The organism is Algoriphagus aquimarinus (assembly GCF_900112005.1).
In the GTDB taxonomy this organism is placed as follows: Bacteria; Bacteroidota; Bacteroidia; order Cytophagales; family Cyclobacteriaceae; genus Algoriphagus; species Algoriphagus aquimarinus.
The window spans coordinates 100127-204193 of the sequence record NZ_FOKK01000009.1; the positions used below are offsets into that span (position 1 = coordinate 100127).

The window sequence follows — 104067 nt, forward strand, 5'->3', positions numbered from 1 at the left end:
CGGCCATGAAATATTCCAAATTGATTTTCCTTCTTTTATGCATTTCAATATTTCAGAATTGTAACCAAAAGAATGAGGTCGAAACAACAACTTCGCTACATACAATTGAAATCAATAAAGAGTTTTTGCTCAATCACGTAAATGATTTACAGTTTAAAGCAATAGATACCATAGATTTAGAAGGTCCAGAGAATCCCTATCTTACATCAATCCAGGATATAGCTTTCGCAAAGGATTATATTTTTCTTTTGGATATAAAGCAAGGCTTTTTAAAGTTTGATTACGAAGGGAATTTTGTTCAGATTCTTGGTAAGAAAGGGGAAGGTCCCGACGAATATCTGGTGCCCACCGCAATTTATCTAGGTGAAAACGAAAACGTAACTCTAGTGGCAGATTGGGATAAAATGGTGGTGCATTCCTATGATTTAAAAGGAAACTTTATTGCATCAAGTAAAAAATTACCAGGACGTCCAATTTCCTTCTATAAGGAAAATGATAAGGTACTGGTAATTCAAGAAGGTATTGAATCTTATGGAAAGGGTGCTCAAACGGTATTGGTAAGCTTCATAGAGCCTACCACACTGGAATTCAAATCACAAGAAACCCCACTATATAGCTTTTATTCACGATTCTACAGGGTCCATAATTTCCTCAGAGCTTTTGGCCAACTAAACGATACAAGTCTCTTTTACTTTCCTCGTGTGCGGTTCGAAGGGTTGACTGATCAGAAGGATACAATCTACCGAATGGAAGATGATCACTTGGTTCCTGAGTATCAACTTGACTTCAGAAATTTTGGAAAGTCGGATACATTACGAATTGAGTTTACAGAAATTAATGATGGCTATGCTAGCATACTCTTAGGTTACAAAAAAGATTCGTATCATCTAATGCTTGATTTACAAAACAGAACCCCAAAATTCAGCACGAAACTTCCTGCGGAAAGTTACACGTATGAAGTATTTCCAAAACATTTAAATACGGACAACTACTTCACAATCATTAGAGATATGGATGGCGATGATGAGAAAAACCCTAAAATAGTAGTGTATGCTCTAACAACAGGAACTAATGAATCTAGGTGAGGAACATGTACTCCAATGAGCTAATCACTTCTTTTCCCACAAGACATCTGCAAAATATCCTTCTGAATCCATGAAGTTTTCCTTCACTTCAAAACCACCCAAAGAGGCTAGGTAGCTAATTTCCGACAAGCTATACTTTTTAGATATTTCAGTGAAAATAGATTCAAATGCCTCAAACTTGAATGTTTGATTAAGGGCCCCGATCGTAACGTCCTGCGTTTTTTCAGAAACTAGATAACTACGACACTCTCCGCTTACAGGGTCATAAGTAGGCCAGTGCACAAATGAATCTCGGTCAAAATCAGCATCCAATTCTCTATTGATTCTATCAAGCAAATTCATATTGAACTCACGAGTGACTCCTTGCTCATCGTGATAGGCGTTGAGTATGGTTTGAGGGTTCTTTTTCAAGTCAAAACCTAGCAAAACAAGATCTCCCCTTTTAGTCCCAACTCGCAAGTGGTCAATGATATTTTTGGCTTCATCCACTCCGAAATTCCCCAAGTTAGCCCCCATAAACAAGATGAGATTAGGTCTACCATCTTCCCAAACCTGCTTCTTTAGCGAATCTCTATAGGTGTCTTGAAGTGGTTTGACTACTAATTGTGGAAGTTCCTTCGCTAAACTTCCCTCCAGTTCTTCCAAAACAGAGCCTGAAAAATCTACAGGATAGTAGGTGAACTCGACTTTTTGTTCAGTTAGGTATCTGAGCAGGATTTTGGTTTTCATGCCGTCCCCAGCTCCCAACTCTACCAAATTGAATGGTTGATTTGAAGCTAAAACTTGCTCTAAAATTTGCTCGTGTTGAAGCTCAAGAATCTCGTATTCCTTGCGTGTAAGATAGTATTCTGGCAATGCCATAATCTGCTGAAACAGCTTATCTCCCTTGGCATCGTAGAAATATTTGGAAGGTAAAGTTTTCGGGGTTGAATTAAGCCCTAGCATTACATCTTGGGCAAATGACCCGAAATCCGTATTTTTTGCGTTCATAAATTAAAGTGATTTGGCAAGGCGAATCCCCATGAATTGCCATCTAAATTTTGGATGAAAAAAGTTTCTATAAGTTGGCCTGGAATGTCCTTCAGAAGTAGCAACTGAAGCCCCACGCAGCACCATTTGATTGATCATAAATTTCCCATTGTATTCTCCTATCGCACCTGGAGCTACTTTAAATCCTGGGTAAGCCAAGTAAGCTGAGTTCGTCCACTCCCATCTTTTGCCCCATTCAAAATGATTTTGGGATACTTCCCACTCAAACTCTGTCGGTAGTCTCGCTCCTTTCCAAGATGCAAAGGCCGAAGCTTCATAGAAATTCACGTGAGCTACGGACGCCGCTTTATCTATTGGCTTCAAGCCATCCATTGTATAATAGAACCAATCTCTTTCTTTCTGTTCCCAATACAAAGGTGCTTTTACTTCCAGCTCCTTTGACCAAGCCCAACCCTCATCATGCCAGTAAGTAGGATCATCGTATCCCCCAGCTTCCATGAATTCTAGGTATTCCTGATTAGTAACTAACCCTGAGGAAATAGCAAAATCATTGATATATACCTTGTGCGGATTAAGCTCATTATCGTAGCAGAAATCATCTCCTTTAAAGCCAATTTCATAAATCCCTGAATCAACAGAAACCCAAGTTGACTCTTGTTCAGACACGTATTCATTGATATCCATCACGCTCGGATTCAAAGGATTAAACCATAAGCTGTACTTCAAATCCGTAATCAATAATTCCTGATGCTGCTGCTCATGATTCATCCCCAGAATAACCAACTCGTTAATCTCAGGAATGTTTTTGTCTATTAACATTTGCATCGCTTTATCTACATAGGCACGATAGATTTTCACCTCATCCACAGAAGGTCTAGACATTAAACCTCGTTGGTTTCTAGCTGTCCTTACTCCTAGCGTATTATAATAAGAGTTGAATAGAAAGTTAAATTGGGGATGTTTTACCTCATAACTGGGGTCATTTGGCACCAAAATGAACTGCTCAAAAAACCAGGTGGTATGCGCCAAATGCCATTTAGGAGGACTTACTTCTTCTGAGGCTTGTAAGCTAAAATCCTCCGTAATTAAGTGGCTGCACAGATTTATTGAGTGATTTCTTACGCTTTGAAAAGCTTCTGATAAATTCATATTCGTCTGATAAATAGCTTTAAAGATGAAAAGTTGTCTTTATTATTCCTTGCCAATATGTACCAACGCGTCACCTGCATTAATCACCGGATTATTATTCATTCCGATGATATGGCCGTTTGTTGGAGACTTTACTGGGATTTTAATCTGTCCATAAGGATCCGAAATTCGTGCCAAGACCTGCCCTTTTTTGACTGATTCTCCTACTTTCACACTAGAGTTGAAAATCCCAGAAGCCCTTGCACGCACCCAGTTACTTTCCTTTAGGAAAATACACTCTTGTGCCGGCGGTGCATCTGCCAGCATGCCAAGACTTGCCAGCATTCGCTTGGTTCCATTCACGCCTTCTTCTATCCCGTATTCATCAAGCCGCATAGATTCTCCACCTTCAAAAACCATAATATGTTTTCTGGCTTTGTAGGCTTCCTTTCTAAATGACTTCTCTATGTATTTTGAATTGACGACATAGTGAGTTCCAAATGCCCTCGCAAGCTCTACAGCAACCTTATCTTTGTAATCCACCCGAACTTGTGGGAAGTTACTAAGCATACGACCACCAGTATGGAAGTCAATTCCGTAGTCTATTTGCGGGATTATTTCATTGCTGAGGATAAAAGCAATACTAGCTGCCAAGGATCCTTTTTTACTCCCCGGGAAACTACGGTTCAGATCTCTTCCATCCGGAAAGGTCCTGCTGTTTGAGAGAAAACCGTAAATATTCACCAAAGGGATAAATATCAACGTGCCTTTGAGGAGTTCAAGCCCTTCGTCAACTTCCTCCAATAGTCTCTTGGCAGTCACTACACCATTTATCTCATCTCCATGCACACCGCCACTGATCAAAACTACCGGTCCATCCTCTTTGGAGGAGCGGATAAAAATAGGAAGATCAATTAAGGTATGGGTTGGAAGCTTGGCGATAGCAATTTCTATATTCATTGATTGGCCGGGTCTGATCCGTACACCATTTATGACCAATTCTTTCATCAGTTTATAATTTGTTTTTTAATCGGATAGCCTTCCCCGTCTAGATCCCCATAGGTTTCTAGAGAATGTCGCATGTATCAAAATCACTCTTATCTATTAGGTTATCGTCATGCCTCAGTTACTAAGGCTGGGTTGATTTCATGTTTTAACCTTCAATTGGGTGTTTTAATTTCTTATTCGAGCAAAAACTTACTTATTTCGCAAGGCACTCTTCACATATGAATATACTAGAAAACATCTCCCTCAAGACATTTAACACCTTTGGAATTGATAAAACTGCCCGATTTTTTGTCTCAGTAAAATCTATTGAGGAGCTTAAAGAAGCTTTGGAATGGGCTAAATCACAGAAAGTCAACCCATTGATTCTAGGTGGCGGAAGCAACATCTTGTTGACTCAAAATCAAGATACGCTGGTAATCAAAATTGAACTGGAGGGTATCAAAGTTGTACAGGAAGACGATGATTTTTACTTCGTTGAAACCGGATCAGGGGTCAATTGGCATCAATTCGTTCTGACTGCGATCGAAAACAATTGGGCAGGAATAGAGAATCTATCCCTTATCCCTGGAACTGTTGGCGCCTCACCGATGCAGAATATTGGTGCATATGGAGTAGAAATCAAGGATGTATTTTCGAGTCTAAAGGCTCTAAACAAGGAAACATTAGAGATCGAAGCGTTCAACGCTGAGCAATGTCAGTTTGGCTACAGAGAAAGCGTTTTCAAGCATGAGCTGAAAGGAAAATATGTGATCTGCTCTGTGATTTTCAGGTTGAGAAAAGAACCTGTATTTCACACAGAATACGGTGCTATTCTAGAGACTCTCGAAGCATCTGGAATCAGTGAATTGAGCCTAAAAGCAATTTCAGACGCTGTCATTCAAATTCGCCAGTCCAAGCTTCCAGATCCAAAAGAAATCGGCAACTCGGGTTCATTTTTCAAAAACCCAACGATACCCACTGAGCAATACGAACTATTGAAAAATCAATACACCTCCATTCCAGGCTATCCAAATATTGAAGGCACAAAAGTACCTGCAGCTTGGCTAATCGAGCAATGCGGATGGAAAGGAAAGCGATTTGGAGAAATTGGTGTTCATGCCAAGCAACCTCTAGTTCTCGTAAATTATGGTGATGGAGATGGAAACGAAATCAAAAACCTAGCAACGAAAATCCAGCAATCAGTTTTTGATAAGTTTGGAATAAGTATCCATCCAGAAGTCAATTTCCTTTAGACCAACTGGTCGTTCACCTCTAGCGTTTTCTCGTATTTATCCACTCGAACTCCGAATTTCCTCAAGAAGTCAACCCCTTCGTCAGATCCAATTCCTTTGTATTCTGCATAAGAAAACAAGTAAATCACTCTAGAAATACCCATAGAGAAAATAATTCTTGCACATGCTAGGCAAGGAGAAAGTGTAACGAAAAGTGTAGATCCTTCTACCGCAGTGTTATTTTTCACAGCATAAAGAATCGCATTTTGCTCAGCGTGAAGAGCTAGTGAGCAACTCCCCTTGCTGTCACGAGCACATCCATTCTCTTTAAACTCCACATCGCAGTTGTGCGTACCTGCAGGTGGTCCATTATAACCAATGGAAATAATACGGGTGTCTTTGGTGAGAACAGCTCCCACATGCTTCTTGATACAATGAGAGCGCTTGGCCAAATTAACCGCCAATTCCATAAAAATATCATCAAAATCAGGTCTATTCATATCTTAAAGTTTCGGCAAAATTAGCATTTGCTAACGAAGGGAAGCAGAAATCTTGAATATTAGCTGTAAGTTTTTCGTTAAATAGTAAATTCTAACTTTCTCTTACATTCCTCGTTTTGGAAGATAAACCTTGAAACTATGAATCGCCTACATATTAATCACCTCTTCATCTTTCTTGTTTTTGCACTAGCCCTTAGCTCTTGCAGTGCTATAGAAATTTTTGAGGAGAACAATGAGATCCCAATCAAAAGGCCCTATAAATCATTTGTGATCATCAACCAGGAAGTTGGAATGCGTGGTTTTTCCTCTGAACTCATCGATGAACAGGTTCAAATACACCTGCAGGAAGCGCTCGAAGCACAAGGGCTAGTTTATGATAAAACGGAGCCTGAATTGGTGATACGTTATACTTCAAATGAAGATCCCAGAAAAAGAGAAACCTATCAAAACAATAACCCTTACCCCTACTGGGGATATAGAGTTTGGGACCCATGGATGTATAACCCATACTTCAATAACCAGAACAACCCTAAAACCAGCACCTATGAATTAGTGCAGGTAATCGTGGATTTTATAGATCCAAAGGAAGACAAACTCCTAATGACTCTGACTGGAGTTACTGAAGTCAGCAATCAAAAAACCAAGAGTAAAAAAGTACTAAAGACAACAGATAAGATCATCGATTACTTTCTGTATGAAGTAAAAGACACCCAATAACCCATAAAGCTGCACTAAACACATATTTAGATGGGTTATTAGTTTCACTTATTTATTGCCCTATTCATTTTTTCTTACTCATCTTTCATATATCTTAATAAGGATTTTATTATTTCAATCCCCTAAAGATCCTTGTTTCTATGAGCTTCAATAAGAACCAAGCGGCATTTTTCCAAACTCTAAAGTTGTCCTTACCTAGTTATAATTCCTTGGTGGATGAGATTGCAGAGATATTAGAGATCAGCATTGATAGTGCGTATAGAAGAATTCGAGGAGAAAAATTACTTGACTTCGCTGAACTGGAAATTCTTTGCAATCGCTTCAATATCTCCGTTGACACTTTTTTTAACCTTCATTCCAATGGCATTCTTTTCCAGGGTAATCAAAATGATTATCAGGAAAATAGCTTTATGAATTGGATGGAAGACGTGTATGCACAACTTAATCTAGTCAACAGTTTCTCCAAAAAGCACATCTATTGGCTGGTGAAGGACATGCCTCCATTTCACCACTATTATCATGAAGAATTAGCTGCGTTTAAGTTCTTTTTCTGGAGGAAATCAATACTATTTACGGAAAGTTTAAAAGACACTAAATACTCGATTAAGGATAATTTATACGATCAATTTGCTGAAATAACACAAAAAATTCTCAAGGCATATCATAAGATCCCTACTACCGAAATCTGGAACATTGAAGGAATAAACATAACACTGCGGCAAATCGAATTGTATCATGAAATGGGAATCATGACATCCACTGAAGACACAATATTCTTATATAATTGTATGCTCGAGGTTATAGACAACTTAGAGAAGATGGCAGAAAAAGGCAAAAAAATTCTCCCATCTCATCCTGAGATTGAAGGAGCCGAATACAATTTCTTTGTGAATGAATTTATCATTGGAGACAATACATTTTTCGCAACGATGGATGAAAAAAAAGTTACTTATCTAAATCACAGCGTTATTTATTTCCATGGCACCTCAGACCCTTCATTCAACGATGCCATGTTTAGGAATTTGGATAATCTAATCAAGAAATCTACTCAAATCAGTATTGTAGGTGAAAAAGACCGAAAGCAATTCTTTAATAAATTGCGTAAAAAAGTAGTCGAAAGGATAAATGCTCTTCCTATAGAAGAAGAGTAAAATAGCCTTACATGTAGAAATCCTTCACATCCACAAAAGATTCTACTACTTTTAAAGCTGAAGTAAGCCAATATGAACAATTCAATAAAATACAGTATTGCTAGCCTTGCACTCGTTAGCACTTCATTTTTTGCCTGCCAAGAGAAAACCACTGACAGCGTAATCGATGAAGAAAAAATGGTAATATCCTCTATGCCTGAGCCTTCTGAAAAAGCGGAAGGCATGGTATGGATACCGGGGGGAGAATTCGTCATGGGAACCAACGAAGCAGATGCTTACGATGCCGAAAAACCTGCCGTAAATCTTCAAGTAAAGGGTTTTTGGATGGATACGCATGAAGTAACTAATGCTGAGTTTACCAAATTCGTGGAAGAAACTGGCTACGTGACAGTGGCAGAGAAAAAGCCTGAATGGGAAGATCTCAAAAAGCAATTGCCTCCAGGTACTCCAAAGCCAGATGAAGCTCTATTAGTAGCTGGATCGATGGTTTTCAGCCCTCCTCCGTATGCAGTTCCTACCCAAGATATTTCACTTTGGTGGGTTTGGGTAGAAGGCGCCAGCTGGAAAAATCCTGAAGGTCCAGAATCTAATCTGAAAGGAAGGGAAAATCACCCGGTAGTACATGTTGCTTATGAAGATGCTAAAGCATTTGCGAAGTGGGCTGGAAAAAGATTACCTACGGAAAATGAGTGGGAATTCGCTGCTCGCGGTGGAGCTGAAGGCAAACGATTCGCTTGGGGTGATGAATTGACACCAAATGGTCAGTACTTGGCCAATACATTTCAGGGAAATTTCCCTAATGACAATCAAAACCTAGATGGATACGAGGGAGCTTCACCGGTTAAATCCTTTGCTCCAAATACATTCGGATTATATGATATGATCGGGAATGTCTGGGAATTGACGGATGATTGGTATGATGCACTGAAATATGCAAGACTAGCCGGTCAGGCCCCTAAGTTGGATGCAGGTATGAACCAATGTTACAATCCTGACAATCCTTATGCGATGGAGCATGTGATCAAAGGCGGATCATTCCTTTGCGCAGACAACTATTGCGTAAACTACAGACCATCTGCTCGTCAGGGACAAGCATTTGATAGTGGTACTTCCAATGTGGGTTTCAGATTGGTAAAAGACGCCGAAGACAAGACGATCAGCTTGAAATAAAAACTCAATTGAACCTAAAAAAGGACGTTTCTAATCAGAAACGTCCTTTTTTTATGCTAATTATTCAATCTCTTTCTTCAAAAAATTAGAATAGTAAGTCTTAGAATTTCGCGAACACGACGTCCCCGATCAATCTCGAAATCTTCATTCTTTACTACAGAAAAGAATGGTTTTTTGTACCCAACTCTGCGTAGTCAACGGTTTAAAAATAATGTCACTTAAAAGTCCGGCTTCTAGAGAAGCAGGATAACTGCCAAAATAACACATACTAATACTGCACTCTTTGCCACCCGATAGCTGGACGTTTTTGATTTGTGGTAGAGTTATATTTTTTCTACCACAAAGAAAGAAAGGGCATAAAGCTTTAAAGTGAAAATTAATCTTTGTGATTATCCGCAATGATGCCAGTTGCCTTAGATTCTTTGCTTATCTGGTCGGAAGACCGATGACCGAAGACCGAAGTGACCTCAATTATAAATTTAAACAAATTCTAGATTGCTTTCCCCTCTTTACTGGTAGAAAAGCGGATATACATATTAATCTTTATTGAACTGAGGAGATTTCTATGTTTTCCTATGATTCTATGTGGTAGAAAAAGGTTAACCACATAGAATCATAGCTTTCATAGCTTTCATAGCTTAGAACGGGTATGAGATACGCTTCAAATCAAACTTCATTTCCTTTGTTTTCTTTATGCTCTTAGTTGTTAAAAAAACTATGGCAAATCGTAGCCCTTCGTAATTCGCTGAATGTATTTGCCCAAAATATCAAACTCTAGATTGACCAGATCACCAGGAACCAGCTGATGAAAATTGGTATGCTCAAAAGTGTAAGGGATAATAGCCACTGAGAATCTACCGGGACCAGAATTGAAGCAAGTGAGACTCGTTCCGTTGATCGTGATAGATCCTTTCTCCACGGTCACATTTCCCAGTCCATGCTCAAACTCCAGATCAAAAACCCATGACCCGTCTTGATCAGTAATATTTTTCACAGTGCCAACTTGATCCACATGACCTTGCACGATATGTCCATCAAAGCGCCCATTTGCAGGCATACAACGTTCCAAGTTGACTTTCTTGTCCACTTTCCATTGAGATAGATTCGTCTTCTGGATGGTCTCATCTATTGCCGTCACGCGGTATGAATCAGGGGTAGTTTGCACTACCGTGAGGCAAACGCCGTCATGTGCTAATGACTGATCAATCTTCAATTCTGAAGAAAGTGTAGACTCTATATCAAAATGAACATTGGTTCCATCATGAGTAATATTCCGAATGGTGCCAAAAGCTTCTATAATTCCTGTAAACATGGAGGTAAATTTAACTTTCAAAGGTTCAATGATTAAGCAACAAATGCCCAAATCTAGTTCAAATTAAGCCAAATATTCTTTTATCTTCGACCATAGAATCACAAATTACTCATGCCCCTACTCAAACTCGAAGACACATATTTACATAAAGGAAAACGTAGAGCTCTAGTCGCACTGCTTCGAGAAAAAGGGATCAAAAATGAACGTGTCCTTCAGGCAATCAACACCTTACCCCGTCATTTCTTCTTTGATTCCGCATTGATTTCCCATGCTTACGAAGACAAGGCCTTCCCTATTGGCGAAGGGCAGACCATTTCTCAGCCATACACAGTTGCCTTTCAAACGGAGCTTTTGGAGATCCAAGAAGGCGATCGAGTTTTGGAAATAGGAACCGGCTCAGGCTATCAAGGAAGCATCCTACATCTTCTTGGTGTTGAAGTATTTACGATAGAATATCAGAAGAAATTATTTGAAGGAACTAAGCGATTTTTGTCGAGACTTGGAATAGAAATGCATCTATTCTATGGTGATGGAACAGGTGGACTTCCTGCCTATGCTCCTTATGACAAAATTATTGTCACTGCCGGAGCTCCTGTAGTGCCAGAAGCTTTGATCCAGCAATTAAAAATTGGTGGAATTCTAGTGATTCCCGTTGGTGACAAGCGAAAACAAGCCATGCTGAAAATCACCAAAAAGTCAAATACAAAGACTGTGCAGGAAGAATACGAGGGATTTGCATTTGTACCACTTTTGGGGAAAGATGGATGGGGGTAAGCAAATTTGAAATCTAAAATTTAAGATTTTCATAAATCAGATTTTATCGAAATAAAATTCCGATTTCTAATCTGTAAAATTTTTCCGCCAAATTTTATTTCTATTTTTGTTAAAATTTAGATTTTATGAGCAGCAAGAAATTCGCAAAAGAATCCGCAGTGATTATGACTGAGATGGTTCTTCCTAATGATACCAACACACTTAACAACCTCATGGGAGGCAAACTGATGCATTGGATGGATATAGTAGCCGCCATAGCTGCTCAGAAGCATTCCAACAGCATTGTAGTGACTGCCTCTGCGGATAATATTTCCTTTCAGCAACCAATAGCTCTTGGTAATGTAGTGACCCTGAAAGCTCAGGTTACCCGAGCATTCAACTCTTCCATGGAAGTGTTTATAGAAGTAACTGCGGAGGATATTCCAGCCAATAAGAAAGTCATGACTCATAGAGCATTTTTTACCTTCGTAGCGGTAAATGAGAATAACAAACCATCAAGAATCCCTGAACTAATCCCAGAAACTCCTGAGGAAATTGAGAATTATGAAGGAGCTTTGAGAAGAAGACAATTGAGATTGGTTCTGGCAAAAAGAATGAAGCCAGAAGATGCTGTAGAATTAAAGTCCATTTTCAATCTGGATTAATTTACACCATGATTATCCGCGTTGATGCCAGTAGACTTACTTTCATTGGTTTCTAGCGGGAAGACCGAAGACGTCCCGATAGCCATCGGGAGAAGTGGCCTATAATTTAGAGTATAACTTATATTATGATGCTTTAATCGACTAACTGGTAGAAAAGCAGCTATACATAATTTACACAAAGACATTAAAAAAGCGCAGACCGTTAAGATCTGCGCTTTTTTACTTTTTAACTTAAAAATACCATGGCTAAAGCGAATTAGAATTTGCCTAAAACTAGCGACACACTTCCATCTTCTGTCTCCGGTCTTCCTTCCAAATTACTTCACCACTTTCAAGATTCCCTGCATCGTATAGAAATGCCCTGGTACGGTACACACGTAAGTATACTCTCCAGGCTCAGTCGGTGCTATGAAATAAATCGTGTTTGATTCGCTAGGCTGTAGCAATTTAGTGTGCACAAGCACTTTGCTTGTATTTGGAATGTAATCCTTTTGCTGTCCTTCCAAGCCTAAAGCCATCGCTGCCTCTCCTACTTCTATAGCAGTTCCCGGCATCACAATCACAAAATTATGTAGCATATCATCCACATTTTGGAAGACTAATTTCACCTTGCTTCCAGCCTTTACCTGTACTTGAGCAGGATCAAACTTAAGCCCTGGCTTTGTGCCCATATTGATGGTAACATCCGCTTTGCCATCCCAGTTAGCTGGCATAGATGTCACGTGCTTGGCCATCTTAGGAGTTGCTGGCTTACTTGCCGCAGCTTGTTTCTTTGCTGCAGCAGCTAGAGTTTTTGCCTCGGCATCTGCCTGAGCTTTCGCTACGCTATCAGCCTGTGCCTTCATCATCATCTCGTGATCATGTCTGGCTTTGAACTGAGCAACATCTACTTTATCGCCTGCACCGAAATTGTTCAAGGTGTAATAGCCCACATTATGCAACAGAGGTTTTCCTTCAGTGGATTTCACTCCTTCTGCTTTGATCTCGTGGATGTAACCAAGACGCAAATTATCAACTACTAATCGAGCTTTCATGCCATCTTCTGATACGACTACTCCTATGATTTTGCACGACTCATTATTGATCACAGGGCTCCCGTAAGCCGCTTGATACTTATAGGTGAAGCCTGTTACTTGGTAGTTAGCTGGATCTTCAGCCAATTCCTTATTTACAGGTTCTGTGAATTCTATTTCAAAACCATCAGGCTTAGATTTGATTGTCTGCATCTCAAAAGGCATTCTTCCTGTCCACACCAATCGCTGCAAACTGAATAATTCTTTGCCCGTAGAAGACCAGCCACGGCTAGTCATCCCTACAAACATGGATGCATCATTTCCCCAAACCATTCTCAGTATACCAGAAGAAAAGCCTTCTCTGAATGGAAAAACTACTCCTTGGTAAACCCCATCGATTTTCTCAAAATCAACTCGCGCAATATTACTTTGTCCCTGATCTCCTACGAAAACCTGATTGGCAAAAGGACCAAAACCTCCCGAGGTATTATCATTCAAAAATCCTGAAGTAGAAATTCCCATAATCCCATGAGGCAACCAAATCGCAGGTGCTTTCAGACCCGGAACTCGCTTAGCGACATCATAAAATGGTTCTCCTGTATTTGGAATATCCTCTTTTCTAAGCTTTACAGGTGATCCCGGTAAATCCGACCAAGCTAAGCTTTCTGCATTACCTACGAAATCACCTTTCTCTACATGCGAGATTCTTCCTGATCCAACCCAGTCACCTTGGTTCTCAGTATAAAAAAAATCTCCTTCGGCATTCATTCCATATCCAGCTGGAGAACGCATTCCTGCTGCAAAAGGAATCATTTCTCCATCAGGAGTGATTTCCAAAGTCCAACCTCTCCAAGGCACCAAACTCACACCATGACCTAGGCTATTGCTCCAGCCTACGTTTAGAGTCACGAGCATATTACCATTTGGAAGGAAAGTAGGCCCGTAAGAATACTCATGGTAATTGCCAGAAAGAGGCCAAGAGTAAATTTTCTTGTATATATCCGCCTGACCATCACCATCCGTATCACGTAAGCGTGTTAACTCACTTCTCTGAGTCACATAGATGTCTCCATCGTGGTATGCCAACCCCAGAGGCTCGTGCAATCCGGAGGCAAACTTCTTATAAACAGGTTTATCGCTACCAGAAATATTCGGGTTGGATACTATCCAAACCTCTCCTCTTCTAGTACAGATAGCCAAGCTTCCGTCAGGCAAAGTTGCCATTCCTCCTACTTCCAGAATCACATCTTCAGGCACTGGCAAGGAGATTATCTTATAGAAATCATCCTCAGTTTCTGGCACCATCATCGGCGCTTTATCTTGTGCTTTTAATTCAACTTGTCCGATAAATAGGCAAGCCAAGGCAAAAGCAAATCCTCTTTTTGTATTGAGTGTCATTAGATTTTTCATGCTGCTTCCTATTAATTACCAAACAATTGAATATGTAACCTTACCCATGTTGTCATTCAACTTCACAGTTAATATCAGCTCTTGAGAACCATCGCTTGTAGTTCTTACAATTGGCGATGTCCTTTTTTCAAACTCTATGTAATAGGATTTGTCATCTATCGCATAAAGTCCATTTGGCAATTTTTCGATTTTAGAAGCTTGAGCCACTAAGCAATAGAGTTGCTTACTCTCGTCCTCAGCTGTGACGCTAAGTGAATGAACCAACTTCTTTCCTAAGTCACTTGTTTCAAATGTCTCACGGATAGTTACTCCAGGCATCTTATACAAAATCACAGGATCTCCATTTTTTAAAACTTCATACTCAGTGTATTCAAAACCGGCTATTTCATCAGGCCAAGCAGAATCTTTGTTTGGAAGAATAGCTAGGGTTGGTTTACCTCCAAATTCAATTACATTTCCCAAAGGCAACATCAATTGTGTTTCTCCACGGCCATACCACATCGGGGTAGTTTCTACGAAATCCCCTCTCCACACATTCAGTAATACTCCTCTGCTCAAATCAATAGCATAATTTGCTCCTCCAGGCTCGCCTACAGCGATAGTATGCGTACGTTTCTCTCCATGATGCATGATAAACCCTCGCTGCATCACCGCCTTATCAGCGACTTTGACAGCAATCTGCCCTGCCTGATTACTTCCTCTCATCGGAACATTCAAAGCTGTACGAGCTACACCATTGCCTTCTACCACCAGCGTGATATCATTACTTGGTGCATACCAGTGACCAAAAGTCTTAAAGTAATTCAACTTGATTTTCTGTACTCCAGCAGTCAATTGAGTAGAACCATTGGCTTTGCCAGTGACGCCATCCACATATACGACTTCTTTATCATCGATAAAAAACTTCCCTGCTCCGTTGATTACACCTGGAGGTGTATCGTCTGGCACCCAAGCTAGGTTAAGGTTAAAGAAATATTCCCCATCACTTGGCACGGTTAACGTGCCTACGATCGTTCCTGAAAACTCATTTCTTGTAGCTGGAGCTAAATGAGCTAAGACATCAATATCCATTTTGCCCTTAGGATTTGCTTTCGCAAAATCATTAATGGTTTTAATGCTATCGTAATAGGTGAGCTTCATTTCTGTCAAAGTCACCGTTTCGGCACCATAAGTTTTGTACTTAATGTTGCGTATAGCTACTCCGCCATGATCTCCCTGGATAACCAAAGGTCCCATTGCTTGCTCATCCTCAAAAAATGAAGCTTGGGTAGGTCCAGTGACATCAATATTCTTTTGAACCAGCACACCATTTTGATGAACAGAAATAAATTTGGCATTTGAGACTTTTTTGCCCTGAGAATCAAAGCGCGGTGCTCGAAAAACGATTCGAAGAGATTGCCAAAGACCAGGTGCTCTACTCACGTTCACCAGGGGTGGATGTCCTTCATATCCTTCTCTGGCGACACCTCTACTTTCATCCCATCGCTGATAAATAGCCCCAGCATCAGAATACTTAGGGTTTTTCACTGCCCAAGAGTCAAAAAGTTGAACCTCATATCTACCCTGAAGGTAAATACCAGAATTACTTCCTTTTGGCATCATGAAGTCAAGCTCCAATTCTATATCTCCATGTTCAAAAGAAGACTTGATCGGTTGATTTTCACCTTTGTCTAAGGTGTTCAGTAAAATACCAGCTCCATTTGTGATTTTGGATGCTCCATCGTTAAGATCGTAAAACACATCTTTTACAATGGTCCAATTCCCACTAGTGGGTTGAAATTCGCTTAAGTTCTGAAGAGGTAGCACCTCAAATGGAATTGGGCTCTCCTGTGCTACAGATGCTATCGTCTTGATAAATAGACAACAGCAAATTAGAAATATCTGTTTATTCATTATAGGTTATATAGGTTATTGCTTTCAAAGGTAACTTTCTAGCTAATTTAAAAAAATAGGATTATTTCAAGCAAAAATTGACAACCCTGGTATATATACAATAAAAAAGCAGGAGAAAATCTCCTGCCCTTTATTTGAAAACTAAACCAACTATTATTTAACTACCACAATGAATTCAAAAATAATACTTTTATAATCAAATCAAAATTCCAAATATAAATTTGTTTTGATTATTTCTTCTCTGGGAAGTTACCACGTTTAAATGCAATTCCTAATGCTAAACCTTGACTAAATTGAATTTTATTGTCCTGATCCAAATCATAGATCATTAAACTGGTTAAACTAACATTAACAAGGTTAGATACTTTTGCCGTTAAACCGAAGTCTAGACGATGGTCAATAGCATTAAATGCAAAGGTTTCGTAGTTCGCATACATTTGATATCTAACCATTAAGGATAGATTCTCAGAAAGCTTTTTATTATAATCAGCCATCAGACTGAACGCTAACCATTCTGTTCGTACTGTTTCTCCTATTTCTACTCCATAATTATTAGGAACATTTAAATACAAATCTGTATCTGTCACAAATGTCCATCTAGGTGAAAATGGAGAGATACGAAGACTAAACTCATCATTTGGCTTATACTCTACACCTATGGATGTAGTAAGATAAGCTGGATTGGCAAATTTCGAGATAAGCTTTTTTTCCGCATCTTCAGGAAATTCATAGCCAGGCGCAAACTGAGAAAGGAAATTAACAGCAAAGAAGTAATTCCATTTATCGTTAATCTCATAACCAACTTTAGAATCCAAGAAAATACGGTCATTGGATTTGCGACCATCTTCATTCTTATTTTTCACTACGCCATAGATAAAGTCCATCGTATTATCCCAAGACCATTTGTCTTTTGCATAATTTGCTCTACCATTTAGATAAACTCCTAGTGCAATAGAATTGACACCACCACCTTGCCAATTACCACTAAAGGATGCTTGATTAAGATTTAAGCCTCCGCTTAATTCTTTCAGCCAATAGCTAGTATCTTGTGCGGTTAATACTACTTCTTGGGCAAGTAATTGCCCAGAAACTAAAATAAAGAGGAAAAGTGTAGAAATTCTTTTCATAATTAAGAGATGTTGAACTATTTCAATATAAATAAATAAAATACAAATATGGAAAATGACTTGGAAAGAGAGCTTATAATTCGTGATTATTTGGCGCGTCAGCGTACAACGCTCGCAAATGACAGGACTTTATTATCTTTTATTCGTACAGCTCTTTACTTTTTAGTATCAGGCACCGCACTTTTTGAAGTTAAAGAATTAGATCATGTGAGAGACTTGGGTTACTTGGCATTTGGATTGAGTTTGGTGTTTTTACTAATCGGAATAGCTAATTATTTCCGTGTCCGTAAAAAGCTTAAAAAAGGGAACTACCTAAACATGTAATAAATGACTTTTGAAATCGGTCTTGTTTTTTCAATTATTGGCTTAGCCATTATCCTTTTTTTTACTGAGAAATTCACCATCGATACCGTTTCCATCGGAGTAATGGTTGCATTTCTACTCACAGGCATCCTTAATGTAGAAGAAGGACTATCAGGTTTCTCCAATCCTGCCACTATCACCGTTGCCGCTATGTTTGTGGTTTCGGCTGCGATTTTCAATACGGGCCTACTTGATAGTTTCACTCATAAACTAAGCGCCCAAGCAGGAAAAGGTCAAACCCACCTCCTATTCACCTTAATGTTATCTGCAGGGTTTCTGTCAGCATTCATAAGTGATACTGCAGTAGTGGCTCTATTGATGCCAGCTGTAATAAGGTTAAACAAGACTGATAATATCCCTCCATCTAAGTTGCTTATGCCATTGTCATTTGGTGCATTAATGGGAGGTATTTGCACGTTGCTTGGAACTAGCACTAATATTTTGGTGAGCGGAATTGCTGAAAAAGCTGGACTTCCATCTTTCGGTATTTTTGAAATGAGCTTAATGGGCTTAGTCTTTTTCGCTACAGGGTTAATCTATATGTTGACGATTGGAAGATGGCTTACGCCAACTAGAAAACCGAAATCAGAATTGGGAGATAGTATTCAACTCGGGAATTACCTTTCAGAATTAGTTATTTTAAAAAACTATGAACAGCTCAATGAGCCACTTTTTAAGCATAAGCTTTTTGACAAACTCCCAATCAAGCCCTTACAAATCATCCGTGCAGATGGTCGGAAAGTTCGTGTATATCCTAATACAGCCATTCAAGAAGGTGATATAATCCGCATAAACTGCGATAAAGAAACCTTGGAGAAAATCAAAACTACAGAAGGCATAGAGCTAAAGGCAGACTTAAAATGGAATGAGGAAAATATCACCGGAGAGGATGAAAGATTATATGAGGCCTTAGTAACACCTAATTCATTTCTTGTTAATAAAAACATAAAAGAATTGAATTTCAAAAGGTTATATAATCAGGTGCTAGTAATAGGACTTAGACACAGGTCAGATATGCTCAATTCTCTTCTTTCCAAAACGGACTTAAGAGCCGGAGATATTTTACTCTTAAGAGCAACAGAGGAATCCATCCAAAGTGTAGAAAGCAGTGACGACCTTCTCCTACTATCAGAGACTAAAAGCAAAGTATTAAACAAAACAAAAAGTATCTTAACTCTGGCAGTGCTTGCACTAATTATAGGACTGGCATCTTTTGAAGTATTCCCTATAGTAGTGACGGCGGTAGCTGGCGGAATTGCTCTGATAATGCTCGGATCGCTCAGTACCGAACAAGCATATAAGGCAATTGACTGGAAGGTTATCCTTATGCTTGCTGGGGTATTGTCTATGGGTTTGGCTCTGGAGAAGACCGGCGGCTCTCAACTTATAGGCGATTCCATTGTGGAAAGTGTAGGCCAATATGGACCTAGAGCAGTTATGAGTGCCTTATTCGCCTTGACTTTTATCATGACCAATGTCATGTCAAATAATGCCACTGCGGCCTTACTAGCTCCTATTGCGATCAGCATATCTGCTGCGCTAGATGTTGACGCAAGGCCGATGCTTATGGCAGTTACATTTGCAGCAAGTTTGAGTTTTATGACCCCAATGGGATATCAGACGAATACGATGATCTATACACCTGGTAACTATAGGTTTAGCGACTACATAAAAGTGGGAACTCCTCTAAATCTGCTACTGTGGATAGTAGCGACCTTATGTATTCCATACTTTTTCCCTTTTTAATTCTCAGAAAATAAAGCACAACTACGTATTTTACACATATTAATCCACCAACACTACCACGACCCAAACAATTTAACCCAAACACAACTATGAAAGTATTTAGTATTGTATTAATCGTCGCTGGCATTTTAATGCTGTTCAGCAATAGTTTTTCTTTCACAACCAAAGAAAAAGTAGTAGACGCTGGCCCTATCCAAATAAGTGCAGATAAGCAGAGGGACGTTACCTGGCCAACCTACGCAGGAGGAATTGTAGTAGCAGCTGGTGTAATCATGCTTGTAGTCACACAGAAAAAAAAGTAAGCGTTTAGCTCAAAACAACAATACAACTAACCCCACCTGCATTTGAAATTAGCAGCAGTAGATATTGGCTCCAATGCCATAAGAATGCAAATCACAAGCGTAACTCAATACGAAGGAATCATCAAATTCAAGAAAGTCGAATACCTTCGATTTCCACTTCGCTTGGGTTTGGATGTGTTTCACAATCAAAAGATCTCTGAAATAAACAGAAGGAAATTTGTCAAATTGATGAAGGCATTTAAGATTCTCATTGACCTTTATGAAGTCGATGATTACATGGCATGTGCTACTTCTGCTATGCGTGAAAGTGTAAATGGTAAAGAAATAGCACTTGAAGTAAGGGAAGAAATTGGTCTGAAAATCAACATTATAGATGGTAACAGAGAAGCTGAACTGATCAATAAATCTCTTAATAAGTTTTTCGATGAAAAGACTTACTTACATATAGATGTTGGAGGAGGTAGTACAGAGCTCAACATATATAAGAGTCGCGAAAAAATAGCTTCGAAATCATTTCAGATTGGTTCAGTGCGTGCATTAGAGGACAAAGTAGCTACACCAGTCTGGAGCACTATGGAGGCCTTTGTGCATAAGTATCTGGAAAATTCCCCTTCAGTTATTTCCATAGGAACCGGCGGGAATATCAACAAGATATTTGAGCTTTCTTTACCTCATAAAAACAAGCGCTATTTGGATTATGAAAAAATCGAAGAAGTTTTAGGTCGATTACAGACTCTCACTTTTGAAGAGCGAGTGAACAAACTTAACTTGAATCATGATCGAGCTGATGTGATTATTCCTGCAGGAAAAATATATCAACGCGTGATGCAAGCTGCAAAATCTAAAAAAATGCTGGTGCCTGATCTAGGTCTAAAGGATGGGATTATACATGTGCTCTACGAGCGAAATAAAACTAAAAAGCCCCTTTAATCGGGGCTTTTTTTGTTAGTCTACAAGCTTAACTTGCATCACGTTTTCTGCATCTAGATTAAAGAACTCTCGATGAACATTGAATTCTGGTTCATCTCCTACCGGGTGTTTTGCCAAGTAAGTACCATCTTCCTGCATCACATAAGAGTTGACATTATCCTTTAAATTATAAGCAAGGATGTTCATCAATTGCTTTTCTAGCAAGGTAGACTCGACTTTAAATAAGGCTTCAAGTCTTTTGTCAAAGCTCCTTACCATCATATCAGCACTTCCAGCGTAAGTTCTAGTATCCCCATTATTATGGAAATAGTAAATTCTGGAATGCTCCAAGAAATCACCTACTATGGATAATACTTCAATATTTTCACTCAGACCAACTCTTCCTGGTCTGATACAGCAAATTCCCCGAACAATTAATTTGATGGTAACACCAGATTGAGAAGCACGATATAAAGCATATATCATCTCAGAATCTTCTAATGAGTTGACTTTGATGAAAATACCGCTTGGCAAACCATTTCTAGCATTTTCAGCTTCTTTTTCAATGTACTCGATTAGCTGATTTCGCATATCACGAGGAGCAGTAATCAGGTTTTTATATTGAGATGGCATCGAGTGCCCAGTGATTACATTGAAAAATTCTGACACATCATTAGCCAAGATCTCATTGGTAGTCATCAGACCGATATCCGTGTAAAGTCTAGCGGTGTCTTCATTATAATTACCAGATCCTAAGTGAACAAATCGAGTGATTTCCCCACCATCTCGCTTCACAATTAAGAGAAGCTTGGTGTGTGTTTTCAAGTGAGAAATACCATAAATGACGAAGCAACCAGCTTTCTGAAGCTTCTTCGCTTCACGAATATTGTTCTCTTCGTCGAATCTAGCCTTGACCTCAAACAGCACCGAAACATGTTTACCATTCTCCGCTGCTTTCAATAAGGCTTTTGTAATTCTACTATCCTTGGCCAGTCTATAGATGGTCATTTTGATGGCCATTACATCAGGGTCTTCCGATGCTTTTTCCACCAGATCTAAGATCGAATCAATATTGTTATAAGGATGATGAAGTAGAATATCTTTCTCCTTCAACACTTCAAAAATATCTGACAAGCCTTCATCTTGATATGAAAGGGGCTTAACTGGATCAGGAATTTGAGGCAATCGTTCACGGAATTTTTTATTACCCACGATCTGCCAAAGTCCTGTAAAATCTATCAGGCTTTCTCTTTTTACCAGAAATACAGAATCCATTTTCAGATTCCATCTCTCCAACAGTGAATTCATCATCCACTTACTATAACCTTCCTCTATTTCTATTCTTACTACTCTACCACTCTTTCTTTCCATCAATTTTCGCTTCACTTCTTCTAGGAAGTTAGCGTCCATATCTTCACTTTCTTCGAGTGTGAAATCACCATTTCTGGTAATCCTGAAAAGACTCATCCCTTCAATTTCTACATTTCTGAAAAGTGAAACGATGTTTTCCCGGATCACCTCTTCAATAGGGATCAGTAAAAGAGAATCTTCTCTCTCTATTTCGAAAAAGCGGGGAATATTAGCCGGGATCTGCACAAAACTCATCTTGCGCATATCTTGTCTATCTCCTGGACTGGTAGTCACCACTCCGAAAACCAGCAGCTTGTTCATCAGAATCGGAAAAGTACGATACCCATCATACACCATCGGGGTAAGCATAGGGTAAATGGCTTTCACGAAATAATCATGAACCTTCTCCTGCTCTCTATCTGTGAGCTTGGAAACATTGCAAAGCACTACTCCTTGGTCTTGCAATTCAGGCATAATCACCTGAGAGAAATGAGTATGTTGATCCGCATGAAACGTGTGACTCTCATTCATCAACTTAGCCTTGAAAGGGTCTTCTCTCAATCCTGAGTAATCGACTCGTTCCTTATCGTAATCCAGATAATTATATAGTGATCCTACGCGAATCATAAAAAATTCGTCCAGATTGGATGCCGTTATCGCAAGAAACTTAAGTTTTTCAAAAACACTACGATGTGCCTTTTTGGACTGATCCAACACTCGTTCGTTAAACTTCAACCAACTTAAATCCCTGCTTACCAGATCACTCTGTTGTATAATCGAATCGTATTTTTCTACAACTTCCAATTTCATCGCATTCAAAGTTAATATTCAGAAGGCAAGTTAAGTTATGCTTTCTTACTTTGGGTTTATCAATGTGTTAACAATTAAAAAAAGGGGCTAGAAAGCCCCTTTTGAATGATCAGGTATCGATTTTTGCGTATTTAGCATTTTTCTCGATAAACGCTCTTCTAGGAGGAACTTCATCTCCCATGAGCACGCTGAAGAGATGATCTGCTTCGGCGGCTGATTCAATATTCACCTGTTTTATAGTTCGGAAATTTGGATCCATAGTGGTAGTCCAAAGTTGCTCAGGGTTCATTTCACCGAGACCTTTGTATCGCTGAATGCCCACACTATCTTCTTTACCATCTTTTGCCATTTCAGCTGTAAGAACCTTACGCTCTTCTTCTGTCCAGCAATATCTCTCGTCCTTTCCTCTTTTCAATAAATATAATGGTGGCAAAGCAATATACAAGTAGCCATGTTCAATCAATGTTCTCATATACCTAAAGAACAAAGTAAGAATCAAGGTACGAATGTGAGATCCGTCAATGTCAGCATCCGTCATGATGATGATCTTGTGATAACGAAGGTTAGTAAGATCCAATTCCTTGTCGTCGTTCAACGTACCAATCTTAACTCCAAGTGCAGTAAGAATGTTTTTAATCTCTTCGTTGTCGTAGATTTTATGCTCGTGAGCTTTTTCTACGTTTAGAATTTTACCTTTCAATGGCAAAATCGCTTGAAAATCACGATCTCGTCCTTGCTTAGCAGATCCACCTGCAGAGTCCCCTTCCACTAGATAGAGTTCACAAACGGTAGGATCACTATTCGCGCAATCGGCCAATTTACCAGGTAAACCACCGCCACCAAGAATATTCTTACGCTGCACCATTTCACGCGCTTTTTTAGCTGCATGTCTAGCTTGGGCTGCCAAGATTACTTTTCCAACAATGATTTTAGCTTCCTTTGGATGTTCTTCTAGCCAAGACTGTAAAGCCTCGGATACAGCACTATCCACAGCCCCAACTACCTCAGAGTTACCTAATTTAGCTTTGGTTTGTCCTTCAAATTGTGGCTCTTGAACTTTCACTGAAATTACCGCAGTAAGACCTTCACGGAAATCATCACCAGAAACTTCCAGCTTCAACTTATCCAGCATTCCGGATTTGTCAGCATAAGACTTCAGTGTTCTAGTTAGAGCTCTTCTAAAACCCGATACGTGGCTACCACCTTCATAGGTGTTGATTGTATTCACGTAGGAAACCACGTTCTCAGAGTATGAAGTGTTATAATTCATAGCAACCTGAACAGGCACTCCATTCTTCTCGGTATCTATACTAATCGGAACGTCAATGATTTTCTCACGGCTTACATCAAGGTACTGAACGAACTCTACCAATCCACCTTCAGAGTAGAACTCGTCAGATTTCACAGTTCCGTCGTCTTCTGTTTCTCTTAGATCAGTTAAAACAATTCTAATACCAGCATTCAAAAATGACATTTCACGAAGCCTATTCGCTATTGTCTCGTATTTATATTCTGTAATCGCGAAAATACTAGAGTCAGGCTTAAAATGAATAGTCGTTCCTCTTCTTTCAGTCTCACCTATTTGTCTGGCAGGATATTGAGGCACACCAATTTTGAATTCCTGCTCTGTGATTACTCCATTACGATAAACGGTAGCTTTCAAATCTTCTGAAAGTGCATTCACACAGGAAACACCAACACCGTGCAATCCACCGGAAACTTTATAAGTATCCTTATCGAATTTACCACCAGCGTGCAATACTGTTAACACAACTTCCAAAGCAGACTTTTTCTCCTTTGCGTGCATATCTGTAGGAATCCCACGTCCATTATCCTCAACAGTGACTGAATTATCTTCATTCACCGTGACTTTGATGGTATCACAATGACCTGCAAGAGCCTCATCTATAGAGTTATCTACAACTTCCCATATCAGGTGATGGAGGCCTCTAACCCCAATATCACCGATATACATAGCAGGTCTCTTACGAACCGCTTCAAGACCTTCTAATACCTGAATGTTACCGGCACCGTATTCGCCTAGATTCTTCGCTTTTTCTTCACTCATATGTTTTGGAGAAAACCCTCAAATTGGGTCTAAAAGGGTGATTTTATGTTCTTTTTAAGATGTGGCAAGATAGGTAAAAAAAGTGACTTTTCACAGGCTTTCGCTATACACAGTTACACAAAAACCCATTTGAAATACAACCTTGCAAAACTTTGCCTCTAGGCTGTTAATATTGGTTTGAACCCAACATAACTAACGTACAACCATGCATTGCCTCAATACCTGCCGCCTTTGCTCTCTGAAAAAATATTGGATTTTCTGTCCCAGGATTGAAAATAATCCTTTTTGGGGTCAGGCTGATTAAATAATCAAGCCATTCTTCCTGATTTGCTGTGCCAATATAGAGCGTTATGGTATGGATGTTTTCTAATGCAGGCTTTGTGCGTAGATCAAGAATTTTCTCTCCAAAAACCTCACCTGATTTGATTCCAATTGGGATAAAAGGAACACCAGCGTTGGCCAATCTACTGGCTGCAAAATATGCATACCTAGACGGATTAGTTGTTGCGCCTACTACTAAAGTAAGCTTCTCAGACATCTTACTACCTACTTCCATAGATTTTATCTCGCTCAAATGTATCCATATGTCTATGCTTTTTGGTTTCGTAAATATCCGCAAGCGTGATCAATATCCCAGTTTCCTCAACCTCTCCAAATTCATCATTCAGCGCTGTGCCGAAAGTCATCATAGTAGGCGATAAATTCATGTAGGTATTGATCAGTGGTGGAATATTTTCACCATATGTCCTAATACGTCCATTCAGTAGCTTATACCCTTCTTTGTATTCTAATCCTTCAAAAGGATTTCCAGCTTTAGGCAAATCTGTTTCATAGCCTAACATTAGATCCTCCTTAGGCTTCACCAATCCATCCTTGTCCGGAAAATAGTAATTCATAAACATCAACAACAGGTCTCTCCCTTCACGACTGAAGTGCGGATACATGGTGACTTTACCAAATAAATACTTGACATCTGGGTTCATTAAAACAACTGCTCCCAATCCATCCCATAGGTTGTCAAGACTAAAAATACCTTTTCTATTATCAAATGCAGGCTGGTACTTAGGCTGAACAAATGATCTGCCTAGCTCAATAGTATAAGGGATATAATCCTTAACAAACCGCTCTGTAAAGTCAAACAAATGGGTGGTAGAAAGATTTAAGCTACCATCTGCCTTTACTGAATTCTTACAATTGATTAACCTGTAGCCTGCCACAATCTCCTCATCCTCAGGATTCCAAGTAACTAATTGCTCATAGCAATTTTCACAGATATCATTTTCATCCAAATCAAGTTCTAGACCTGTTCCACCTCCTGCAGCTCTGAAAGTTAACTCCCGGAGTCTACCTATCTCACGAACCACATTCGGAGCATTATGAAAGTTAACCAAGTAGACTAGGTTGTCTCCATTGTTTGTATATCGTAAAAAACGCTCCGGAATCAACTCAGCCTTTAGTAGCTCTTTGTCAATTGCCGGAATTATTGCTGCTTCTTTATTCATTCTTTTTTACCAAGTTCGTAAACTACATCCTTCAAATGATCTGCCCATTGTCCATCTGTTTTAGAGGAATTGAGGCTTTGATAGGAAATTTGTTCACCTACAGTGATCACCACTTTTTGCCCTTGCTGCTTGTATAATTCATCAGCGAGGTAAAACATTTCGATATTAGCCTTGATGCCAATCTTCTTTCTCCAATAAGCCAAATTGTAAAAAAATTTGGAATTTTTACCTCCTATAAAACAAGGTAAGATATCTTTCTTGTATTTCTTCGCTTTGCTTACAAAGCTCTTTTTCCATTGCAAATCACGAATTCCTGATTCATCTTTCCTTGAAACAAGACCTGCAGGGAATATTAAAACTGCATATGACTCAGAATAAGCTGATTCAATAGCAGCCAAGGTATCCCCTGAGTTCTTACCATGTTTATTGATAGGAACAAATAAGGTATTGAAATTCTTGAAAGCCATTAATAGGTCATTCACCAAAAACCTTACATCTGCCCTTACCTCTCCTATTGCCTGAATTAATGCAATTCCATCAATTCCTCCAAGTGGATGATTCGCTGCAATGATAATCCCACCTGTCTTAGGAATATTTTCTTTTCCTTTCAGCTCCACCTCTATATTCAATTCTCTCATCAAACCCTTTGCATAATCAATCCCATGCAAATGATCAACTCTGTCTAGGACATCATTCATCCAAGCTTCGTGAGTTACCCGCTTAATATAGTTGAGCATAAAGCCAGGCATCCATTTCAAAAGCGCAGGATTTTTGGAATCAATGGCTTTTTCTATATCGATAAATTTCTTGGACATTTATACTCTTTGGTGATTGTAAGTTGGTTGAAAACAGAAGAAATAGTTCTTTTTCAAATTCAAAATAAACCTAAAAGTACAAAAAAACAGATTTAACAGTAAGATTAAGCTATACGTATTGAAGTACTACCCTGAGTACCAATCAACTTAATTTGCATAACGGTAGTTTGACCTTAAGCTAAGTTGTTCATTTCTACTTTTCAACCCAAGTTTTGACTTCTAGATTAAATATGGTTCATCCTATGAAGTTGTAAAACCGATTCTAAGGGCTACACCCAACCTCCCTCCAATTAATTCCCTATTTTTGCTTTCTGAAAAACGACACCCTATGAGCGAATCCATCTTATCACTTTGTCCTGGCCCTTGGAATGACTACGAACTCATTGACACTGGAGGATTTGAGAAACTAGAGAGGTTTGGACAATTCATTTTAAGCCGACCAGAACCTCAGGCGATTTGGGATAAAACTCTTCCTGAAAGTGAGTGGAGAAATCTGGCTCATGCGCATTTTGCTAAAGAAAAAAGCAATCCTGAAAAGGGAAATTGGGAGCAATTGAAAAAAATGCCGCATAACTGGGCCATTGAATATTCTAATCCTGATGGATTGAATCTGAAACTCAACCTAGCCCAAACTTCCTTTAAGCATATCGGTCTTTTCCCTGAGCAAGCCGTGAACTGGGACTATTTATACAGAACCATCAAGCGCTCACCGGTAGCAAAACCTAAAGTTCTTAATCTTTTTGCCTATACAGGCGCTTCAAGTGTGGCTGCCAAAGCTGCAGGAGCTGATGTCACACACCTAGATTCGGTAAAGCAAGTAGTCACTTGGTCAAGACACAACATGGAGTCCTCTGGTCAAACGGACATCCGTTGGATGGTGGATGATGCGATGAAATTCATCAAAAGAGAAGCCCGTCGTGGAAATAAGTACAATGGAATCATTTTAGACCCTCCTGCCTATGGTCGCGGACCAGATGGGGAAAAGTGGGTGCTCGAAGAGCAAATCAATGAAATGCTGAAAGTCTGTGCTGAGATTCTTGACCCGAAAGATCATTTCCTCCTGCTCAACATGTATTCCCTGAGTTTCTCTTCTTTGATCGCAGCGAACTTGATCAATACTACGTTCAAAAATGTACAGAACGCAGAGCATGGCGAACTTTACCTACAAGACAATCAAAACAAAAAATTACCGCTGGGGATCTTCTTCAGATTTTCAAGCTTTTGATTTAAACACCAATCATGAATAACCGTCAGCTTTTCTTACAACACTTAGCTCAAACAACAGATTTCCCTTTGATGATCGAAGTGGAAAAAGCGGAAGGGGTATATCTGTACGGCTCCAAAGGAGAAAAGTACATCGACTTAATCTCAGGAATTGGCGTAAGCAATGTGGGTCATCGCCATCCAAAAGTTCTGGAAGCGATCCATGGGCAACTGGATAAATACCTGCACCTTATGGTGTATGGCGAATATGTGCAAAGTCCTCAGTCACATTTAGCTAAAGCACTTTGCGACACCTTACCAGAGAAATTAGACAATGTCTATTTAGTCAACAGCGGAAGTGAAGCTATTGAAGGCGCATTAAAACTCGCCAAGCGATACACTGGCAAACCTAATTTGATTTCCTGTGTAAATGCGTATCATGGCAGTTCGCACGGATCGCTAAGCGTGGGTGGAAATGAGATTTTCAAACAAGCCTACCGACCTTTGCTTCCTGGAGTTAGCCACATTAATTATGGGGAAATCTCAGATTTAGAAAGCATTGATTCCAATACTGCTGCAGTACTTGTGGAAACCGTCCAAGGCGAGGCAGGAATTCGAGTTGCCACAAAGGAATATTTTCAAGCCTTGCGTACCCGATGTGATGAAACAGGTACTTTATTGATTTTGGACGAAGTTCAATGTGGCTTTGGTCGAACTGGTAAATTCTGGGCTTTCGAACATTTCGGGATCATTCCTGATATTGTTGTTTGCGCCAAAGGAATGGGTGGCGGAATGCCAATCGGAGCTTTTGTAGCCAATAAGGAGGTAATGGGTGTTTTCAAAAACAATCCAATCCTAGGTCACATCACTACTTTTGGTGGGCACCCCGTTAGTTCGGCAGCGTCACTTGCTACGATACAAATTCTTCTAGAGGAAAAACTGATTGAGTCAGTTGAAGAGAAAGCTAATTTGATAAAGACACTTCTGGTGCATACAAAGATCAAAAGCATCAGAAATAAAGGATTGCTGATGGCTGTTGAGTTTGATTCTTTTGATACGCTTAAGCCTATCATTGATCGAGCAATAGAATTGGGAGTGATTACAGACTGGTTCCTTTTCTGTGATGATGCCATGCGAATCGCTCCTCCTTTGACCATCACTTCAGCTGAGATTCATGAAGCTTGTGCTATTATTTTGCAGGCGATAGAGGAGGTATTTCCTACTTAAGCCTCTCATTTTTCCCCAAGTAAAATATTCTGTATGCCGCTAAGGGCTGAGCAAATGCTAGAGAATAAGAGCAAAAACGCCCTTAATTATTCCTGCTCCAGTACGTAGAGTTAGCTATTAGGACCTTGTTAAATTCAAAGTCTTAATAGCTGAAATCCATCTACTTATTTGTCATCACTTTATAGGTTGGGTCTTCCATAATATTTACATCTATTACCGATTCGGCATTTTTTAGCAATAGCCTACAATCTTGGCTTAAATGTCTTAGATGTACCTTTTTCCCCTGTTTTAGATATTTTTCAGTGATTTTGTGAAGCGCGTCAATAGCAGACATATCTACTACTTTGCTTTCTCTGAGGTCAATAATTACTTCATCAGGATCTTGCTCCACATCAAATTTCTCTATAAATGCGGTAGTAGAACCAAAGAAAAGCGGGCCGTAAATCTCATAATGCTTAGCTCCATTTTCATCTACATATTTTCGAGCACGTATTCGTTTGGCACTTTCCCAAGCAAATACTAATGCTGAAATAACCACTCCTATCAATACTGCTAAGGCTAAATTGTGTAAAACCACCGTGATCACCGCTACGAGGATTCCTACAAAAATATCGTGTCGAGGCATTTTATTAATGATCCTAAAACTTACCCACTCAAAAGTCCCTATAGCCACCATCATCATCACACCAACTAAGGCAGCCATCGGGATTTGTTCTATGACAGGACCAGCAACCAGAATAACGCCTAGAATAGCAGTCGCTCCTACGATTGCAGAAAGTCTAGATCTCCCTCCTGCACCTATATTGACCAAAGTTTGCGCTACCATGGCACATCCGCCCATACCACCAAAAAAACCATTTGTGATATTGGCAATACCTTGAGCAGCAGCTTCCCTGTTCGACTGACCTTTCGTATTGGTTATTTCATCCACCATATTCAGAGTTAGCAAACTTTCAATCAAGCCAACCCCAGCCATTACAAGAGAATAGGGGAAAATGATTTTTAAAGCTTCCAGACTAAATGGAATTTCTGGAATACGAAATGAAGGTAATGCACCTCCTACAGAAGCAATATTTATAACTTTCTTAGTATCTATATCGAGAAAATAAACTATTCCAAAAACAACTAATATAGCGACCAATGAAGCTGGAACAGCTTTGGTGAACTTTGGCAATACATACACAATAGCGATGGTGAGCAAAGTCAACCCTACCATCAGGTAAAGCGCTGGGCCTTGCATCCAGGTAGAAACACCACCCTCAAAGATTTTAAATTGCTCGATTTGAGCCATAAAAATGATAACAGCAAGACCATTTAGAAACCCGTACATGACAGGTTGTGGTATTAAGCGAACAAATTTCCCTAGTTTGAATAGACCGACCAGCAATTGTAAGATTCCAGCCAATACAACTGCACCCAAAAGATAATCTACCCCGTGCGAAGCGGCTAGCGCAATAAGCACGACAACTGTAGCGCCTGCACCACCTGAAACCATACCTGGTCTTCCTCCTAAAATAGCAGTAACTATACCCATTAAAAACGCTGCGTAAAGTCCTGTTAAGGGAGGGAGACCAGCTAGTATAGCAAAGGATAAGGATTCCGGTATCATGGTCATTGAGACCGCAAGCCCTGCTAGAATTTCATTCTTATAATTTACTTGTTGTTTAAAATCAAAAAGGTTAATGATTTTCTGCATGGGTGTAGAATCTGAGATATATAATTGAAATAGGTACCGATAGAAAAAACTTTCGGTAAGAGAAAGTTGCCAATAAATAACAATTGGAAAAAATGCGTATTAGCCTATACTTAAGGCGGTGTGATTGGGGAAGATGCGTAGGGTGTTCTGTTCATTAGGTGCTGCAAATGTAGCGTTTCACTGGTAGTCAGGCAAATTAAACTTCAAAAAACACCTCCCAGCCTATCAGAGAAGTATTTCGAGGCTATTCCCTGACTTTGTTTAAAGTGCTTTACTCACTAAAAATAGAAACTACTTATCTATTAAAAGCAGATGCTAGCTACTACTAAAATATAAGTCGCGCATACTATTTTGATTCATACCTTCAAGATTAGCCTTCTCAGTCAAACAATCTCTAGAGATCCTCAATTTTCATAATGACGAATGCCAGTTCATCATTGACATTTTCAAACATCCAGATGTTCCCATCTTTAGCAAAATAAATATTAGGAGGTTGTGTCAATTCTGGTATTTGAGATTCAGCTAACAAATCCAAATTTTCATCAAATACACTCAAAAAAACATCCGCTCCAGTCGGTATGTACCTTCCATAATCGGTTTGTTCTTCTGCGAACTGTCTTTTTTGTGAGAACCTGAAATACCTTTCGTTTTTTTCATCCCAAACCAAACTCATAAAAGAAATATCTTCATCAGATTTCCTGACGATCTCACTAAATTCTCCTGAGGATTGTTCTACCGATTTGGGAGGTAAGTAAGCTCTCCTATATCCAAGTAATGGCGTATCCCACTTTTTAAGATATAGGCTATCAGTAGTTAAATCAAAAACTTGTACTTCATTAAAGGTATTCGTGCTAAAAATAATTTTATCATTTATCTGAAAGGAAATAACTGCACCACCATACCCACCTGCAGAACGTCCACCAGAGAATAGCTCAACCTTATAATCTAAGTTTTTATCCAACTCGGGTAAGTCAATTTTTTTAAAGGTCTGACTCGCTAAATCAAAGTCAAGTATAAAATTCTTTCCGCTTTCGCGATGGTAGATTAATTCTAAAACCCTGTTCGGATTACTTTCGCCTACGAAGAGTGACGCTGCGTAATACTCATTTCCCGCGAAGTACTCACTGGCTATTTTATCCAATTCCAGATCCCTGTTCAATAGACCATTTTGACCAAATATTTTATAGAAACGGTAAGTCCAAAAGAGTAAATTTTGGTCGCTTAAAACTTTGAAACTTGGGAAAGAAGCCCCTAGTCCATTAGGTCCTTCTTTTTCATATTTAATTATCTCTTCAAGCTTAAGTTGATTTAAATCGATCTTCTCTATTGTTAAATCTCTTAGATTAAAATTGAATAGAAAATTTTTGTCACTAGATAGATCAGAGTTGCGTAGCTGATCATGTAAATAAAGGAACTCATCACCTGAATCCACCAGCACAGTATCAAATGAAACTCTTATTTGATCCGAAACCGTATGCATTTTTTCTTCTTTTTCTTCTTTTTCTTCTTTGGAAACGCAGGAAATAACAACTAAAAATAACGCAGCAGCAATAAACAATCTCATAAAATGCTATTTTAGAATTCAGTTAAAAACCTTTTGAACTAGAAGCTAATGAATTCAACCTAAAAATTCAATTTGAGATGTTACAAAAAGTTAAATAGAATTCACGCTATATGACAAGCGCTATTTCCTAATAGCATTCTCAAATTCTACAGAATGCCCTTCTCTGGATGTCTTCCGGTAACAGTTCTTCCGAAGACTTTTAGCTCTTCGATTTGCGCATCCATATTTCCATCAGGATAGATGCATGGACCGATGCCCGCTTCCTTTTTCTTATAATCCAAGTAGCCGACAACTACAGGGACATTCGCTCCAAGTGCTATGTGATAAAACCCTGATTTCCATTTTTTTACCTGACCTCGAGTTCCTTCTGGAGTCACCATGATTACGAGTTCGTCTCGTTCATTTAACATAGTGACCATAGATTCAGTATAGGTTTGTTTTTTACCTCCTGGAATCCGTTTCCTATCTATAGCAATTGCTCCAAGCCCCTTAAGCAACCAGCCTAAAGGCCCTACCATTACTTCCTTTTTGATGGTAAAGCGAACTGGTATATCCATAAGGAAAAAAGCTGCACGAGCATACAAGATATCCCAATTGGAAGTATGTGGAATAGCGATAAGTACCGCTTTTTTCAATCCTTTCGGCCATTGATTATTCAAAGACCAACCTGATAACCAAAACACAATACGAGACAAAAACTTCATCATGCTATACTAGATTTATTGCTTTTCGTTGCTAATTCCAAAATGGAGGGATTATTTTCAATGTAATTCATCGTGTAATCATAACCAACACCAAATAATTCAGAAGCTTTTTTAATATCAAATACTCCATATCTACCAAGTCCTGGAGGTTCGATGAAATAATCGCATTTAGATTTTCGAGTGTACACATTATAATTCATAGCCATGATTACAGAGCGCTCAATCAGCTTTTTCATATTACTGACATTGCTTTCCTCGGGAAGTTGATTGCAATGCACTCCAATCACATAATCGGTCACCCCTTCAAGTGGCTCTACCGGCATATTATTGAGAACTCCTCCGTCCACTAAGTATCTTTTGCCTATCACGATGGGATCAAACATACCTGGGATACAGGAAGAAGCCATAATTGGGCGGATCAACTCCCCTTCTGAATAATACCTAACCTTAGCTTTTTTGATATCAGTGGCCGCTACAGTCAAAGGGATCTGCAACTTGGAAAAATCATTATGATCAAGATAGAGCTTAAACAGATTTCCCACCGAATCCATTTTCAGGAATCCTGTTAGCGAAATCGCTGGACGCAAAAACTTGAAATAATTAGTTTCTACGATTATTTTAAGAATTTCCTCTGGTGTGTAGCCTTGGCAAAACATCGCTCCGACAATAGCCCCAGCTGAAGTTCCAGAAACTTTAGTAGGATAAATACCTGACTCAGTCAAAGCTTTCAGAACTCCTAAATGAGAAATCCCCCGCACTCCTCCACCGGAAAGAGCAATACCTATCTTAAGATTAGATTTCATCCAGTCTAAATGTTTGATCCAAACGCACGCCTCTGTCTGTCATTTTTACAGTGCAGCACTCATTTTCCGCATCATGCTCTAGGAATAGAACATATTCCTCACGTGCTGCTTCTTCTAAGAACTTAGCTTTTTCATCCATAGTAAGAAGTGGACGAGTGTCATAGCCCATCACATAAGGCAAAGGAATGTGCCCCACCGATGGAAGTAAATCAGCTACAAAGACAACAGTCTTACCTTTGTACTGGATTTTTGGCAGCATTTGTTTATCAGTATGCCCATCTGCTGTGATAAAATCAAATCCCGGAAGGAATGACTTCTTGTCCAGATCCAAATAACCTAACTGGCCTAACTCCTGCATTGGAAGAATATTATCTTCCAGGAAAGAAGCTTTCTCTCGGGGATTTGGAACAGTTGCCCACTGCCAATGCTCTTTATTTGACCAATAGGTAGCTCGTGGAAAAGTCATCTCGTATTGGCCATGTGAGCCATACTTCACTCCACCTCCACAATGATCAAAATGTAAATGAGTTAAAAAATTATCAGTAATTTGATGAGGGCTGACTCCGAGCTTCTTCAGATTTTTATCTAAAGAGTCATCGCCATGCAGGTAGAAATGGGAGAAAAACTTAGCGTCCTGCTTATCTCCAATTCCATTATCAATCAATACGATTCTATTTCCATCGACTACAAGCAAAGATCTCATTGCCCAAGTACAGAGGTTATTTTCGTCGGCTTGATTTGTTCTGGACCAAAGAGTTTTTGGCACCACACCAAACATGGCTCCTCCATCCAGTTTGAAAAATCCTGTATTGACTACGTGTAATTCCATGATATGAAAGAAAAATCCCGGACTTTGAAAGAAGTCCGGGCTTGAAATATTTTACTCAACTACTACACCCATCGAGCTAAACTTGTCGATGCGTTGGTCAATTCTTTTTTCTGGTTTGATTTTATCCAGTTCCTTCAAGGCATGGAGAATAGCTTCCTTTAGCGTAATAGCCATTTTTTTCATATCTCTATGAGCTCCGCCAAGTGGTTCAGGAATTATACCGTCCACCAAGCCATTGCCTTCCATGTCTATAGCTGTCAATTTAAGAGCTTCAGCTGCTTGCTCCTTGTAATCCCAGCTTCGCCAAAGGATAGTAGAACAGTTCTCTGGAGAGATAACTGAATACCAAGAGTTTTCAAGCATGAGTACTCGATCTCCAATAGCAATACCTAACGCTCCGCCTGATGCACCTTCACCAATGATGATGCAAATGACAGGGACTTTCAGCATAAACATATCTCTGATATTCCTTGCAATCGCTTCTCCCTGTCCTCTTTCTTCTGCTTCCAGGCCTGGAAAAGCGCCTGGAGTATCGATCAAAGTGATGATAGGCTTACCAAACTTCTCTGCCATCTTCATTAGGCGGAGAGCCTTTCTGTAGCCTTCAGGATTTGCCATCCCAAAGTTTCTCATCTGACGTTGCTTGGTGTTTCTACCTTTCTGCTGTCCGATGAACATCACCGACCTGCCATCTAAATCTCCTAGACCGCCTATCATAGCCTTATCATCTCCTACATTCCTATCTCCATGGAGTTCAACAAAATCATTTGTCATCTCATAGATATAATCCAGTGCATAAGGTCTATCAGCATGCCTAGAAAGCTGAACGCGCTGCCAGCGTGTCAGATTTTGAAAAGTTTCTTTCTTCAAAGCAAGAATTTTATCTTCAAGGGATACAATATCTGAGCTTAAATCTATATTTCTGCCAATAGCCAAATCCTTCATTTCCTGAAGTTTCTGTTCTAAATCAGCTATAGGTTTTTCGAATTCTAATACCATTGTGGTGATTTTTGGGAAAAACAAAGATAAGCATATACCCTTGGGAATTAAAATTTTTAATGAGCAGTGGATATTTATAAATACAGAAGAATTCAAAAAATACTTGTAAAACAAAAAAAGTCCCGAATTTCTTCGGGACTTTTTTGCGGAATGGACGGGACTCGAACCCGCGACCTCCTGCGTGACAGGCAGGCATTCTAACCAGCTGAACTACCACTCCAATGGTTTTAAATTGAGATTGTTTATATCTCATTCGTGTGATCTCAAACCTGCGATCTTCCCAATGAATCGGGACATACATCTCACAAGTGAACTACCACTACACTAAGTTTTTTTGTCACAAATTGATGATCTTTTTCATCAAATTTAAGCGGAATGGACGGGACTCGAACCCGCGACCTCCTGCGTGACAGGCAGGCATTCTAACCAGCTGAACTACCACTCCGTTTTTTTCAAATTCGAGACCGTTTTAGATTTCTCTTCAACTACCCCGTTTTTGAGTGATGCAAAGGTATGTTTTAGATTTGTTATTGCAAAAGTAGATTCAAATTTTTACGTTATTAATTCGTATGAACTTCTATTTCAAGGAGATATTTTTCATCTCTATTGAATTTGAAATACTCAAATGCTATCAAAATGAAGAATTCCTTAAGAATTCTCTTCCTCCATCATATCAAGAACCAGGGTTATTTCCGCTTCTACACGTTCAAACAGTTCATGCATGTTAGCAGGTTGAAAGGTATTCATATGCTCAAATTCACTAGCCAAATCAGTCAGCACACTCATACCTGCAGAAATAGCTGTACCATAGAGCTTGTGCCCCGCTTCATTGATTTTAGTTAAATCTTCTTCCTCAATGACTTCCTTTAATGACAAAAGTGAGCTTGCTAACTCAGTTTTTACAATTTTTAGAATGTTATCTAAAACCACTGGATCATTGTCTGTATAGTTCCTCAGCTTAGCCGGATTATAATGAATATTTACACCTGAATTTTTCACTTCCTCTTTCAGGCTCACCTTAGAAGCCTCTGTGCCTACCCATTTGTTTAGGATCATCTCCACAGTCTCTTCCACCACAGGCTTTACCACAAAATCATCCATTCCAGCAGCTAAGCATTTCTCACGCTCTCCTTTCACATTTCCCGCAGTAAACGCGATAATAGGAACATGCGTATCCTTTTCTAAAAGCCTTATATTTTTGGTGGCTTCATATCCATTCATTACAGGCATTTGAACATCCATCAAGATAATATCAGGAAAATGCTTTTTGCAGTATTCAAGAGCTTCTTGACCATTTGTGGCTTCTTTTATAGTTGCTAATGGAGCAATTTTTTTGATAATAGTTTTAGCCAACAGCATATTTACTAGATTATCCTCAGCTAGTAAAATCGTAAATTCCTTAGCCCTTTCCTCTGGTGCATCAGATAAAATGCTTACCTCCTTAAATTCGTCTGGTTTGTGAAGCCTAGATAAAGCCTGATAAAAATCTTGGATTTTAATCGGCTTAATTAAACGGTGATGAATACGTAGCTCCTTACAGCTTTCTATGATTTTATGATCATCAGAAGAACTGTGAAGCAACATGATAGGCTCCTCACCTCCCCAAGAAGTAAAACTCTCTCTTATCTTACGTACAGTCTCAAGACCATCCATAAATGGCATATGATAATCCATCAGAATCACATCAAACAGTTCTCCTGTTGACAAAAGTTGAAGTGCTTCAAACCCATTATGAGCTTCCTTGGACTGTATGTTTTTAAGCAACAACATTTGCCGAACTATTAGTCTGTTGTTCTCATTATCATCAACTATTAGTACATTTTTTATTTTATCTACATCAAACCAATCGATCGCTTCTCCTTTCTCAGTTTTCAAAGTCACATCAAAGAAAAAAGTACTTCCCTTTCCAGGCTCACTTACTAATTGAAGCTTGCTATCCATAAGTCTGAGAAGACTATTTGAAATAGTCAAGCCAAGACCTGTACCGCCATATTTCTTAGTAGTAGAACTGTCTTCCTGTGAAAATGCCTCAAAGATTTTTAATTGCTTATCAGCCTTAATTCCTATACCAGTATCTCGAACTGCGAACCGAATTTTATAGATATCTCCCTTAGCTTCTAGGGTTTCTATTTTCAATTCTATTTCTCCACTTTCTGTAAACTTAGAAGCATTGCCTAACAAATTCACCAAAATCTGCTTCAAACGAACTGAATCTGCATGTACAAATCGAGGGAGATCTGTTGCTACGTTTAGCAGCATTTCCAACCCTTTGTTTTGGATCTGATAGGTTATGATATCAGTTGCTTGCGAACTCATTTCATAGAGATCACACTTGTCTATGTCTAATTCCAAACGACCAGCTTCTATTTTAGAAAAATCTAAAATGTCATTGATGATACTCAGTAGGGCATTTGCAGACTGATTAACAATGGAAAGGTATTGATGTTGCGTTTCGTTGAGATTTGTCTTCAAGACAAGATCAGTAAATCCAATTACACCATTTAATGGAGTACGGATTTCATGACTCATATTGGCTAAGAATTCTGATTTAGCAACACTTGCTTCCTCTGCTTGAAGTTTTGCCTTTTTCAACTCCTCCCTCTGTCTTACCAGACTTGTAATGTTTTGGGTGAACAACATTATGCCTCCAATCTCCTTATTAGGAAGATACCAAGGTCTCATCTCCCAAGTGACATACTGGTCTTCGGCAAATCCAGGAACCTTAACTAATTCCTCCTCCCGTTTTTCTACTGCACCATTTAAAATACGTTCGTGCCGCTCTCTACCTTCTTGGCCTATAGATGGGAAAATAGTATAGTGTGAATTCCCTACTACTTCTCTTCCTGCTAATTGATAATCCTCCACCCAGCGGTTACTGACTGCGATGTAATTCATATCGTTATCTAACATAGCCACAGCTGCAGGCGCGTGTTGCACAAAAGCAGAAAGACGACTCTTCTCATAAATGAGTTCTTTCTCCATTTTCCTGATCTCAGTAATATCAGAAGCAAAGCCTAAATAACCAATTGACACATTATCAACATCACGGATAGGAGTAACAACCAACGATACAGTTTTCTTGGAGCCGTCTTTTGCAATGTAACTCCAGTCTCGTTGCTCCATACCGGCTATTTCTGCCCTAGCGGTGAAGACTTCTTCAACACCTATATGTTTTCCAAATTCTTTTTGAAGTTCTGCCAGATGCAATTCGACTTCTTGATGATCGTGGATTATTTCAGGGGTATGCTTACCAACCATTTCTTCAGCGGTATAACCCAACATTTTCTCCGCTCCTGGATTAAATACGGTAATAATACCAGCTAGATCAGTGGCAATTATACTTACCTCAGATGATGCATTAATTACATCATCAAGAACCTTCTTAGTCCTTTCTAATTCTAATTGCGCTTTTTTTGCTTCATCTATATCCTGAAATGTACCAAAGACTCTTTTACATTCCCCATTTACTAACTCGGACTGTCCAATTGCACGTACCCACAATTCATTCCCTAAACCAGTAACCAGTTGCAATTCCAAATCCCAAGATTTTCCTTCGTTTATTGCTTCGTTTACGGCCTTAATAACCTTATCTCTACTTTCCCCCTCTTTATAAAAATTGATACCTGAGGTGAGATCTGGGTTAAAATCGTCAGCTACTTCATGAATCAACCTAGTCACAGGAGTCCAGGTTAACTCTTGCTTTTCCATATCAAGGTTCCAGCCTCCTACTCTAGCAACCTTACCTGTTTCTTCAAGCAAAAACTTGGTATGCTTTAAATCTTCCTCCAAGTTCATGCGTTCAGTGATGTCAATCGCATTTCCAATCACATAATAACTGCCATCCACACCCTTCTCTCGGATATTATTGAACATCCAGGTATACAAGTGACCATCCTTATGTTGAGTGATCATCTGACCACTTAATAATCCTACTTCATCAATGGACTTCAAATATCCATGCACTACAGGTTTTCGATATTCAGGAACTATATCAAATAGACTCATCCCTACTAATTCTTCCTTAGAATAACCAAGCATTGTTGCTCCGGCATCATTAACAGACAAAAACACCCCTTGCATGTCATGAGTACACATGAACCCTTGGGAATTATCAAAAAAAGCTCTTAAACGTGCCTCACTCTGGGCTAATACCGCTTCCCCATCGCTCCAATCCGTAATATCTCTCGCGATGGCATATATATCTTCTGAATTTTGATTGGGTGTAGCTACCCATTCCAGGATTTTATACGTACCATCTTCATGAATAAACCGATGAGAAAAGTTAGTGGTAGACTCTCCTTTGTTAAGTTTTTCAAGTTCCAATTTAGTTTTATCCAGATCATCAGGATGCACCATATCGAAAAATGATCGACTTAATAAGATTTCTGATGACCAGCCCAAAAGCTGGGAGAAAGAAGGGTTGACTTTCTTAAAAAATCCATCTGGTCCAGCTATACAAATCAGATCATTGGAAAGATTAAATAGCTTCTCTAGATTGCTGTATTCAGCGATCAACTTACGTTCTTGTATAATACACTTTACCTCACTTGCGAGCAAATTCAATGCATTTTCAGCCTTTTCATCAAGCGAAATTGCTTCACTACCAAACACAAAAAGACAACCGATCAATCCGCCTTTTTCTTCAAATAAAGGAAGCCCAGCAAAAGCATTAATATCATAAGCAGAAAGCGCTTTAGAAATATTATCTGCAAGTGAAGGGCTCTTCACATCCTTACAATTTATTAGTGTGTTCGTAGCTTCTATCTGGGACTTAAAAAAAGATAAAAGCTGAGTATTATCTACGCTAAAGCCTATCTCAGCCTTGAAACCAAATTCTGGCCCTTCAATAAGAATAAGTGCCTTAGAAGTACCGCTAACTATAGAACTTAACTGGCATATCCTATAAAGCGAAGCGTCTTTTACAGCATCAAGATTTTGATAATTTAGGACTGACGATAATGATGAGTTACTTCCTCCCTTTACGGACTTATTCATATTCAAACTTAAAATTTTTCAATTTTTATTTAATGATCTAATGGAAATTGATATCATTTCGCCCACAAATTATGATTCTTTAGTAAGAAATAAAAAGAGTAGATCATATTCAAACTTAAAAATAAGTCTGCCAATGATACCTTTTTGATAAGACTTAAACCAACATACCGATTAACGTTCTTCGAATAAAAGAATACGCTTTTTAGTCAATTTTTACCTAAATATTTAATATGATTTAAGTTTAAAGAATTCTTCTCAGCAGCATTCTTTTCTAGTAGATCAAAAAAAATAAGGTTCACTCAATGATGAATTTATCTTTAAGTGAACCTTATAACTAAGACATGAGATCAATTGTTCATTGATAATACTAGCTTACAATGTTTTTTGCCAGTTCCAACTATCTCTCAGTGAGTCTTCTAATGAATAACTAGGTTGCCAATTTAGTACGGAGTTAATTTTAGCTGTATCAGCCCAGATTTTCACAATGTCACCAGGCCTTCTTGCTCCGATTTTAAAATTCACTTTTACACGATTAACTTTTTCAAAAGTCCTTATAACTTCCAATACAGTGTTTCCATTTCCAGTTCCTACATTAAACACATCGTAGAAATCATCTTTCTGCTCTCCTAAATACGCCAAAGCTTTCACATGAGCATCTGCCAAATCCATCACATGGATGAAGTCACGAACACATGAGCCATCCATAGTATCATAATCGTCACCGAATACCGTCAGTTTCTCACGGATACCAGCGGCAGTTTGCGTCACAAAAGGAACCAAATTAGCTGGAGTGCCAATAGGCAACTCTCCTATTTTCGCAGATGGATGTGCTCCTACTGGATTGAAGTATCGCAAGGAAATCACTCGGATTCCAGCTTGACTCTTTACAAAATCCATCAAAATATCCTCGCAGATTTTCTTCGTATTGCCATAAGGGCTTTCAGCGTCTTGTCTAGGTGTCTCTTCTGTAACCGGCAATATCTCCGGCTGACCATAGACTGTACATGAAGAAGAAAAAACCAGGTCTTTGATTTGCTTAGCACGCATAAAATCAAGAATTGTCAATAAAGAACCCAAGTTGTTCTGGTAGTATTTCAAGGGTTGCACGGTACTTTCTCCCACCGCCTTGAAAGCTGCGAAATGAATGACACCAGAGATATCATGTTTATCAGCGATTTGATCCAAAAGATTACGATCGCTGCAATCGCCCTTATAAAAAGTAAGCCTTTTGCCTAGAATCTCTTCTAATCTATCCAGTACTTTTTCGTCAGAATTAGAGAGATCGTCAATGATAATTGGGTTGAAACCCGCTTCAACTAGTTGAACTGCAGTGTGAGAACCTATATATCCGGCTCCGCCAGTGATTAAAATGTTTTTCATCTATTGTAAAAGTTTGCTAAGACAAAACTATCCAATTGGATGGATAATAGAATTGTTTTGTAATAAGAGTTAGTGAAAAATTGAAGACTTGGTAAACTTTGAAAACACCTATTGACAATCGCCTTAGAAAATCATTAAGTCAACGAAGTGTTTCATTGGGTTACATTATTAACGTAAAACTTCCCCGCTTTTGTACCGTCTGAACCTCATCATCAAGAGGAAAACTATATTGCATCAAGAAAGTATAGCTTCCTGGCGTAGCATTTCTCCCATTAACTAAGCCATCCCATCCCTCAGAACCAGAATAGATTAGCTGTCCCCATCTATTATAAATCCAGAGATTGAAATTGATTTCACAATTGGAAACAGCCTGAAAAACGCCTCCATCCCTCTTTGGATAATAGCCAGAAGGCATTCGCACCTCTGGTGCCTCTTCGGTTACCAATCCAGTTCCTAAACTCACACAGCCAGATGCATCCAAAACAGATATAGTATATGCACCTTTTGACAATCCGGTAAGCGAACTCTGAGTAACATTCTGTTCTTCCCAATAATAGATAAAGGGAGTTTTGCCTCCTGCTGGAAATGCAAACAATTCACCATTACTGCCTCCAGGACATGCTGGCTTAGTCAGCCTTACATCTACTTTCAAGGCAGCTGGCGAAGAAATTTCAAAAGTTATTGGAACGGAACAACCTGCATTATCAAAAACCATAAGTTCGTAAGATCCTTGAGAAACATCCGTCAAACTCAACTGACCAGAAAAAACTTTCTCGCCATCCAGGTCTAATGTATATGGACCAGTTCCGCCCTTCACCGTCAAATTCAGAACTCCATCCTTTTTACCATAGCAACTCACACCAGCTGTAGTGATTGAAGCAATCTCTAATACTTGCGGCTCGGTGATTTCTAGGTTTTCTATAATTCTCTCACATCCAATATTATCAATTACGGTAACAGAATAGATCCCAATGGGTAGATTTCCTGCAGTTGCTGAATTCAATTCAGGGTCATGTGACCAGGTAAATACGTATGGTGAAACACCTCCTTCGATATCCAGGACTATTTGCCCGTTGGACTCACCAAAACATTTGACATTTTCGATAGTTCCTAATTCAACGACAAACTCTTCTGCCACAGAAACTTGCAATTCTTCAGAAGTTCCAGCACAGGATTGGTCGACAAGACTATATGTCATATAGCTAACTGTGCCAATTATTCCCGCTGTCTCCCAAATAACTTCAACCGTAGCTTGGTTTTCTCCAGAGATAATTTTCCCTCCGCTCACCATCCATTCGTAGCCGCGTCCTACCGAAGGATTCGGGGCAGCATAAAAATGTGGAGCCAGAGGATCAAAGCAGATAGCTATATCCCCAATAGGGTAAGCAGCATCAAGCTTGGCATTGATTAGTATATCTAGAGAAATTGGATCAACGAGGCAGCCGTTCTGACTTAAAGGTGTAGCAATTATTTTAGCATTTGCATTAGGCGGACCCCACTTAACCAAAACTGAATCACCATAATCTTGTACGACAACGCCTCCCTCAACTTCAAAAGTTACAGACTTAATATGTTCTTTTCCTTCAATCTTATAAATCAGTTCTTCTACATCAGGGCAAACCGACTGCTCGCCTACTAGCGTTGCTTTAGATTCTAATACTTCTACGGTAAACGTTTCTTCTTCCTGTTGATCGCAGGTGTTTTGACTGATGGAAGCCGTAACAGAAACTTCATATTTACCTGGCTTAGCAAATGTATGAGTCACTTCTTGACCTTCTTGAACAGCAGAATCATCGCCAAAATCCCAAACGAAGTAGGTAAACTTTTCATTTTCTGAGGTGATAGACCAAGTTCCCTCTTCATTGAGGCAAGCTGTGAGATCTCCAACTACTTCAAAATCATAGTCAACCTTGACTTCAAAATTCAAGTTATCCAAGGCTGCACCCACAGCGTATCCATAGGATTCCAAATACCCAAACCCATAAACGTATGCTATAAATCCTTCTGGGTTTGTCAACTGATGTACTCCTTGAAAAACACTTATTCTGGCAAAATAAAAGGAGGAATTGCCAGGAACCTGAGAAAAGGAAGCTCCTATATTTTTACCATCTAATACAGTATTTGACTGAGAACCAGCGGGAACAATAATATTGACATAATTCACCTCTATGGACTGTAATGACAGAGCAGAAAACTTCACATCTTTCAGCAACTGTTCATTTGGACTGTAGGTAATCATAAATGGATCACCTTGTCCAAAATTAGGATCATTGGAATTATTGCATTCTTGACTTTTAGAAAATACAGTTACTGATGAAGGCTTTGAAGTTGTTATAGAGACTGTTTCATCTGCTTTTAGATCAATATTCAAAAAATCACCTGCATTGATAGAACCACGTTGGACTCCATTTACAACTACCTCAGTGTTCTCCTCTGCTGCCAAAACTTTGACTAATTCACCTGAGGATCTACCTTCCAAAGCCACATGGATAAAAGATTTCCCCCAAGTAGTGACGGGATAAGCTTGCTGAAAAAGGTTGTCATTTGCTGATCCACAGTTTCCTACCGAAGTCCATTTATTTCCTCCGAAGACAGCAATTTTTTTACAAGAATTCGCATCATCTCCGATTACTCTCACTCTTGACCCTGTGAGATCATACTTTTCTTTTATCTGATAGCTTTGACCACGATCCAATTTAATGGTAATGGGTGGGGCACCATTACTTTTGGATATTTCTACCTGCGTATCATTCTCCGTTGCGATCACCAGCAGACTGCTTTCATCATCTATATTTCCGTCGTATCCCACTGGATAGGTGAGCCTCTCATAATGAGAAGTGACATAGTAGTCTTTCCCAAGTGTTCCTAAGGGCAGAACGACAGTCCCATCAGCACTTCTTACTCTTTCATTAAAAGCATAAACCGACAAATCACCCGTGGAGCTGACATAAACTCCTTTTTTTTCAACCACTCCTGAGGACCTATGATGTAGCTCCACATCTCTTGAATCCACTACCAGATTATATCTCTCCCCTTTTTTTAACGACTGGCTAATCGACTGTCCAAGATATTCAATGGTAAAAGTAGCATCTTCAACAGCTGCTATTTCTAAAACGGCCCTGTCTGGTGCTCCTGGAAGAATTCTGTTATTGTCCATGTACCCCAACCAAAATTCCTTGCCAATAGTAGAGATTTGGCCATAGGTCGCCAATACAAAAAATTGCAGGCAAAACACTAGTAAACCAACTCTGTAAAATCTTTTCATGCAGGACTTTTATACTCAATAACATCTCAATATAGCTAACTGATAAAAATAAAACTCTCCATCCAGCACAAACAAAGATTCTCTCAGTCCAAAAGGTGGACAATCCCTAAGTCTTCACATATTTAATTCCTATCTTTGCGCCTCAAAAAAGAAGAAACACCTTTATGATTTCAGTAGATAATCTATCCCTCAAGTTTGGTAAAAGAACCCTTTTCGACGAAGTATCTCTAAAGTTCAATCCTGGCAACTGCTATGGTGTGATCGGGGCTAATGGAGCTGGAAAGTCAACTTTTTTGAAAATACTTTCTGGTGAAATGGATAGTACAAGTGGTGGTATTAGCATCACTCCAGGTCAGCGTATGGCTGTTTTGAGTCAAAATCACTTCGGCTTTGATGAGATCGAAGTGCTAAAGACTGTCCTTATTGGACACAAGACACTTTATGCCATCATGGAAGAAAAGGACGCTATCTACATGAAGGAGGATTTCTCTGAAGAAGATGGCCTGCGTGCTTCCCAACTTGAAGCGGATTTTGCAGAGATGGATGGCTGGAATGCTGAATCTGATGCTGCTGCCCTTCTGTCGGGTCTGGGAATCACCGAAGATCTGCATTACATGCAAATGAAAGATCTTGCGGGTAATCAGAAAGTCCGTGTTCTATTAGCACAGGCACTTTTCGGAAATCCTGACATTTTGATCCTCGATGAGCCTACCAATGATTTGGATGCAGCTACAATCGAATGGTTAGAGAACTTCTTGCTTGATTTCAAAAACTTGGTAATCGTAGTATCTCACGATAGACACTTCCTTGATTCAGTTTCTACGCATATCGTGGATATTGACTTTGGTAAAATCAAAATATACTCTGGTAACTACACCTTCTGGTACGAATCTTCTCAGCTTGCATTGAAGCAGCGTTCGGATTCCAACAAGAAGGCTGAGGATAAGAAAAAGGAATTGCAGGCATTTATCGATCGATTCTCTGCCAACGTTGCCAAGTCTAAGCAGGCTACAGCGCGTAAGAAAATGATCGAAAAGCTAAACATCGATGAGATTGAGCCTTCGATGAGAAAATACCCAGGCATCATTTTCAAGCCAGAAAGAGAAGCCGGAGATCAGATTTTCATGACGGAGAACTTGGAATTGAAAGCTGATGGAGTGACTTACTTCACTGACGTCAATTTGATGGTAGACAAAGGCGATAAAATTGCTTTTATCTCTAAGACCAAGCAGGCAGTGAATAAATTCTTCCAAACGATCATGGAGGAAATCCCTTCTTCCAAAGGAAGTATCAAATGGGGAGTTACGATCAACAAGGCATACTTGCCAAATGATAACTCTGAGTATTTCAAAACAGATATTTCTCTGATCGAATGGCTGAGACAATTCTCAGGAAATCAGGAAGAAGCGTACGTGAGAACTTTCTTAGGAAGAATGCTTTTCACAGGTGAAGAGTCCTTGAAAAAGTGTTCTGTACTTTCCGGAGGAGAAAAAGTTCGTTGTATGATCTCCAAGATGATGCTTCAGAATCCTAACCTTCTGGTAATGGACGAGCCAACAAATCACTTGGATCTGGAATCCATCACTGCTTTCAACAACGCCATTATAGAGTTCACCGGAACTGTATTGATGTCATCTTATGATCATGCGTTTGTTCAGTCTTCTGCAAATAGAATAGTAGAATTCACTCCAAGCGGAACGATCGATAGAAGAATGCCTTACGAGGCTTATCTTGAAAGTGAAGAAATCAAGGAATTGAGAGAGAAAATGTACGCAAAGTCATAAGGCTAGCTCATTGCTACTCACTGCAATCATAATTTATTTGGCGATCCTAATCGCCGTCGGAGCTTTAGCTTCAAAATTCTTAAAGGGATCGAATAACTATGCTTTGGCAGGTCGTTCGCTCCCTTTGCTTTTACTTAACTTCAACTACTGATGAACTATCCTAAAATTATCCTAAAACACGGAAAAGAGATTTCCTTGAAAAGACGCCATCACTGGGTGTTTTCTGGCGCTATTTTCCAAAAAGACGCCAATCTTGAAAATGGTCAATTGGTTACGGTTGTCTCTTCGAAAGATGAGTTTTTAGGGATAGGTCATTTTGCTGAAGGCTCAATTATGGTTCGAATTATTTCCTTCGAGGAGCGGGAAATAGATCAAGCTTTTTGGAATGAGAAAATCGCTTCAGCGCTTTCTTTACGAAAAAGCCTTGGACTTACTGAGAATGAGGAAACTAATGTATACAGATTGGTACATGGTGAAGGAGATTTGCTTCCAGGATTAATCGTGGATTTTTATAATGGAACGGCAGTGATCCAAGCTCATCAGATTGGAATGCACGCTCATTTGAAGGAAATCGCTCAAGCCATCAAGAATGCTTATGGAGATCAGATCTCAGGCGTGTACGACAAAAGTGCGGAGACCTTACCAAAGAATTTGGGTATCACATCCAACGAATGGGTTCTCGGCGAGCCAAAAACCGATTTGGTTCAGGAATACGGAGCTACTTATAAAATTGATTGGGAAAAGGGTCAGAAAACTGGATTCTTCATCGATCAGAGAGAGAACCGAAAGCTTCTTACTGATTACTCTCATGGCAAAAAAGTTCTAAACACCTTCTGCTACTCTGGAGGTTTTTCAGTCTTGGCTTTGCAAGAGGGAGCAGCAGAAGTTCACTCTGTAGATATTTCATCTAAAGCCATAGAGCTTACAGAGGAGAATATTCAACTCAATCCTGAAATCAAAGGGAAGCATGAATCCAAAGTAGCTGATGTGGTTAAATACATCCGTGAAATTGGTGATGATTACGATGTGATCGTGCTAGATCCACCTGCTTTTGCAAAAAATCTAAAAGCGAGACATAATGCTGTTCAGGCTTATAAGCGTCTAAATGCTGAAGCACTGAAGAAGATCAAATCTGGCGGAATCCTTTTCACTTTCTCCTGTAGCCAGGTGGTGGACAAAGCACTTTTCCGTAACACAGTTACGGCAGCAGCTCTAGAATGTGGTAGAAAGGTGAAAATCCTTCATCAAGTAACGCAGCCAGCTGATCATCCGATCAACATTTTTCATCCGGAAACTGAATACCTCAAAGGTTTGGTGCTCTTTGTTGAGTAAAATCAGAGTTTATACTTAAGAATTAAAGTCTTTTGACTTATTTTCGTTTACTAATAAAAACACATCATGTACACAGGAATTCAGCATCTTCATTCAGGAATCGCTTATCTGGCATTGCTTGCTTTGGTAGTGGTAATTATTTACATGCTAATCGGGTCACTTTCAAATCGTGAATTCACGGAGAAAGATCGGAAAATCGCTTTGATCGCTTTTATCCTATCCCACATCCAGTTGTTAGTAGGTTTGATTCTATATTTCCTAAGTCCTCTAGGAATGGAGATGTTACAATCAGGTTCAGCAATGTCTGATCCAGCAGCCAGATTGATAGCTCTTGAGCATCCGTTGATGAATATTATTGCAATTGTCTTAATTAGTATCGGTTATATCAGAGCAAAAAAACCAGGTGCATCTCGTGCTAGATTCAGAAGTATTTACATGATGTATGCCATAGGACTTGTTCTTATTCTAAGCAGAATCCCTTGGTCAGCTTGGTTGGCGTAAGCGTATAAGTCAATGATTTGAGTTTAAAAACTTCGATATTCAACATTCATCATTCATCATTCACGATTCACGATTCAATATTAAACCAGAAAGAGGTAGCATCTGTCATGCTACCACTTTCTGGTTTAATAGTAGATTGAAAGATCTATCCCTTTCAGGGCTATAATAAATATTCGCTCTGATTAAACGATGGGCTATACCCATCGCTTGGATATTATGGCCTTTCAGGCCTGATTCAAATTACTGATATTTCTTGGTCAATCTGGATTTGTAACTCCTGAGGATATTTGCATCGGTAAGGGCGAATGATGATTCGCCCCTACAGACATCACTTCACATAGGCTTCTATCAATCGCTCGGCGCATCTTTCACCGTCCATAGCTGCAGATACGATACCTCCAGCATAACCAGCTCCTTCTCCACAAGGGTAAAGACGCTTGATCTGAACATGCTCAAAAGACTCACGATCTCGAGGAATACGAACTGGAGAAGAGGTTCTACTCTCTAATCCTATCAACTGAGAATCATTAGTGTAGTAGCCTTTCATTTTTTGTCCGAAAGCCTTAAAAGCCATAGCAAGACGCTCTGAAATAAAATCAGGTAAAACATCTCTCATTTCCACTGAATTCAAGCCCGGCTGATAGGATGTGTCAAGTAAATTTGAACTCACTCTTTTCTCCACAAAATCAACCATTCGCTGAGCTGGTGCAGCTTGAGTTTTACCACCATACAGCCAAGCTTTTTTCTCAATATCTGCCTGAAACTCCATCGCCGCCAAAGGTCCAAACTTTTGATATTCCGGTAAATCTTCTAACTCCACAGAAGCTACAATTCCCGAATTAGCAAACTTACCATCTCGACGACTAGGACTCATTCCATTCACCACCAACTCTCCTGGAGCAGTAGCTGATGGTACAATAAATCCTCCCGGGCACATGCAAAAGCTAAAAACCCCTCTTTGTTTCTTTTTGAATTCTGTCTGATGAACAAGTGAATATGCTGAAGCAGGAAGATATGGCCCTCGGTCTAGCCCACAATGATATTGTATACTATCGATAAGATTTTGGCTGTGCTCAATCCTCACTCCTAGTGCAAAAGGCTTCGCTTCAATCGTGATTTCTTTTTTATGCAACAAATAGAAAATATCCCGAGCAGAGTGGCCTGTAGCCAAGATCACTCCTATACCTGTGATTTTATCTCCATGCTGAGTCACCACTCCTTTCATCTCATTTCCTTCCAAGATGAAGTCTTCTACTCTAGTGTCGAACAAAACTTCTCCTCCAAATTGCCTGATGCTTTCTCGAAGGTCTTCCACCAGTTTCGGAAGTTTGTTTGTACCTATATGAGGATGCGCATCGACGAGTATTTCTTCCGTAGCTCCATGCGCTACAAATATTTCCATGATCCTTCGAATATCTCCACGCTTCTTGGACCTGGTATATAGTTTCCCATCTGAATAGGTACCTGCTCCTCCCTCTCCAAAACAATAGTTCGAATCAGGGTTCACCACATGATCTTTGTTGATAGCTGCTAAATCACGACGACGGGATCTGACATCCTTACCTCTTTCGATCACAATTGGTTTCACTCCTAGTTCTATTGCACGAAGTGCCGCAAAAAGTCCAGCCGGCCCTGCGCCTACAATAATGATTGGATCTTCATTTCCAACATTTTTATATTCAGGCCGATGATCCAACATAGCAGGAGGAGTCTCTTTGACAAAAAGCTCCGCTAGAATATTGACTTTAACATTTCTACCTCTAGCATCGATAGAACGTTTCACTTGCCTGGCAACAACATCCGTAGAATCCACTGGAAGACCAGCTTTCTTTAGAATTACTTCTTGAAAAATGATGGGGTCATAAGCCTCTTGAGGACTCAATTGTAAGGTAAATTCTTTTTTCATGTGATGTTAATTTGGCTTTTAAGGTCACATGCCTGCTCTGCTGACATCAGTATGAAGGGGAATCTAGCATGGTTCATAATCCACACGTTATAAAGCAACTTTAATATGCTCGATTTCATAGTAAGGTATTTATCCTTAAAAGGGTTTTCAAAGATAGTGTTTTCAGCAGTATGATGCACTTAGACTAAATGATCAGTATTCAGTTTCAGTCGCAGTACGTGTAACTGTTAGTAGTGAAAATTGTGAGTGGTGAGTGGTTGAAATGACAAATGGTAGTCATGCAAAAAAATAAAAGGATAAAGTAAGGAAAAGCCCAAGTATCATGCCTTTATCATGCGGGTATATAGGGAGTATCTACGGGGCAACTAGTGGGTATCTAGGGGGAATGCACGAAGCAGCTAGAAAGATTCGTACTAGATAACAGGGAATAGTGATAAGTACTTAGGAGTTCTATTTGCCTTTTGAATTCTTCCTTTTAGATTAATTTAATCGGTCAAGGACCTCAAATCTTGATGAATTAGAAATAAATTCAGGAACAATTACTTTCAAATGAGATACTAATTCATTTTCAGAGTTTTTGGTAACCAATTCTATAAAAAGTTCGATTTGGCCATCGATTTTATGATAAGAAGAAGGAAGTACCTGAGCAATTTTGATTTTAGGATGGTGAGTAATTTTGACTGTTTCAAAATCATTGAGAAGTTCTTCGTACAACTTCTCGCCCTCTCTTAAACCGGAGAAAACTACATCTATATCCTCGCCTACTTTTTTGCCAGAAAGCTTGATCATCTTGTATGCCAAATCAAGAATTTTAACTGGCTCTCCCATATCGAAGATATAAATCTCTCCACCTTCACCCATAATTCCAGCCTCAAGTACTAACTGACAAGCTTCTGGAATTGTCATGAAATAACGAGTGATTTCTGGATGAGTAACCGTTATAGGACCACCATGCATTATTTGCTTCTTAAACAATGGTATCACCGATCCATTAGAGCCCAATACGTTTCCAAATCGGGTAGTAATAAATTTAGTATGGTAACTTTTATGATTTCTTTCTAGATATTCATTTAAAGCTTGAACATACATTTCGGCAGCACGCTTACTCGCTCCCATTACGTTAGTAGGGTTTACGGCCTTATCGGTAGAGACAAAAACAAATTTATCAACTTTGGCCAGCACTGAAATATCAGCCAGAATCTTAGTACCTAAGATGTTTGATTGAATAGCCTCTTCAGGATAATTTTCCATCATTGGCACATGCTTATAAGCAGCAGCGTGGAATACTACCTGAGGCTTGTAAGCTTTAAATACCTCTTTAATTTTCTTTTTATTCCGAACATCACCAAGTACAATCTTTATTGGGCAATCAGAATGGTTTTCTTTAAACTCTTGCTCTACATCGTATAAAGCTGACTCTGCAATATCAAACATGATAAGAAGCCTAGGCTCATAATGACTAATCTGTCTACAAAGCTCCGAACCAATAGAGCCAGCAGCGCCAGTCACTAGGATCACTTTTCCTAGCAAGTCTTGGTGTATCCTAGGATTATCCAAAATTATCTGCTCACGACTAAGCAGGTCCTCAATTTTCACTTCTCTAATTGCACCTGCAGTCAATCCCCCATTAATCCATTGATCAACAGGAGGCACTATAGAAACAGAAATTTTTAAACGAAGGCACTCATCTATTACTTCATTCTTTCTCTGTACGGATAGATCTCTGACAGCTATAATCAATTCTGTAATGCCGAACTGAGTTACTAGCTTTTCAAGATCACCTAATCCTTTATAGATTCGTTTTCCATCAATATTTTTACCTTCTTTTTTAGGATCATCATCCAAAAATGCCACTGTATTGAAAAGAATTTTGCTATCTCTTTTAATTGCTTCCTGAGCAATAATCCCAGCTTCACCAGCTCCGAATATTATTCCATTCTTCAATTCTTTAACTAAAATCCCATTTTTCAAGTAGACAAAAAGCTCTTTCACCAATAATCGGTAAAAGATTAGCATAAAGAGAGAGGATAAACTCGCTATAATAAGTACTGATGTTGGAAGCAGAAATCTATCATTCAAGAAGTTCCCATGAAAGAAATTCAAGGATAGGAATAAAATGAAATTGATGAGAACAGTTTTAAAGATATTTGCCCCATCTCTAAAGCCCGTATGACGGACAATGCCTTCATAGCTGCGTGTATTCTGCATGACTAACAAACCACCAACCATAAAAATAAAGCTGCCGGCAAAGGCGTCATTCTGCTCTATCAATACCAGTTCAAAATTAAATCGAACCAAATATCCAAATAAGGCACAATAGAAAAGAATAAAGGAATCAAGGGTGGCAATTATCCATCTAGGAAGGATTTTCAACCGCGTTAAAAAATTCATAGTAGAGATTTATTCAAATAATACTTCGTTATAAACTCAATCACTGAAACAGGCCTATTACTTTGCAAAGTAAAGATTTTTACTGCTTATATCTAAATCCTTTTATATTATTTCAATAATATTTTGCGTTTTTTAGGCTATCAAATGATAACTTTTGTTTATAAACGCAATAAACTGTCAATTCAGATTAATTGGAGAGTGCTAATCAGGAATAGCAAAGGCAATTCGATAGTTGTTATACCTCTCTACTCCCCTCAAATCTCCCCATAGACACATGTCCTTTTTGGGTAACACCTTTTCCAGCCAATACATTAAAAAAGGTTTGGAAGAGAATTTTAAGATCCAAAAGGAAGGTAACATTGTCTACATACCATACATCTAGCTTAAACTTGGTATCCCAAGAAATAGCATTTCTTCCATTCACCTGTGCCCAGCCAGTCACACCTGGCCTTACTTCATGTCTCCTAGACTGATTAGCTGAATAAAGCTTGAGATAATCATCCAATAAGGGCCGAGGTCCTATTAGGCTCATATCCCCTTTCAACACATTGATTAACTGAGGAATCTCGTCTAGTGATGATTTTCTTATCATCCTTCCAAAATTAGTGATTCTCACAGAATCAGATAATGGATCACCATCCTCATTTACCAGATCCAACATAGTCTTGAATTTCAATATCTTGAATGGAATATGATCCATTCCAGGACGAGATTGAGAGAAAAATGGTGTCCCTTTATGATATATGCTTAAAGTAATAACTAGCACCAAAAATATCGGCAGAAGTATAATAAATAACAAAAAAGCCAGAAGTAAATCCATCGGCCTCTTTATCCAATTACGATATATCACTTATTTAAACGTTTTACTGAGCTCTTCATGCATTATTTCCACTATCATTTCTTGATCCTGGAAGGACAAATTAACTGAACTTGGTAGACAAAGTCCATTTTCAAACAATTTTTCAGATAAGCTCCCTCCATAATATGAAGTTTTATTGAAAATGGGTTGCGTATGCAGGGGCTTCCACAAGAATCTACTTTCTATCCCTTTCTTCATTAATGAATTCCTTAACTGATTGTTGGAAAAACCTGTTTTCTCCTTGTCGATCAATATTGCGGTAAGCCAGTAATTAGATTTGGATTCTTTGCCCTCAGTTTGGAAGCTTATTCCTACAAAATCCTTTAACAAGCTTCTATAATTTGCATTAATAGCTCTTCTTTTCCTTATAAAAGAATCTAATTGTTCTAGTTGGGCAAGTCCTATAGACGCTGCTAGATTATTCATTTTAAAATTATAACCAATTTCTAAGTGGTGATAATATGGCAAATCTTCTCTAGCCTGAGTGGACAAATGCTTCGCCCGCTGGATTAAGGCTGTATCATCAGAGATTAAAGCCCCGCCACCTCCAGATGTAATAATTTTATTGCCATTAAATGAAAAAACTCCTATTTCCCCAAAAGTTCCACAGCTTTTATCCAAATATTTACTACCAACAGCTTCTGCTGCATCTTCCAAAATAGGTATGTTGTATTTGGTAGAAATCTCCATGATTTCCCGCATTTTAGCAGGCATACCAAACAAGTGGACGACTACAATGGCTTTTGGTTTTTTTCCTTTAGATATTCTACTGAGAATAGTGTCCTCCAAAATTTCTGGACAGATATTCCAAGAGCTCTTTTCACTATCTACAAAAATTGGTGAAGCTCCAAGATATACTATAGGATTTGCTGAAGCGCAAAAAGTAAAGGACTGACATATTACCTCATCACCTGCACCTATTCCTAAGAGAACCATTGCCAAATGCAAAGCAGAAGTTCCTGAGTTCAAAGCGACACATTCGTGTGACTTTAATCTTCTTGACAATTTACTTTCAAACTTATTAATGAATGAACCAAAAGTAGCTATATGTCCAGAACTTATAGCCTGTTGAGTATACAGGTTTTCGCTGCCTTTAAATACTGGAAAGGATAAGGGAATTTGTAAGGACATTCTATAGTTTTTGCTCTTGCTTATAAATATATCACAGATTTGTCAAACCACCATAGATCAGATTTTAATAAAAAAGGCTCCAGAGGAGCCTTTTTATATCTATAGTTTACTTTACTTGTTAATTTAAATTAAACGCTGACTCTCTAAATCCACTTTTATCAACTTTAATTTTTTTCTTTTGTTTATCTTTTAATGCTCTAATTTCCAACACCTTAGGCTGAACAGCTACTTTCTTTTTTACATATTTAACTGTAATGTTATCGAGTCGATATCCCAATACAATTGCAATTATTGATATTACTGGTAGTACCAGATGATCCGAAAAATCTCTTAAAATAAAAACCAAAAAAATGAATACAAACTGCAATCCTGCTAGTATCAAAGTTACTTGGTCATGTCGAAATCCCATTCTCATCAAGAAATGGTGAACGTGAGATTTATCCGGACTCATAGGTGCTTTACCCTGAGAAATCCTTCTAGTAAACACTCTAGCCATATCATAAAGAGGAAACATCATCAGTGCAACGCCTATAGAAAAAACAGGTTCAAATTTCAGAAAACTGCCATCTGGAAGACCTGAATTTCTTTCCATAAAAGCAATAATTAATGCTCCCATGGTAAAGCCCAATGTTAGGGACCCCGTATCACCCATAAAGATTTTTGCAGGATGCCAGTTGAATACAAGAAAGCCTAGTATGCCTCCTAGAAATGCGAAGGATAAGAGTGCATAACTTTGCAATCCTTGAATCAGAAACCAAGATCCTAAAGATGCAAAAACTATACATGCCATGGTTCCAGCCAATCCATCCAATCCATCGATCAGGTTAAAAGCATTCGTCAAAGCAAGAAGAGTGAATGCAGAGAAAGCGTAGCTAATAATAATATTTAGCTCTCCAATCCCAAGAAATCCATGTAGATCTTTAATTCTAATATCTGAAGCAACAACCACTAAAGTAACAGCGACCATCTGTCCTAATAACTTATGAGTGGCTTTGAGTTCAATCATATCATCGCTAAGTCCCACAAAGAACATCAATCCTATCGCTCCAAGCAGGTATCTAATGTCTGGTAATGGAAATTGCCAGCCCCATATTGCAAGAGTGACACCAACCGCTACTACAAAAGAGATTCCCCCCATAGAAGGGATAAATGACTTATGGATTTTTCGACCTCCCGGTGTATCACCGATTTTCATCCTTTTCAGGAATTTGATCAAAATAGGGGTCAATAAAAGACCTACTGAAAATGCTGAAAGAGTAGCAAGTATAAAAAACATAAAGTAGTAGTTAAACTCTAGTTGGCTAGGACAAATTTAAGAAAAAACAATACAATACCCTTGCCATTAATGATTATATAATATTAAGCATGATTAGTTAAAAACTAGAAAATCTCAGACTTGTGGTATTATGCTAAAAATTCGGCATAAACTACATAAATAATACCTCAAAAAAGCAACCGTAGTATATGACCAAATTCACCATATACAAATCTTCCACGAACGGCATTTAAACAATTTCAAAAGCATTATCAAAATGTGGAAATATGGGTAAAACCGGTACATTTTGAAAGGTGCGATTGGTGAGAAAATGGATAAATTATAATTTTAAAGACCTAATTTACGCAGCCTCTATAAAATAAAATGGTTGAAGCAGATTATAAGTAATGAAAAAGGGTCTAGGAATAATAGATGCAGAAGTTTGCTCAGTCATAGCTCTCGGCTATTTATTCCAAAAATAAATCAAACTAGTCTGGGCTAAGAAGGAAGTCATGTTCTCTCCTACTGGAAAGTCGGGAGTGCTCTCAGGAGACAATTGCCACTGGTAATTGTTCGCATGGATAAACTGTAGCTTGGAACTGAGTAGTAAATTATCCCACTTTTTATCAAAGAGGAAGCCTATAGAGAGATCTACCCAGGGTTTTCTTTCAGTATCCTGCAGTTGGGCCTTGTAGTAAAAGTCTTGATTATTTGCCAAGCGCTCCAACTGAATCCCCATTTTATCCAGTCCATCAACTAAGGAGAACTCCACTGTCTGTACATTAGAGCCTACACCTATTCCTACCCCAAGTGCTTGTCCATAATTTGCGAAACCTCGAGCTCTAGTATGAGTATGCCAAGTCAACCCACCTCCCAAACCTCCATATCGAATATATCTATTTACAGACTCTTGTTGCTGAGTCATTTCACCCCGTACCTGAAGCACTTTATTTAAAAGAGGCAAATCAAATAGTTGGACAAATCCCAAGAGATAGGCTCTAGCATGTTCGGGACTAATTGTAAATTCCCTCCAATTTTTTGCATGATCTCTTCGTCCGAATTCAAAATACATTTCAGTTTTTGATTTGGGCAGGACAAAGCGACCAAAAATAGATATCTGTTGATCCTGACCATTGGCATCCTTATCAAAACCATAAGCATCCTTGGTAACTCCTGAAAAGACTGGCAGATATGTTAAAAATCCAGATTCCATGGATTCACTGTATTGTTGGAAAGTTCTGGTAAAGCCTACAAACAAGCCCGGAACCCACTTAGGATTGTAGGAAAGCATGAAGGCATTTAAATATTTCCAGTCATCTGAAAAGCTTCTAAAATATTGGGAATTCAATTCTGGGTATTGTGAAGGATCATAACCAGAATTTTTAAGTTTCCCTATGATTAGCTGAGTTTCAAAATTCCCAATAAAGGTATGAGCAGGCTTTGTAGTATTCACTGTAAAATGAGGAAACCCTTGTGAGTTATTCGAAAAAGTCAAGGCATTAAACTGCCCTGGTCCCCACCAGATATTCTCGGTAGCCGCACCTATTTCAAAGGCACCATATTGAAGGGAAAGTTTCGATTGTCCCCACCAAGTCTTAAAAAAACCTCCCTCACCAAAGCGGTCAGGGAAATCACCGTAATTCCAAAAGAAGAATTTATTCCTAATTTCTGAATTGGAAAAATTGTCCAGCCCAGTTCTAAAACCTTTATTTTGAGCAATAAGCAGTTCAGGCCTAAAAGTAAGGTTGATGAATTTATACTTTACCTCAACTCCACCCGAAAAATAGGTCTGAAAACCGGGATTAGGAATCATCCCATTATCTCCCCATCCATAGGGTCTTTTGGTGCTGAGACGTGTGGTATTAATTAATGGGCTTAGCTGGATAGAAATATCACTATCTATCAAGTTCGCTGAAAAAGGATAAAGGATGGAATCAGCCAAAATGGGCCTTAATAAGAATGAAGTGCTATTATTATATAGCGTATCTATTAATTGACCTCTACGGGCATTCTCTTCCAAAATCGGAAAATTAGCGGGTAGAGATTGAGCGAACCCAGTATTATTGAAGAAAAATAGAGTTGAAAAAACAACTACTAAAATTACTCTCATTGATATAGCGAAATGATTGTATTTATAATTCGAACTGAAGTTTTGCCATCCCACATAGGAATTCCCTGATATTGCTTCCAGTTACCCTCCATTAACTTAGAAAGTGCGGGCGCAACATTTTCTGGGTTGGTTCCTATTAATTCATTGGTACCCAAACTTATGGTCTCAGCTCTCTCCGTATTATCTCGTAATGTAATACAAGGAACATTCATCACTGATGCCTCCTCCGTAATTCCCCCAGAATCTGTAATGACTCCTTTAGCGTACTTTACTAGATAGTTAAACTCCAAATAAGATAAAGGTGGAGAAAAATGCAAGTTTGGATAGGCTATCCCCATCCCCTCTAAAATTTTAGCCGTCCTAGGATGAACTGGGAAAATAATAGGCATATTTTCTACCCCAGAAACAATAGCTTCAATTAAGCTTTTTAGCTTAGACTCTTCATCCACATTGGCAGGCCTATGCATGGTCATCACAAAATATTTTTGAGGCTCAAGCGTATCATACACATTTCCTGTTGGCTTGATCAACCTCTTTTGGTTTGCAAGCAAGGTATCAATCATGGTGTTTCCTACAAAGTGAATCCTATCCTCAGCTACACCTGCTGCTTTTAAATTAGCATTAGCTATTTCAGAAGTAGTAAAGAAATGATCCGTAATGCTATCAGTTACCATGCGGTTAATCTCTTCGGGCATAGATAGATCTCCAGAACGAATTCCTCCTTCAACGTGCGCTACATCAATCTGCAATTTCTTGGCAGCAATAGAACAAGCCAAGGTGCTGGTCACATCACCCACAACGATTACTAAATCAGGTCTGTTTTCCAGTAATTCCTTCTCGAAAGCGATCATAATAGAGGCAGTTTGTTCTGCTTGAGTTCCTCCTCCTCCTCCTAGATTTGCATTAGCCTCCGGGATATTAAGTTGTTCGAAAAAGTCACCAGACATCTTTTTATCATAGTGTTGTCCAGTATGCACCAGCCTGAAATCAATACCTATTCCGGCACTTTTCTGTTTTTGAATCTCATGAATGATTGGGGCAATTTTCATGAAATTTGGTCTTGCACCGGCAACTATGGTAAGATTTATCATTTTTAATTCTTTGTTAGTCAATGACCTTATTTAATTTAAGCAAGCTGAAAAAGTCATGAGCAAAATCAACATACTTATATTACAATACTGATTTAATGGTAGTTAGCATCTCCGCTGCGATTTTACTGCGTTCAAAATCGCTAGCCAATTTTCTACACCCTTCTTTGTAAACAGATTGGTCATACCTAGTAGTATATAAAATGTCAAGCGCTCTTTGAAACTCAATTGGGTTTTCAGGCTCAAAGCATACACCAGCTCCATATTTCTCTATTATACCCTTAGTCTCACCAGATAGTCCTAACATAATAGGCTTTTCAACTGCTGCAGCTTCAAAAATTTTGGAAGGAATAACAGTCAAAAAAGTATCTGACTTTTTCAAATTTACTAAAGCCACATCCATCAAATGCAAGTAATCAGAAACCTGTTCTTTCGGAACTGAATCTAGAAATGTAACATTACTGAGTGAAGCTTCTGATGCTCTATCCATCAAATTTTTTTTATTGGCTCCATCACCCATAAATAAAAATTGGACTTCAGGATATTTCTTTTCTAATTCAATCGCTTGATCCAAAACAAAATCTAGCCCATGGGCTAGGCCGTGCGTGCCTATATATGCCAATATAAACTTACCCTCAAGGTTCAAAGACTCTACCAAGTGTTCTGGTTTGTCGGCAGGAAAGTATTTACTTAAATCAACGCCATTTTTATGAATGCTAATCTTCTCGGGAGTGATTCCTCTTTGACTGATTTTTTCTTTAAACGCATCAGTGACTACAACTACTTTATCTGCAGATTTGTACATTCTCATTTCAATCCATTCTAAAAATCCTATCACGGACTTATTTGTCATAGCTCCAACTGCCACAATAGATTCAGGCCACAGATCTCGCACTTCCATGATCCACTTTTTCCGCTTAAAAAGACTTAACTGCCACGCAGACATAGCACTAAAAAATTGGGGAGAAGTTCCAATAATAATATCGGTTTTAATAAATAATCCATGTAGGAAAGAAGTTACTCCGAAACTTATGTAATCAAGAATTCTCCTAAAAGTCCCTTGATTAGAAGTAATATATGACCAAACTCGAATAACTCGTATTCCATCAATATTCTCTTCTTTTCTCCATGAGTTTGTATAATTATCAAATACTTCACCTTTGGGAAAGTTGGGAGCACAGGTAATCACTGTTATTTCATGACCAGCTTTCATCCATTCTATACAATGTTCGTACGTTCGGTTTGCAGGAGCATTAACTTCTGGAGGAAAGTTATCTGTGATAAAAAGAATTTTCATTAAACTGATTTTAAATAGGTAATCAATTGATCTTCAACTAGGGTTACTAAAAGGAACTTGGCTCCAACTAGTTTATTATAGCTTAAGCAATAATCATATTCCACTAACTGAATGTCAAGAGCTCCATCAAATTTCAGAGTTAACCTTTCAGTAACAATAACATTCGCACTATCTATAATTGATACTAAAATATCTGGATGAAAGTAGAATCTAACTTCTAATAACTGCCCTTGCATATAATTAGTAACTTGATCTGTAATACAAAATCCACTTGAATCTTTCTCAAAAGTTCGCTTATGAATTTGTTTACCAAATCCATCATGCTGAGCGGAATAACAATCATGAGTATCTTCTAGCAACTTCACCTTTGCTCTTTTTCCAACTCTAAACCCCGACCAAACACCCGATGAATTCTTTCGATCTATTGTTAAGGTATTATGAGCAAGTGTTGATCTTTCCCAACTTCTCCTTTCGGAAATATTATAAGTAGATATTCCAGGGTCAACTATAATAGGTGATTGCCCTTGATGTAAAACAAAGGAAAAAGTGTCTGCATGTGCATGACCCGGTTGGTAGGTAGGCTTGATTCCTTCCACATCGACAATCAATTTATAATCATCAACTTCTAATAGCCTGTATCCTGACTCCTTGAGTTTTTCAATTTTATACTCTAATCCAAGAGAATAACCAATTTCTTTTAAAACACTTGAAGACAGTGCAATTCCTTCAGTAGTATCATTGAAATGAGGCAAAGTCCCATTCGCAAATGTCATCTGATCTAACCAACCTAACATTAGCTCAGCCTTATCTTTCAATAGAGATTTAAGGAAATGATCTTCGGAAGTCAAATAATACGCTTCCATTACTCTAAAAAGAATAATCTGATGGTACATAGGCGCCAACTCAAAGTGCGCACCGTCTGGAAGAATCTGCTCCTCAAGTTCAGTTTTAAGTAATCTCTCAGCTTTACTAATCCAGTCTGCTTGGTTAAAATAGTTTGCCCCCATCCACAACGCAAAAGCATTTTCCAATAAGTGGTTTGCAAGAATATGGTATTCCAAATTTTGGGAAAGGTAATTTACCTCAGCCAAAACAAGTTTTTCAAATTCATTGCGAGTTTTTTCCTGAATTTGATTCGTCTCCAAAAAACGGATCATATTCATAATCCTTAATGAAACAGGATAAGGTTCGAGAGGAAGTGTACCAATCCAAAGCCAAGAATATAAATCTTTTATAACTGCGATTTTCTCTTCGCACGAAAGATTTTCTTGTTTAAAAAAATCAAGGTATTGAAGATTATAATTCCAGAGTTTTCCATGAGTTTGATCATTCCAGTTGATTTCAGAATTTGGATATTCCTTGGAAAGGTTTAGAAAATCAAATTTGTAACTGTTCTTCTCAATCTTTAAAAATGGATGAATTGAGGAGGTGGAAAAAAAGTCAAGTTTATTCTTTGGTGCAGCATCCAATTCAAAAGTAACTAAAGCACCTGTTTTTGAAAGTCTATTTCTTACCTGATATATAGCCTGAACAGGCTTAAGGTAAGAAAGAGTATGAAGAAGGATCTTAAATTTAGAAAACAACAGATTAAATTTTGTCAGCTACTAATGATGCAAAAGTGAGAATAATTTCTAAATCACTGACTTGAAGTTCTGTCTCCAAGTCAGTGAAAAATTATATTAATCTACGTTTACCCAAGCCCCTAACTTTAAACTTTCTATAGCAGCAAAACTTGCTTTGGTAGTATTCACCAATTCATCCATTGGTATGATTGGACTTCCTCCTTTTTGAACAGAATCGATTAAGAGGTTGAATTGATTCTGATGTCCTTTATCTTGACCGGAGGAAGCCGAACTGAAATTCTTAAATCCAAAACCTTTCAATTTTCTCCAGTTATCCATGATTAAAGTTCGTTCCTGATGATAGACTTCTACCCTTTCTTTGGAATAACTTTTTGATCCATTAGCGAAGTAATTGATCACCCCATTTGTTCCGTTTTCGTATTTGAGAAGAATTGTGGCATTGTCCGTATTTTCTTCAGGATTAACTCCCATCGCATTCATGCATACAGACTTAACCTTAGAACCCGAGAGATAAGTAATCAAATCAATAAAGTGACAAGCTTCACCAATGATTCTTCCCCCTCCCACTTCCATATCATGAACCCATACGTTTGGCGGAATAAGCCCTGCATTCATGGTCGCAATGATGTTCATTGGAGTATCTCCTGAACCCAAGGCCTTTTTCATCTGTATTGCCAGAGGTGCAAATCTTCGATTAAAGCCAACTGATACTGTTTTCCCTGACTCCTTATAAGCTTCAACTACTGCGTCCAACTCTTCTTGATTGAGTGCCAATGGCTTCTCCACAAACACATTCTTTCCAGACTTTAAGGCTTCAATTACCATTTTTGCGTGTGCATTATGGCGTGTAGTCACCAGAGCCAAATCCACTTCAGAATCTTGGAAAATTAATGAGTTGTCGGTTGTGGACTGAGCTACGCCATATTTCTTTGCGAGCGTAGTCCCTGACAATCCACCTGAGCTAGAGATGAACTTTAATTTTGCCTTAGTTTTCTTTAAACAGGGAAGAATCATCGCAGAGGTAAAGTTGCCTGCGCCTATAATTCCCACAGTCCCTTTTCCTGGTTCAAATACATTGGAAGAGATAGTTATAGCCCTCTTTGGTTCTCCTGATTTTTCTGGATAGACCAGAATTGAAGCAATGGATTTGCTTCCGGACATATCTCCATAAATGGACTCATATTGATCTAAGGGCACTCGCTCCGTGATCAAGGGTTCCACTACTATTACCTTCGAATCAATCGCATTTAATACGGCCTCAAAATTTCGCTTCTCTGTCCACCTCACATATCCCAAAGGATAATCCTGACCCTTTTGTTCGTAAGCCTCATCATATCTCCCTGGACCGTAGGAGCACGAAACTTGGAAAGTCAACTCCTTTTCAAAAAAGTCAGCTCTGGAAATATCCAAACCGATAACTCCGATAAGGACAATTCTTCCTCGCTTACGGGACATTTTAGCTGACTGGGAAATGATTTCATTACTTTTATTGGATGCTGTGATGATGACTGCATCGGCCCCTACTCCATTAGTGAAGCTATTTACAAAAGCCACCTGATCATTTCCTTCTCCAGGGTTAACAGAGGTAATTCCAAGCGATTCTGCCAAAGCAACCTTTGCAGAATCATAATCAAACCCTATTACTTGACAGCCGTTTGCCTTTAATAATTGAGCCGTAATAAGACCTATCAAACCTAAACCTACTACGACAACTGTTTCTCCAAATGTAGGGTTAGCCAAGCGAATGCCCTGAAGTCCTATTGCCCCTATCACTGTAAACGCTGCTTCTTCGTCAGATACGTTATCCGGGATTTTAGCAACTAGATTCTTTGGGATCGAAACATATTCCGCATGATTCCCATTGGAAGCTACGCGATCACCCACTGCAAAGTCCTCAACACCTTTTCCTACAGCAATTACCTTCCCCACATTACAATAACCTAAAGGTAAAGGTTGTCCCAACTTATTAAAAACAGCATTAACAGTGGGCTGTAGCCCATCAGTTTTCACCTTATTAAAAACCTCTTTAACCTTATCGGGTTGTTGTCTTGCTTTTTGTAAAAAATTGGCTTTCCCAAATTCAACGAGCATGCGCTCAGTTCCTAAAGACACCAGACTTCTAGAAGTTTGAATTAGTACTTGCCCAGGCTTTACTAAAGGAGCCGGAACTTCTTCCAAAATCGTATTTCCGTCTTTAAGGTCTTGTATGATTTGCTTCATTTCAAATTAATATTTTTATATAGTTCAAGAAGTTGAACAAAACCATTATCGATTGAACAACTAGAAATGTAGGGTTTAAAATTTATCAAATGTTTAATTAAATCATTTGAATCTAATTTTGTTAATTGAACTCCATAAGGTCTTTGTACAACATCACTAGCAATAACATTCTTATTTAGCATTAAAGCCTCTTTGACTGAGAGCGAATCTCCATCAGTTGTAGTGTACCTGATAAAACAATCAGATTTTTTTAAAACAGCATTAAAATCATGAGGAAAATTAATAAATAAAATATTCTCGGGAACTTTAATTCCCTTTTTAATTAAAAATTTATTATAATTCCCACTAGGATCAGAAATAATCAAATATTGATTATTAAGTTCACTTTCAGCAAATACATTAACTAATTCTAAAATTTGATATACTTCATTACCAAACTTATCATAGGAGACATCAAAAGCATTAGTGCAAAATATATATTGATATTCTGTAGACTTTACATTCAAGTATGTATTAAGATTATCTTCTAATGGAACTATAGATGATTGAGGTATGAAAGCTGATATTAGTTTTGTTTCACTATTTATTTTATAAGAAATATTAAAGCTATCAAAGTTAATAACTATTGGATAATTAGAAAACAAAATTGAAAGCTTATCTATAAGGTTACGAAACAGATTATATCTCCCTAGGTTACCATGAAATGTAAAAATAATTTTTTTTAACAGTAAACGACAATACAAAACGACAAAAAATCTAAAATAACTATTTGATGTGTGTAGGTGAACAACTTTTGATTTCCAAATAAGAATGAACAATTTAATTTTTGACTTCCTTTTTAAATCAAAATAAGTAAATTGTATAGTATTATCATCTTTCAAAGAATCTAAAAGTCTTTTTACGTGAATAGTAACACCACCAATTGGAGGTGGTGTTTTTCCAATTATAAGAAGATTACGTTTATGATACTTTTTCATTTTATTAAAAAATAAATTATATTTAATGATATTATACCGAACACGCTAAAAAAAATAATGTTTCTCCTTCGCATAGAGTCTAATTTGTAATAACACCAGATCGATAAAAGGTATATACTAGGATACATAGGGAATGCCCTACGGTGTGAGAATGTGTAGATACTACCTGCTAGAAAAAAAACAGTTAGAATAAGAAGCAACACAAATTCCCTTGGCATTAATTTTCTTATTTCTTTTCTAAATAATGAAAAAACTATAAAACTCCATAGTATTACATGAATTAAACTCACGATAACTTCATAAAATCGGAATGGAGAACTGCTTTTTTCTGACAAGTTATATAATACGCCAAATGTTGGAAATGGTTGAATTTGACTGAAAGTTACAACCGCAAGTTCCCTTAGCCCCATAGGAAGTGAGAGCAACTTTGTACCAAGCCCTGATGGATTATTCAATTCTTCAGAGTATCTATTATACACCTCATAAGTAGAAATTAATCTCTCATAATATTGAGATAATACAGGCATAAGAACAATGACTCCAATTACAACGACACCAATTCTCCACAATTGTATTCGTTTAAATATCAATATTAAAAAACCTAGTATAACGATTCCTGATTCTGGTCTAAACAAACTTGTAATAGCCGCAATCAGGATTACTTTCAGAATCCAATATCTGGTTTTATGCAATGTAACCTTGTAAGCTATGAGAAATAGTAGAGCAATGATAACATCCCTAACTAAAGTTGGAGTAAAAATTGGAATGAAGGAAAAGAATCCCAGTAGAACAGTCCATTTAATAGCTATTGCTTTACTAAAGTTTTCCAATAATATCACGTAAATTATTAATATTGAAACACTTCCAATAAATGAGTTTACAATAACATGAATGTATACATTATTATCATCTATAATATTTGCAATATAAGAATTGAGTCCTAAAAAAAAATTCCATCCAAATGTGTCGGAATACTTAATTGAAATATCGTTGAAATTTGCCATAAACTCAGAAAAATTGTCCGTGTTTCCAATGATATTTGACAATTCATAAAACGTTATGGAATCAAATGTGTGGTAAAAATCTGTGCTTGGATCTTGTACCAAAATTAAAGTCACTGTAATTCCCCAGAATGAATAAAATGCAAAAAAAGAGATTAAAATTATTTTTTTTTCCTGATTCAAAATTAAAAGTGTACCTAAGAAAAAACCTATAAAATATAGAAAAGGAGAGATCAATCCATTTTCAATCCAAAGGAAAATAAATAATATTAATAATAGCGCACTACTTAATATACCTGCTATCTTAATCTGTGTCATGAAGAAATTTATCGATCATTTTTGATACATCATATTTATCTCTAAAAATAGTCAAAGCATTGTTTTTCAACATATTAAGCTTAGCCTTGTCCGAATACAATTCTAAAATTACTTTTCCTAGTTCCTGATAATCTCCTGGGGTAATTTTAAACCCATTCTTGCCTTGTTGAACAATATCATTTACACCACCTAAATTGGATGAAATAACAGGAGTTCCACATGCCATCGATTCAATATACACTAATCCGAATGACTCTAAAAAACGACTTGGAAGCACAAAAAGATCTGCGATATTAAAATAATCGATCAATGTGTTTCGCTCTAAAAATCCAAGAAAAACAATATTATCTTGAACCGTCATGTTTATTGCGTGATGTATAAGATTATTTTTAAACAACCCGTCTCCAGCAATGAGTATTTTTAGTCGCGGTGTTTTTTCTTTAATATTTGCAACAGCTTGAATAAGTGTATCCTGTCCTTTCTTTTCAACGAGACGAGAAACTGAGAAAATGACAAAGTCATCCGATTGTAAATTCATAGTCTTTCGTAAGCTCAATCTTTCGCTTTCGGATTTGGGGTAAAAAATCTTAGATGAAATACCATGGGGTATGACTTTTAGATTAGATTGAAGCTCAGACATTAAATTGCGCCAAGAATCGTTTTCAGATTGACTCACTACAATTACAGCCTTTTGCAATGGTAAAATCTTTTTAATCTTTTGGGGAAGATTAAAGATCTTCATCATTGTAGATGGTTTTTCAAAATAATTTTCAAGTTCTCCCCCGTGCATTACAAATACGCCTTTTTTAACGTCTTTGCTTCTGATAAAAGGAAATAGTAATGCATATAATCTTTTTGACCTGCCATCATTGATTACAATAGTATCATAATTTTTCCTGAAGGCAGCACAGAGCAAAAACATGGATCGCAAGATAAAGTATCCTTTTTGTAATACATTCTTACTTTGCTTTGAAAGCAAAAGCAAATCAACAGAGATTTCTTTCGCGTTTAAACCATTGTAAAGTTCCTCTGCATATATTCCTGCACCACCAATTACCGGTAAATATTCGTAAGTAATTATTAGGATTTTTCTGCTTCCCATTTATTTAAGATATACTGATTAGTTTTTCCCCAATCGTTATTTATGACAGTCGGATTTCCTATTACTAACGAGTTTGCAGGAACATCAAAAGTCACGAAAGAGCTTGGACAAATATGACTGTTATTACCAATATGAATATTACCGACAATCACTAAATTGGTGCCAATCCAAACGTTATCCCCAATAGTTGGACAACCTTTTTTTTTACCTTCTGAAATTTGTCCTATAGTAACCCCAGGACTAAGATTACAATTGTCACCCAAAACACTTCTAACATTTACAATTACTGATCCATGATGGCCAATAAACAGTCCATATCCAATTTTTGTCTTTAATGGAATTTGGAATCCACACCATCTACTAAAAAATCGACTTATAAAAAAATAATCCAATATAAAGCGTTAGTTTTTGAAAATATAGAACCTAATCGTAGAAAAAAGAGTAGCGTGCTCCCTCAATAATACAAAAGCTCTTCACCATACTAATAATATTAGAACTGCCAAAATACCTATACACGTCAGATGCAAAATATTCAAGAAATGTCATTTTCCAGTTTAGCCAAAATGTCCAATGATTTAACTCGCTTATCAAAAATATCTATAGCATTATCAAAAGAATCAACGCCTTCCGTTATGGAAATCTCATTCAAAATATGTAATTTTAATTTACGTACAAATTTAAATTTAAATACTTTAATAGCCGCAGTAAACGAATTATAAAATAATTCTATGATACTAAAATAACTATGACCTTTAAATAAATAAAACTCTGACAAAATCAATTTAAAAATAGACCTGTTGAGAACAATAGCGCGAGCAGTCATAACGTAGACATTAAACTTTCGCAAGCTAGATTCTAGTCCAAGTTTCTCGAATGCTTGAATGCCCGCATAAGCCCAAACAGTTTCAACACTGTAAAATCTCGGAAGCCTATCTGACCAAGTAATACCTCCATTTTCAAAGTGAAAAGCGTCTTCCAATCTTCCGCAGTGTGAATTATTGGTACCTTTCGAGCTACCACTTTGTGGACACGCTCCCGCAATACTTAAGGGATAATCCAAGTGATAGACATTCTCTATAAAATTAGATAACACTATACATGAATAAATATCAGGACTGATTCCACCAAATAAATCTACGTTCTCAGCAACCAATTTATCCAATACTTTAGTTCTGATAATTCCATGATACGGTCTAGGGAGGGCGGTATAGTTATATTCCTGCAAACCAAAGTCAAGTAATTTAGAAATTTCAAAGCTTAAATTCACCTTCTTTACATTGCCTGAGGGAATATAGAAATTCAAATTACCCGAAGTTTTTTGACTAGAATTCGGATAAACATAATACATTGGAAATGTTGAAACAATTGCATCTGCACCAACCCTCTTAAAAACAGTTAAAAATTCAATTATAAACGGATTAACAGTATCATCATCGCCTAAAAACATAAAATAATCCCCTTTAATGTATTTTAGGGCTTTCTGAAAATTTTCTGCCATATTCATTCTATCATAGGTATGAAAATATTCTACTCTATGATCATTCTGACTATAACAAAATTCTCTTAAATCGTCGGAATCACTGTTATCGCAAATAACCAGATGAATTTCCTTTGAAACTAAGCTCAAAATATGGCTTATAGACTTACGACAGTACAACTGACGGTTCTTCGTAGGTATTATTATGCTTATTAAAGGATTCATTAATTACTAGATGAAATTAAGTTTTTGATATAATCTATAGAATTTTTTTTCGGGCTTAAAACTAGAAGGGTAATAAAAAATATACAAGTAGCTGAAAAACCAATCCAAATAAACGAGTAGAACCGATTTACTTCTATAATATCAGGAATAAATGAAAAAACAAATCCAATACTCATCGTTAATATAAACGGAACAATGATAGGTTTAAGATAAAGTTCAACAAAGCTGATAACACCAAAATATCTTCTATTAATGTAAAATACATAAATATTTGCAATTACAAATTGAATACCACAAAAAATGAAAGCGCCGCCAATTGCTCCATACTTACTTATTGCAATCCAATATCCTGGCAATGTAAAAAATAAACTTCCTAAACCCAATATAATATTTAATCTCGTATAGCCATTAGCAATTGCAATATTATAAGGAAATATTTGTAGTGAAAGAAACGCTACACCAATGGATATAATAGGAACATAATCTTTGGTTTGAATCGCAATTTCATGATTTCCTGTCCAAATATAAATTAATTCATAGCTAAAAAAAATCATACATGCCATAATTGAAAATATTAAAATATTAACAATAATATTCAGTTTATCCAATAGTGCCTTCGCTTCATTCACTCTGTCTCCTGAAAATAAAACTGTAAATCGGGGAAGCATAGCAACAGATACCGGAGTTACAAAAATAAATATAGACATAGATAGGGAAACTGCAAGAGTATAAAATCCTAAGTTTTCTATTGGTAGTACTTTGCTAATTACTAGCTTATCCATCTGTGTATTTAAAGCAGCTACAATAGATATCAAAAGCATACCACTTGCAAATTTCCAAGTTTTAGACAGTATTGATCTTTCAATTCTGTTAAAATTAAATGAATGATTACCATTAATTGCTTTTCGGAGTATCAAACCTGCAATAATAGCAAAAGATAAAGTCGAAAATGCTTGCCAAATAAAAAAAACTTTTAGACTAGGGAGGAATAGAATAATTACTGCGACAACACCGTTTCGAAATACACTCCAAGTTACTTGCAACGTATTTGACATTATTTGCTTCTCCAATCCAATGAGCCCCCCTAAATAAAATCGAATAAGTAACTGGAAGCCAATTTCGAAACCAATAATTTTTATAAATATTGAAATCTCATGAGAACTATATACCTCTGAAGTGATCCAATTGGAAGAAATAACATTTGAGAATGCGAATATTAAGGCGATACAAAGTCCCGTAATCAAAAAGTATACCGTTTCCAAAGTTGCAAATATACCGCGTTTTTCAAGAAAAGATTGATCAGATCTGGCTAGTTCGCGAGATAGAGTTGCTGTAAGCCCGGAATCCAAAATCACCATAAGGCCCGAAACAACTAAACTAAAACTAATAATTGAATAACTGTCAAAACCCAATAAATTAATATAAATCGGAATGAATACAAAACTTGATACCACACTCCAAAATTTACCTACATAATTAGCTGCTAAATTTCTTTTAATGATCATAAAACATAATGATCATATAGATATTTATTATCAGAAATCCAAATTTTCATATCATAGATCATTTCGTCGTAGCTTTTAACGGAGAAATTAAAATCTTTACGAGTATTAATCAGGGTTTTATCTACATGTAAATCTTCGAACTTTCTGATCGGAATAGAGTTATCATTAAAATGTTTATTAAAAAGCGATAATAAATCAAATTTTGAGATATTACTATTATTAACCAAATGATACAGCCCTGAAATATCTTGAATAATCGCTTGTTCTATTGCCCTTGCTAATTCTAAAGTAGTAACGCCAGTCCATAACACTTTAGAAAATCCATTAATGGGACCTTTTTGTTTCATAAACCAATTAAAAAGGCCTATTCCTTTCAAATTAACATCAGGACCGATAATTGAATTTCTGAAAGTCAAATTTTTATTGTCGATAACTTCACCTAATGATTTTGTCTTATCATATATGGTAAGTCCATCCGGAATAGACATCTCATCATAATTTCCGACTAGACCGGAAAATACACAATCTGTACTTAAATGAATTAGCTTAGTTTTAGTTCCTTCAAGTTTTTCAGCTATCAAATGAGGCAATAAACTATTAATAAATATCGATTTCTTAAGATCATTGGCATCTTCATTTAAAACTCCTATGCAGTTTATTACAGCATCATACTCATTTTCTTTAAATAAACTCTCAAAAAACTCAAAATTTTGAATATCGCCTATTACATTATTGCAATAAGGAAAAGTCTTTCGGGTAACTGCTAAAACATCATGATCTTTTTTTGTCAGATACAAAGAGATCATATGACCAGCCATACCGGTCGCTCCTAAAACTAATATTTTCATTTATTGGCTTAATTCAGTTTTTACGTATTCTAAAGACAAAAGTAAACTTTTAAGTTCTTCTACGTCCAATCTTTTTGTATTGTCAGAATTATATTCATTGTCTTGCAATACGGGCCCATCCTCCTGTACATATTTTGTATAATTCAAATCTCTATAATCAGCGGGAACCCTATAAAAATCCTTCATATCTTCGGCTTTTGACATTTCTTCCCTTCCACAAAGTGATTCATACATTTTTTCGCCATGTCTCGCTCCTATTACCTGAATTTCATTACTCGCATTGAAGATTTCTTTCAAAGCTACAGCCAGCGTCTCAATCGTGGCAGCTGGTGACTTCTGAACAAATAGATCGCCTGGCTCAGCATTTTCAAATGCAAATTTAACCAGGTTAACTGAATCGTCGAGTGACATCATAAAACGCGTCATATTTGGATTGGTAACGGTCAGTGGTTTACCTTCCTTTATTTGCCTAATAAATAGTGGAATAATTGAACCTCTTGAAGCCATTACATTACCGTAACGAGTCGCACAAAAAATTCCATTGTTTGACTTAACCCTTGAATCCCTCGCCTTTGAAATAGCCAGTTTTTCCATTAACGCTTTAGTCATTCCCATAGTATTAATGGGATAAACAGCTTTGTCAGTACTCAATACTACTACCTTTTTCACGTTGTTGATCGCAGCTGCTTCCAGTACATTCTCAGATCCTAATATATTTGTTTTTACAGCTTGCAGCGGATAAAATTCACAAGAAGGAACTTGTTTCAATGCTGCGGCCTGAAATAAAAAATCAGTTCCCGCCATTGCGACATTAACACTTTCAAAGTCTCGTACATCCCCAATGATAAAATTTAATTTATCATTTTTATATTGAATCCGCATATCCTCTTGTTTTTTTTCATCCCGGCTAAAAATGCGAATTTCTCCAATATCAGTATTTAGAAAATGCTTTAAAACTGCATTACCAAAGGAGCCCGTTCCTCCAGTAATCATTAATACTTTATCTTTAAACATAAATTTATTATTAAAAGAAATTAGGCAAAATAAATAATTATCGAAATTAACTTATAGTGAGATTGTGACCCTAAAAGACCCAGCATTTCGAACTATAATATAAATTGAAGTTCGAAATCCTAAGATCACTAAAATACTACAATCTACTATCCACTAAATCCTTGTTCAACATGCTTTTTACATCAAACACCACCTGTTTGTCTGACTTACGGATATCCCAAGTTTTAAATTCCTTATGGCCTACTGCGAGTATAATAGCTGAATACTCTGCTAACACAGGCTTTGTACCTCCGTTCATAATCTCAATGCCATACTCATGCATCACCTCGGCAGCATCAGCCCAAGGATCATACACACAAACATCTATATCGAAAGATTTGAGTTCCTGATAAATATCGATCACTCTGGTGTTTCTTACGTCTGGGCAGTCTTCCTTAAAAGTGAATCCAAGGATCAAAACCTTTGAGTCTACTACTTTGAGATCCTTACGCATCATGTGCTTGATAGTCTCTGTTGCCACGTGCTTGCCCATGGAATCATTCAATCGCCTTCCAGCCAAGATAATCTCTGGGTGATAACCCACTTCCTGTGCTTTCTGAGCCAGATAAAAAGGATCTACCGAGATACAGTGACCTCCTACTAATCCTGGTTTGAAAGGAAGGAAATTCCACTTTGTACCCGCTGCTTCCAATACTTCTTGTGTATCTATATCAAGCAGATTAAAAATCTTAGACAATTCATTCACAAAGGCAATATTGATATCCCGCTGGGAGTTCTCTATTACTTTAGCTGCTTCTGCTACTTTGATACAGGATGCTTTATGAGTTCCAGCGGTAATCACTGACTTATATAACTGATCCACATATTCTGCCACTTCAGGAGTACTACCAGATGTGATCTTCAGGATCTTGGTTACTGTATGTTCCTTATCTCCCGGATTGATACGCTCTGGTGAGTAGCCTGCAAAAAAGTCTTCATTGTATTTGAGGCCAGAGATCTTCTCTAACACTGGCACACATTCCTCTTCCGTCACTCCAGGATAAACTGTGGATTCATAGATCACCACATCTCCCTTTTTCAATACCTTAGCAATCATTTCTGATGCTTTGATCATAGGCGTCAGTACAGGTCTATTGTGTCTGTCCGTAGGAGTAGGTACGGTGACTACAAAAATATTAGCTGAAGAAACCGGAAGTATGGCATCTGTGATCAAAAGTCCATTTCCTCTTTCATCCAATTCTTGAGCAGTAAGAGCCAGGACCTTTTTAAGATCTTCATCAGCCACTTCCAGCGTTCTATCATGTCCCTTTTGAAGCTGATCTACTCTACTTGCATTGATATCATACCCTACTGTTTTGTATTTCTCTGCAAATGCCGCAGCAAGTGGCAGACCTACATAGCCAAGTCCGATAATTGCAATTTTACTGTTTTCTAGGTTTGTAAGCATAAATGTTCATCACAGCATCCCGATAGCAATCAGGGCACTGAGGAGTTTTGTTTGAAATTTGTTAAGAGTTGAGGGTTACTACTAAAGTTGAAAAAGACTAAGCAATGCTATTCTTCTCCTTTCAGCAACATATTTCCAGTATTCGATTCTCTTTGGAAAAGCTGAATATCTGAGCTCATCATATCTTCTACTAATCCTGCAAGATCATATTTAGGCTTCCAGCCCAATTTGGTGTTGGCTTTAGTTGGGTCTCCGATTAGGAGGTCCACTTCTGTTGGGCGGAAGTATCTAGGATCTACTTTAACTAGGGTAGAGTTCAGGAGATTAGAGATTGGGAGAATGAGAGATTGACCAGTAGATTTAAGGTACTTCTTTTCATCTACAGAATCTAGGATACCTACCTCTTCTACTCCTTCTCCCTCCCAGCGGAGTTTGAATCCTACATGGGCAAAGGACATGGTAATGAAATCACGCACTTTGGTTGTCACTCCAGTCGCAATCACATAATCCTCCGCTACTTCCTGTTGTAGCATCAGCCACATGGCTTTCACATAATCCTTTGCATGGCCCCAGTCCCGCTTGGCGTCTAGATTGCCCATGTAAAATTCAGATTGAAGTCCCAGCGCTATCTTGGAAACTGCCCTGGTTATTTTTCGTGTTACGAAGGTTTCCCCTCTCAGAGGAGACTCATGGTTGAAAAGAATGCCATTACAGGCAAAAATACCATACGCTTCTCTATAATTCACAGTGATCCAATAGGCATAGAGCTTGGCCACTGCATAGGGAGATCTAGGATAAAATGGAGTGGACTCTGACTGCGGTACTTGCTGAACAAGACCATACAATTCTGAAGTAGATGCTTGATAGATTTTGGTCTTCTTTTCCAATCCCAATAAGCGCACGGCCTCTAAAATTCTTAATGTTCCCATTCCGTCCGCGTTGGCGGTGTATTCTGGAATATCAAATGACACTTGCACATGAGACATCGCTGCTAGATTGTATATCTCGTCCGGCTGGGTTTCCTGAATGATACGGGTCAAATTCATGGAATCAGTCATGTCTCCGTAGTGTAGCACCAACTGTGGATTCTCTACATGTGGATCCTGATATAAGTGATCAATTCTATCCGTATTTATTAGGGACGATCTGCGCTTAACTCCATGAACCTTATAACCTTTCTCTAGGAGTAACTCAGCGAGATAGGCACCATCTTGTCCGGTGATTCCTGTAATTAATGCAGTTTTCATTATTTGGTTTTAAAAATGCGGAAGGTCAGCAAAAAGAATCTTGAATAGTGCATTTGAATGGGAGATAAATTCATTCCGCTTTACTTAATCCCACAAAGTTCATCACTAATTTTAGTAAGCCGTTCGTCTAAGAACTTTTTTTCTAACCAAATCCCTAAAGTTTGTGTAGGTGTTTGGACTCAATACTTTGGAGTATGTATCCAGCATAGTTTTAATCCCTATGGCAACTCCATAATGCCTGAATTTGAAACGTAAATATTCAGAAAATGCCTGTCCTTTCACATCGTGCAGCATTTTCCATCTTTTCCTTAACGGGTAGCTAGGATTCCCCCAATATGGCAAAATATTAGTATCGCATTCAGCAAGATAATCTGAGCTGGTATAGCATTTAAACCCTGCCTCGATAGCTCTAAGGCCATAATCATAATCTCCTAGGTAATGTGTGTAGGAAGGTGAAAGTGTTCCTATTTTTCTAACGATTTCTCTAGAGATCATCACAAAATTACCCGATATCAAGGTTACTTGCTGTAGATTCTTTTTTGGCTTAATTGGACCAAACCCATCCCAACCACCATATGAAAACTCCTCTGTGTTTGGAATCTTACATGCCGCTGTAATGATGTTCGGCTTTCCAACTTTGAGGTAATCTGCATAGATATTTTTTATGGCGTTAGGCAATAAGAACGTATCATCATTCAGCCAAAAATAAAAATCAAAGTCATCTGATTCAATAGCATTCTTCCAAGCTAAATCCATTCCTCCATTCCAAAAAAGATTTCCACTCCCATAAACGGTATGAACTTGGGGAAACTCTGAATTAATCATTTCAGAAGTGCCGTCAGTACTTCCATCATCGCAAAGGAACACTTCTAAAGTACTATCCTTGGGCAAATCCTGTTCAAAGAGATTTTGAAGGCAATTTCTAGTTTTTTCTTTTCGGTTATGGCATGCAATGAGAACAGCGGCTTTCAAATGGACAAGGATAATGGTTAGTATTAAAAAGAATAAATTAGATGTTTGTGCTTTGAGCCTGGAATTTAGGGCTTATTGCATAAACATGAAAGTTGAATCTATAAAAATTTATGTGTATTCGGATCAATACATATTTTGAATACCATTCTCGTTAACTGCGCTCAGGGACCGAATTTAAGTTTGATGCCTGATTAAACATAGGTGCAGGTAGCCGAATACAGCTATTAAAATTTAACAGAATAATTAAATTTTCACTTCCTTAAAAGTTTCTTGATTCTTCAAAAACCATTCGTATGTTCTTTTAATACCATCTTCAAGACCAATTTTTGCTTTCCATCCAGCTTGTTGCATTTTGGTGACATCCATTAATTTTCTTGGTGTTCCATCGGGTTTGGTCGAATCCCAATTAATATCTCCAGTATGTCCTACTGTTTTTTGAATCAATTCAGCTAGCTCTTTAATAGAAAGATCAGTCCCTGTTCCAATGTTATACAAGTATTCCTTGAACTCATTTTCTAATGCAAACACTACTGCATCAGCTAAGTCTTCTACAAATAAAAACTCACGCATAGGTGAGCCAGAACCCCATAGTTTGACAGGCTCACTACAAGTAGTTCCATTTCTTTCACCAGCCAATTTAGCCTCATGAAACTTCCTCATCATTGCCGGAAGAACATGAGAAGTAGTCAAATCAAAATTATCATTTGGCCCATATAAATTGGTAGGCATTAAAGAAATGTAGTCCTTTCCAAATTGCTTCCTAATGGCTTCGCAGGCTTTCACACCAGTGATTTTTGCTATTGCATACCATTCATTTGTCGGCTCTAATGGGCCTGTTAATAAGTACTCCTCTTTCAGAGGCTGTGGAGCTAATTTTGGATAAATACAGGAGGAACCTAAGAAGATGAACTTTTGCACATCTGCTTTCAGAGACGAGTCTATGAGATTATTTTGAATCTGCATATTCTCCATCAAAAATTGAAATGGGTTATTGTTGTTAGCAAGAATCCCCCCTACTCTAGCTGCTGCATCAATTACTACAGCTGGTTTTTCCTCAGAAAAAAAATCAGAAACAGCAAGCTGATTTCTGAGATCAAGTTCGAGTGAATTTCTTCCTACTAAATTGGTATAGCCTTTCGCATGAAGAGCACTCCAAATAGCAGAACCAACCATTCCCCGATGACCTGCAATAAAAATTTTGTCGTTCTTTCTCAATGATTCATTTATTGATTAAATGGGTGAAGCATTTATAGAATTAAGCTAATATTTCAGGCTTCTCTCTTTCCAAACGCTCAAATACCTTTTTCACGTCTTGGGCTTTCTCCTTCTTTAAAACCAAAATAGCATCATTGGTATGAACAAGAAGTGTATTTTTCATCCCTAAAAACTCAGTGTGAAGGCTTGTCCCAATCACCATATTACCTTTGGAATCGACAGCATGCCCTTGTTGTCTGAAATAAGAATAGATAGATTCAAATGAGCCCATGTCAGACCATGAGAATTTCGACTGAACTACTTTAATCTTTTTGGTTTTTTCCATTACTGCATAATCCACAGAAATAGATGGGATTTTCATAGAAAGGTCGATGTCAAGCTTACCATCTACAGATGAATCGAAAGCTGCTTTGGCTGCATTATAAACTCCAGGTTCAAAAGACTTAAGTTCTTCAAGGTATACTCCTGCTTGAAAGCAAAACATCCCTGAATTCCAGAAAAAGTTACCACTTTTAAGAAACCCTTCAGCTGTTTCCAAATTCGGTTTTTCACGAAAACCTCTAACTTCCTCACCCTCAGCTTTGATATAGCCAAAGCCTGTTTCAGGTTTAGTGGGTTTTAAACCAAATGTGACAATATGACCATCAACTGCAAGTTGAATAGCTCTATCTACCGAATCTTGGTACTTCTGTCCAGATTCTATTAAGTGATCTGATGGCGTCACAAATAATATATCATCGGATTGAGAAGCAAAGGCTGCAAAAGCAATAGCTGCAGCAGTATTCCTTGGACAAGCCTCTATAATTTCAACGTAATCCTTCTTACCTGCTGATTCAAGGTCTTTTCTCGACAGTTCGTAATTATCACAGTTACCCACTACCATTACCTTATCACAAAAACTTTCATTTCTCTTAAAAGTCTTTTGAAATAGAGTTTCTCCTTCAAAAATCGGCAAATACTGCTTAGGCTGGGATTTGCGAGATAGTGGCCAAAGTCTGGAACCTACCCCTCCAGAAAGAATTACGTTTATTACGGAAGACAATTAATTATAGTTGATTATTTGTGAGTAGTAAGATTCTATGGATTGCTGTACTTATCAATTTTCAAATTCTTCAATTTAAAATTCATACACAGCTTCGCCCTTTCAGTCCCATCTCTGATTAGAATTATGGAGTATGCATATACTCCAATCTCCAAACATTTAGGATCTTAGCTTTAGTTTTTTTCTAATTCTGCTGCAAGCAGAACAATAGCAGAATTTAAAAGAAAATGGCTCAGAAAAGCGGTCATAATTATGTATATATGACTGCTTTTTTGAGCACTTGAGGTTACAAATATACGGATGTGAGTAGTTTTAGTACTCATTTTTTATCCTATTTTTACTCAGTATTTTTATATACTTAAAATTGTATTTGAGCCAAACTCAAATGATTCAAGCCTATACATTTAATCAAATACGTGACCAAAACGTAAAGCTTTGGTTTTCTGCATTTTCAGTTTAACCTATTGTGGAGACTCCACACAACCTGTAGAGGATAGCTACTTAATAATTGAATACGTAATAAATTCTTTAAATAATTTTTGGCGCAAAATATACATCAAGGTGTATAAAATTGATAATGTGTTATAGGTAAAATTTCTCTTAACACTTTCGCAATACAATAGAGAAAAATGTACAATTAGGAGGCATTTGAAAGAAGGGGAATTTGACATCAAGGCATTCGTATATTAACTGATTATCAGTATCCTATATCTTTCAGATGAACAAGTGACCCCTTTTTCTTAGCATATCTAGCGGGAAGATCCTTGACGAACTGCAAGCGGGGATGACTGAAGTACCAGCAAAGCCAGTGTTTACCATACATAAAGTCACTATTTACTTTTCATTGCTGCTGTTTCGGATATGCATATTATGTAAAAGGCCGCTTGAACTACTAAGTAAAAAGAATCGCAAACTGACGTTTGCGATTCTACAATTCTAGTTCAATATATTATGTCTACCGGTAGCTCGATGATTAACTTTTCCTCAAAGCTCTCTTCCACCAAGGCAACTGCACTTCTTCGTGGTATCCGTAAGAATTATTGCCATAGCCATAACCGTATCCATAGCCATAACCATAGCCATAGCCCTTATCTATATGAACATCGTTGAGTATACCGTAAATCTTTGATACCCCGCCTTTTTCTACTAGATTATTTAAAATCTGCGTATTTCCTTTCATAGAATATCCTTGTCTAAATACGAAGAAGCTGATATCTGCGAAAGCAAAAAGTTCTTTAGTCTCAGAAACTAATCCCACTGGAGGGCAGTCAAAGATTACGACGTCATATGCCTGCTTTATCTCTTTAACTATTTCACCAAATTTATCCTGCAACAACAATTCAGCAGGATTTGGCGGGATAGGCCCTGAAAGAATGACATCCATGTCTTTATGACCTGTAGCTTTTACTACATCTTGCCAAGGGGTATCTGAGCTTAAGCAGGTACTCATACCTACATCATTTGGAAGATTAAAGTCTTCTGCAATCTTTGGTTTTCGAAGATCCAAACCTATCAGAAGCGTCCTTTTACCCATCAGTGCATAAACTGAAGCTACGTTGATAGACACAAAGGTTTTACCTTCTCCTGAAATGGAGGAAGTGAAAAGAATCGTCAAGTTACCGCGTTGTGAGCTTAAATAAGACATATCAGCTCTCAATGAGCGAAAGGACTCTGTCACTGCTGATCTAGGATTGTTTAATACCGGTATTGCGTCAGCTGCATTATTTCTGCCAATCATCCCAATTAAAGGAACCTTAATTTGCTTTTCTAATTCCTTTGGGTCCTCAATTTTTGTGTTCAAAAAGTCTTTAACAGTAATAAATCCTATAGGAACAATTAAGCCTAAGATCAAGCCTATTAAAAGATTAAGAGATCTTTTAGGTGCTACAGGCAACTGTCCGGCTTTCGCGAAGTCCAAAATAGAATTCTTCGGCAAATTAGCTGCCCTAGTAATCTCAGCTTCGGCTTTTTTCTGTAGTAGATATATGTAAATATTTTCGTTGATGGAGAATTGTCTTGTATATCCTAAAAGTTTTCTTTCTGTTTCAGGAAGGGAATTCACGTCTCTATCACTCATTCTAATCTGATTCTTTAAATCAGCTACTACATTTCTAGTATTTGATATCGCCGAATTCACATTCTCTTGAAGGACTTTTTTCGTATTTTCTAGTCTAGTAGCATTTTCTCGTACTGCTGGAGCTTGGTCTGTAAAATTGGACGTTAACCTAATTCTCTCCGCTTGCGCTTCGCTCAAAGACTGTACTAAGGAATTTAATAATGGATCCGTGATTCCTACAATCGAAGGAGCTACTATGTCCCCTGCGGCATTATTTGCTACATAATCCCGTAGTGTCTCATAATATTTCAAATTAAGTTCAGACTGGGATAATTGCTTTTCTAATTCTTGAAGTCTTTCAAAAATCACAGCTCCTTCCTCGGATAGGTTAAAGACTTTATTTTCAGTTCTATATTTCTGAAGGTTATTTTCTGATAAACGTAAGGAATCAGAAATACCAGACAACTGTTCCTCTATGAAGCGTACGGTGTTTTCTGAGGCCTTATTTTTCTCTGTCAATTCCCTCTTAAGATACATCTCCATTATTTTGTTGATGTAATCTTCTCCCAAGCGTCTAACTGGAGTCTCCAAACCAAGCGTAAGAATAGAGGCTTGCTTATTAATAGCTCCTACTGTCAACTCATTTTTGTATTTCAACGCCAAGGTGGGTGTATCTACCAAGTTAAATTGAAGGATATCCCCAGGGAGAGCTGAAATTTTGTTTACTTTAAAAGTAAAATCAGGTCCAACAATCTCTTGACCGAACTCATATACTGATTTTTTGAGGGTTACCTCCTCTTCAGGTAAAAGCTTGTAATAGGGATCTGCAGGGTTATATATTTTAAATTCATTATCTGCAATAGAAAACTCAAAAGTATCCTCACTGATTACCTCTATTTTGAATCTCCCACCTACCAGTTGTATTTTTTTCCAGTCAACAGAAACTAAAATTGGAACCTTGTCATAAATCTGAGTAGTAGAAAAAAGTCCTTCTTTAAAGTATTGAACGTTAAGATTCAATTCACTTACGGCTTCTTCGGCCAAGGAAAATGACTTAAGTATTCCTATTTCATTTTCAATATTACTTTTACCTTGAAGCATACCCAGTCCACTAGATTCAAATAAATCTGTGCCCAGACTTGGCTTATCGTCTACCACAAGTACCGTAGACTCTACTTTGTAAATATTAGTAGCATATCTATTGAATAGGAAGGCAGCTAAAACACCAACAATCATACAGGCAAGAATGAGAAGCCAGTATTGCAGGTAGTTGAAAAGCAAAACTTTCAAATCAATCTCATCTTCTTGTTGAACCATAAAAGGATTTTGACCAGAATTGGAAGAATTCGGAGTATTCGGGTACATAGAATCTATTTGATTAAATTCAATATTAAGGCCATAGCGGTAATCGCTGAAATTACTAAGGCAATGGATTGGGCTGCATTTTCTCCTGCACCTATTTCCCTTACTTTCATTGGTTCGGCGTACAACTGATCATTTGGTTGAATAAAGTAAAAAGGTGACTCTACCACCTGTCTATCCAATAAATCTATTCTATGAAGTTTTGTGCCTTCTGGGTATTGGCGGATTAAAAGAATCTGGTCACGCTTAGCTACTGGGGTAAGATCTCCCGCATTGGCTATTGCTTCAAAAATGGTCATTCTATCTTGTAAAACAACGAATTTTCCTGGTCTACGGAATTCCCCTAGTGCAGCATAACGAATCCCTCCAAGTTTAACTTTCACATATAACTCAGATTTGACATAGTCTCTAAGCTTCAATTCAATATCCAATCGCGCCTCTTCAAGCGTTTTGTCTTTTACCTTTACATCACCTACTATAGGCAGTCTGATGTTCCCATTCTGATCTACGGTATAGCCTGTCATGTAGTAGATATCTCCACCTGATTGACTTGCTACGTTACCCATCTGACTAGATCCACCTGCTGCTTTATTATTAAAGCCAAACTGCATCATATCCTCTATAGTCTGGATATTGACATCAATGATATCGTTATACTGAAGTTTGTATTCTGGAATCTCATAAGTAATCAACTCGTCATCTTGAATTTGTGTTTTATCTTCAAGATTTTGCAGGTAGATGATTTTCTCATTCGAAATACATCCAAACAGCAGCAAGAAAACTAGGGATAAAATAAATCCCTTAGATAGGTTCCTCATATATGATTTTTTAATTTTTTCTCTCAAAAACTGCGCAAACTTAAACATTTAGCCTTAAATAGTCTGTTTTTTTATCACTTTGCTAAAAACTGACTGTCTTAAAAGCAAAATTACTTATTTATAGATTAGCAATATTTCGGATAATTATAGAATTCTTCGTGCTTTTTCTAAGTCTTCAGCGGTATCTATTGATACAGTTTGATGCAAGGTGTCTACCATTCGTATTCTATACCCATTCTCCAATAATCGAAGCTGCTCCAGCATTTCTATAGATTCCAAATTACTTTTGGGCAAATTAGTAAAGGCCTGAAGCACTTCCCTTCTGTAGGCGTAAATACCCACATGCTTCCAATACGCTACATCCTTTAATTTCTCTCTATTATAAGGAATCAACGATCTGGAAAAGTAAAGGGCGTCTCCCCATAGATCCACCACCACTTTTACCACATTTGGATTTTCTGCTTCTACTGCAGAAATCCTAGATTTAAGTGAAGCCACATCTACCCTAGGGTCCTTAAAAACTTCCACAAGATCAATTAGTGATTTCCTATCCTGAAAGGGCTCATCTCCTTGCACATTTACAATTATATCAGCATTAACGGCACTCAATGCTTCAGCAATTCTATCAGAGCCACTCTCGTGTACTTCTTTACTTACAAAGACCGTTCCTCCAACTTCTTCAATCTGCTTTTTAATTTCTAGATGATCTGTTACCACCCATACTTCATTAAAAACCCCTGAGGCGACGGTACTTAAATAGGTACGCTGAATGACTGACTTACCTCCTAAATCTTGTACAAGTTTAGATGGTAGTCTCGTGGATGCATATCTGGCAGGAATCAGTGCTGCGGTGTGTGGCATAAATTGAGTTGGTATTTCTGAAAAGGTATCAAAACTGCTTGCGCATTTAGCCCTTCTACTTAACCTTAAATGCTTTTATAAGCTTTTGAAAAATATTACGCTGACTTTTCTTTATGCTCTTCTTCTTAGCTTCAAGATCATCTCCGTAATAGTTATACATGTATTTGTTGTTCTGAGAATACAAGTAGGTATTACCATAGCCATAATTGTACCCTTCATAATGATAACCTGAGTTTAGAATACCATTGAACACGCCATATACATTTTTTACCTGCTTATTATTGAAAAGATCGTTGATCATAACCAAGTGATCCTTAACAGTATAATCTTGTCTCACCACATAGAGATTGATATCAAATAATCTCATCAAATCTATGGTTTCGGAAACCAGCCCCATAGGCGGAGTATCAAAAATCACCACATCAAACTGAGTTTCTAAGTAATCTAAAAATTCGATTAACCTAGGTGTCTGAAGTAACTCAGCTGGATTTGGAGGTATCACTCCTGAAGGCACAAACCATAGATTTTCATGACTAGTGGGCAGTATTATTTCATCAGCTTCTACTTTTCCTATCAAATAGGTAGATAAGCCAATCCGGTCTGATTCTCCAAAATAGGAGGCTAATTTTGGCCGTCTAAGGTCACCTCCAACAACTACGGTTCTTTTAGAACCTAAAGCCATTGCTGAAGCTAGGTTTAAGGAAGTAAAGGTCTTTCCTTCACCTGAAACGGAGGAAGTAACCAAGATTTTCTTAGTGTTTTTCCCACTTGCCAAGTAAGTAATCGCTGACCTAAGTGATCTAAATGACTCTGCTACAGCTGATTTCGGGAAATCCAGCACTACCTTATTTGTATCCTTGTGACTGTAGCCTACAATCCCCAATTGAGGAATCATAAAATGTTTTTTCAAGTCTCTCTGATCCTTAATGGTATCATCAAAAATATCACGAACCACTACAAACCCAAAAGGCAGCAATAGGCCTAATACAATTGCCAATCCATAATTCTGCTGCTTCTTGGGGAATATTAATGTACCACGCCTCGCAGCATCTAAAATAGCATTGTCGGACACATTGGAAGCCATGGCAATACCAGCCTCAGCACGTTTTTCCAGTAAATAAGTATAAAGTGATTCTCTTAATTTAAACTCTCTGAAAATCCCAGAATATTCTGATTCTGACTCAGGAAGGGTAGCGAACTCTGCATCATAAAAACGTATATCGCGCTGTATACTACTTTTTTTCTTCTTCGTATTTTCAATCAAATTGACCACATTTTCAAAAAGTGCATCTTGCACCTTTTCCATTTGGACATCAATTTTTAATACTTCTGGATGATTCTCATTGACAGTAGCCAGCAATTTTCTTCTGTCTTGAGAAAGGGTAACCAAGGTCTGAATTAAACCATTTAATAAGGGATCGGGAACACCGATTACAGAGGGGGCAATTACATCAGAAAAGTCTTTGCTCTTCTGCTCCATGTAGGAACGTATTTGTTCAAAATATTCCAGCTGGTAATCAATCTCAGAGTTCATCTCATCGAGATTGTTCATTTTCCCCAATATGTTGGAGAATTCTGCGGAAACATCCAACAACTTGTTCTCAACTTTAAAATTCTGCAATTCACGTTCCTTTTGCTGAAGTGAATCTTCCAAAAAGCCTAATTGCTCTTCAATAAATGCGAGCGTGTTTTCCTGAATCTTATTTTTCTCACTCAGATCGTAAGCGATATAGGACTCCATTACGGCATTAATATAGTCCCTGCCTTTTTCAACAACTTTTGTAGTAGTGCTTAATCGAAGAACCGAGCTATACTCATTCTGCAAATTCACCTGGATTGACCTTGAATAGGTGTCTTCAAGTGAGCTTGGGTTTCTGAACTTAAATACCAATTGCTCATTAATTCTTCCTGGGTTTACCAAGTGAACGATGAACTTTGATTTAGCCGTTTGTATTTCTTCTCCGAAAGAGTAAGTTTTATTATAAATAGATTCATCCCCTGCCGCCATAGCAGAATTAAAGTCCATAATGCTTGTTTCTTCCTGCGCTAGCTTAAATGTCTGCTCAGAAAGAATTTCCATTTGGATCGGCACATCGGAAATCTGAAAATGATTCCAATCTACCTCAATCCGGATCGGAGACCGATCATATAGTTCGATTGCTTTGATATTCGTCTTTGCATAATACTCCACATCAAAATGCAGCTTTTTCAAAGCTTCGCGCGCCAGACCCTTGGATTTTAGGCGGAGAATATCATTCTCTAGATTAAGTCCTGTGGAGAATATATTTGACCTATCCAGAATTCGGGCTTCTGGGGAAGTATTGGTCTTGATCACCATGGAACCCGAAACCTCATACTCATCTACTGTATAGCGATGAAATAGAAAGGTTGCTATCAAAAACAAGGTGATAAAAAACAAGTACCATGGCCAATAGCGAATGTATTTGGCAATCACATACCTGATCTCCAGTGCCTTTTCCTCGTTGTCTAATTGGCTTAAGTCTAACTTCTCCATATCAACTAATTCCCCGTGACCAAATTAATAACTAACAGCGTGGAAGCCAGCAAACCAGCAAAAAGAGCAAGAGAAGCAGTTAGGTTATCTGCATTGCCAAATTGCCTGATATTCATAGGTTCCATATACAAGATATCATTAGGTTGGATGAAATAAAAGGGGCTAGCCAATAATGCTCTATCATTTAAATTGATCTGGTGGATCTTAGTACCTCCATCGTATTGTCGGATGATAAAGAGCTTATTTTTCTTACCCAAAAGAGTTGTTTCGCCCGAATTGGCTAAGGCATCAAAAATAGTAGCCCTATTCTTATAGATCACTTTGACACCTACAGCATTGAATTCTCCCAGCGTGGTATATCGGATGCCGGCGATTCTCAACTTAACGTAGATTTCTTCTTTAAAAAACTTATTGATTTCTAACTGCACTTTCTCTTTTGCTACCTCTTCTGATAGTCCCGCTATATTGATTTTACCTAATTTAGGAACTTCCACATCACCCTTCTGGTCTATAGAATATCCCCTGAAATACAAAGGATCTGAACCTCCTCCTCCTCCGCCACTTCCGCCTATTCCACCGGAACTCTGAGAACCTTGAAAAGAAAAAGCCTCAATAAGTTCAGCATCAGAAGTAGCAAAATCTATCTCTACTATATCAAAAGGCTGTAAAATGTATTCGTAATCAACCTCTGCAAAAGGAATGAATTCGTTTAGTTCTATTGGGGTATTTTCAGGTAGATTTTGCAAATAAGTGATTCGCTTATTACTGATGCAACTGGTTGCAAAAACTACCACACTGGCAAAAAACAGGATTTTCTTCATTCTAGAAGCATAAATTTAGCTTGGGTCAAATATATAAAAATACTTGAGGACAAGGGGCAAGTTTGAATTTAGAACTTAGAAATAAGTAAAACTCAAAGTGGTAATTATCACTATTCAAACTCAATTTTCAAGATTCAATTTTCAAACTATGTAATCAATTAAAAAAGCAATATAGCTCATGATTTTTGTGCAAAGCATAGCTAGCTGCATGAAAAAACATCTATTGACAACGTATAATCGTCAAAGATCATAAAATTACGCAAGGACTTTGGGGTTAATTCCTAAGTTCAAAAATCTCCTTATCTTCATCCTATGCAAATCAGAAAGGCGAATTCAAGTGATTCCACTTCAATAATTAACTTATTGAAGGCCTCCTTGGGAGAAAGTATGATCCCGAAATCTGAGGAACTCTGGAACTGGAAACATAGGGCAAACCCATTTGGAGCATCTCCTGTGCTGGTCGCAGAAGATGATGGTGTAATATGCGGCGTTCGCGTGTTTTTAAAGTGGGAATTCCTTCAAGGAGATCAACTCATAAAAGCTTGTAGAGCAGTAGACACAGCCATCCATCCTGATTATCAAGGAAAAGGACTTTTTAAGAGTCTTACACTTTCTCTTATCGAAGATCTCAAGGAAGAAGGCATAGATCTGATTTATAATACGCCCAATGCGCAAAGTTCACCTGGCTACTTGAAAATGGGCTGGGAAAAATGGGGTAAGCTTCCCCTAAAAATGCACTTTAACCTAAGTTTAAGAAAAAGTAAAAACCAGTCTCCAGCAAGTGACTGGACTAGTATCTCTTCAATTATTCATACAATAGAAGAGTTCAAATTTACATCAGAAAATATTGAGACAAATGTCATCCCGGGTTACATAGGTTGGAGATACATCTCTTGCCCGCTCTTTCCGTATGAGTTCATTTCTGATGGAGAAACCTACCTTTTGATTTACAGAATTAAAGAAGGAAAAATAGGCAAAGAACTCAGAATTGTGGATTTCTTCCAGCTACCAGATTTCGGTCAAAATGAGAAGAAGCAACTAAACAGTCGGTTGAAAACTGTACAAAAGAATGAAAGTGTGAGATTCACTTCTTTTTCTGGGTTACGATTTAAGAATGATTTACCGATTGATATGGGTCTGATGCCAGTGATGTCCATAGGGCCTGAAGTAACGCTTAGACAAGTAAGTTCTACCGATGATCTTCTTCAGAAACCTTGGGCTTGGAGCTTGGGCGATTTGGAAGTTTTTTGAGATCGAAAAGCTTCAATACTATGAGGTTTTATACTGTCTGTAATTAACTTCGCTATACATTTTCGGATGTTCTCCATTAGAAATAAATAGATGCAATGTCGAATGATGAACATTGAATGAAATATGTATATCCGCTTTTCTACCAGTAAAGAGGGAAAAGAAATCTAGAATTTGTTCAAATTTATAATTGAGGTCACTTCGGTCTTCGGTCATCGGTCTTCCGACCAGATAAGCAAAGAATCTAAGGCAACTGGCATCATTGCGGATAATCACATAATGAAGTTTTCAAATCACTGGAAACAAATAAGTAATTGAAAAAAATGAAAGGAAAACAAATCATACAAACGGCAGCTATTCTAGGTGCTTTGGCAGTGGGAATCGGAGCTTTTGGAGCTCATGGATTGAAAGAGATTCTAGCCGAAACTGGTAGAGCCGAAACATTTGAAACTGCAGTGAAATACCACTTTTATCATTCCTTAGCCATCTTCTTGATTGGTATTTTGGCAATTGTAAAACCTGAATGGAAAAAGCTAAGAACTTCAGCGATCTTGATGGCAGTTGGTATTTTGATTTTCTCAGGTTCTTTGTACGTGCTTTCACTCACAGGGATCACCTGGCTAGGAGCTATCACTCCTCTAGGAGGACTGGCTTTTATAGCTGGCTGGATTTTAGTGTTTTTAGCTGCTTCAAAAAATTAAGTATGCATAAAAAGCTCAGTCTCTTGTTCTTATTAGTATTCTTTAGTACCAATCTATTTGGCCAACTCAACCGAGATCAATACCTCAAACTGGAATCTGCCTTAGGTGAAGGAAGTTTTTTCAATGGACATCTCACTGGATTCATGCTTTACGATTTGGATTCTCAGCGAGTACTCTATGAAAAAAATAGTCATCAGCGATTTATTCCAGCTTCAACTACCAAGCTTTTTACGCTATTCTCCTCACTAATTGTCCTAAATGACAGCACGCAAACTTTACGCTATGTCACGGAAGGAAAAACGATTAAGATATGGGGATCTGGCGATCCTAGCTGGAAGTACAAGAAGTTTTTCCAACCTGAGTTCCGTGAATTTCTGGCAACCTATGATAAGGTATTGTTTTCGGATGCGAATATGATGTCTCCAGCCTTTGGATATGGCTGGCAATGGGATGATTATTACTACAATTATTCTGCGGAGCGTACTTCCTTACCTATCTATGGCAATTTGGTGCAGGTGAAAAAGGTAGGCAATGCTCCAACGGTGTTCCCGCCTAGTTTTCAACCAGATATTTTTCCTACTCAAAGAACCATCCGAGAGTTGGAGCGAGATTTTCATAGTAATAAGTTCTACTACAATCCCAATAACTTCCGAGCCAAAGAGGAGTTTATTCCTTTCATCACCTCTCCTGAGCTTTTTATCAAGCTAGCCTCAGATGCTACCGGTAAAAACTGGATTTACCAGCCTGACAGTTTGCCGAAAATCCATCAGGAATGGAGAGGAGCTCCACTATTTCCAATTTTAAAAGAGATGATGTTGGAAAGCGACAATTACCTAGCGGAGCAATTGATGCTGATGGTTTCAGATCGACTTTTCCAGAGATTGGACACCGAGCGTGCCATAGAATACATGCTCAAAACCTATCTGTATGACCTTCCAGACAAACCACAATGGGTGGATGGCTCAGGGTTGAGCCGCCATGACTTGATTACTCCGCGTACTATGGTTGCTCTTTTTGAAAAGATCTATAGGATGGTTCCCGACCAACAGCTTTTTGAATTACTACCAACTGGCGGTAAATCAGGAACTTTGGAAAATAGCTACAGAGCAGAACAACCTTATATTTTCGCGAAAACTGGCACGATGAGCAATAATCATAGCCTCGTAGGTCTAATTAAAGGTAAAAGTGGCAAGTATTATTGCTTTGCCTTTATGAATTCAAACTACCCATGGAAAGCTTCAGAAGTCAGAAGGGAAATGGAAAAAGTGATGGGAATGCTTAGAGAGATGATTTGAACTGAGATTTGTGATTTGTGATTTACGATTTACGATTTACGAGATTAACGCATCAGTTAAAGTATTCGATTAAAGTGTAAGTCCATTCTTTTACTTGTTCTGCACAACAACCTCTGTGTGCTTTATTGTTAAAATAAAATTTCTGAAAATAAATCCATCATTACTGTAAGGATTCAGACAACTCATGGTCTAAAGGGTAAAACAACATAAACCATGAAAAAATCACTGATTCTCTACCTCCTCTTTTTTGGATTCATCAGCTTCTCTTATTCACAAAACTCGTTTGATGTCAAGGTATCTGGCTCTGGACCAACAATCATTTTAATCCCAGGCTTGGCTTCTTCTGGTGAAGTTTGGGATGAAACAGTCCTAGCACTTAGCAAAACCAATGAATGCCATGTACTGACTTTACCTGGCTTTGCTGGTCAGCTTGCTACCGATTTGAATGCTGGTTTTCTCCCAAAAATGAAAACCGAAATTGCCTCATACATTGAAATAATGAACAGACCAGTCCTAGTCATAGGTCATAGTTTGGGCGGATTCTTATCGCTGCAGCTGGCAAATGAGTATCCTGAACTGATCTCCAAAGCTGTAATTGTAGACTCCTACCCTTTTTATTCTGCCGCTATGAATCCTACGGCTACAGTAGAAATGATGAAGCCAATGGCCAAGCAAATAACTTCTACACTAGTCAATTCCAGTCAAGAGGAATTCAATAAACAGCAGGCAGCGAGCATGCCCATCATGACAGCCACAAAAACCCGAATACCACAGCTAGAAGATTGGTCTGTAAAAAGTGATCGAGCTACTATTGGGCAAGCGATATACGAACTGATGACCACTGATTACCGAACAAATCTAAGCGAGCTGAAAACACCAATTCTGGTTTTGGGAGCATGGTATTCCGGGAAAGATTATGGTATGACGGCTGAGTCTGTTAGTGCAAGTTTCGGACAGCAATATCAACTGGCAGAAAATGTACAAATTGAAATGGCACCAACAGCGCATCACTTTATTATGTGGGACAATCCTGAATGGTTTATGACACAAATCCAGAATTTCGTCAAATGAAGAACAGTAAGGAACTTGAGTTCGAAAACCTTTACAAAGCTCACAAGGACAAGATCTTCCGTCTTTGCTTGGGTTTTGTGAAGGATAGAGAACTAGCTCATGACCTTTTTCAGGAGATTTTGATCAAAATCTGGAGGCACCTTGACAGCTTTCGTAGCGATAGTGATATCAGTACCTGGGTCTATAGAATCGCTTACAATACTGCCATTACCTTCTCTGCAAAAGAAAAGAAAAAGCCAGAGCAAGCGGATCTTCCCAGCGGAATGGATCTAGCTGAACCAGAAAACAACAGTCACGAGCAGGAATTACAGCTTCAAAAACTCTACAATGCGATTAATGCGCTGCCAGAAACCGATCGTGTGATAGCGACATTGCTTTTAGAAAACACGCCCTACAAAACGATTGCTGCAGTGACCGGGATTTCTGAAAACTACGTGGCTGTGAAAGTTAACCGCATAAAAATCTCACTCACACAACTCCTCAATCCTAATGGAAAATAACTTCGAAAACATTCAAAAACTTTGGCAGGCACAGAAGCCGGTGGAATTTGACTTGACCACACTAATGGCAGGACTGAAGAAAACCGAGGTCAAGCAACGACGAGAGGTGATTTCTATGTTGATCATCACTCCACTGACGATTGGATTTCTCTTTTGGTCTATGCCTTGGAGAGAGAGTCAGGGAATCGAAATCAGTTTATACATAATTGCTTTTGCAATGATCTGGGTACTTGGTATGGCATTTAGATCAAAAGTTGCCAAAAACGATTCCAGCGAACGGTTTACAAACGAGGAATATCTAAAAACTCAAATCAAGAAGCTGAATTACCGCTACGAAATCGCGGAAAAGTACATGTACGTCTACACCTTCTTCCTTTTGCTAGCACTTAACATCTGTTATTATATCTTACTTGAACCCTTGAATGCCCTCCTACGGATAGGTATTCACCTTGCTTTGACAGTTGTGGTGGGTGGTTTTATGCATTGGCAAATAAGAAAAAAAGTAAAAAAATACGATAAGGAACTGAAGCCGATGATGGAGCAGATGGAAGGAATGCTGGAGAAGAAAGATGGATTAAGTTAAATAGTCAAGGGAATCAAACAAAACTCTTAGTGCTTTCTTCGTAAGGTTTGTGACTAAAAAAGTAATTGCATTCACAGTGATTTGTCAGAACCGTAGTCTGTAACTCAAACTTGAAAGAACAGTATCTTTTATGAGTACTGAAATGCATGCCGAAATAAAGTCCGAAGAGTATTACTAACAAACCCTGAAGAGCTTAGAGCGTAAGGATATCTGAAAATAAACTCATATTTTAGATAAAACTTTGAGGCTATGAAAACGATAGAGGTAAAACGAAAGCTAATTGAGAAAATAGAGCAAATTAATGATCCAAAAATTCTTGATGAAGTAAATCGTTTATTGGAATTTGATCTGGATTCTTCAGAGAGATTGATTTTATCAAATGATCAACTAAACATCATCGAAGAAGGAAGAGCACAATACTTCTCAGCTCAAGTCAAAAACAATGACCAGCTAAACGAAGAAATTGAGGAGTGGCTAAGAAAGTAGTATGGACCTTAAAAGCGGAACAGAATAGAAAGGAAATTTTATCCTATTGGAAGAAGAGGAATAAATCAAATCTCTACCCTATTAAACTTAATGGCCTTTTTAAGGAGGCTGTTAAAATTATCCAATCAAATCCACATATTGGCAAACTCACAACATCAGGAAACGTACGATCAAAAATCGTAAAGGATTACCTGATGTTTTATGAGGAATTCCCTGAAGAACTTGTAATCCTAGCGATCTGGGATAATAGGCAAAACCCAGAAAACCAAGAATATTTTTCTACTACTTGAAAACACAAATAGGTTGTTAATACCCAATTTATAAACCATGTCAGTTTCCTAGTAGGGTAATTCACTGACTAGAATCTGTATTAGCGCAGTCATCAGATAGATTTACTTTTTATAAGAATTAGTAGTTGCTCACAGACATCCTAACTAATTCAAGTCGGTTAATGTAAAATGCATCTTTACATAGCGTTAACTCCCACAATTGAGCTCTAAGCTTGCCGAAATTCTCATTTTCGTGAGTAATCTTTGCTTCATACCATCACTTTTCCCTAATGGGCGAAAGATTTTTCGCACCGACGTTCGTTGTATCAAAAAATCTTCGAGGATCCATTAAAGACTATCCGCTCCGCCGTTGCGAGCCATATCCTTTTATGCCAGTGAAGAGGATCTTACTATTCAAAATAAAAAAGCCCTATTTTCACGTTTAAGTATAAACCTTCTATTTACATGCAAAAACGCGCTTTCCTCAAATCCCTTGGACTTCTTGCCGGATCATTTCCGATGCTTTCTTTTGATTCAGCTCATTCAGCTTACGACCCAAAAACTCTTTTGCCGAAGGCACTTAAAAAAGGTGATACAGTTGGGCTGATTTCTCCCTCTGCGGCTACTGCAGATAGGATGCAGTTTACTTTTGCTAAGGAAGCGTTGGAAGCGTTGGGATTCGAAGTTAAACTTGGTAAAAACCTGATGAGTCGCAGAGGACATTTGGCTGGAACTGATGAAGAACGTGCTGGAGATTTGAATGATATGTTCGCTGACAAAGAAGTAAAAGCAATCGTAAGCATTCGTGGAGGTTCGGGTGCGGCTAGGATTTTGCCTTTAATCGATTATAAAAACATCTCCAAAAACCCAAAACCACTTCTTGGTTATTCGGACATCACAGCTTTGCATTGTGCTATTCACGCTCAAACTGGCTTGATTACTTTTCATGGCCCGATGGGTTCTGGAAGCTGGAACAGCTTCAATGTGGATCAATTTGAGAAAGTATTCTTTGAGCAGGAAATGATTACTTACGAAAACATCCATTCTGAGAGCGATGAGTTAGTAGTCAAATCAAACCGAATTCAAACCATTACAGCTGGTAAAGCTACAGGTAAAATATTGGGAGGAAATCTATCCGTTTTGACTGCAATATCCGGTTCTCCCTATTATCCAGATTTCAAAGACGCAATTCTTTTCATCGAAGATGTAGGAGAAGATCCATACAAAATGGATCGTATGATGAGCACCCTGAAATTGAATGGCACACTGGAAAATATTAAAGGCTTTGTCTTTGGTCAATGTTCTGATTGCGAGCCTGGTGGCGGATATGGCTCACTTACTTTGGATCAGGTGCTAGATGATTACATTCTCCCGCTTAATATTCCTGCATACTCTGGCGCGATGATTGGACATATTTCTAAGCAATTTATCATACCTGTAGGAGCGAAAGTTGCTATGGACGCGGACAAAGGAACCATTACACTACTTGAGTCCGTATTTCAGTAAGAAATAAGAAAGGGCTTACTATGAAATGAGCAAGGAATCAGGTTCTCAAATGTAGAGCATAGGATTATTGCGAATGGTATGTGTCCATTGACAATCAATTAACTACACATGAAATTTGTACTCATCACGTTTACTATTCTGGGAATGCTTTCCTGTAACAGTTCTAAGAATATGCTTCCCGATAATTCAGATTCACAAATGACTGAAAACACGACAGATAATTCCACCAAACTCACCTATTTGGCGCTCGGAGATAGCTATACTATCGGCGAAGGAGTCAGCGATGCTGGTCGATATCCCAGCCAATTGATTACTCAATTGAATGCCGAAAGCAGTAAAGTTTGGGATGCTCCAAAAGTGATAGCACGGACAGGTTGGACTGTTGATGAATTGGAACAAGGAATAAACAGAGACGATATTGAAGGGAATACCTACGATTTGGTTACCCTTTCGATTGGGGTGAATAATCAATACCGTGGACTTCCTATTTCGAAATTCGAAGAGGAGTTTGAAAAAATGCTTCTACGAGCCATCAGCTTTGCTCGGGCAAATAGTAATCACGTAGTGGTACTATCTATCCCAGACTGGGGAGTTACACCTTTCGCTGCTCAAAGTGGCAGAGATAAAAGTAAAATTGCCGATGATATCGATGCCTATAATCGATTGAAAGCTAAAATTTGCGAAAAGCATGACGTCACTTATATTGATATTACCACTTTATACAGAAAAGAAGGAGCTCAGCCAGACATGCTTGCGGCGGATGGTTTACATCCTAGTGCAAAAATGTACGGACTTTGGACGGAAAAGCTTTTTGAGCAAGTCCAATTGAAAAATTACTAAATCATGAAACCTTTCTAATTTTGCAAAGCTGTAGACTAATAGCCTAACACTATGAAAATTATTTGCATTGGCCGAAACTATGCGGCTCATATAGAGGAATTGAAAAATGAAACTCCCGGAAATCCGGTCGTTTTTCTAAAGCCAGATACTGCGCAATTGAAGGACGGAGCTCCTTTTTTCTACCCTGAATTTTCTAAAAATATCCATCATGAAGCCGAGCTAGTGCTGAAGATTTCCAAACAAGGAAAATACATTCAGAAGAAATTTGCCCATCGCTATTTTGATGAAATAGGATTTGGAATTGACTTTACCGCGCGCGATCTCCAGGATCAATGCAAGGCAAAAGGCTTGCCCTGGGAAATAGCCAAGGGATTCAACGGAGCTGCTCCAATTGGAGGCTTCAAATCCGTTGATGAATTTGAAGATCTGAAAAACATAGATTTTCATTTGACCATCAATGGCGAGACTAGACAAAAAGGAAATACCTCTTTGATGCTTTTTGATTTCGGAACAATCATAGAATATGTGTCGCAATTTTTCATGCTAAAAAAAGGAGATTTAATCTATACTGGAACACCTGCAGGAGTGGGTCCAGTGCAGATTGGGGATCAGTTGGAAGGATTTATAGGAACAGAAAAGTTATTGGATTTTGAAGTTAAGTAAGTTGCGCTACGCCCTCCTTTTTCTTGGATTCTTTACCGCGCTTGAGCTGAATGCTCAGGAAGTGGACAAGGGCTATTTCAAGAATCCAATCAGCCCGGGAACCAGAAATTATCTAGCGGGAAACTTTGCAGAGTTAAGACCCAACCACTTTCATACGGGTTTGGATTTCAAAACTGGTGGTCAAGAAGGTCTTCCGATCTTGGCTGCAGCCGATGGCTGGGTTTATAGAATTAAGATATCATCCTTTGGTTACGGTAATGTGATTTACCTCAAGCATCCAAATGGCAAAATCACGCTCTACGGACACCTGCGGAATTTCAACAAGGAGCTTGGCGACTACATGCGTAAGAAAATGTATGAGGCAAAAGCAATTGATTTGGAAGTATTTCCTGAGCCTGGAGAATTGCCCGTAAAGCAGGGTCAAAGGATAGCAGATAGCGGAAATACGGGTGGATCTGGTGGACCACATTTGCATTTTGAGATACGTGATAGTCTCGAAAGAGCCATGGACCCTCTCCTATTTGGCTTTCCTGAAATTCTAGATAACACGGCACCGGTACCTCAAAGCATAGCCATAGTTCCACTGGATATAGACTCCCGAGTGAATGGGAAATTTGCAAGGCTTGTAGTCACACCAGTAGCCAGCGGCTCTAATTACCGCTTACCGAGTGATATTAAGATTACTGGAAAAGTAGGTATAGAAATCCGCAGCTACGATCAACTGGATGGAGCCAGTAATAAAAATGGCTCTCCTACTTTTGAATTGGCTGATGAAAAAGGCACGGTATTCAATTTGACTGTGAACAAGGTTGATTTCAACTATACGAGACAATTCCTATTGTACACCTATCAAAATAGCTATTCAAAACTTTATTCTCAGAAGAATTTAAAGTTTGAATTTATCAGTCCAAATACTGAAACATCTGGACACCTAGAACTAGAGCCTGGAGTAAAAAAAGACTACAAACTGAAGCTACGCGATGCTCATGGAAATGAACGTCAGATTAGTTTCACGTTGCAAGGTCAGGATTTGGAGACGAATGTAAATGATGGCACTGCTCCTTCTCGGGCTTCGCTGGATTACATCAATAATATCCTGAAAATCAAGGCTCCAGTTACTCCAAAAGGGGGGTTAGCAAAATTCTATGTAGGTGCAAACCAATTTGAAATGCTTCCGGCCTATCAGGACGCAAACAGTCGCACCTACCTTTGGGACATGGAATTTGGCATTCCTGACGAAATTGATATTTGCTCTGAAGTGGTAATACCTGGGATCAATGCACTAATACCTGCAGGAAAAGAGATCTCCTACTCAGACAAAAACGTGCAACTGAATTTCAAGCACGAGACTGTTCTAGATGATTTGTACTTGAGAATTTCTCAGTCTGGATCTGCTTCAGCACCACGCTTGATAGTGAATAGCAACCGGGAATATCTTTGGAACGCAGTGAACATTCTGTGGGATGTACCTGGCTATACTGGGAACAAAGATCGGTCTCATGCTTACTATACCTCTGGCGGCTCCAAATCTTTTTTGGGAGGTACATGGAATGGAAATACCCTAAATTTTGGGTCTAGGTATTTGGGAGAAATTTCCATTTTGCAGGATAATACCAAGCCTACGATCCAGTTAATCAAAGTCAATTCCTCTGATATGCGCTTCGTGATCAAGGATGATTTATCAGGAATCGACACTTATGAAGCTTTTGTAAATGGCAAATGGGTTTTGATGCGATATGAGTACAAGCAAGCGGTGATTTGGTCCGAAAAATTAACGAATGAACCGTTCAAAGGAGAAGTTTTGCTAAAAGTTACCGATAAAGCTGGCAATACTGCTGAATGGAAAGGAACGATTGGTTAAATTAGGCGCCTTAAACAATAGTATATGAAATTAGAAGAAGGCCAAATGGCCCCAGATTTTGAAGCGAAAATTGAGACAGGAGAAACGATCAAGCTTTCTGACTATCGAGGGAAAAAGGTTGTCCTCTATTTTTACCCAAAAGACGCTACCCCAGGATGTACTGCGCAAGCATGTAACCTGAGGGACAATTACGATGCGTTACAAAATGCAGGTTATGTAGTCTTTGGGATCAGTTCAGATGCAGAGAAATCGCATGTGAAATTCAAAGAAAAGCAGGCCCTCCCATTTTCACTTATCGCTGACACTGACCTGAAAGTTCACGAAGCTTTCGGCACATGGCAGGAAAAGAATACGTTTGGCAAAACCTATATGGGAACCGTCAGAACGACTTTTGTCATCGACGAAGAAGGCAAAATTGCTGAAATAATAGAAAAAGTAAATACAAAAGAGCATACCTCTCAAATCCTTAAATAGACCTATCCGAAATGGAAAAAAAATCAATCGAACAACTCGAAAGCGTTGCATCACAGGTTCGTAGGGACATTCTTAGAATGGTCCATGCGGTACAGTCAGGACACCCTGGCGCATCTTTAGGTTGTACAGAATTCTTTGTAGCACTGTACTTTGACCAGTTAAATCACGATTCAAACTTCAAAATGGAAGGAAAAGGTGAAGACCTATTTTTCCTTTCCAATGGCCATATTTCACCCGTTTGGTACTCTGTACTTGCTAGATCAGGCTATTTTTCTCCTGAGGAAATGGACACATTCAGAAAACTGAATTCTAGACTTCAAGGTCACCCAGCTACAGAAGAAGGACTTCCAGGAATCAGAATCGCTTCTGGATCACTAGGTCAAGGCATGTCAGTAGCAATCGGTGCTGCACAAGCTAAAAAAATCGATGGCGACGGAAGTACTGTTTATGTACTTATGGGCGATGGCGAGCAAGAAGAAGGTCAAGTTTGGGAAGCAGCTATGTATGCAGCTCACTGGAAAGTAGACAATTTGATCGCTACTATTGACTTGAACAGGCAGCAGATCGATGGACCTACCGCGGAGATCATGGACTTGATCGACTTGAGAGCAAAATATGAGTCTTTCGGATGGGAAGTTATTGATACCCTACAGGGAAATGACATGAAGTCTGTAGTAGAAGGACTGGAAAAAGCTAAGAGTCTTAGCGGCAAAGGAAAGCCAGTGATGAATTTACTTCATACTGAAATGGGCTTTGGCGTTGACTTTATGGTTGGCACACACAAGTGGCATGGTATCGCTCCAAGTGACGAGCAACTAGCAGACGCTTTGGGACAATTACCAGAAACCATTGGTGATTTTTAATCAAGGCTATTTTTAGACCATTTACTCAAAAGAAAACATGGAAAAGACATTGGATTTAAAATTCAACTATACAGAAAAAAAAGATACACGTTCAGGATTCGGTGATGGCTTATTAGAAGCTGGCCGTAAGAACCCTAATGTGGTAGGACTTTGTGCTGATTTGATCGGTTCATTGAAAATGGGAGCATTCCAGAAGGAATTCCCAGAGCGATTCTTCCAAACTGGTATCGCAGAAGCGAACATGATGGGTATAGCAGCGGGTATGACTATCAATGGCAAGATTCCTTTTACAGGTACTTTCGCCAACTTCTCAACCGGTCGTGTGTATGATCAGATTCGTCAGTCTATCGCCTACTCTGGTAAGAATGTGAAAATCTGTGCATCTCACGCAGGCTTGACTCTTGGAGAAGACGGTGCTACTCACCAGATCCTGGAAGATGTGGGCATGATGAAAATGCTTCCGCACATGACGGTGATTAATCCTTGCGATTATAACCAGACTAAAGCGGCAACTATTGCGATTGCTGAATACGAAGGACCTGTTTACCTAAGATTCGGCCGTCCATCTTGGCCTATTTTCACTGATCCAGCTCAGAAGTTTGAGATCGGAAAAGCTTGGAAAATGATCGAGGGAACTGACGTAACTATTTTCGCAACTGGCCATTTGGTATGGGAAGCAGTAGTAGCTGAAGCAATCTTGAGAAGCGAAGGCATCTCTGCTGAAGTGATCAACATTCACACGATCAAGCCACTGGACGAGGAAGCAATTCTTGATTCTGTAGCTAAAACTGGCTGTGCAGTCACAGCAGAAGAACACCAATACAATGGTGGCTTAGGCGATAGCGTAGCTCAAACCTTAGCAAGACACAATCCTGCTCCTGTGGAGTATGTGGGTGTAAACGACAGCTTTGGCGAGTCTGGAACTCCTACTCAATTACTTGAGAAATATGGCTTGAACGCTGCAAACATTGTAGCTGCTGCCAAGAAAGTTTTGGCTAGAAAGTAAATTGTATAGCACAGCTGCTTCTGGAGAAGCAGCTTAACGATTTATGAAACCACAGTCAGATGACTGTGGTTTTTTATTGTTTTCTATCTTAGGAAAAGTTTTAAATTCTGATGATTAGCCTCGATAACGATCTTACACTTTACCCTATCAAACTCGAAGATCAACCCACACTATTTGAATTGATGGATGAGGTTTACAACAGCGCCTATCCGGATTTCTGGACTGATGAAGGTGAATGGTATTTAGAGTTATGCTATAGTTTTGAAAATCTCAAAAAGGAGCTTTCTGCCGATAATAGCCATTATTTTTTCGTGGAATATCAAGGAAATAAAGTTGGAATTCTAAAGTATGACTTCCCCTTTTCGCCTACAAAAACTGAAATTCCACATGCGATGAAACTTCACCGACTTTATCTAGCACAGTCGGTGCACGGAACTGGAATAGCCCAGCAATTAATGCAGTATGTTGAGAAAGTTGCCAAAGAAAACGAGTTGGATTTTATTTGGTTGGAAGCCATGACTAAAAAGCCTCAGGCAAAACGATTTTACGAGAAGATGGGATATGCTTGGGTATTAACCTATCAATTGGAATTTGAACGTCTGCACTCTGAAGTTAGGGGAATACAGATCATGAAGAAAAAGGTCTAAAAAAAGCCTCTCCTGTTTCTAGGAGAGGCTTTAGTGTTAAGAATTGAATTTTACTTTTTGATCAATCTCTTGTTCATCACAAGTATTCCTGTCTTCACCTGAACTGTGTAAATACCCGGACTCAGGTGGGCAATAGCTATCTGGTAAGTAGCCATACCATTTTGAACTCCTTCTTCCTGATAAACCAATCTTCCGACTGCATCATAGATTCTAATTCCCACATTCATGCTTTGGTCCAATTCTACTTCAAGATTTACATCCGAACTTGCTGGATTAGGGAACATGTTGAATTCTCCGAATCTAGGCTCTCGGCTTAGCTCAATTGCTCTTTCGATCGTCTGCCCTGCTCTATCCGTACTAAAGACTGTTATTCTGGCTGTTGCTGGAATAACAGTTCCCTTCCAAACAACTGACTTCCCAACAAGCTCAAAATCAGTATGCTCAGCGATCGTATAGGTATGCTGATCATCCACAGGATCAATCGTATTAAAATCACCTATCACGCTACCGTTATGGATATTTCTAAGTAGAATAGAATTGCTCAATTTAATATCTGTTGCCAGAGGCTTATCTGCCACTAGTACATTGACATTAATTTGCTCTTCAAGAGTAAACCATTCGTTAGCCTGCACATCAACTTTCATTTCATAGAAACCTGCTGCAAGTGGATTGTACGATTCAGCGTTGATAGTCAGCTTGATTTTCTTTTGCTCAAACCAGTTTTCGCTCTGAGAAACGATTTTATCATTTATCACTTCAAGCGGAGTATTCCATGGAACAGTGATCAATTCTGGCTCATCTTCCATTCTGTAAGTAACATTACAGTTACCGATATAGGAACCTGGGCTTCCTGCAAGTAAGGCATTCACTGCATTTGCGCTGACACATATGTTATTTCTCTTGCCATTTGGCATAACATGACAGACCTGAACTTTATCTTGTCCGGCTTTGCCACAAGAGGCTTCGACTGAGATCACTTTAGAGAAGATTTCATTTCCTACACATTGGCCATTTACAATCAACTCTACCTTGTATTCTCTCACAAAGTCACCATTTGCAACAACCTGATAAGTTGAATTCACGACATTAGGAATATGAGTGAATGTGCCACCGTCATTTCTCGAGAACCATTTGTAAGTTACTCCTGAATAAGATGAAGGCTGATAAGCAGCTGTCAAGGTAGTGCTGGAAGGTAATCCTAGGGAACTTGCCGCTCCATCAAATATAACCACATTGCCATTTGAATTTTTTGGAATGCTTGAACTAATGGTCGCTTTCATTACTGTCAATTGAGCTACCGTAGTCGACTGAGAACCAGTAAGATTTCCTGAATAAGGAACAAATTCAGCTGTGATAGAATAGGTAGTTCCTAGTGGAAGACTAATTGGGAAGGAATTAGAGAAAGTGCCACCAGTAACCGATGAAGCTGTGACAGTTCCTATTGTGGTACTACCGTTTTTGAAGGTGACTATACCGCCAAGGCTATTAACATCGGCTTGGATAGCCGGATTAATCGTATTTACTATCGCAGTTAGAGTAACGTCATCTCCATCGCAGTCAGCAATAGAGTTTTGAACTGAGATAGTGGTTGACGCTTCGTTGATTACAATTTGAACTGAACCGTTGTCATCGGTATAGTTACCAGTAATATCAATGAACGTCCAGTAAGCGGTCCCACCAGGAACATTGGTGAAGCTTGCACCAAGATTCAATCCTACCAAGGTTTCACCTTGTATTCCAATAGCTGTGACTGTTGCTCCATGTGCAGCTCCATCGTATGTTCCAGTGTACCCCGTAACCGTGATAGATGCAGCTATTTGATTGATTGCAAATGCTGCCCAGTCACTAGATCCTGAGATATAGTTGGTATTGCCTGCGAAGTTTGATCTCACACGGTATGAGCCAGCATCTGTTGGTGCTCCTGCTATGCTAGACCAAACACTTCCGTTATACTCTTCGTACTCGAACGTTACTGAAGGACTTAAAGGAGTTCCTCCTAATCCGGTTACAGCTCCAGTCGCTTCAAATGGATTACCATTGTAGTCGCCGCTTGATCTGATTACAGTGATGCTAGCAGCTATTTGGTTTATGGCAAATGCAGCCCAATCACT

Annotated in this window: 83 protein-coding genes and 2 tRNA genes; 32 read left to right on the plus strand and 53 right to left on the minus strand. The window is 38.4% G+C overall.

Going from position 1 to position 104067, the window contains the following annotated elements; translation table 11 throughout:
• Positions 1 to 125: 125 nt before the first annotated feature.
• On the plus strand, positions 126 to 1085 hold the full coding sequence (locus tag BM291_RS13080; RefSeq protein WP_245786866.1) for a 6-bladed beta-propeller: 960 nt from the start codon (positions 126 to 128) through the stop codon (positions 1083 to 1085).
• Between the two features lie 24 nt (positions 1086 to 1109).
• Here the strand turns inward: BM291_RS13080 and BM291_RS13085 are convergent, their stop codons facing one another.
• The 3 genes from BM291_RS13085 to BM291_RS13095 are packed head-to-tail and all read right to left on the minus strand — an operon-like array spanning position 1110 to position 4211.
• The gene (locus BM291_RS13085; RefSeq protein ID WP_092898119.1) at positions 1110 to 2075 is read right to left on the minus strand and encodes an L-histidine N(alpha)-methyltransferase; all 966 of its coding nucleotides are present in this window, start codon (positions 2073 to 2075) and stop codon (positions 1110 to 1112) included.
• A 3-nt stretch (positions 2076 to 2078) separates the two neighbouring features.
• The gene (gene egtB, locus BM291_RS13090; protein WP_092898121.1) at positions 2079 to 3224 is read right to left on the minus strand and encodes an ergothioneine biosynthesis protein EgtB; all 1146 of its coding nucleotides are present in this window, start codon (positions 3222 to 3224) and stop codon (positions 2079 to 2081) included.
• A gap of 42 nt (positions 3225 to 3266) precedes the next feature.
• The gene (locus BM291_RS13095; protein ID WP_092898123.1) at positions 3267 to 4211 is read right to left on the minus strand and encodes a succinylglutamate desuccinylase/aspartoacylase family protein; all 945 of its coding nucleotides are present in this window, start codon (positions 4209 to 4211) and stop codon (positions 3267 to 3269) included.
• A gap of 218 nt (positions 4212 to 4429) precedes the next feature.
• On the opposite strand from BM291_RS13095, the gene murB reads away from it, so the two are divergent.
• Complete coding sequence (gene murB / locus BM291_RS13100; protein ID WP_092898125.1) at positions 4430 to 5443, plus strand: UDP-N-acetylmuramate dehydrogenase; 1014 nt, start codon at positions 4430 to 4432, stop codon at positions 5441 to 5443.
• On the opposite strand, the gene BM291_RS13105 is transcribed toward murB, so the two are convergent.
• A complete protein-coding gene (locus BM291_RS13105; RefSeq protein WP_092898127.1) occupies positions 5440 to 5922 on the minus strand; it encodes a deoxycytidylate deaminase in 483 nt (160 codons plus the stop codon). The genes murB and BM291_RS13105 overlap by 4 nt on opposite strands.
• Positions 5923 to 6060: 138 nt before the next feature.
• Between BM291_RS13105 and BM291_RS13110 the strand changes: the two genes are divergently transcribed.
• From BM291_RS13110 to BM291_RS13120, 3 genes are all read left to right on the plus strand, one after another.
• A complete protein-coding gene (locus tag BM291_RS13110) occupies positions 6061 to 6639 on the plus strand; it encodes a DUF4136 domain-containing protein (protein WP_092898129.1) in 579 nt (192 codons plus the stop codon).
• 140 nt (positions 6640 to 6779) lie between these two features.
• Complete coding sequence (locus BM291_RS13115) at positions 6780 to 7790, plus strand: hypothetical protein (RefSeq protein ID WP_092898131.1); 1011 nt, start codon at positions 6780 to 6782, stop codon at positions 7788 to 7790.
• 72 nt (positions 7791 to 7862) lie between these two features.
• The gene (locus BM291_RS13120) at positions 7863 to 8960 is read left to right on the plus strand and encodes a formylglycine-generating enzyme family protein (RefSeq protein ID WP_092898133.1); all 1098 of its coding nucleotides are present in this window, start codon (positions 7863 to 7865) and stop codon (positions 8958 to 8960) included.
• A gap of 715 nt (positions 8961 to 9675) precedes the next feature.
• Here BM291_RS13120 and BM291_RS13125 read toward each other — a convergent pair.
• Positions 9676 to 10272: a riboflavin synthase gene (locus BM291_RS13125; protein WP_092898135.1), complete on the minus strand. Its 597-nt coding sequence runs from the start codon at positions 10270 to 10272 to the stop codon at positions 9676 to 9678.
• 111 nt (positions 10273 to 10383) lie between these two features.
• On the opposite strand from BM291_RS13125, the gene BM291_RS13130 reads away from it, so the two are divergent.
• On the plus strand, positions 10384 to 11046 hold the full coding sequence (locus tag BM291_RS13130) for a protein-L-isoaspartate(D-aspartate) O-methyltransferase (RefSeq protein ID WP_092898137.1): 663 nt from the start codon (positions 10384 to 10386) through the stop codon (positions 11044 to 11046).
• Positions 11047 to 11171: 125 nt separating this feature from the next.
• Entirely contained in the window at positions 11172 to 11690 is a 519-nt protein-coding gene (locus BM291_RS13135; protein ID WP_092898139.1) for an acyl-CoA thioesterase, read from the plus strand.
• A 317-nt stretch (positions 11691 to 12007) separates the two neighbouring features.
• Here the strand turns inward: BM291_RS13135 and BM291_RS13140 are convergent, their stop codons facing one another.
• The 3 genes from BM291_RS13140 to BM291_RS13150 all read right to left on the minus strand — a co-directional run bounded on the left by BM291_RS13140 (position 12008) and on the right by BM291_RS13150 (position 17133).
• The gene (locus BM291_RS13140) at positions 12008 to 14113 is read right to left on the minus strand and encodes a plastocyanin/azurin family copper-binding protein (protein WP_092898141.1); all 2106 of its coding nucleotides are present in this window, start codon (positions 14111 to 14113) and stop codon (positions 12008 to 12010) included.
• 15 nt (positions 14114 to 14128) lie between these two features.
• Positions 14129 to 16006, minus strand: coding sequence for a 3-keto-disaccharide hydrolase (locus BM291_RS13145; RefSeq protein ID WP_092898143.1), 1878 nt, complete (start codon positions 16004 to 16006; stop codon positions 14129 to 14131).
• 230 nt (positions 16007 to 16236) lie between these two features.
• Positions 16237 to 17133, minus strand: a complete 897-nt coding sequence (locus BM291_RS13150) for a DUF3078 domain-containing protein (RefSeq protein WP_092898145.1) — start codon at positions 17131 to 17133, stop codon at positions 16237 to 16239.
• A gap of 48 nt (positions 17134 to 17181) precedes the next feature.
• Here BM291_RS13150 and BM291_RS13155 point away from each other — a divergent pair, with 48 nt between their 5' ends.
• The 4 genes from BM291_RS13155 (at position 17182) to BM291_RS13170 (ending at position 20474) form a co-directional block, all read left to right on the plus strand.
• A complete protein-coding gene (locus BM291_RS13155) occupies positions 17182 to 17457 on the plus strand; it encodes a YidH family protein (protein WP_092898147.1) in 276 nt (91 codons plus the stop codon).
• Between the two features lie 3 nt (positions 17458 to 17460).
• Positions 17461 to 19242 (plus strand): SLC13 family permease, encoded by a 1782-nt coding sequence (locus tag BM291_RS13160; RefSeq protein WP_092898149.1) that lies wholly within the window; start codon positions 17461 to 17463, stop codon positions 19240 to 19242.
• Between the two features lie 89 nt (positions 19243 to 19331).
• Positions 19332 to 19544 (plus strand): hypothetical protein, encoded by a 213-nt coding sequence (locus BM291_RS13165; protein ID WP_092898152.1) that lies wholly within the window; start codon positions 19332 to 19334, stop codon positions 19542 to 19544.
• A 42-nt stretch (positions 19545 to 19586) separates the two neighbouring features.
• Entirely contained in the window at positions 19587 to 20474 is an 888-nt protein-coding gene (locus BM291_RS13170) for a Ppx/GppA phosphatase family protein (protein WP_092898154.1), read from the plus strand.
• A 15-nt stretch (positions 20475 to 20489) separates the two neighbouring features.
• Here the strand turns inward: BM291_RS13170 and ppk1 are convergent, their stop codons facing one another.
• From ppk1 to BM291_RS13195, 5 genes are all read right to left on the minus strand, one after another.
• Positions 20490 to 22613 (minus strand): polyphosphate kinase 1, encoded by a 2124-nt coding sequence (ppk1, locus tag BM291_RS13175; protein ID WP_092898156.1) that lies wholly within the window; start codon positions 22611 to 22613, stop codon positions 20490 to 20492.
• 109 nt (positions 22614 to 22722) lie between these two features.
• On the minus strand, positions 22723 to 24681 hold the full coding sequence (gene gyrB, locus BM291_RS13180) for a DNA topoisomerase (ATP-hydrolyzing) subunit B (RefSeq protein WP_092898158.1): 1959 nt from the start codon (positions 24679 to 24681) through the stop codon (positions 22723 to 22725).
• A gap of 166 nt (positions 24682 to 24847) precedes the next feature.
• Entirely contained in the window at positions 24848 to 25237 is a 390-nt protein-coding gene (locus tag BM291_RS13185; RefSeq protein ID WP_245786867.1) for a CoA-binding protein, read from the minus strand.
• Positions 25224 to 26183 carry a glycine N(alpha)-acyltransferase GlsB gene (locus tag BM291_RS13190; RefSeq protein WP_092898160.1) on the minus strand — a complete coding sequence of 320 codons (960 nt, stop codon included), beginning with the start codon at positions 26181 to 26183 and terminating at the stop codon, positions 25224 to 25226. The genes BM291_RS13185 and BM291_RS13190 overlap by 14 nt, the downstream gene beginning before the upstream one ends.
• Positions 26180 to 26998 (minus strand): lyso-glycine lipid O-acyltransferase GlsA, encoded by an 819-nt coding sequence (locus BM291_RS13195; protein WP_092898162.1) that lies wholly within the window; start codon positions 26996 to 26998, stop codon positions 26180 to 26182. Before BM291_RS13195 ends, BM291_RS13190 begins: the two co-directional genes overlap by 4 nt.
• A gap of 328 nt (positions 26999 to 27326) precedes the next feature.
• On the opposite strand from BM291_RS13195, the gene BM291_RS13200 reads away from it, so the two are divergent.
• Both BM291_RS13200 and BM291_RS13205 read left to right on the plus strand, forming a co-directional pair.
• Complete coding sequence (locus BM291_RS13200) at positions 27327 to 28223, plus strand: class I SAM-dependent methyltransferase (protein WP_092898164.1); 897 nt, start codon at positions 27327 to 27329, stop codon at positions 28221 to 28223.
• Positions 28224 to 28237: 14 nt separating this feature from the next.
• On the plus strand, positions 28238 to 29428 hold the full coding sequence (locus BM291_RS13205; protein WP_092898166.1) for an aspartate aminotransferase family protein: 1191 nt from the start codon (positions 28238 to 28240) through the stop codon (positions 29426 to 29428).
• A 160-nt stretch (positions 29429 to 29588) separates the two neighbouring features.
• On the opposite strand, the gene BM291_RS13210 is transcribed toward BM291_RS13205, so the two are convergent.
• From BM291_RS13210 to BM291_RS13260, 11 genes are all read right to left on the minus strand, one after another.
• On the minus strand, positions 29589 to 31124 hold the full coding sequence (locus BM291_RS13210) for a SulP family inorganic anion transporter (protein WP_092898168.1): 1536 nt from the start codon (positions 31122 to 31124) through the stop codon (positions 29589 to 29591).
• Positions 31125 to 31518: 394 nt separating this feature from the next.
• Positions 31519 to 32688: a DUF4221 family protein gene (locus BM291_RS13215; RefSeq protein ID WP_092898170.1), complete on the minus strand. Its 1170-nt coding sequence runs from the start codon at positions 32686 to 32688 to the stop codon at positions 31519 to 31521.
• 146 nt (positions 32689 to 32834) lie between these two features.
• Complete coding sequence (locus BM291_RS13220; RefSeq protein ID WP_092898172.1) at positions 32835 to 33395, minus strand: 1-acyl-sn-glycerol-3-phosphate acyltransferase; 561 nt, start codon at positions 33393 to 33395, stop codon at positions 32835 to 32837.
• A complete protein-coding gene (locus tag BM291_RS13225) occupies positions 33392 to 34195 on the minus strand; it encodes a patatin-like phospholipase family protein (RefSeq protein WP_092898174.1) in 804 nt (267 codons plus the stop codon). The genes BM291_RS13220 and BM291_RS13225 overlap by 4 nt, the downstream gene beginning before the upstream one ends.
• Positions 34185 to 35024, minus strand: coding sequence for an MBL fold metallo-hydrolase (locus BM291_RS13230; protein WP_092898176.1), 840 nt, complete (start codon positions 35022 to 35024; stop codon positions 34185 to 34187). The genes BM291_RS13225 and BM291_RS13230 overlap by 11 nt, the downstream gene beginning before the upstream one ends.
• 51 nt (positions 35025 to 35075) lie before the next feature.
• A complete protein-coding gene (locus BM291_RS13235; protein ID WP_092898178.1) occupies positions 35076 to 36023 on the minus strand; it encodes an acetyl-CoA carboxylase carboxyltransferase subunit alpha in 948 nt (315 codons plus the stop codon).
• A 146-nt stretch (positions 36024 to 36169) separates the two neighbouring features.
• A tRNA-Asp gene (locus tag BM291_RS13240) sits at positions 36170 to 36243 on the minus strand.
• Positions 36244 to 36394: 151 nt separating this feature from the next.
• Positions 36395 to 36468, minus strand: a tRNA-Asp gene (locus tag BM291_RS13245).
• Positions 36469 to 36671: 203 nt separating this feature from the next.
• The gene (locus BM291_RS13250) at positions 36672 to 41018 is read right to left on the minus strand and encodes a PAS domain-containing hybrid sensor histidine kinase/response regulator (RefSeq protein ID WP_092898180.1); all 4347 of its coding nucleotides are present in this window, start codon (positions 41016 to 41018) and stop codon (positions 36672 to 36674) included.
• Positions 41019 to 41390: 372 nt separating this feature from the next.
• The gene (galE, locus tag BM291_RS13255; protein ID WP_092898182.1) at positions 41391 to 42398 is read right to left on the minus strand and encodes a UDP-glucose 4-epimerase GalE; all 1008 of its coding nucleotides are present in this window, start codon (positions 42396 to 42398) and stop codon (positions 41391 to 41393) included.
• Positions 42399 to 42558: 160 nt separating this feature from the next.
• Positions 42559 to 45663 carry a PKD domain-containing protein gene (locus BM291_RS13260; protein ID WP_092898184.1) on the minus strand — a complete coding sequence of 1035 codons (3105 nt, stop codon included), beginning with the start codon at positions 45661 to 45663 and terminating at the stop codon, positions 42559 to 42561.
• Between the two features lie 164 nt (positions 45664 to 45827).
• Here BM291_RS13260 and BM291_RS13265 point away from each other — a divergent pair, with 164 nt between their 5' ends.
• The 3 genes from BM291_RS13265 (at position 45828) to BM291_RS13275 (ending at position 49280) form a co-directional block, all read left to right on the plus strand.
• Positions 45828 to 47447, plus strand: coding sequence for an ABC-F family ATP-binding cassette domain-containing protein (locus tag BM291_RS13265; protein ID WP_092898186.1), 1620 nt, complete (start codon positions 45828 to 45830; stop codon positions 47445 to 47447).
• A gap of 150 nt (positions 47448 to 47597) precedes the next feature.
• Positions 47598 to 48779: a class I SAM-dependent rRNA methyltransferase gene (locus BM291_RS13270; RefSeq protein WP_092898188.1), complete on the plus strand. Its 1182-nt coding sequence runs from the start codon at positions 47598 to 47600 to the stop codon at positions 48777 to 48779.
• A 66-nt stretch (positions 48780 to 48845) separates the two neighbouring features.
• Positions 48846 to 49280, plus strand: coding sequence for a hypothetical protein (locus BM291_RS13275; RefSeq protein WP_092898190.1), 435 nt, complete (start codon positions 48846 to 48848; stop codon positions 49278 to 49280).
• 328 nt (positions 49281 to 49608) lie between these two features.
• Here the strand turns inward: BM291_RS13275 and BM291_RS13280 are convergent, their stop codons facing one another.
• The 28 genes from BM291_RS13280 to BM291_RS13415 all read right to left on the minus strand — a co-directional run bounded on the left by BM291_RS13280 (position 49609) and on the right by BM291_RS13415 (position 87943).
• A complete protein-coding gene (locus BM291_RS13280) occupies positions 49609 to 51186 on the minus strand; it encodes an NAD(P)/FAD-dependent oxidoreductase (RefSeq protein ID WP_092898192.1) in 1578 nt (525 codons plus the stop codon).
• Positions 51187 to 51666: 480 nt separating this feature from the next.
• Positions 51667 to 53577 (minus strand): polysaccharide biosynthesis protein, encoded by a 1911-nt coding sequence (locus tag BM291_RS13285; RefSeq protein ID WP_092898194.1) that lies wholly within the window; start codon positions 53575 to 53577, stop codon positions 51667 to 51669.
• Between the two features lie 235 nt (positions 53578 to 53812).
• Positions 53813 to 54397, minus strand: a complete 585-nt coding sequence (locus BM291_RS13290; protein ID WP_317045663.1) for a sugar transferase — start codon at positions 54395 to 54397, stop codon at positions 53813 to 53815.
• Between the two features lie 30 nt (positions 54398 to 54427).
• On the minus strand, positions 54428 to 55567 hold the full coding sequence (locus BM291_RS13295) for a DegT/DnrJ/EryC1/StrS family aminotransferase (protein WP_092898196.1): 1140 nt from the start codon (positions 55565 to 55567) through the stop codon (positions 54428 to 54430).
• Positions 55568 to 55685: 118 nt separating this feature from the next.
• A complete protein-coding gene (locus BM291_RS13300) occupies positions 55686 to 56762 on the minus strand; it encodes an MraY family glycosyltransferase (protein WP_245786868.1) in 1077 nt (358 codons plus the stop codon).
• Positions 56763 to 57285: 523 nt separating this feature from the next.
• Positions 57286 to 58932 (minus strand): capsule assembly Wzi family protein, encoded by a 1647-nt coding sequence (locus BM291_RS13305; RefSeq protein WP_092898200.1) that lies wholly within the window; start codon positions 58930 to 58932, stop codon positions 57286 to 57288.
• Positions 58929 to 60023 carry a non-hydrolyzing UDP-N-acetylglucosamine 2-epimerase gene (gene wecB / locus BM291_RS13310; RefSeq protein ID WP_092898288.1) on the minus strand — a complete coding sequence of 365 codons (1095 nt, stop codon included), beginning with the start codon at positions 60021 to 60023 and terminating at the stop codon, positions 58929 to 58931. Before wecB ends, BM291_RS13305 begins: the two co-directional genes overlap by 4 nt.
• Positions 60024 to 60102: 79 nt before the next feature.
• Entirely contained in the window at positions 60103 to 61317 is a 1215-nt protein-coding gene (locus BM291_RS13315) for a glycosyltransferase family 4 protein (protein WP_092898202.1), read from the minus strand.
• Positions 61317 to 62900 carry an alginate lyase family protein gene (locus BM291_RS13320; RefSeq protein ID WP_092898204.1) on the minus strand — a complete coding sequence of 528 codons (1584 nt, stop codon included), beginning with the start codon at positions 62898 to 62900 and terminating at the stop codon, positions 61317 to 61319. The genes BM291_RS13315 and BM291_RS13320 overlap by 1 nt, the downstream gene beginning before the upstream one ends.
• A gap of 96 nt (positions 62901 to 62996) precedes the next feature.
• Positions 62997 to 65120: a bi-domain-containing oxidoreductase gene (locus BM291_RS13325; protein WP_092898206.1), complete on the minus strand. Its 2124-nt coding sequence runs from the start codon at positions 65118 to 65120 to the stop codon at positions 62997 to 62999.
• Positions 65117 to 66097 (minus strand): glycosyltransferase, encoded by a 981-nt coding sequence (locus BM291_RS13330; protein ID WP_092898208.1) that lies wholly within the window; start codon positions 66095 to 66097, stop codon positions 65117 to 65119. Before BM291_RS13330 ends, BM291_RS13325 begins: the two co-directional genes overlap by 4 nt.
• Entirely contained in the window at positions 66094 to 67416 is a 1323-nt protein-coding gene (locus BM291_RS13335) for a hypothetical protein (RefSeq protein WP_092898210.1), read from the minus strand. The genes BM291_RS13330 and BM291_RS13335 overlap by 4 nt, the downstream gene beginning before the upstream one ends.
• The gene (locus BM291_RS13340; RefSeq protein ID WP_092898212.1) at positions 67403 to 68518 is read right to left on the minus strand and encodes a glycosyltransferase family 4 protein; all 1116 of its coding nucleotides are present in this window, start codon (positions 68516 to 68518) and stop codon (positions 67403 to 67405) included. The genes BM291_RS13335 and BM291_RS13340 overlap by 14 nt, the downstream gene beginning before the upstream one ends.
• Positions 68497 to 68910 carry a serine O-acetyltransferase gene (locus BM291_RS13345; protein WP_217647321.1) on the minus strand — a complete coding sequence of 138 codons (414 nt, stop codon included), beginning with the start codon at positions 68908 to 68910 and terminating at the stop codon, positions 68497 to 68499. Before BM291_RS13345 ends, BM291_RS13340 begins: the two co-directional genes overlap by 22 nt.
• A 140-nt stretch (positions 68911 to 69050) precedes the next feature.
• The gene (locus tag BM291_RS13350) at positions 69051 to 70220 is read right to left on the minus strand and encodes a glycosyltransferase family 2 protein (protein ID WP_092898216.1); all 1170 of its coding nucleotides are present in this window, start codon (positions 70218 to 70220) and stop codon (positions 69051 to 69053) included.
• The gene (locus BM291_RS13355; protein WP_092898218.1) at positions 70220 to 71725 is read right to left on the minus strand and encodes a lipopolysaccharide biosynthesis protein; all 1506 of its coding nucleotides are present in this window, start codon (positions 71723 to 71725) and stop codon (positions 70220 to 70222) included. The genes BM291_RS13350 and BM291_RS13355 overlap by 1 nt, the downstream gene beginning before the upstream one ends.
• Positions 71722 to 72573, minus strand: coding sequence for an SDR family oxidoreductase (locus tag BM291_RS13360; RefSeq protein WP_092898220.1), 852 nt, complete (start codon positions 72571 to 72573; stop codon positions 71722 to 71724). The genes BM291_RS13355 and BM291_RS13360 overlap by 4 nt, the downstream gene beginning before the upstream one ends.
• Positions 72574 to 73587: a polysaccharide biosynthesis protein gene (locus BM291_RS13365; protein WP_092898222.1), complete on the minus strand. Its 1014-nt coding sequence runs from the start codon at positions 73585 to 73587 to the stop codon at positions 72574 to 72576.
• 136 nt (positions 73588 to 73723) lie between these two features.
• Positions 73724 to 75034, minus strand: coding sequence for a nucleotide sugar dehydrogenase (locus tag BM291_RS13370; RefSeq protein WP_092898224.1), 1311 nt, complete (start codon positions 75032 to 75034; stop codon positions 73724 to 73726).
• Between the two features lie 107 nt (positions 75035 to 75141).
• Positions 75142 to 76281 carry a GDP-mannose 4,6-dehydratase gene (gmd, locus tag BM291_RS13375; RefSeq protein WP_092898226.1) on the minus strand — a complete coding sequence of 380 codons (1140 nt, stop codon included), beginning with the start codon at positions 76279 to 76281 and terminating at the stop codon, positions 75142 to 75144.
• A 111-nt stretch (positions 76282 to 76392) separates the two neighbouring features.
• Complete coding sequence (locus BM291_RS13380) at positions 76393 to 77253, minus strand: glycosyltransferase family 2 protein (RefSeq protein ID WP_175499702.1); 861 nt, start codon at positions 77251 to 77253, stop codon at positions 76393 to 76395.
• Positions 77254 to 77496: 243 nt separating this feature from the next.
• Positions 77497 to 78468, minus strand: coding sequence for a GDP-L-fucose synthase family protein (locus tag BM291_RS13385; RefSeq protein WP_092898230.1), 972 nt, complete (start codon positions 78466 to 78468; stop codon positions 77497 to 77499).
• Positions 78469 to 78508: 40 nt separating this feature from the next.
• On the minus strand, positions 78509 to 79510 hold the full coding sequence (locus tag BM291_RS13390; RefSeq protein ID WP_092898232.1) for a mannose-1-phosphate guanylyltransferase: 1002 nt from the start codon (positions 79508 to 79510) through the stop codon (positions 78509 to 78511).
• A 973-nt stretch (positions 79511 to 80483) separates the two neighbouring features.
• Complete coding sequence (locus BM291_RS13395) at positions 80484 to 82931, minus strand: GumC family protein (RefSeq protein WP_092898234.1); 2448 nt, start codon at positions 82929 to 82931, stop codon at positions 80484 to 80486.
• Positions 82932 to 82936: 5 nt separating this feature from the next.
• On the minus strand, positions 82937 to 83746 hold the full coding sequence (locus tag BM291_RS13400) for a polysaccharide biosynthesis/export family protein (RefSeq protein ID WP_092898290.1): 810 nt from the start codon (positions 83744 to 83746) through the stop codon (positions 82937 to 82939).
• Between the two features lie 144 nt (positions 83747 to 83890).
• Entirely contained in the window at positions 83891 to 84607 is a 717-nt protein-coding gene (gene kdsB, locus BM291_RS13405; RefSeq protein ID WP_092898236.1) for a 3-deoxy-manno-octulosonate cytidylyltransferase, read from the minus strand.
• Between the two features lie 55 nt (positions 84608 to 84662).
• Positions 84663 to 87122, minus strand: coding sequence for a GumC family protein (locus BM291_RS13410; protein WP_092898238.1), 2460 nt, complete (start codon positions 87120 to 87122; stop codon positions 84663 to 84665).
• Between the two features lie 5 nt (positions 87123 to 87127).
• Complete coding sequence (locus BM291_RS13415; RefSeq protein WP_092898240.1) at positions 87128 to 87943, minus strand: polysaccharide biosynthesis/export family protein; 816 nt, start codon at positions 87941 to 87943, stop codon at positions 87128 to 87130.
• Between the two features lie 312 nt (positions 87944 to 88255).
• On the opposite strand from BM291_RS13415, the gene BM291_RS13420 reads away from it, so the two are divergent.
• The 16 genes from BM291_RS13420 to BM291_RS13495 all read left to right on the plus strand — a co-directional run bounded on the left by BM291_RS13420 (position 88256) and on the right by BM291_RS13495 (position 101956).
• Positions 88256 to 89194, plus strand: coding sequence for a GNAT family N-acetyltransferase (locus tag BM291_RS13420; protein WP_092898242.1), 939 nt, complete (start codon positions 88256 to 88258; stop codon positions 89192 to 89194).
• A 320-nt stretch (positions 89195 to 89514) separates the two neighbouring features.
• Complete coding sequence (locus tag BM291_RS13425; RefSeq protein ID WP_092898244.1) at positions 89515 to 89892, plus strand: DUF423 domain-containing protein; 378 nt, start codon at positions 89515 to 89517, stop codon at positions 89890 to 89892.
• A gap of 2 nt (positions 89893 to 89894) precedes the next feature.
• Entirely contained in the window at positions 89895 to 91187 is a 1293-nt protein-coding gene (locus tag BM291_RS13430) for a D-alanyl-D-alanine carboxypeptidase (RefSeq protein WP_092898246.1), read from the plus strand.
• A 213-nt stretch (positions 91188 to 91400) separates the two neighbouring features.
• The gene (locus BM291_RS13435) at positions 91401 to 92258 is read left to right on the plus strand and encodes an alpha/beta fold hydrolase (protein ID WP_092898248.1); all 858 of its coding nucleotides are present in this window, start codon (positions 91401 to 91403) and stop codon (positions 92256 to 92258) included.
• A complete protein-coding gene (locus tag BM291_RS13440; RefSeq protein ID WP_175499703.1) occupies positions 92255 to 92758 on the plus strand; it encodes an RNA polymerase sigma factor in 504 nt (167 codons plus the stop codon). The genes BM291_RS13435 and BM291_RS13440 overlap by 4 nt, the downstream gene beginning before the upstream one ends.
• Positions 92748 to 93341: a hypothetical protein gene (locus tag BM291_RS13445; RefSeq protein ID WP_092898250.1), complete on the plus strand. Its 594-nt coding sequence runs from the start codon at positions 92748 to 92750 to the stop codon at positions 93339 to 93341. The genes BM291_RS13440 and BM291_RS13445 overlap by 11 nt, the downstream gene beginning before the upstream one ends.
• 249 nt (positions 93342 to 93590) lie before the next feature.
• Entirely contained in the window at positions 93591 to 93827 is a 237-nt protein-coding gene (locus BM291_RS13450) for a hypothetical protein (RefSeq protein WP_092898252.1), read from the plus strand.
• Positions 93812 to 94117: a type II toxin-antitoxin system RelE/ParE family toxin gene (locus BM291_RS13455; RefSeq protein ID WP_092898254.1), complete on the plus strand. Its 306-nt coding sequence runs from the start codon at positions 93812 to 93814 to the stop codon at positions 94115 to 94117. The genes BM291_RS13450 and BM291_RS13455 overlap by 16 nt, the downstream gene beginning before the upstream one ends.
• A gap of 444 nt (positions 94118 to 94561) precedes the next feature.
• Positions 94562 to 95602 carry a S66 peptidase family protein gene (locus BM291_RS13460; protein WP_092898256.1) on the plus strand — a complete coding sequence of 347 codons (1041 nt, stop codon included), beginning with the start codon at positions 94562 to 94564 and terminating at the stop codon, positions 95600 to 95602.
• 108 nt (positions 95603 to 95710) lie between these two features.
• A complete protein-coding gene (locus tag BM291_RS13465) occupies positions 95711 to 96442 on the plus strand; it encodes an SGNH/GDSL hydrolase family protein (RefSeq protein WP_245786869.1) in 732 nt (243 codons plus the stop codon).
• A 51-nt stretch (positions 96443 to 96493) separates the two neighbouring features.
• Positions 96494 to 97105: a fumarylacetoacetate hydrolase family protein gene (locus BM291_RS13470; RefSeq protein WP_092898258.1), complete on the plus strand. Its 612-nt coding sequence runs from the start codon at positions 96494 to 96496 to the stop codon at positions 97103 to 97105.
• Positions 97092 to 98966, plus strand: coding sequence for a M23 family metallopeptidase (locus tag BM291_RS13475; protein WP_245786870.1), 1875 nt, complete (start codon positions 97092 to 97094; stop codon positions 98964 to 98966). Before BM291_RS13470 ends, BM291_RS13475 begins: the two co-directional genes overlap by 14 nt.
• Before the next feature lie 24 nt (positions 98967 to 98990).
• Complete coding sequence (gene bcp, locus BM291_RS13480) at positions 98991 to 99440, plus strand: thioredoxin-dependent thiol peroxidase (protein ID WP_092898260.1); 450 nt, start codon at positions 98991 to 98993, stop codon at positions 99438 to 99440.
• Positions 99441 to 99451: 11 nt separating this feature from the next.
• Positions 99452 to 100303, plus strand: coding sequence for a transketolase (locus BM291_RS13485; RefSeq protein ID WP_092898262.1), 852 nt, complete (start codon positions 99452 to 99454; stop codon positions 100301 to 100303).
• Positions 100304 to 100340: 37 nt separating this feature from the next.
• A complete protein-coding gene (locus tag BM291_RS13490) occupies positions 100341 to 101309 on the plus strand; it encodes a transketolase family protein (protein ID WP_092898264.1) in 969 nt (322 codons plus the stop codon).
• A 110-nt stretch (positions 101310 to 101419) separates the two neighbouring features.
• The gene (locus BM291_RS13495; protein WP_092898266.1) at positions 101420 to 101956 is read left to right on the plus strand and encodes a GNAT family N-acetyltransferase; all 537 of its coding nucleotides are present in this window, start codon (positions 101420 to 101422) and stop codon (positions 101954 to 101956) included.
• Between the two features lie 50 nt (positions 101957 to 102006).
• Here the strand turns inward: BM291_RS13495 and BM291_RS13500 are convergent.
• On the minus strand, positions 102007 to 104067 hold a 2061-nt coding region (locus BM291_RS13500), incomplete at its 5' end, for a T9SS type A sorting domain-containing protein (RefSeq protein ID WP_139229098.1).

Coding starts and splice junctions, on each gene's coding strand:
- BM291_RS13085 (WP_092898119.1), bottom strand. CDS start 2,075: ATGAACGCAAAAAATACGGATTTCGGGTCATTTGCCCAAGATGTAATG.
- egtB (WP_092898121.1), bottom strand. CDS start 3,224: ATGAATTTATCAGAAGCTTTTCAAAGCGTAAGAAATCACTCAATAAAT.
- BM291_RS13095 (WP_092898123.1), bottom strand. CDS start 4,211: ATGAAAGAATTGGTCATAAATGGTGTACGGATCAGACCCGGCCAATCA.
- murB (WP_092898125.1), top strand. CDS start 4,430: ATGAATATACTAGAAAACATCTCCCTCAAGACATTTAACACCTTTGGA.
- BM291_RS13105 (WP_092898127.1), bottom strand. CDS start 5,922: ATGAATAGACCTGATTTTGATGATATTTTTATGGAATTGGCGGTTAAT.
- BM291_RS13110 (WP_092898129.1), top strand. CDS start 6,061: ATGAATCGCCTACATATTAATCACCTCTTCATCTTTCTTGTTTTTGCA.
- BM291_RS13115 (WP_092898131.1), top strand. CDS start 6,780: ATGAGCTTCAATAAGAACCAAGCGGCATTTTTCCAAACTCTAAAGTTG.
- BM291_RS13120 (WP_092898133.1), top strand. CDS start 7,863: ATGAACAATTCAATAAAATACAGTATTGCTAGCCTTGCACTCGTTAGC.
- BM291_RS13125 (WP_092898135.1), bottom strand. CDS start 10,272: ATGTTTACAGGAATTATAGAAGCTTTTGGCACCATTCGGAATATTACT.
- BM291_RS13130 (WP_092898137.1), top strand. CDS start 10,384: ATGCCCCTACTCAAACTCGAAGACACATATTTACATAAAGGAAAACGT.
- BM291_RS13135 (WP_092898139.1), top strand. CDS start 11,172: ATGAGCAGCAAGAAATTCGCAAAAGAATCCGCAGTGATTATGACTGAG.
- BM291_RS13140 (WP_092898141.1), bottom strand. CDS start 14,113: ATGAAAAATCTAATGACACTCAATACAAAAAGAGGATTTGCTTTTGCC.
- BM291_RS13145 (WP_092898143.1), bottom strand. CDS start 16,006: ATGAATAAACAGATATTTCTAATTTGCTGTTGTCTATTTATCAAGACG.
- BM291_RS13150 (WP_092898145.1), bottom strand. CDS start 17,133: ATGAAAAGAATTTCTACACTTTTCCTCTTTATTTTAGTTTCTGGGCAA.
- BM291_RS13155 (WP_092898147.1), top strand. CDS start 17,182: ATGGAAAATGACTTGGAAAGAGAGCTTATAATTCGTGATTATTTGGCG.
- BM291_RS13160 (WP_092898149.1), top strand. CDS start 17,461: ATGACTTTTGAAATCGGTCTTGTTTTTTCAATTATTGGCTTAGCCATT.
- BM291_RS13165 (WP_092898152.1), top strand. CDS start 19,332: ATGAAAGTATTTAGTATTGTATTAATCGTCGCTGGCATTTTAATGCTG.
- ppk1 (WP_092898156.1), bottom strand. CDS start 22,613: ATGAAATTGGAAGTTGTAGAAAAATACGATTCGATTATACAACAGAGT.
- gyrB (WP_092898158.1), bottom strand. CDS start 24,681: ATGAGTGAAGAAAAAGCGAAGAATCTAGGCGAATACGGTGCCGGTAAC.
- BM291_RS13185 (WP_245786867.1), bottom strand. CDS start 25,237: ATGGAAGTAGGTAGTAAGATGTCTGAGAAGCTTACTTTAGTAGTAGGC.
- BM291_RS13190 (WP_092898160.1), bottom strand. CDS start 26,183: ATGAATAAAGAAGCAGCAATAATTCCGGCAATTGACAAAGAGCTACTA.
- BM291_RS13195 (WP_092898162.1), bottom strand. CDS start 26,998: ATGTCCAAGAAATTTATCGATATAGAAAAAGCCATTGATTCCAAAAAT.
- BM291_RS13200 (WP_092898164.1), top strand. CDS start 27,327: ATGAGCGAATCCATCTTATCACTTTGTCCTGGCCCTTGGAATGACTAC.
- BM291_RS13205 (WP_092898166.1), top strand. CDS start 28,238: ATGAATAACCGTCAGCTTTTCTTACAACACTTAGCTCAAACAACAGAT.
- BM291_RS13210 (WP_092898168.1), bottom strand. CDS start 31,124: ATGCAGAAAATCATTAACCTTTTTGATTTTAAACAACAAGTAAATTAT.
- BM291_RS13215 (WP_092898170.1), bottom strand. CDS start 32,688: ATGAGATTGTTTATTGCTGCTGCGTTATTTTTAGTTGTTATTTCCTGC.
- BM291_RS13220 (WP_092898172.1), bottom strand. CDS start 33,395: ATGATGAAGTTTTTGTCTCGTATTGTGTTTTGGTTATCAGGTTGGTCT.
- BM291_RS13225 (WP_092898174.1), bottom strand. CDS start 34,195: ATGAAATCTAATCTTAAGATAGGTATTGCTCTTTCCGGTGGAGGAGTG.
- BM291_RS13230 (WP_092898176.1), bottom strand. CDS start 35,024: ATGGAATTACACGTAGTCAATACAGGATTTTTCAAACTGGATGGAGGA.
- BM291_RS13235 (WP_092898178.1), bottom strand. CDS start 36,023: ATGGTATTAGAATTCGAAAAACCTATAGCTGATTTAGAACAGAAACTT.
- BM291_RS13250 (WP_092898180.1), bottom strand. CDS start 41,018: ATGAATAAGTCCGTAAAGGGAGGAAGTAACTCATCATTATCGTCAGTC.
- galE (WP_092898182.1), bottom strand. CDS start 42,398: ATGAAAAACATTTTAATCACTGGCGGAGCCGGATATATAGGTTCTCAC.
- BM291_RS13260 (WP_092898184.1), bottom strand. CDS start 45,663: ATGAAAAGATTTTACAGAGTTGGTTTACTAGTGTTTTGCCTGCAATTT.
- BM291_RS13265 (WP_092898186.1), top strand. CDS start 45,828: ATGATTTCAGTAGATAATCTATCCCTCAAGTTTGGTAAAAGAACCCTT.
- BM291_RS13270 (WP_092898188.1), top strand. CDS start 47,598: ATGAACTATCCTAAAATTATCCTAAAACACGGAAAAGAGATTTCCTTG.
- BM291_RS13275 (WP_092898190.1), top strand. CDS start 48,846: ATGTACACAGGAATTCAGCATCTTCATTCAGGAATCGCTTATCTGGCA.
- BM291_RS13280 (WP_092898192.1), bottom strand. CDS start 51,186: ATGAAAAAAGAATTTACCTTACAATTGAGTCCTCAAGAGGCTTATGAC.
- BM291_RS13285 (WP_092898194.1), bottom strand. CDS start 53,577: ATGAATTTTTTAACGCGGTTGAAAATCCTTCCTAGATGGATAATTGCC.
- BM291_RS13290 (WP_317045663.1), bottom strand. CDS start 54,397: ATGGATTTACTTCTGGCTTTTTTGTTATTTATTATACTTCTGCCGATA.
- BM291_RS13295 (WP_092898196.1), bottom strand. CDS start 55,567: ATGTCCTTACAAATTCCCTTATCCTTTCCAGTATTTAAAGGCAGCGAA.
- BM291_RS13300 (WP_245786868.1), bottom strand. CDS start 56,762: ATGAAAATCGGTGATACACCGGGAGGTCGAAAAATCCATAAGTCATTT.
- BM291_RS13305 (WP_092898200.1), bottom strand. CDS start 58,932: ATGAGAGTAATTTTAGTAGTTGTTTTTTCAACTCTATTTTTCTTCAAT.
- wecB (WP_092898288.1), bottom strand. CDS start 60,023: ATGATAAATCTTACCATAGTTGCCGGTGCAAGACCAAATTTCATGAAA.
- BM291_RS13315 (WP_092898202.1), bottom strand. CDS start 61,317: ATGAAAATTCTTTTTATCACAGATAACTTTCCTCCAGAAGTTAATGCT.
- BM291_RS13325 (WP_092898206.1), bottom strand. CDS start 65,120: ATGAAGCAAATCATACAAGACCTTAAAGACGGAAATACGATTTTGGAA.
- BM291_RS13330 (WP_092898208.1), bottom strand. CDS start 66,097: ATGAAAAAGTATCATAAACGTAATCTTCTTATAATTGGAAAAACACCA.
- BM291_RS13335 (WP_092898210.1), bottom strand. CDS start 67,416: ATGACACAGATTAAGATAGCAGGTATATTAAGTAGTGCGCTATTATTA.
- BM291_RS13340 (WP_092898212.1), bottom strand. CDS start 68,518: ATGGGAAGCAGAAAAATCCTAATAATTACTTACGAATATTTACCGGTA.
- BM291_RS13350 (WP_092898216.1), bottom strand. CDS start 70,220: ATGAATCCTTTAATAAGCATAATAATACCTACGAAGAACCGTCAGTTG.
- BM291_RS13355 (WP_092898218.1), bottom strand. CDS start 71,725: ATGATCATTAAAAGAAATTTAGCAGCTAATTATGTAGGTAAATTTTGG.
- BM291_RS13360 (WP_092898220.1), bottom strand. CDS start 72,573: ATGAAAATATTAGTTTTAGGAGCGACCGGTATGGCTGGTCATATGATC.
- BM291_RS13365 (WP_092898222.1), bottom strand. CDS start 73,587: ATGTTTAAAGATAAAGTATTAATGATTACTGGAGGAACGGGCTCCTTT.
- BM291_RS13370 (WP_092898224.1), bottom strand. CDS start 75,034: ATGCTTACAAACCTAGAAAACAGTAAAATTGCAATTATCGGACTTGGC.
- gmd (WP_092898226.1), bottom strand. CDS start 76,281: ATGAAAACTGCATTAATTACAGGAATCACCGGACAAGATGGTGCCTAT.
- BM291_RS13395 (WP_092898234.1), bottom strand. CDS start 82,931: ATGTACCCGAATACTCCGAATTCTTCCAATTCTGGTCAAAATCCTTTT.
- BM291_RS13400 (WP_092898290.1), bottom strand. CDS start 83,746: ATGAGGAACCTATCTAAGGGATTTATTTTATCCCTAGTTTTCTTGCTG.
- kdsB (WP_092898236.1), bottom strand. CDS start 84,607: ATGCCACACACCGCAGCACTGATTCCTGCCAGATATGCATCCACGAGA.
- BM291_RS13410 (WP_092898238.1), bottom strand. CDS start 87,122: ATGGAGAAGTTAGACTTAAGCCAATTAGACAACGAGGAAAAGGCACTG.
- BM291_RS13415 (WP_092898240.1), bottom strand. CDS start 87,943: ATGAAGAAAATCCTGTTTTTTGCCAGTGTGGTAGTTTTTGCAACCAGT.
- BM291_RS13420 (WP_092898242.1), top strand. CDS start 88,256: ATGCAAATCAGAAAGGCGAATTCAAGTGATTCCACTTCAATAATTAAC.
- BM291_RS13425 (WP_092898244.1), top strand. CDS start 89,515: ATGAAAGGAAAACAAATCATACAAACGGCAGCTATTCTAGGTGCTTTG.
- BM291_RS13430 (WP_092898246.1), top strand. CDS start 89,895: ATGCATAAAAAGCTCAGTCTCTTGTTCTTATTAGTATTCTTTAGTACC.
- BM291_RS13435 (WP_092898248.1), top strand. CDS start 91,401: ATGAAAAAATCACTGATTCTCTACCTCCTCTTTTTTGGATTCATCAGC.
- BM291_RS13440 (WP_175499703.1), top strand. CDS start 92,255: ATGAAGAACAGTAAGGAACTTGAGTTCGAAAACCTTTACAAAGCTCAC.
- BM291_RS13445 (WP_092898250.1), top strand. CDS start 92,748: ATGGAAAATAACTTCGAAAACATTCAAAAACTTTGGCAGGCACAGAAG.
- BM291_RS13450 (WP_092898252.1), top strand. CDS start 93,591: ATGAAAACGATAGAGGTAAAACGAAAGCTAATTGAGAAAATAGAGCAA.
- BM291_RS13460 (WP_092898256.1), top strand. CDS start 94,562: ATGCAAAAACGCGCTTTCCTCAAATCCCTTGGACTTCTTGCCGGATCA.
- BM291_RS13465 (WP_245786869.1), top strand. CDS start 95,711: ATGAAATTTGTACTCATCACGTTTACTATTCTGGGAATGCTTTCCTGT.
- BM291_RS13470 (WP_092898258.1), top strand. CDS start 96,494: ATGAAAATTATTTGCATTGGCCGAAACTATGCGGCTCATATAGAGGAA.
- bcp (WP_092898260.1), top strand. CDS start 98,991: ATGAAATTAGAAGAAGGCCAAATGGCCCCAGATTTTGAAGCGAAAATT.
- BM291_RS13485 (WP_092898262.1), top strand. CDS start 99,452: ATGGAAAAAAAATCAATCGAACAACTCGAAAGCGTTGCATCACAGGTT.
- BM291_RS13490 (WP_092898264.1), top strand. CDS start 100,341: ATGGAAAAGACATTGGATTTAAAATTCAACTATACAGAAAAAAAAGAT.
- BM291_RS13495 (WP_092898266.1), top strand. CDS start 101,420: ATGATTAGCCTCGATAACGATCTTACACTTTACCCTATCAAACTCGAA.